This window comes from Pseudarthrobacter woesei, from assembly GCF_055412745.1.
This window is the reverse complement of the sequence record NZ_JBVAYU010000007.1, coordinates 114044-229096: the sequence shown is the minus strand read 5'-3', so window position 1 is coordinate 229096 and position 115053 is coordinate 114044. Positions and strand designations below refer to the sequence as shown.

Here is a 115053-nt window from a genome sequence, read left to right as displayed (position 1 = left end):
CCCTCGACGAGGCCAGCGAATTCCTGCTCATCGCCGCCACACTGCTGGACCTCAAGGCCGCCCGGCTACTCCCCGCCGGCGAGGTCGAAGACGATTTGGACATCGCGCTGCTGGAAGCCCGCGACCTGCTCTTCGCCAGGCTCCTGCAGTACAAGGCCTTCAAACACGTGGCCGGCATGATGGGCTCCACGCTGGAACTCGAGGCCGGGCGCTACCCCCGGCAGGTGGCGCTGGAAGGACACTTTGCAGCGCTGCTCCCGGAGCTCCTCTGGCGGCACACCCCGCAGCAGTTCGCCGCCCTGGCGGAGGCCGCCCTCAAGCCCCGGGAAGCCGCCCCTACCGTGGTGGGTCTGGCCCACCTCCACGGCTCGCCGGTCAGCGTCAAGGAACAGGCCGAGCTGCTGGGGCACCGGCTGCGGCTCGGCGCCCCGCTCACGTTCCGGGCCTTGATCGCCGACGCCGCATCCACCCTCGTTGTGGTGGCACGGTTCCTGGCGCTGCTGGAGATGTTCCGGGACCGGGTGGTTGCCTTCGACCAGCTGTTGCCGCTGGGCGACCTGACCGTGCACTGGACCGCCGACGTCGGGAGCTGGAGCAGCGAGAACCTGAGTGAAGAATATGAGGAGCAGCCGTGAGTGGGAACCAGCCTGAGCCGGCAGCAGATGCAGCGCCGGAAGCAGCCGCCGACGCCGGGCCCGACGTCGGAAGCCTTCCCGGCGGTGCCCGCGCGGCCCTCGAGGCCGTGCTGATGGTGATCGACCAGCCGGCCACGGCCACCGAGCTGGCAGCGGGGCTGAACCTCACCGTCGACGTCGTCGAGCAGTTGCTCGCGGAACTGCAGCGGGAGTATGGCGGTTATACTGTTAATGCCCCGGATGTGGATGACGCCAGTTTGAACGGCTTCAGTTCCACCCCCCGGGGTTTTGAATTGCGGAGTATCGCCGGAGGCTGGCGGATCTATTCCCGCGCTGAATTCGCCGATATCGTCGGCGGCTTCGTGCTGGAGGGTCAGACAGCCAGGCTGACGCAGGCGGCGCTCGAAACGCTCGCCGTCATCGCTTACCGCCAGCCCGTTTCCAGGGCGCGGGTGTCTGCAATTCGAGGAGTCAATGTTGACTCTGTCGTGCGGACGCTGACGCAGCGCGGGCTGATCGAGGATTCGGGAACAGATCCCGAGTCGGGGGCCATCCTGTACCGGACGACGTCGTATTTCCTGGAACGGATGGGAATCGGCTCGGTGGCTGAATTGCCGCAGCTTTCACCCCATCTTCCGGGGCTGGAAGGCATCGAAGAGTTCTACGACGCAGGAAGAATGTAGGCAGGAACTACTGCCTGCGCACGAGTATCCACCAGGGCAGAACCATTTTGCCCCAGCGGGCGGGTGCTGTCGGGAGACAGCGGCCGTTGGCCAACAAACGAAGGACGGGTCATGACACAGGCGGGACGCCAGGGTTCACCACGTAACAGTTCGGGACGCAACAGTGCCGGACAAAACCCAGCGCAGGGCTCAGGCCGCGGCGCACAGGGCGGCACTGGCCGCCCGGCTCAGGGAGGTGCCGGCCGCAGTTTCCAGGGCGGCGGTAGCCGTACCGGAGGAGCCGGCTTCAAGGGCGGCGGAGACCGCCCCTTCAAGCACCCCAAGCCTCGCGAAGAGGCCTTCATCGATCCGGACCTCCAGGGTCCCGACGGCGAGCCGTCGGCGGGCCGCCCGGCTGCCGGCGAATGGAAGTCGAAGGCGCCGTCCGGCAAGGAAGCAGCCCGCAAGGCTGCCGCCCGCAAGCCCGGCTTCGGGAAGGCACCCGGGACCCCCGGTGCCCTCAAGCCCAAGCCCCGCACCGGCGCCGCGAAGTTCGCTGGCCCGCGCGCGTTCGGCAGCGAACGCTTCGGCCAGAATCTGGGCCCCGTGCGCAAGCCGGCCCGGAAGCGCGGACCGCGCGCCGAGGTGCCCCAGTCTGACCTGCACGACCAGGAAGGCACCCGCCTGCAGAAGGTCATGGCGTCGGCCGGTGTTGCCTCACGGCGGGTCTGCGAAGAAATGATCGCCGAAGGCCGCGTCGAGGTCGACGGCCAGGTCGTCACCGAACTCGGCGTCCGCGTCGATCCCACGACCGCAGTGATCCACGTCGACGGTCTCCGCATCCAGCTGGACGAGAACATGGTCTACATGGTCTTCAACAAGCCCAAGGGTGTTGTCTCCACGATGGAAGACCCGGACGGCCGTCCCTGCATCAGCGACTTCGTCCGCAACAGCCACGGCGAACGCCTCTTCCACGTCGGCCGGCTCGACGTCGCCACCGAGGGACTGCTGCTGCTGACGAACGACGGCGAACTCGCCAACCGCCTCACGCACCCGTCCTACGAAGTCCCCAAGACCTACCTCGTGCAGGTCCGCGGGCCTTTCCCGCAGGGCATCGGTGCCGAGCTCAAGGGCGGCGTCGAACTCGAAGACGGCATCGCCTCGGTCGACTCCTTCAAGCTGGTGGACTCCACCCCGGGCCACGTGCTGATCGAGGTGGTGCTGCACTCGGGCAAGAACCGGATCGTCCGGCGCCTCTTCGACGCCGTCGGCTTCCCGGTGCTGCGCCTGGTCCGGGTCAAGGTCGGCCCCATCGGCCTGGGCGACCAGCGCCAGGGCAGCATCCGCAACCTCGGCAAGCAGGAAGTCGGCCACCTGCTGGCATCCGTAGGGCTCTAGGGCATGTCCGCCTTTCGCACCCACGGCCGCGGCCACCTGTCCGGTCCGGTGGTGGTCGTGGGGACCGGGCTCCTGGGCACCAGCATCGGGCTGGGGCTCCGGGGCCGGGGGGTGGCAGTGTTCCTCTCCGACCCCTCGCCCACCCATCAGGCCGTGGCCGTCGACATCGGCGCAGGCCTTCCTTTGTCGCGCCTTGACGGGGAACAGCCGGAGCTTGTGGTGGTCGCCGCACCGCCGGATGTCACCGCGGATGTGGTGGAACGGGCCCTCGCGGACTATCCGCAGGCTGTTGTCGTCGACATCGCCAGTGTCAAGTCCGGCATCCTGGCCGATCTGCGTGCCCGCGGCGCGGACCTTGGCCGCTATGTCGGGACCCACCCCATGGCGGGCCGGGAGAAGTCCGGGCCGGTCGCTGCCCGCGGCGAGCTCTTCACCTCGATGCCGTGGGTGCTGTGCCCCTCGGCAGAGACCCTGCCCGAGTCGCTGCAAGCAGCGCGCGCACTGGCCGCCGACCTCGGCGCCGTCGTCTCCGAATTCGGTGCCGAGGAACACGATGCGGCCGTGGCGCTTGTCTCGCACGTGCCCCAGGTCGTGGCCTCGCTCGTAGCCAGCCGGCTGCAGGGCACGCCCCTGCATGCGCTGTCCCTCGCCGGCAACGGCCTGCGGGATGTCACGCGCATCGCTGCCAGCGATCCGACCCTCTGGGTGCAGATCCTGGGCGCGAACGCGGATCAGGTCGTGGACGTCCTGCACGGGGTCCGCGATGACCTCAACCGGGTGATCGGCACGCTCGAGAACCCCACCGCGCCGGGGGCCCGGCTGGACCTCGCGCAGCTGATCAGCGAAGGCAACGCCGGCCAGGCCCGCATTCCGGGCAAGCACGGCGGACCGCCGCAGGCGTACTCCTGGCTGACGGTCCTGGTGGATGACACCCCGGGACAGATCGCCAGGCTCCTCACGGAGATCGGCGAGATCGGCGTCAACCTTGAGGACCTCCGTCTGGACCACTCCTCGGGCCAAAACGTGGGCATGGTGGAGATCTCCGTGCTGCCGAACAAACACGACCTGTTAATCGAAGCCCTCAATGACCGCGGATGGCGGGTGCTCCAGTAATGACCCAGGAACTCATCGAGACCATGGACGTTGTCCGCCCGGGCAAAAGCCTTGTGGTGGCCATCGACGGGCCGTCCGGCTCCGGCAAGTCCAGCGTCAGCAAGGAGGTGGCCCGCCGGCTGAAACTGGCGTACCTCGACACCGGTGCCATGTACCGGGCCCTGACCTGGTTCTGCCTGGATGGCGGCACCGACCTGGCGGACCGGGCCGCCGTCGAGGCCGCGTCCAAGAGCATGCCGCTGGAGATCAGCACAAGCCCGCTGGAAGAGTATGTCCGCGTCGGTGGAACCGATGTCACGCTCGCGATCCGCGAACCGTCGATTTCCGCAGCCGTGAGCGCCGTCGCCACCACCCTCGGCGCCCGCACCGAACTGATCCGGCGCCAGCGTGAGCTGATTGAAAAGCACCACCGCCGCATGGTGGTCGAAGGCCGCGACATCACCACCGTCGTCGCGCCCCACGCCGAAGTGCGGCTGCTGCTCACCGCCAGCGAAGAGGCGCGCCTGCGCCGCCGGGGCATCCAGCTCGGCGGCAGCCAGAGCGCCGAACAGCTTGCCGTGCAGGTCACCGGTCGTGATGCCAGGGACTCCACCGTGGTGAACTTCACCCAGGCCGCCGACGGCGTCGTGACGCTGGACTCCTCGGAGCTCGACTTCGACGAAACCGTCGACGCGGCGCTCAGCATCGTGACCGGCATCATCGATCACAAGGCGATCAACCGTGACTGAGGCCCGGCCGCAGACACGGATTGAGGCAGATCCGCCCCTCCCGGCACGCTGGACCACGGCGTGGAGCCGGCCGGTCGGCTGGATCCTGGACCACGTCCTGTACCGGACATCGGTGACGGGACGGTCGAACGTGCCGGCGACGGGTCCGGTGATCTTCGCCGCGAACCACCTCAGCTTCCTGGACGGGCCCGTCATGTTCGGGGCCTCGCCCCGCGCCATGCACATCCTGGTCAAGAAGGAAATGTTCGCCGGCCGACTGGGCCGGGTGCTGCAGGCCTCCGGCCAGCTGCCCGTTGACCGCGCGGGTGACCGTGCTGCCCTCCACCTGGCCAGGCGGGTGCTCGACGCCGGACGGTGCGTCGGGATTCTGCCCGAGGGAACACGGGGCAGCGGCGAAGCCTCCGCGATCAACAACGGCGTGGCCTGGCTCGCGCTGAACTCCCGGGCCACCGTGGTTCCCGTGGCCATCCTTGGCACCCGGATCGGCGGCGAAGACCTCAACGCCGTTCCCCGGCTCCGCCGGCGGTTGCATGTCAGCTTCGGCGGGGCCCTCAATGTCAGCCGCAGGCCCGGCGAGACCGGGCGTGTTTCAATGGACAGGGCGGGAACCGAGATCCGCGCCGCGCTGGCCCGCCATGTCCAGGACTCCATCCTAAGAACAGGGCAGCCCCTGCCCGACGCGGATTCCCCGCAAGAACGTCATAAAGCAGTAGCCGGGACGCCGGCAGATCACCCCATAAGGAAAGTGCAATGAGCGATACGACTCAAACCTCCGGCCAAATTGGCGCCGGCGAAGACGAATACACGCCCACCGGCACGGACCAGGTGGCCGAGCATCTCGCCGCCCTGGACGACGAGGAAGCAGAGGTCCGCGCGGCCTCCCTCCGGGCCGGCCTGGACGACTACGAGCTGGATGAGGAAGACGCCGCACTCCTGAGCGGCGAGTACGACGACGAGGACTTCGACGGTCCGGTCAAACTGGACCCGGTCCTGGCCATCATCGGCCGCCCCAACGTGGGCAAATCCACCCTGGTCAACAGGATCCTGGGCCGCCGCGAGGCCGTTGTGGAAGACACCCCCGGTGTCACCCGTGACCGTGTGATGTACTCGGCAACCTGGAACGGCCGGAACTTCACGGTTGTCGACACCGGCGGCTGGGAGCACGATGCCCGCGGCATCCACGCCCGCGTCGCCGAACAGGCCGAGATGGCCGTGGAACTCGCCGACGCCGTGCTGTTCGTCGTCGACTCCGCCGTCGGTGCCACCGCCACGGACGAGGGCGTCGTGAAGATGCTGCGCAAGTCAAAGAAGCCGGTCATCATGGTGGCCAACAAGGTGGACGACTTCGCCCAGGAAGCCGACTCGGCCTCGCTCTGGGGCCTCGGCTTCGGCGAGCCGTACCCCGTCTCGGCACTCCACGGCCGCGGCGTCGCCGACCTGCTGGACCACGTTATGGACACACTCCCGGAGTTCTCCACGATCGAAGGACTCGAGCGCTCCGGCGGACCCCGCCGCATCGCCCTGATCGGCCGCCCGAACGTCGGCAAGTCCTCGCTGCTGAACAAGCTTGCCGGCTCCGATCGCGTCGTGGTGGACAACACTGCCGGCACTACGCGGGATCCGGTGGATGAGTTTATCGAACTCGGCGACCGTACCTGGCGATTTGTCGACACCGCCGGCATCCGCCGCCGCCAGCACATGGCCCAGGGCGCGGACTACTATGCCTCCCTGCGTACCCAGAGTGCGCTGGAAAAGGCCGAGGTCGCCGTCGTGCTCCTTGCCGTGGACGAAGTGCTCAGCGAGCAGGACGTCCGCATCCTTCAGCTGGCGATCGAATCCGGCCGTGCGCTGGTGCTGGCCTTCAACAAATGGGACCTGCTGGACGACGAACGCCGCACCTACCTGGAGCGCGAAATCGAGCAGGACCTGGCCCACGTGGCCTGGGCCCCGCGGGTCAACATTTCGGCGCTGACCGGGTGGCACAAGGACAAGCTCGTCCCGGCCCTGGACACCGCCCTGGAAAGCTGGGACAAGCGCATCCCCACCGGACGGCTCAACGCCTTCCTCGGCGAGCTCGTGGCAGCGCACCCGCACCCGGTCCGCGGCGGCAAGCAGCCCCGCATCCTGTTCGGCACCCAGGCCTCCAGCCGCCCGCCGAAGTTCGTGCTCTTCACCACCGGGTTCCTCGATCCGGGATACCGCCGCTTCATCACCCGCCGGCTCCGCGAAACCTTCGGTTTCGAGGGCACGCCGATCGAGGTCAACATGCGGGTCCGTGAAAAGCGCGGCAAGAAGCGCTAATTCCGGCACGCCCGCCCGTGACATGCTTAAAGTGTCACAGGCACCCTCCGGAATCGTGTAAGCTTTTGGAGGTGGTTCGGCCGGACTGCTCGGATGAAGTCTTTTGGATACACAGGAGAATGGCATCGTGAGCGGAGAACGGCGGAACTAACGGGCTGTAGCGCAGCTTGGTAGCGCACTTGACTGGGGGTCAAGGGGTCGCAGGTTCAAATCCTGTCAGCCCGACCATAAAGTCCCGGAAACCCAAGGGTTTCCGGGACTTTTCTGGTTGTCAGTTTGGCCTGTCCAGCGGAAAGCCATCTCGCAGTTTCTGTGGACGCTCCGCCGTGACTCTTTCCTGCGGGGCCGCACTGGACCGAGCACAACACCTGGCCTCGTTCTGCAAATCGCGGTTCTGCAAATCGCGCACCTCATGCGCCGCCAGGCCGACGAGGCCGGCCTGCCCCCTTCCGCAGCCAAAACCAGGGTTGACCACCACTTCCGGAACGCTGACCGAAGCCAGCCAGGTAACTCCCGCTAGTGCCCGAGCTGGGCTGCAAATCGGGCGAGGGCGTCCTCAGGGGTGGGGGCCGGACCGAAGACCTCCTCCTGCCGGCTGACGTCGGCGACGTACTTTCCGGTGTCGATCCAAGCGAACATCGCGCCCATGTCCTTGACGCGGGGCACTGCCAGACCGACCACGGTCGTGAGGGAGCGGCGCACCAGGACGGGGATGGCGCGGACCCGGATCTTTGCGCCGAGTCGCTGCGAGGCGATGTCGGCGATCTCCTGCATGCTGACCGGTCGGGTCCACCCAATGTCGATGCGCTCTCCCGGACTGATGTCGGCGTCGACGGATGCGGCGAGGAGCGAGGCGAGGTCCGCGGTGAGCACGTAGGTGACAGGCAGGGTTTCGCTGCCGAACGAAATGAGCCGCTTCTTCTCGAAGGGGTCACCGCTCATCTGGCTGATCTGGTCGAGGAAGGCACCCGGTCGCAGGGCCACGAAGGGGACGCCGTGCTGCTCCAGCGCGTCCTCGGCCAGCTTCTTGTGCCAGAAGTGCGGAACCTGTGGGGTCTGGTCCGAGGTGAGGATGCTGGTGAGGATGAACCGCACGACGTTGGCCGCCTTCGCGGCGATCGCGAGGTTGGCGTTGCCGACCGTGTCGATGGCCGTGGCGTTCTTGTTCGGCTTGGTATATCCGGCCGCGGTGCTGATGACCGCATCGACTCCAGTCATGGCCTCGACCAGCGAGTCGAGTTCGAGCATGTCGCCTCGGGCAATCTCCACTCCCCGAGATTCCAGCACGCTGGCGTCGGAGCCGGGCCGGACCAGGGCGCGGACACTCTTTCCACGCGCGAGGAGCTGGTCGACGACCTGCCCCCCGAGGAAACCGGTCGCTCCGACGACCAGGACGACCGCTGAGCGAACGGGGTCGAGCCGGCTGCATCGGTGGTCATGGGTGAATGCTAACATAATGCTTGGTCTACTCAACTATTGATTTTGTATAGGATTGCTTCATGAAGGACATGGAAGGGCAGGTTGCGGAGGCTCGCGTGCTCTCGAGCATGCTGGTCGATTTTTCTGAGCAGGCGAAGGCCACCTTCGGCTCCCTCGCCGAGGCGTTTGGTCTGCCCGTCCATCTCGCGCGTGCAATTGTCCTGCTCGCCGCCCCCATGCCCATGGGGGACCTGGCGGCGCAGCTCGCCTGCGACCGGTCCTACGTCACAGCGATCGCTGATCAGCTCAAGGACCGCGGCCTGGTCGATCGGATTCCGGGCGCGGATCGCCGGGTCAAGCTGTTGAGCCTGACGGAGAAGGGGACCCGCCTGCGAGAAGAACTGTCGCAGGCGGTCGCGGAAGGCGACCTGGTGATGCACCGGCTTGACGCGGCGCAACGCAACGCCCTCTTACCGCTTCTCGAGGCACTCCTGAAAAAGCCCTGAGGCACCTCGACGCTCCCCGCGGGGAGGTGCGGCAGCTGATCACCGGATGCGTGGCATCGTCGCGGGGGAGGGGGCAGCCCCGGTCTCGGTCAGGTCCGGTCAACGTGGACGCGGTGCAGCATCCGGCGGACAAGTTCGGCGTCGTCTCCTCGCATGGGCACCGCGACATCCAGCTCCTGCCCGTTGCCGTCGAGGATGGCGTCGAGTCCAGCCAGCTGCGCCGTGTTTCGGGGATACCCGTCCCCGAGGAACCCGGCCCTGACGTCCGCTTGGTTCAGCCGGTCACGCACCACACGGTTCGTCTATGTGTCCGGGACCAGGCCGCCGGCGTCCAGATGCGCCTTGCCTTCCCGGCCACGCGGGGTGAGGTTGCTGGCATGGTCGCGGAATACCTCCCCGGTGTACACCCCGGTGATGCCGAGACGCCGGGACAAACGCTCAGCCCGGGTGCCCTTGCCGCATCCCGGGGACCCATCATCAGCATTCGCATCGTTGAGACAACTGCCTTGGCCGCCGCGGGGAACGTGGTCTTGTATCGTGGCTGCCGGTAAGCGCCAGCGCCAGCGCCAGGGACGCGGGCGACGGCAGGTTCCGCCCCCCGCAGCCGCGGCGCCTACTTCAGGAACCGGGACCTCCGGCGATCGGCGAGGATCTTTCCCCGGGTCTGGCAGCCCGGACAGTACTGCAGGGCGGTATCCGCGAAGGACACCTCGCGCACCGTGTCATCGCAGACCGGGCACGCTTCGCCGGCGCGGCCATGCACCCTCATATGGCTCCGCTTCGTGTCCTTCAGGTCGCTGGGCCGTTTCCCCGCTGCTTCCGCCAATGCGGCTCCCAGGACCTCGTGGATGGCGTCGTAGAGCAACTGCACCGCATCCCGGTCCAAGGACTTGGCGATCGCGAACGGCGACATCCGGGCTGCGTGCAGTATCTCGTCGCTGTAGGCGTTCCCGATGCCGGCAATCACGCTCTGGCTGCGCAGGGCACCCTTGATTTGCAGGGAACTGGAACCAAGGATCCCCGCCAGGGCATCGGCGTCGAACCCGGGACTGAACGGGTCAGGTCCCAGCGCGGCGATTCCGGGGACGTCGTGCGGATCCCGGACCACGTAGACCGCCAGGCCCTTCTTCGTGCCGGCCTCGGTCAGGTCCAGGCCCAGCGGGCCGGAGGCACTGGAAAACGTCAGCCGCGCCGCAATGTATCCCTTGCCCATTTTCAGCGGGGTGTCTGTCGGCGCGTCGGTGAAGCGGACCCAGCCGGCCCTCGCCAGATGGAAGACAAAATACAGCCCGTCCGCATCCAGGCTGACAAACTTGCCGAAGCGGCGCACCCCGGTCACGGTCCGGCCCTCCAGCCGGGAGAAGGGCGGATCCGCCGTTTTGAGCACGGCGAAGGAGACGATCCGGACCCTCGTGACAGCAGCGCCGAGGAGGTGTCCGGCCAGAAAATCCGCCAGGGCCGCCACTTCCGGAAGCTCTGGCATTGCCTAGCCGTTACCGGCTTGTTCCGTCATGGCACCATCATGTCAGAGTCCTCCCGGGCCCCGGCCGGATATGCCTATACTTTCAGCGGCGGACAGAACAGTAAACCGCCGTCGACATTTGGTGATTGACCCGAGGAAAGGCCCGTCATGAGCAACATTCCCGAAGAGCTGTCCTACACCGCAGAACACGAGTGGGTTTCGGCCCCGAACGCCGACGGAGTCGTGCGCGTGGGGATCACGGACTTCGCCCAGGACGCCCTCGGGGATGTCGTCTACGCCCAGATGCCGGAAGCGGGCACCAACGTCACGGCCAATGCCGTCGTCGGAGAAGTTGAATCCACCAAGAGCGTCAGCGACATCTACGCCCCGGTTTCGGGTGAGGTGGTGTCCCGCAACGAGGCGTTGGACACGGATTCGGCCCTGATCAATTCCGATCCGTACGGCGAGGGCTGGCTGATCGAAATCAAGCTTGCAGAGGCCGACGCTGTCGCGTCGCTGCTCAGTGCATCGGAGTACGAACAACAGGTAGGCTAAAGGAAAAGTCATTCGGACCGGGTTGTTGGGAAAATCACACAGACAACGCCCGCCGAAGGGCTGAATACCGGATCTGCCAGGCTTTTCCGGACGGCATGCGTTGTTTGCAGGGGGGACACCTGCAACGAATGAGGAGGACTCAATGTTTGGGCACGAACGGAACGACACCGGTGACGGTTACGGCACGGGTGGAGTGAGAGCTTCGGAGACCACGTCGATCAACCTCACGCCGGTGCGCGACGAACCCACCATCACGCCGAAGCTCTCACCCGAGGAGCGGGCAGCCGTCGAGGCGCTGCCCTATGGCTCGGCCCTGCTGGTGGCGCACAGCGGACCCAACACCGGCGCGCGCTTCCTGCTGGATTCGGACGTCACCACGGCGGGCCGGCACCCGGATGCCGACATTTTCCTTGACGATGTCACGGTTTCGCGCCGGCACGTTGAGTTCCGTCGCACGGTACGCAGCTTCGAAGTGGTGGACACCGGAAGCCTGAACGGTACGTACGTGAACCACGACCGCGTCGACGCCGTGGAGCTGAAGTCCGGCAACGAAGTGCAGATCGGGAAGTTCCGCCTCACCTTCTACCTGAGCCCTGCCCGCGCAGCAGGCAACGTCTGATTCCGGGGTAGCTGCCTGTGGCCATGGCACAAGCGGAACGGCGCGGACCCCAGATTCTGAACATCGGGGAAGTCCTGGCTCAGTTGAGCGACGACTTCCCCAACATGACAGCGTCGAAAATCCGGTTCCTTGAAGAAAAGGGACTCATCAATCCGCAGCGGACGCCGGCCGGCTATCGGCAGTACGGGGAGGGCGACGTCGAGCGGCTCCGGTTTGTGCTGGCCCTCCAGCGGGACCAGTACCTGCCGCTGAAGGTCATCAAGGACTACCTTGACGCGATCGACCGCGGCGAACGGCCGGACAACCTGCCTCCCGGGGTCACGGTGTCCCCGCGGATCGTCTCCGAGGATCTCGCCGTCGAACTGCAGAACCGGGTGCGCCGGTTGAGCGAGGAACAGCTCCGGGCCGAGTCCGGCGCGAGCGTTCCGCTCCTCCAGTTGCTGCTGAGTTTCGGACTGATCGGGCACGTCAACGGCAAGTTCGATGAGCACGCCCTCCAGGTGGCCCGCGCCTGCGTGCAACTCGAGAGCCATGGCCTTGAACCCCGGCACCTGCGGCCGTTCCAGGCAGCCGCCGAACGCGAATTCGGCCTCGTGGAACGCGCGGTGGCCACGCTGACTTCACGCAAGGATGCCGCCTCGCACGCCCGCGCCGCCGAGGCTGCGCGGGAAATCAGTGACCTCTGCCTGACGCTGCACCGGGCCCTGGTCCAGGACCGCATCTCGAGGATGGACATCTGATGATTGAGGTGGAGATTGTGGGTGTGCGGATTGAGTTGCCGTCCAACCAGCCGCTAGTCCTGCTCAAAGAGATGCACGGCGAGCGGCATGTGCCGATCTGGATCGGCACCCCGGAGGCCAGCGCCATCGCCCTGGCACAGCAGGGCGTCGTTCCGCCCCGCCCGATGACCCATGACCTGCTCGTTGACGTCGTCGAATCCCTGGGCCACACCATCGTCAGCGTCAACATCGTGGCGGTGGAGGACAATATCTTCTACGGCCAGCTCCAGTTCGAGGACGGCACCACCGTCAGCTCCAGGGCCTCCGATGCCTTGGCACTTGCCCTGCGGGCAAAGTGCCGGATCTGGTGCGCCGACGCCGTTATGGACGAGGCGGGCGTCAGGATCACCGAACACGACGAGGGGGAGGACACCCACCCCGGCCCGGCCGTCGATGAAGAAGGCGAGCTGCGGCGCTTCCGGGAGTTCCTCGACGACGTCGAACCGGAAGATTTCGCTGGCTGAGGTCACGTTAAGGTTAAAGTCGAGGATGAAAGTTTCGACACGCCTTCCGAATAGCCCGAACGTCTTTGACCTTGAGCCCCGGCAGGCCTAACGTCGGAGGTACAAGTTCCCATTGCATACGACAGCCGCTGAGGCCACACTGGAAAGTGCGGCCCGGCCGAATCACACGGATGAAATTTCATCCGCCGCCGGTTCGTTTAGCTAGAGATAGCTGGCTGATGCTGCAACTTCCGCAGGGGAGCCACGACAAGGAGGATCCACGTGAGTCCGAAAGGCGAAGCAGGCGAGCTCAAGCCCTCGACGGCCGGTGTGGCCGTGCCCGCTAGCGGTGCCCAGGGCCTGCTGTTCACCGAGGATCTTCCTGTCCTGGACGAGGACGCGGGCTACCGCGGACCCACCGCCTGCAAAGCGGCCGGGATCACCTACCGCCAGTTGGACTATTGGGCCCGCACCGGGCTCGTGGAGCCCGCCGTGCGCGGCGCCGCCGGTTCAGGCTCCCAGCGGCTCTACGGCTTCCGCGACATCCTGGTCCTCAAGGTCGTCAAACGGCTGCTGGACACGGGCGTTTCGCTCCAGCAGATCCGCAGCGCCGTCGAGCACCTACGGGAACGCGGCGTCGAGGATCTCGCCCAGATCACCCTCATGAGTGACGGCGCCAGCGTCTACGAGTGCACCTCCGCCGACGAAGTCATTGACCTCGTCCAGGGCGGACAGGGTGTCTTCGGCATCGCCGTCGGCCGGGTCTGGCGCGAAGTGGAAGGCAGCCTCGCGGCACTTCCCAGCGAGCATGTATCGGATCAGTCGTTCCCCGACGACGAACTCAGCAAACGCCGGGCAACCCGCAAGATCGGCTAGGCTCCGGCCCCACAGTCCCCAAAAAACAACGCGGGGTCACTTAGCGCCCATCATGATGTGCTGGATGGGCGCTAAGTGACCCCGCGTTGTTTCCGTTTGGTCGAGTCCCCGGCGCGAGGCTGGGAGCTTTGCTAGCGCCTGCCGCGGTCCCGGACTGCGCGGTCGGGCTGCAGACCCTCGGAGTTCAGCAGGTTCGCCAGCAGCGCGTCGAAGAGGGCCGCGGAGTTCTTGGCGGAATCGCCCGGCCAGTGGTGGATGGAATGGGCGGCGCCCTGGATCTGCTGCCAGTTGGCCTGCTCGGGAATGTGTGGTGAGAGCAGTAGTTCGCCGAACATGGACTGCATCTCGGCGAGCCGGAAGGTGTGTTCGGCCGAGCCACTGCGCACCCGGTTGGCAACGATGCCTGCGGGCGAGAGGTTCGGGGCGAATTCGCCGCGGAAGAGCTGGATGGCGCGCATGGTGCGTTCCGTGCCGGCGACGGAGAAGAGCCCGGGTTCGGCGACGAGGGTCACCTTGTCGCTCGCTGACCAGGCCATCCGGGTGAGCCCGTTGAGCGAGGGCGGGCAGTCTATGAGGACCAGCTCGTACTTCTCCGCGCCAGCCAGCACCGCGGAGAGGCGGCGCAGATCGCGGCGGCCGAGGTCCGGGCGGTCGTAGATGCCGGTGTAGGCGGAACCGACGGCCACATCCAGGATGGACTCCGCAGAGCCGCCGGGGGCCGAGCCATTGGCGCCGGCGCGTTCCACCCAGCCGCTGGGGACGACGTTGTCGGCGAGGCGGGCACGACGGGGCGCCTTGAGCATCCTGCCGATATCGAGATGCTCGCCCGGCCGGACCCCGAGGGCAGTACTTGCATCCGCGTGGGGGTCAAGGTCGACGACGAGCGTGGGGATGCCGGCGGCCAATGCCGCAGACGCCAATCCGGTGGTCACCGATGTCTTGCCGACACCGCCTTTGAGGCTGCTGATGCTGACTACTTGCACTTGAAAAACCAATACCTAACGCCGGTTGCCGGGACGGGGTCCTGCCGGCTCCTGCGTTCTCCGGAGCCGGGGCGTGCATGCGCCACCCTCCTCCTCATCATATGTTGATGCTCCGCCGAAACCTGTCTCATCGGGCCCCGGGGCGGCAGATCGTGCCCAGGCTGCGCCGGCCACCGGCGCGTGCCCCTGTCCGGGGCCGGATACGTGACGCACAATGCTGTGACCGTGACCACAAAGATTTGTGTTTGCCTACACCGGTCTTAGACACTGTGAGCACTTACCGATACGCCCGCAAAGATGCAGGAGAAGCATGTTTTCGAAGATTCTGGTGGCCAACCGCGGAGAAATCGCGATCCGTGCCTTCCGCGCCGGGTACGAGCTCGGCGCCAAGACTGTCGCCGTGTTCCCGAACGAGGACCGCAACTCGATCCACCGCCAGAAGGCCGATGAGGCATATCTGATCGGTGAAGAGGGCCACCCCGTCCGGGCCTACCTCGACGTCGACGAGGTGGTGCGCGTCGCCAAGGAATCCGGGGCCGACGCCATCTACCCCGGCTACGGCTTCCTCTCCGAGAACCCACGCCTGGCCCGGGCCGCCGCCGAGGCCGGCATCACCTTCGTGGGTCCGCCCGCCGAAGTCCTGGAACTGGCCGGCAACAAGGTTGCCGCCCTCGCGGCGGCCCGCAAGGCCGGCGTCCCGGTGCTCAATTCGAGCCAGCCGTCGAAGGACGTCGATGAGCTCATCGCCGCCGCGGACGTGATCGGCTTTCCCATCTTCGCCAAGGCCGTCGCCGGCGGCGGCGGGCGCGGCATGCGCCGGGTAGACACCCGCGAGGCCCTGCCCGAGGCCCTGCAGGCCGCCATGCGCGAAGCCGACGCCGCCTTCGGTGACCCCACCATGTTCCTGGAGCAGGCAGTCCTGCGCCCCCGCCACATCGAGGTCCAGATCCTGGCCGATGCCGAGGGCAACGTCATGCACCTCTTCGAGCGCGACTGTTCCATCCAGCGCCGCCACCAGAAGGTCATCGAGATCGCCCCGGCCCCGAACCTTGACGAGGGCATCCGCCAGGCGCTGTACCGCGACGCCGTAAAGTTCGCCAAGGCACTGAACTACGTCAATGCCGGCACCGTGGAGTTCCTCGTCGACACCGTGGGGGAGCGCGCCGGCCAGCACGTCTTCATCGAAATGAACCCGCGCATCCAGGTTGAACACACCGTGACCGAAGAAGTCACAGACGTCGACCTCGTCCAGGCGCAGCTGCGCATCGCCGCCGGCGAGACCCTCGCGGATCTGGGCCTCTCGCAGGAGACCGTCCAGCTCAAGGGTGCTGCCCTGCAGTGCCGCATCACCACCGAGGACCCGGCCAACGGGTTCCGGCCCGACGTCGGAAAGATCACCGGCTACCGCTCCGCGGGCGGCGCCGGTGTCCGGCTCGACGGCGGCACCGTCTACTCGGGTGCCGAGATCAGCCCGCACTTCGACTCGATGCTGGTCAAGCTGACCTGCCGTGGCCGCGACTACCCGGCCGCCGTGGCCCGTGCCCGGCGTGCCCTCGCCGAGTTCCGCATCCGCGGCGTGTCCACCAACATCTCCTTCCTGCAGGCCGTGCTGGACGATGCCGACTTCATCGCCGGCAACGTGGCCACCTCGTTCATCGACGAACGCCCTGAACTCCTCAAGGCACGGGTCTCCGCCGACCGCGGCACCAAGCTGCTGACCTGGCTCGCCGAGGTCACCGTCAACAAGCCCAACGGCGAGCTCACGGTGCACAGCGACCCGGGCGCCAAACTTCCGGCCGTGGACGACGCCGCGGCCCGGCCCGGCTCCCGCCAGCGGTTGCTGGAGCTGGGTCCGGAAGGCTTCGCGAAGGCGTTGCGCGAGCAGAACGCCGTCGCGGTCACGGACACCACGTTCCGCGACGCCCACCAGTCGCTGCTGGCCACCCGCGTCCGCACCCGCGACCTCGTCGCGGCCGGCCCTGCCGTGTCCAAGCTGCTCCCGGAGCTGCTCTCCGTCGAGGCCTGGGGCGGCGCCACCTACGACGTAGCCCTGCGCTTCCTCGGTGAAGACCCCTGGGACCGGCTCGCTTCCCTGCGCAAGGCGCTGCCGAACGTCTGCCTGCAGATGCTCCTGCGCGGCCGCAACACCGTGGGCTACACCCCGTACCCCGAAGAGGTCACGGTGGCGTTTGTCAACGAGGCCGCTGCCACCGGCATCGACATCTTCCGCATCTTCGATGCCCTCAACGATGTCAACCAGATGGCCCCGGCCATCCGCGCCGTCCGCGAGACCGGAACCGCCGTCGCCGAGGTAGCACTGTGCTACACCGCGGACATGATGGATCCGGACGAAAAGCTCTACACCCTGGACTACTACCTGGAGCTGGCACAGAAGATCGTCGACGCCGGGGCACACATCCTGGCGATAAAGGACATGGCCGGGCTGCTGCGCCCCGCCGCCGCTGCCCGCCTAGTGACGGCCCTGCGCGAACGGTTCGACCTTCCGGTCCACCTGCACACACACGACACCGCAGGCGGCCAGCTGGCGACGCTGCTGGCAGCAGTGAACGCCGGCGTGGACGCCGTCGACGTGGCGTCGGCCTCGCTTGCCGGCACCACCAGCCAGCCCTCGGCCTCGGCCCTCGTGGCAGCGCTGGCCCACACACCGCGCGACACCGGACTGAGCCTTGCAAACGTCTGCGCCCTGGAACCGTACTGGGAAGCCGTCCGCCGCATGTACGCGCCGTTCGAATCCGGGCTGCCGGGCCCCACCGGCCGGGTCTACCAGCACGAAATCCCCGGCGGCCAGCTCTCCAACCTGCGCCAGCAGGCGATTGCGCTTGGCCTCGGCGAGCGTTTCGAGGCAATTGAGGATATGTACACCGCGGCGGACCGCATCCTGGGCCGCCTCGTGAAGGTCACCCCGTCCTCCAAGGTGGTGGGCGACCTTGCCCTGCACCTTGTGGGACTCAACGCCGACCCGGCCGACTTCAACGAAAACCCGCAGAAGTATGACATCCCGGATTCCGTGATCGGCTTCCTGTCCGGTGAACTGGGAGACCCTCCCGGAGGCTGGCCGGAACCGTTCCGGACCAAGGCCCTGCAGGGCCGCACCGTCAAGGTCCGCGACGTCGAGCTCAGCGCCGAGGACAGCGCCGCGCTCCAGTCCGACTCCAAGACCCGGCAGCAGACCCTCAACCGGCTGCTCTTCGCCGGCCCCACCAAGGACTACCTGAAGAGTGTGGAGTCCTACGGCAACCTCTCGGTGCTGGATACCCGTGACTACCTCTTCGGTCTGCAGCGCGGCGCGGAGCACGAGATTGAGCTGGAGAAGGGTGTCCGACTGATCGCCTCGCTCGAGGCAGTCTCCGAGCCGGACGAGAAGGGCATGCGCACAGTAATGTGCACGCTCAACGGCCAGTCCCGTCCGGTCGTGGTCCGCGACCGCTCCGTGGTCAGCAACGTCAAGGCGGCCGAACGCGCCGACACCGCCCGGCCGGGCCAGGTGGCCGCGCCCTTTGCAGGTGCCGTCACCCTCACTGTAAAGGCCGGGGACACCGTCAAAGCCGGGGACACGGTAGCGACGATCGAGGCCATGAAGATGGAAGCCTCCATCACGACGCCGGTCGCCGGTACAGTCTCGCGCCTCGCGGTGGGGGCAATCGAACAGGTCCAGGGTGGAGATTTGCTGCTCGTCGTCGAGTAGGCGGCAGCTCAACAACGAAGGGGTCCTTCCGGCTTGACCGGAAGGACCCCTTCTGTTTCTATCGAACGAAAGCAACGCGGGGTCAGATACGGCCCATAAGGGGGTCCCGGATGGGCCGTAAGTGACCCCGCGTTGCTATTGGGGTGCGCTGCCTAGAGCTGGGCGGGGCGCGGGGTGCCGTACATCTCCTCGATCACGTTCTCGAAGTCCTTCATGACCTGGGACCGCTTGACCTTCATCGACGGCGTGAGCTGCCCGGAGGCCTCGGTGAAGTCGGCCGGCACGATCCGGAAGGACTTGATCGCCTCGGCCTGGGAGACCGACTGGTTGGCGCGGTTGATGAGTTCCTGGACCGCGGCCTTGACTACCGGGCTCTCAGTCGCTTCGGTGAGGGTGGTTGCGGCTGGCAGGCCGTGGCGGTGCAGCCAGCCCGGGAGGGCCTCCTCGTCGAGGGTGACCAGGGCGCCGATGAACGGACGATTGTCGCCCACCACGAGCACCTGGGAGACGAGCGCGTCGGCGCGGATCTGGTCCTCGAGCAAGGCCGGCACGACGTTCTTGCCGCTGGCCGTGACAATGATTTCCTTCTTGCGGCCGGTGATGGTCAGGAAGCCCTGCTCATCGAGCTGCCCGATGTCGCCGGTGCGCAGCCAGCCGTCCTCGAAGGCCTCGGCGGAGAGGTCGTCGCGCTTGTAGTAGCCGCGCATGACGCAGACGCCCTTGGCGAGGATTTCGCCGTCGTCGGCAATCTTCACGGCATTGCCGGGAAGCGGCTTGCCGACAGTGCCGATCCTGATCAGGTCCGGGGTGTTCACCGTGATCGGCGCCGTGGTTTCGGTCAGCCCGTAGCCTTCCAGGATCTGCATGCCGATGCCCTGGAAGAAGTGGCCGAGCCGTTCGCCCAGCGGGCCGCCGCCGGAGACAGCATGCGAGACCTGGCCGCCCATGGCGTCACGGAGCTTGCCATAGACCAGCTTGTCGAACAGGGTGTGCTTGAGCTTCAGGCCCAGGCCGACCTTGCCGGCCTGCCGGGCGCGGGAGTACTCGATGGCGGTATCCGCGGCGCGGTGGAAGATGGCGCCCTTGCCGCCGTCTTCGGCCTTGGTGAGTGCCGAGTTGAAGACCTTTTCGAACACGCGCGGCACGGCCAGGATGAACGTGGGTTTGTAGCTCTGCAGGTCCGGCAGCAGGTGCTTGATGTCCGGCGTGTGGGCGACCGTGACGCCGGCGGCCACGGCAAGAACGGAGATGTAGCGCGCAAAGACGTGGGCGAGGGGCAGGAACATGATGGTCCTGGCATTCTCGTGCACGATCTCGTTAAGCGAGGTGGCCAGCGCGTTCTCCGAGAGCTCCACGAAGTTGCCATGGGTCAGTTCGCAGCCCTTGGGCCGTCCGGTGGTGCCCGAAGTGTAGATGATAGTGGCGATGTCCTTGAGGGACGCGTGGCTGCGGCGTGCCTCCAGTTCCTCATTGCTGACGGTGGCGCCGGCGGCCCGGACGTCGTCCAGGCCGGTTCCTGAGAGCTGCCACACGTTCGCGAGGGCGGTCAGGCCCTCGGACGCCGCGGCCTGCCGGATGATGTCCTCGTGGTGGGCGGACTCGCCGAAGGCCGCCACCGCACCGGAATCTCCGAGGTTCCAGGCGACCTGCGAGGGGGAAGAGGTCTCGTAGATGGGAACAGAGACGGCGCCGGCGAACCAGATCGCGAAGTCAATCAACGCCCATTCGTACCGGGTGCGGGACATGATGCCGACTCTGTCGCCGGCGGCGACACCACTGGCCATCAGGCCCTTGGCAAGCAGTGAAACATCGGCCAGGAAGTCGGTGGCCCGGACATCCTGCCACTGGTCTGCAGCGTCGAGGCGCGAGAACAGGGCAGGGTTGGACGCCTTCGCGGCCTGGCGCAACACCAGATCCGTGACATTCGATTCCGGGGGGACGTTTACCAGGGGCGGGACACTTATTTCTCGCACGATAGCTCCTTTGATATCCATAGACCCGCAAGGGGTACAGCTAACACTAGTATGTGGTCCTACCTTGAATGTGTTCCACAACACCTACTGGCGAGTAACCTTACGGCCACTGATCCCGGCGCGCCACCCCGGGCGGCTGCAGACGGTGCGGAATCGCCCGGCGAATAGACTATGGAACCATGCACACACCAACACCCGGACAGCAGCCCGGCCCGTACCGCAGGACAGCCGCCTGGCGCCGCAGGACACCGGCTCGGGCGGAGGGCGGAATTCAGGGGCAGGGGTTCCGTGAACATCTCCGGCTGGGCCGCAAGGGCCTGGCCATCGGAGTCGACATCGGCGGTACCAAAGTGGCGGCCGGCGTGGTGGACGCGGAGGGCCGGATCCTCAGTCAGGCCAGGCGCTCCACCCCGGGCAACGACCCGCGGGCGGTTGAACGGGTCATCGTGGAACTCGTCGAGGAGTTGGGCGCAGGCCACCGGATCTGGTCCGTCGGGATCGGCGCGGCCGGCTGGATGGACCTCGACGGCGGTACCGTGCTGTTCAGTCCGCACCTGGCCTGGCGCAACGAACCGCTGCGCGACAACCTGCAGCGGCTGCTGCGCCGCCCCGTTCTCCTGACCAACGACGCCGACGCTGCCGGCTGGGCGGAGTGGCGCTTCGGTGCCGGCCGGGGCGAGAACCGGCTGGTCTGCATCACCCTGGGCACCGGCATCGGCGGCGCCATGGTGATGGACGGGCGGCTGGAACGCGGCCGCTTCGGGGTGGCGGGGGAGTTCGGCCACCAGATCATCGTGCCCGGCGGCCACCGCTGCGAATGCGGCAACCGGGGCTGCTGGGAACAGTACGCCTCCGGCAACGCCCTCGGCCGGGAGGCCCGCGAACTGGCCGCCGCCAACTCTCCGGTGGCGCAGGAACTGCTCAGGGCAGTGGACGGGCACGTGGACCGCATTACCGGCGCGATCGTCACGGAGCTGGCCGAGTCAGGGGATGCAACCTCGCGTGAGCTGATCGAGGACGTGGGCGAATGGCTGGGCCTGGGGCTCGCCAACCTTGCAGCCGCACTCGATCCGGGCACCTTCGTGATCGGCGGCGGTTTGTGCGACGCCGGTGAACTGCTGGTCGCACCGGCGCGGAAGGCCTTCGCCAGGAACCTCACCGGCCGCGGTTTCCGGCCGGCGGCGCAGATCGAACTCGCGGCCCTCGGCCCCAACGCCGGCCTGATCGGCGCCGCGGACCTGTCCCGGGTCAGCAGCCGCATGCACACCTAGGAGGGTGCTGCGGGGCGGACCCGGCGGGGCGGGCCCGTCATGGCGGTCAAGCAGCCTAGACGCGGGCGCCGTCGTCGTGCTCGTCCTTCTCGCCCGGAAGTTTCATGATCAGGAAGACGACCGAGGCCGCGAAGGCGGCCACCATGCCCAGGATCGCCAGCATCGGTGCGGAGCGCCAGAACATCGTGGACAATACGAGCGCGATCGGGCCGCCCACCGCGCCGAGCCATGCCAGCACGGTCATCGGGTCGGCGCCGGCCAGGCTCGGCGGTTCCTCCGGCACGAAGTCGTCCGGGACAAAAGGGTCGTTGCCCTCTGCCGCATAGTCCCGGGGGCCGGCCGGATACTCCGGGCGGTCGCCGGCTTCCGCATCGTCGTCTGGGCCGCTGGCCGTGTCCGGTGTCCCGCCAAGCCGTTCCCGGGCGGAGAGTTCGACTGGAGCGGCGACGGAGAGACCCAGGGGATCAAAGTCGCTGAACGGCCTGGCCGTTGCGGTGCCCTCGGTGCCCCCGGTGCCCTCGGGGACTCCGGCCGGATCCTTGCCTTCCAGCCGAGCGACAAGATCCAGCCAGACAGCATCGTCCTGGTTGGCGCCGGAGTCCGATGAATCGGGGTCGGGAGAATTGGGGTCCGGTCTAGTCATCTGCCGTGTCCTTTGGGCTAGCGTGGGCGGCGTCCGGGATGTGTCCGGCAACTGTTGACCGGATGAACTCGGCCGTGCCGCGGAAGATCTCGGGCGCGTCGTTGTCCATGGTAGCCACGTGGTAGCTGTTTTCCAGCCGAATCACCTCCAGCGGGGCGTTCCTCATTCCGCGACGCAGCGCCACCATACTCGATTCCGAGACCACGTGGTCCACCGCGGAGCGGTAGACGCGGACGGGGGCCGTGATCCGGGGCAGCAGCCGCACCGTGTCCTTGAACATTTTGTTCAGCTCGTGGGCAGCGGCGACCGGGGTCCGGGGATAGGCCCCCTCGTCCATGTCCGGTTTGAGGATGTCGTTGGCAATGGCGGGGGTGCTCTTGAGGACGAATTGGAGGATGCCCGCGAGAGGGGCGCGCGGGTCGTCGATGATGAGTCCCGGGTTCACCAGGACGGCTCCGGCGACGGGCCGGGTGGCGGCAAGCCGCAGAGCCAGCGCACCGCCCATCGACAGCCCGGCTACGACGACGTGCTCGCAGTCCCGGGCGAGCTCCAGATAGGCGGCGTCGAGGGCCGCGTGCCAGTCCTGCCAGCGGGTCCGGGACAGTTCCTGCCAGCTGGTGCCGTGGCCTGGCAGCAACGGCATCCGCACCGCGTAGCCTTCCCCGGCCAGGGACTTTGCCCAGTCCCGGACACCATGCGGGCTGCCGGTGAAGCCATGGGACATCACGACGCCGGTCCGTGGGCCGGTTCCGGTGAAAGTGCTGCTGAACGGGGAATGGTCCGGTGGGATACTCATGGGGTCTCCGTGGCTCGGGAAGGTGGCTGGGCGGCAGGCGAGGGGGACGGCCGGGCAGGGGCGGCGTGCTGCAGGAAGAACCGGGCGGATTCACCGAAAATCAGGGGCGCATCGACGTCGAGGGTGGCCACATGTCCGCTGCCCGGCAGCCGGACGACGTCGAGTTCCCGGGATCCCAGGCGCTTCCGAAGCAGCTCAAGCGAGGTCGGCGGGACCACGGTATCGGAGTCGGACTTGAAGACCAGGGCCGGGGCCTTCACCGCGGGCAGATCCCGGAGGGTCGCCTTGAACAGCAGGCTGAGCTGGTGGACGGCCTCCAGCGGAGTCAGGGAGTAGTCGCCGTCCCCGGTGACGGACGCCGTCGGATTCGGTTCCTGGACCGGCACGGTGGTCCGCTGAAGGTATTTAAGCAGTCCGATGATCCGGACCCGGCGGTCGTAGAAGCTCAGACCCGGGTTGACCACGGCGACGCCGGTGACTCCGTGGCGCGCGGCCGTGCGCAGGGCGATGGCCCCTCCCATGGACAGTCCGGCGACGAAGCAGGCCTGCGTTCGGGCAGCCAGTTCGAGGTACGCGGCCTCGAAGGCGTTGTACCAGTCAGGCCAGCCGTGCCGGGCCAGATCACGCCAGTCGGTGCCGTGGCCCGGCAGCAGCGGGACGGATACGGCGAAGCCCTGGGCGGCCAGATGCTCCGCCCAGGGAAGGACGCTCAGGGGGCTGCCGGTGAACCCGTGGCAGATCGCTACGCCGACGCCCGCGTTGCCGCCGTGGCCGGGGTAACTGAACGCCGCGGGCGCCAGGGGAGTGCTGCTTCCGGTCATGTGCCCATCGTGTCACTGTTCGGGACAAAACTCACTAGAGTAGGGTGTCATTGAAGTCCCGGTCGGACCCGACGGAGGGCCGGCCAGACGCCTTCCGGAGGGGGACACCACGTGTTTTATTGGTTCATGAAGACGTTCGTTCTAGGGCCGGTGCTCAAGACGCTGTTCCGGCCCTGGGTCAAGGGTCTGGACAACGTGCCGGCCGAGGGTGCCGCAATAATAGCCTCGAACCATCTCTCCTTCTCCGATTCGATTTTTATGCCGCTCATGGTGCCCCGTCCCGTGGTGTTCCTGGCGAAATCGGAATACTTCACCGGCAAGGGCATCAAGGGCAAGCTGACCGCCGCCTTCTTCCGGCTTACCAACCAGCTGCCGATGGACAGATCCGGGGGAGCCGCCTCCGCGCTGTCTCTCAACGCAGGCATGGACGTACTCAAGAACGGCTCGCTGCTGGGCATCTACCCCGAGGGCACCCGCAGCCCGGACTCCCGGCTGTACCGCGGCAAGGTGGGCGTGGCAAGGCTCGCCCTGCAGGCACGTGTCCCGGTCATTCCGGTGGCGATGATCGGCACCGACAAGGTCCAGCCGATCGGGAAGCGGATGCCCAATATCCGGCGCATCGGAATGATCTTCGGCGAACCACTCGACTTCAGCCGTTACTACGGCATGGAGGATGACCGGCTGATCCAGCGTTCCGTGACCGACGAGATCATGTACGAGCTGATGCGGCTCTCCGGCCAGGAATACGTTGACGAGTACGCCGCCGTGGTCAAGCTCCGGCTCGCCGGGAAGGCAACGGAGCAGCCCGACGACGGCGCCGCCGCAGGCGGCCCGGCAGCACCCGGAAGTGTATGACGTTTCCGTGTGACGGTGTGGGCCCTGTCAATGACGGACCGGCTCCGCTGATCAGTGCCGTGCAACTATCCTTAGAGGGTGACTGAGTTATCTGCGCCTTCGGCCTTGCCCCTGAACGGTTCCCCCCTGAACGGTTCCCCCCTGAACAGTTCGCCCCTGACCGGTGCACCGCTGTCGGGCTCCGCCCTGACCAGCACCGCCCAGAGCGGTGCCGCCAACTATCCCGGCCTGGACCACTGGCGGGAGCTGCCGGTCTCCCAACAGCCGACATGGTCTGATAGTGGTGTCTTCGATGCCTCCGTCAAGGAACTTTCCGTCCTTCCGCCGCTTGTCTTCGCCGGCGAAGTGGACATCCTGCGCGAACGGCTCGCGGCGGCTGCGCAGGGCAAGGCCTTCCTGCTCCAGGGCGGCGACTGCGCGGAAACGTTCGAGGCCGCCACCGCCGACAAGATCAGCGCCCGGGTCCGCACCATCCTTCAGATGGCAGTCGTCCTTACCTACGGCGCGGCCATGCCGGTCATCAAGATGGGCCGGATGGCAGGGCAGTTCGCCAAGCCCCGCTCCTCCAACGACGAGACACGCGAGGGCGTCACGCTGCCGGCCTACCGCGGCGACATCGTCAACGGCTACGACTTCACCCCCGGCTCCCGAGCGCACGACGCCGGCCGGATGCTCAAGGCGTACCACACCTCCGCTTCCACCCTGAACCTGATCCGGGCCTTCACCCAGGGCGGCTTCGCGGACCTGCGCCTCGTGCACCAGTGGAACAAGGGCTTCACGGAAAACCCCGCGCACGCGCGCTACGAGTCGCTGGCCCGGGATATCGACCGTGCCATCAAGTTCATGGCCTCCTGCGGAGCCGACTTCGAGGCGCTCAAGCGCGTGGAATTCTACGCCAGCCACGAGGCGCTGCTGCTCGACTACGAACGCGCCCTGACCCGGATCGATTCGCGCACCGGTTTCCCCTATGACACGTCCGCGCACTTCCTCTGGATCGGTGAGCGCACCCGCGAACTGGACCACGCCCACGTCGACTTCCTTTCCCGCGTGCGCAACCCCATCGGTGTGAAGCTCGGCCCGTCCACCAGCGGCGACGACGCCCTGCGCCTGATCGACAAACTCGATCCGGACCGCGAGCCCGGCCGCCTGACCTTCATCACCCGGATGGGCGCGGGCAACATCCGCGAGAAGCTGCCCCCGATCGTGGAGCGCGTCACCGCCTCCGGCGCCCAGGTCCTGTGGGTCACCGACCCCATGCACGGCAACACGGTCACCTCGCCCAACGGCTACAAGACCCGCAACTTCGACGACGTCATCGACGAGGTGCGCGGCTTCTTCGAGGTCCACCATGCCCTCGGCACGGTCCCGGGCGGCCTGCACGTGGAGATGACCGGCGACGACGTCGCCGAATGCCTCGGCGGGGCCGATCCGGTGGATCAGGAAGCTTTCCTGGACCGCTACGAATCGGTCTGCGATCCGCGCCTGAACCACATGCAGTCCCTTGAGATGGCCTTCCTGGTGGCCGGAGCCCTCTCCAAGCGCTGACCCGCTGCAGTGACTGTCAAAAGCTCCGCCCGGCTGTTCCAGCCGGGCGGAGCTTTTTTTGTTGGGCGGACCTGCCCGGAGCGGGCTGCGGACTCCGGTCACACCACGGTCAGCGTGACAACCGAGCCTTCCGGGACGCTCTTGTTCACCGGATCCTGATCCCGGACGGTGCCGAAGAAGCCGCCCAGAATGTTGTTCACACGCACTTCAAAGCCCAATTGCTCGAGGGCCTTGCGGGCTTCGGCCACCTGCTTGCCGATGAAGCTGGGGACGTCGACGAGCTTCGGACCCTTCGAAATGGTCAGGGTCACGGATCCGCCCTTGGTGAGGTTGCCGGTCGCGGGGTCCTGGGCCACCACGGCGCCCTTCGGGACCTTCCGGTCGTTGACGGTCTCAGGGGAGACCACGGGCTTGAGCCCGGCAGCCTCGAGGGCCTTGACCGCGGCGCCCTGCTCCTGGCCGCGTACGTCCGGCACCGGGATGGGTTGTGGGCCCTTGGACACGGTGAGGTTCACCGGGGTGCCGTGCCGGACCGGATTGCCACTGCGTGGCGCCTGGGCCAGGACCGTGCCGGCGGCTGCCGATTCGTCATAGGTCTCGGAGATCTGCCCCAGCGCCATCCCGGCACCGTTAAGTGCCGCCTTTGCCTCGTCCAGGGACGTTCCGGTCAGCTGCGGCAGCGGAAACAACTCGGGGCCCTTGGAAACGGCCAGCGACACTGGCTGGAACTTCCGGATGACCTGGCCGGCCGGGGGCTCCGAGCCCACCACCAGGCCGGGCAGAACATCGTCGTCGAAGACGTCCTTGGTGGTGGACTGGAAGCCGGCGGTCCGCAGCAGCTGCTGGGCCTCGGCCACCGTCTTGTTCGCGAGCTCAGGAATCGTTCCGGGTGAGCCGGGGCCCATGCCGAAGAACCAGCCGGCGCCACCGGCCAGCAGGGCGGCTATGACCAGCACGAGAATCCACAGCATCCCCCGGCGCCGGGGATTTCCCTCGCGCAGGCTGCGCACCGGGGTGGCCGCCGCACGCTGGCGCGCCTTTTCCTCGTCACGGTCCTGCTTGCGCTGCGCCCGTTTGCCGGCGGGTGCCGTGAAGGGGGCCGGTGCCCCGCCGGTATGCTCGTCCGGAGCGCCATACGAGGCTTCCTCCGGGGCGGAGAGAGGTCCGTAGCCCGGGCGCCGCGGCGCGGCCGACATCACGGTGGTGGGGTTGCTACCGCGGGAGATGATCTCCGTCGGCTGCCGGCTGCCGCCGGGGCTCTCGGACGGGGCACCGCCGTCGGCAGGGCCGGGAGCAGCGGCGGCCGGGAGGGTCCTGCGGTGGGCGGCCGGGGGCTGGAGGTCCAGTTCGGCGTCGCTGAGGTTGGTCCGGATGTGCCGCAGTTCAGACAGCAGCGCGCTGCCGTCCACGGGACGCTTGTCCGGGTCATTGGCGGTGCACCACTGCACCAGCTCATCGAGTTCCCCCGCGAGGCCCGGAACGAGCTCCGAGGGGGCTCCCACGGTCGAGTTCACGTGCTGGTAGGCCACCTGAATGGGGACTTCGCCGTCGAACGGCTGCCGGCCGGTCATCATCTCGTAGAGCATGATTCCGACCGAATAGATGTCGCTGCGGGCGTCGGCCTGCTTGCCGAGCACGAGCTCGGGGGAGAGATAGGCCACCGTGCCGATGAGGGCGCCGGTGCTGGTCGACGTCGAGACGGCCCGGGCCAGCCCGAAGTCGCCGACCTTGATCCGGCCGTCGTCGGCGATCAGCACGTTCTCGGGTTTGATGTCGCGGTGGATGAGGCCGGCGTCATGGGCGGCGCCAAGGCCCTCGACGACCGGATCGATCAGTGCGAGGGCGAGGCGCGGCGACAGCGCACCCTTGTCCTTGATGACGTCCCGCAGGGTGTGGCCCTTGATGTACTCCATGACGAGGTACGCGATCCGGCCGTCTTCGCCCTGGTCCAGGACTCCCACCACATGCGGGTGGGAGAGCCTGGCCGCGGCCTTGGCTTCGCGTCCCAGCCGGTCCAGGAACTGCGGGTCGCCGGCCATATGGGGGTGCAGCACCTTCAGCGCCACATCACGCTCCAGGCGCTGGTCCGTGGCCACGTAGACCGTGGACATCCCGCCGCTGGCCAGCCGGGCCTGAATCAGGTACCGGCCATCCACCATGGTGCCTACGAGTGGGTCCGACGTGTAATCCTGCACCATACGATCCTAATCGCTGCACGGAAACGGGCCCGGATCAACATGCGATCCGGGCCCGTATCGTTATGCTCCGGGGCTCAGCGGCGGCGCATTGTGCGCCCCGGCCTGCGGGGTTCTGAGCCTTAGCTGAAGTTCTTCTGGTGGGCCTTGATGGACGCCACGTACCGCTTGGTGTCGTCGTACATGCCGTATTTGCTGACCGAGTACTGGCCCTGGTAGTAGCCCGCGATGGCGGTATCCAGATCCTTACTGGTGCGGGTCAGCTGGCGGATGATGGCGACGCCGGCCGTGGCGTTGTCGTAGGGATCCAGCAGGTTGAGCTTGCGGCCCACGAGGTCCGAGGCCCACTGGCCGGAAGAGGGGATGACCTGCATGGTGCCGATTGCGTTGGCCGGGGAGACCGAGCGGTGGTCGAAGCTGGATTCCTGGAAGGCGAAGGCCAGTGCCAGGGACGGATCGACGCCCATCTTGCGGGCGGTGTCCGCGACGATCGACTTCATCTGTTCGCGGCTGGGGACGGGAGAGGCGTTCAACAGTGCCTTGTTCTCGTTTGCCGAGCTGACTACGGCGGCCGGGTAGCTGAAGCCGAGGAACGTGCTGGGCACGAGCGGTGTCACCGTGGCCGGGGGCTGGCTGGACGCCGGAGCGATCGGGGCCGGAGCGGTCGAGCCACCCGGAATCACCAGCTTCTGGCCGGGGTGGATGATGCTGCTCATCGTCAGCCGGTTGGCGGCGAGGATGTCAGACAGCTTGACGCCGTTCCTGGCCGCGATCCCGGAGAGGGTGTCCCCGGACTTGATCGTGTACGAGCCCGGGGCCGGGGTTGCAGGGGCGGAAGCAGGTGCCACCGAGGCGGGGGCGGCCGGAGCAGGCGCCACCGGGGCGGGGGCGGCTGCGCCGTTGCCGATCCTGATCTGCTGGCCCGGGCGGATGATGGAGCCCATGTTGAGCCCGTTCCAGCCGAAGACTTCGGAGAGCTTGACGCCATGGCGGGCCGCGATAGCGCTGAGCGTGTCGCCCGGCTTCACGGTGTAGCTACTGCCGCCGGTCGAACTGGCGGGCGCAGGGGCCGAGGGTGCCGCCGGTGCGGGTGCCGGAGCGGTGGCGGTGCCGCCGAGCTTGATCTTCTGTCCGGGGTAGATGATCGTGTTCGCCTGCAGGTTGTTCAGCTTGAGGATGGCGTACGTATCCAAGCCGAACTTGCCGGCGATCCCGCTGATCGTGTCGCCGCGGGAGATCGTGTATTCAGCCGGCGCCGACACCTGGGCGGGACGGAAGGCGGTGGGGACCGTAGTGGAGACAGCATTGGCCGGGATCATGGCTGACGTCAGTGACTTTGCCGTCTGCGCCTGTGCCTTCATGGCTGCAGCCAGTGTTGCCGGGATGGCACGCGGGCGGGACTCAGCCGCTGCGGGCTGGGCGAGCGCCAGAGAAGAAAGCATGACGGCGGGCAGCGCCGCTGTCGTGGCCGCGATCATCGGCAGGCTGGGCCGCGGGTGGGGCTTTGGCGAACGAGACGTCGTCATGGGAAAAATCCTCTTCTCAGCGGCGAACGCTGCAGGTCAGGCTGGTGTCACTGGTGTTACCAGTGTGACTGATGTTAGTGCTGTTACAAATGTGATCTATGTGAATCTCTCATGAATTGGCAATTAGCACAAGAACTGTTTGACATTCTGCAAACGTGATTTTGTGGAGTGTCGACGGGTGCGGGGTGCGGCGGCTCCTTAATGTCCGGTGAAGACGCCCGGGAGCCGACTAGGCGCAGGGGTACCTGCCGTGGCAATCTTGATCCGTGAGTAATGTAGAAAGCCTCGTGGGCGAATGGCTGCCCCTGCCCGATGTCGCCCAGCTTCTGAACGCTTCCATTACCAAGGTTCATGCCTTGCTGGATGAACGCGCGCTGGCCGCATTGCGGGTCGGCGAACGGCGGATTCGGTGTGTGCCGGCGGAATTCATTCAGGACGGACACGCCGTGGAGAGCCTCAAGGGGACCATCGTGGTCCTCTCCGACGCGGGCTATTCGGATGAGGAACTCATTACCTGGCTCTTTACGCCGGATGAATCCCTGCGCGGCCGGCCGATTGATGCACTGCGCGAGGGCCGCAAGACGGAAATCCGCCGCCGGGCACAGTCCCTGGCCTGGTAGCACCGGCACTTCAGCGCCCCTGAGGTGCCAAGAGCCTCTTAACAACCAAGGGCCGCGCACGGCGTATTTGCCGTGCGCGGCCCTTGGAGTAACCGGCTTGAGTGGCCGGCCTGGAGCCGCAGGGAGGGGCTCAGGCGGTGCGGCTGACCGTTGCCTCGGCTAGCTTCCGGAGCGCCGTCTTGGGCAGCTCGTCAAGCGGCAGGAGGTCCAGGGCGGCAAAGGCCGCGCGGCCGAATTCCTCGATCAGTACTTCCGTGGCCTGCAGTGCGCCGCAATCCGCGATAATGCGGCGGATCTCGTCCACGTCCGCCTCGTCAAGATCGGGGCTTCCGAGCTTGGCATCGATGAACGCCGATTCGGCCGGCGTTGCCTGGTCCAGGGCGAAAGCCACCAGAACGGTCCGCTTGCCTTCGCGCAGATCGTCCCCGGCCGGTTTGCCGGTGGTGACCGGATCGCCAAACACGCCCAGTACATCGTCCCGCAGCTGGAAGGCCTCGCCGAGCGGGAGGGCGAAAGCCGAGTAGCCCCGCAGCAGCTCATCCGGTGCGCCGGCCAGTGCACCGCCGAGGGCGAGCGGGTGCTCGGTGGAGTACTTGGCCGATTTGAAACGGATGATGGACTGGGCGCGGCTGACCGCCCCGGCACGGTCCCGCCGCGGTCCGGCGACCTCCTCGAGGATGTCGAGGTACTGGCCGGCCATGACCTCGGCGCGCATCAGGTTGAAGATGAGGCGGGCCCGGCTTCCGGATGCGGCGCGGTCGCCGATTTCGGTGAAGGATTCCTCGCTGAAGGACAGGCACAGATCTCCGGTGAGGATGGCGGCCGCGTGGCCGAACCGTTCGCTGTCCAGCGCCCAGCCCTGGGTTTCGTGCAGCTCGCTGAAACGCCGGTGCACACTGGGGCCGCCCCGGCGGGTGTCCGAGCGGTCAATGATGTCGTCGTGGATGAGCGCCGCGGCCTGGAACAGCTCCAGGGCGGAACCGGCCGTGACCACTTCGCCGGCCCCTGCCTCCCCGCCCGCGCCGCGCCAGCCCCAGTAGCACATGAGCGCGCGCAATCGTTTGCCGCCGGTGACCAGGTTCGAGATGGATCCCATCAGCGGATCGATGTCCGGGGAGATCGAGGACATGACGGCCTGGCGGGTGGTCAGGAAATCGGTGAGCTTGCCGGCGACGGCGGCCACGTACGCAGTCTGCTCAAGGCGCAGCTGTTCCGCGAGGGTCACTTGACAGACTCAGCAGCGACGTTCGCGCCGATGGTGAAGGTCGAGGTTCCGGCGGTTTCCATCACGGAAATGTTGACCGTCTCGGTGTCACCGCGGAGGAAGTCCTTGGACGGCACTGTACCCACGGTCTCGCCGGGAACCGCCTTGAAGCCCTGTGCCTCCACTGCGGTGGTGTAGAACGCCAGGACGGCAGCCGCCGGCGAGGCAATGCTGCCCACCAGTGCCGCGGTAGCCGGCACGGTGGTCTTGTCAAAACTGCTGGAGACGACCTTCGCGCCGGGCATCAGGGGCAGCAGGGTCTGCGGGAAACCGGGAACCATCGCGCCCACCGTGGCCGAGGTGCCGGGTTCCGCCGAGGGGCTGGCCGGCGCGGTGGTGGAGGGCTGGGCCGGGGACGGCACGGCCGACGTCGACGAGGAACCCGAGGAAGCTGTCCCGGGGGTGGCGGGCGTACATGCGGCCAGGGCGGCCATTAACGTACCGGCCGCAAGTACCGCAACTGCAGCACGTTTGCGCTCTCCAAAAACCTTCACAGGGACTTTCCTCCTGGTGTTGACGCCGGATTCAGCCTCCAGTTTAGCCAGTCCCGGGGCATAGGATTGAAGTTGTGGTGCCGGACAGGAATAAACAGCAGCAGGACCAACCCGTTGAGCAGGTTCTTGACGCGGCATCCGGCCGGCTCAGCGAAGCAACTCTCCGTGAACTCCGGCGCAGCAGCATCATGCATGTTGACATGGATGCCTTCTTTGTCTCCGTCGAGCTGCGCAGCCGTCCCGCGCTGGTGGGCAAACCGGTGATCGTGGGCTATCCCGCAGACCGCTCGGTAGTGCTTTCAGCCTCCTACGAGGCCCGCGCCTTCGGCGTGAAATCGGCGATGCCGATGGTGATAGCGGCCCGCACGTGCCCCTCGGCCGTCATCATCGAACCCCGGCACAAGCTGTACTACGAGGTGTCCGGCCAGATCATGGAGATCTTCGGGTCGATCACCGACCTCGTGGAGCCCCTGAGCGTGGACGAGGCCTTCCTCGACGTCGGGGGAGCGATCCGGCGGCTGGGCCCGCCCCGGCAGATCGGGGAACTCATCAGGACCAGGGTCCGCAGCGAACTCGGCATTACGGCGTCCGTGGGCATCGCGGCGAGCAAGTTTGTGGCGAAGATCGCCTCGACCCGGTGCAAGCCGGACGGCCTGCTGCTCATCGGTCCGGACGAGACCGTGCCGTACCTGCACAGCCTGCCCGGCAGCGCGCTCTGGGGGGTCGGCGCCAAGACCGTCGAGGTGCTCGCCAGGATGGGCATCCGCACGGTGGCCGACGTCGCGGCGTCGCCGCTGCCGTCGCTGCGCAAAGTTCTTGGCGCCTCGGGGGAGCACGTGTACCGGCTGTCGTGGGGGATTGACCCGCGCCCGGTGACCCCGGTCCGGCTGGAAAAGAGCATCGGCGCCGAGGAGACCTTCGCCGTGGACACTGCGGACGAGGCCCTGCTGCACCGGGAGCTGCTGCGCCTGTCGCACCGGACGGCGGAACGGCTCCGGGGCGCGGGCATGCACGCCCGGACCGTGGCCCTCAAACTGCGTTACGCGGATTTCTCAACCATCACCCGCAGCCGCACGGTCAGCACACCTATCGACAGCGCGCAGCTGCTCTATGCCGTAGCGGTCCAGCTTCTGGAGTCCATCGGCGACCGCCCCATGACGGTGCGGCTGGTGGGGATCCGGGCCGAGCAGCTGGAAGAAGCCGCCAGTGCCCCCCTGCAGTTGAGCCTGGACCGCCGCGACGACAACTGGCGCGCGGCGGAGCAGGCGCTGGATGCGGTGACCCGGAAATTCGGCACGAAATCAGTACTGCCGGCCCGGCTGCTGGATCCGGGCGGCGGTTCCGGCTGATTCGGCCCCCTGTAGAGCCATCAGTCTCTTTCCGAAGAGGGCGCAACAAACTATCCTTATTTATACGTAGGTTTAGAACGACTCGAGCGAGCGTTCGGACTCTTTCGTGACCAGCTGAACACCTGTGAACGGGACGGCGGAAACTTCTCTTCGACCAACGACGGCGAATGGGAACCACTCCGGAATCCCGGACGTTATGGATTTAGGACACTGGCCACGTCAAGTCTGGACGTTGGCCGACTTAAGGAGGTCGTGATGCCGCTCTCGGAGCACGAACAGAAGTTGCTGGAGCAACTTGAGAAGCAGCTGCATGAGGACGATCCCAAGTTCGCCAGCTCGATGGGCTCTGACGCGGGACGCTCATGGTCCACCCGCCATCTGGTCATCGGCGTTCTGGCCACGTTGGCCGGCATCGTCCTGTTGCTATTCGGCGTGACGGTTCAAATCATTCCCGTCGGCGTCCTTGGCTTCGTCGTTATGGGCGCCGGCGTTTACTACGCCACGATGCGGGGTGCTTCCGCCGGTAAGGGCAAAGCCGACGCTCCTGGCCGGAAGCCCGGGAAGCCCAGGAGCTCGTTTATGAGCAGCCTCGAGGAACGCTGGGACGAAAGGCACCGCGGGGAGTCCTGACGCCCCCTTTTTCCTCCTCCATTCCCCACCACGGGGCGCCCGGGAGGACCGCAAAGTCCCGCAAAGACCCGCTTCGGCGGGTCTTTTGCCGTTAAACGACCGGAGAATTCGCCGATTCTCCGGCATTTTCGCCGGCGCCAGGCGGGAGCGATGGACAGCAGAGGCGTCGAGGGCGGCCGCGCGTCACGTTCCTGAACCGGGCCTGTGACTGTTAGTTCGGAATGGCGGTTATTCCCAGCCCGGGTTGGCGGTCAGCTGATTCCGATGACGAGGGTTGAGCATGCGGCTTCAAGGACGTCGTTGGTGATGGTGCTGAGTTCATTGATTTTCATGACCTTCGACCTGGGTGAAGAGCCGGTCGATGAGGCGGAAGTTGCCTCGGGTAATCCGCACGACGGCGCCATCGCCCTGGGCATCGGTGGAGTCTTCAGGGTTCAGGGTCTGGCCGAGCTTGTGCCACCGGCGCTCTAGAACGAAAACGCAGTTCTTCCTGGGCGAGCGGACGATATTCGTGGGCGAAGCCTGCCCCTGGCGGGCTGTGGAAGAGGAATGCGCCGGGGTCATCAGCCTCTACGCCCGCGGGCGGAGATCTCCAGATCCGGGCCGGACGCCGGGACCGGCCCTTGAGTATCCTCTATACCCTCGCCGGTGGGCATCCCCGGACCCGGGCACCCCGGGCTGCCGGGCTTTTGCCGGCAGTCTTCCACAAAAAATGTGGAAAGGTTTCCCGGCCACCCATCCGTGATGCGGACCACAACGAACCTTCAGTGTCACCATCGTGGGCCAGTCTGTAGGCAGCAGCTTGGGGGCTGGCTCTTCCGTCTGGGGACCCGGCGGGAGTACCGTCCGGAATGTCATGGTCTCAAAAACGCACTCATGACAGGAGCACACCAATGTTCGACCAGAAATTCGTTACCGATGCACTGAGCCGCAGCGCCGAAGACCCGATGGATCGGCGCATTCTGTTCCGGGCCGCCGGGATCGCAGGGATTGGCGGCGCCGCGGCCCTGATCGCGAGCTCACCGGCGTATGCGTCCCGGGAGGAAGAGAACTCCGGCAAGGGGCCCAGCGACGGGGCCATCCTGAACTTCGCCCTCAACCTGGAATACCTTGAGGCGGAGTTCTACCTCCGTGCCGTCACAGGCCGCGGACTGGACGACGACCTCACCGACGGCAAGGGACGCAAGGGCGGGGTCACCGGCGGAGCCAAGGTACCGTTCAAATCCGGCAGCCTGATCGAAAAATACGCCAAGGAAATAGCCGCCGACGAGAAATCGCACGTAAAGTTCCTTCGTACCGCTTTGGGAAAAGCCGCTGTTTCCCGGCCCCAAATCGATCTGGAGGCCAGCTTCACCGCCGCGGCAAAGGCCGCGGGCCTGATCAAGGCAGGCCAGAAATTCAACCCCTTCGCCGATGAAACCAGTTTCCTGCTGGGTGCCTTCATCTTCGAAGACGTCGGCGTCACCGCTTACAAGGGAGCAGCCCCGCTGATCGATAACAAAACTTACCTCGAAGCCGCCGCCGGCATCCTCGCTGTCGAGGCCTACCACGCCGGCATCATCAGAACGACCCTCTACGCTCGCGATCTGCAGATGCCCGCCCAGGCCATCTCCGATGCCCGGGACAGTCTCGACGGATCCACGGACCTCGACCAGGGAATCGGCACCAAAGACACCGCCAACCTCGTCCCCACGGACGGCAACGGCATCGCCTTCAGCCGCAGCGCAGGACAAGTCCTGAACATCGCCTACCTGACCCCCAAGGCAGTACGCGAAGGCGGGTTCTTCCCCAAGGGTGTCAACGGCGACATCAACACCAGCGCCGCGAGCTCCTGACCCACCGCACACCCACAAAAGAAGCCCCGGAACCAAGGCAGGCAGGCGCCCAAGGGTGCCTGCCTGCCCCGGCCGGGGAAGAACGGCCCGCGCGTCGGCGGGCACCTCACCAGGCTGATCCGCGACCCGCTAGGCACACGGTGCCCGGCTGATTCGGACATTGCCGGAAGGGTCCGAAGTAGCGGTCCCTGCGGCAAAGCCTACTCTCGCCCTGTGCAAGCAGGCGGACAAGAAAAGCAGCCCTTGCCTGCATGGCCGCCTTCGGCAGCACTGACTTCCGGGCCGACGTGCCCAACGTGACCGTTCCGGCCCTCGTGCTCCACGGCGACGGCGACGCCACCGTGCCCTTAGAAGGATCCGGCCAGCGCACCCACGCAACGCCGCCCGGCAGCGAACTGCACGTCATCGCCGGAGCGCCCCACGGATGCAACGTCAGCCACCCCGACGAATCGAACCAAACACTGATCCAGTTTTCGTGCCAGATAGATTCCACAACAGCGGAACAAGGCAGCCGGTGATCGTCCTCGCCCCGCTCGCGTTGAAGGAAGACTGAACGCCGTACGGGCCGGGCTGAGACAGCCACGGCGTGAACTTCCGCCCATCACGGACGGGCCCCGGGAGAGGGGCGGGCGCCGGTCCACTGCGCCGTCATTTTGCGTGCTGTCTGAACAGTGGACCCTCCGGCTCTTGGGTTGTTCGTAGAGAACCACCGCCAGGTAGGCCTCCGGCGCTCATCGGCAGGCGGTCCCAGAAAAAGACATTCTCATTCTTCCCCGGCGGCGGCGTTCCAAACACCACGACCAACTCAGGTCTGGGTATCGGTCCAGGAACCCACACCGGTCTGAATCTGGACGCCGACGTCAACCTGGAGGCAGCAAATGCGGACGATCACCAACGCCCCCACCACTGAGGGGACTACCAGACCAGCACCCCCGCTCGAGCCAGCTAAACCGCCAATCGAACGGTGAATGGACCGCCATTCTCAGCTAACAACCACCGGGCCGGCCCCGGAGTGCCCAAAAAATCCCTCCACAACGCACCACCGGCCCATCCGCCGTGCCATTGCAGGGAACTTCGGGGCACGCGCTCCCACAAATTGGCGCATAAATCTTCGGCGTGTCGTTGACTGTGGAGGGATGTGGAGTAATGTGGAGGACGTAAGAGGGTAGTGGCAGCACGGGGGACGTTGGGCTTCCCACGAACAGACAGGCGGTGGGCCGTGTTTCTCGGCACACATTCGCCGCGTCTGGACGAAAAGGGTCGAATCATCCTTCCCGCGAAGTTCCGTGAGGAGCTTGCCAGCGGACTGGTTCTCACAAGGGGCCAGGAACGCTGCATCTACGTCTTCAGCGAGGCGGAGTTCGGCCGGGTTCACGAGCAGATGCGGGAGACTCCAATCTCCAACAAGCAGGCGCGTGACTACATCCGGGTCTTCCTCTCTGGAGCCTCCGACGAGGTGCCTGACAAGCAGGGGCGCGTGACGATTCCGCAGGCGCTCCGGGAATACGCAGGACTCGGCAGGGAACTGGCCGTCATCGGCGCCGGAACCCGCGCGGAGATCTGGGACGCCCAGGCCTGGAACGAGTACCTCGCTGAAAAGGAAACGGCCTTCTCGGAGACCGACGACGCCATACCGGGGATTTTCTGAATCCCCACCGGATCCACCAGTACATGAACGTTTCTTGACCGAGATCTCCAGCCGCCCATCCGGTTGTTTTCCTGGCTCACTTCCCCGGAGCCAGGCGGACGCAGGGTAGGCGCGGATGGGGATCTGGATCAAGAAGCGGCCCGCAGCACCAGCGCAGCCACCACCAGCCCGGACAACGAAAGGACGCAGGCATGACTGACCCTGACCAGGCGAAGCCCACGTCCGAACGGCATGTACCGGTCCTCAAGGACCGGTGCATCAATTTGTTGGCTCCGGGTTTCGAGGCTGCGCGCGGTCGCGGCGAAACCCCGGTGGCCATTGACGCCACCCTGGGGATGGGCGGACACGCCGAGGCTATGCTCCAGCGTTTCCCGGACCTGCACCTGATTGGCATCGACCGCGACGAGGAAGCCCTGGCCCTGGCCGGGGAGCGGCTCACGCCGTTCGCCAACCGGATCGACCTCGTCCACGCCGTTTACGACGAAATTCCGGAGATCCTCGGTGACCTCGGATTCACGGAGGTTCACGGCGTCCTGATGGACCTCGGTGTCTCCTCCCTGCAGCTCGACGAGCGGGAGCGTGGCTTCGCCTACTCCTTCGACGCTCCCCTGGACATGCGGATGGACACGGGCCGGGGCCAGACCGCCGCCGACGTCGTCAACAACTACAGCGAAGAGGATCTGGTCCGGATCATCCGGAAATGGGGCGAAGAGAAGTTCGCCGGCCGCATCGCCAACCGGATCGTCACCTCACGCGCCGTGAAGCCTTTCACCACGACCGGGGAGCTCGTCGAGCAGATCCGCGACGTTGTCCCGTCCGGCGCCGCGAAGTCCGGCGGACACCCCGCCAAGCGCACCTTCCAGGCCCTCCGGATCGAGGTTAACGAGGAGCTCGACGTTCTGGAACGCGCCATCCCCGCCGCCATCAACGCGACCGCCCTCGGCGGCCGCGTTGTCGTAATGTCCTACCACTCGCTGGAAGACAAGATCGTCAAGGGATTCTTCCAGGCCGGCTCAAAATCCTCCGCCCCGCTCGGTTTCCCGGTGGAGCTCGAGGAGCATAAGGCCGAACTGAAGTCGCTGACGAAGGGCACCGAGGTGCCCACCGCCGCCGAAATCGTCGAAAATCCACGCGCCGCGTCCGCCCGGCTCCGCGCCGTGGAACGCATCAAAGCCAGGAGGTCCGCATGAGCACCGCTGCTGTCAACAGATTCCCCGTTGCCACAGGCGCGACCGCCCGTGCCCTGCCTGACGTCAATCCGGGTACGAGCCCGGCCCGGAAATCGCGTACACCGCTCTCGGTGGTCCGCTCGGCCCCGCGCAAGCGCCGGGCACCGTTCGTGGTGCTTTGCTTCGGACTTCTCGCCGTGGCCCTCATGGCGGTGCTGGTCCTCAACATCTCGGTCTCCACCGCGCAATACCAGCTGGTCCAGCTCAGGAGCGAGCAGTCGACCCTGACGAAGCAGAACCAGGACCTGACCCAGCAGGTGCAGAACTTCGATGCCCCGCAGAACCTGGCCGCCAAGGCCACGGAGCTTGGCATGGTGTCCTCCACCGTAAAGGGCCAGATCGATCTCTCCACCCTGGCTGTCACGGGCAAGGCCAAGCCTGCGGTGAAGGGCGATGCCCCCGGTGCCGTCATAGCAGCCCCGGCAGTTGCCGGCCAGCTCAGCGTCGTCCCGCCGGCCACCATGAATGAACCGCTCGCGAACCGCAAGCCGGCCGAAAGCGCGCCCGCGGCCCCTGCGGCAGAAGCGGTCCCGGCTCCGCCGGCCGCAGCTGTGGAACTGCACGGCGGATCCGTTCCGGCTCCCGCGCAAAAGGTTCCGGGACAGTAGCCCGGGACGGACCCCCAGACGGACCACCAGCCAGGCAAGCAGCAAGGAACATCGTGGCGCAGAACACCGGCAAGGCACGCAAGGCGAAAGCGCCAAGCGCGACTAAGCGGCTGCGGCTGGGCCTCGGCCTTATGCTGACGCTCCTGCTCGTTGTCGGCGGAAAGCTGTTCCTGGTGCAGGGACTCGACGTCGGCGGGATGGCCGAAGCCGCCCTCAACAACCGCCTCACCCCGGTCGAGCTGCCGGCCGAACGCGGCAGCATCCTTGACGCCAACGGCACTGTCCTGGCCAGCAGTGTGATCCGCTACAACATCGTTGTGGACCAGACCGTCAATACCAAGACCGAGACGTTCCGCCGGCTCGAGGCCGTGGACGGCAAGGACACCCTGGTCAAGGTCTCCCGGGACCAGGGAATCGCCGAACTCGCCACCCTGCTCGGTATGGAGAAGGACACTGTCAAGGACGCCCTCACAGGGGACCAGCGCTACTACATCGTGGCCAAGGACCTGAAGCCGGATGTGGAAGACCGCATCTCCAAACTGCAGATCCCCGGCATCGTCACCGAAGGCACCAGCAAGCGGGTGTACCCCAACGGTTCCGTCGCCGGCGGAATCGTCGGGTTCCTGAAGGACGGCGAGAGCGGCCAGGCCGGCCTCGAACAGACCCAGGATGAGGTCCTCAAGGGCTCCCGCGGAAAGCGGCTCTTCGAAATCGGTGCCGACGGGCTGCGCATCCCGGTCGGCGTGGATCAGCTGACCCCGGCCGTGAACGGCAAGGACATCAGGCTGACACTGAACTCGGACCTCCAGTACTTCGCCCAGCAGGCGATCCAGAGCCTGCGGGACAAACTCAGCGCCGAGTGGGGCGTCGTCATCGTCCAGGACATCAAGACCGGCGACATCATCACCATGGCGGACACCAACTCCCCGGACCCCAACGACCCGGGCAAGGTCGAGGCAAAGGACCGCGGCGTCCGCGCCGTGACTGCCGCCTACGAGCCCGGCTCGGTGCAAAAGATGATCACGGCCGCCGCGCTGATCGAGGAGGGAAAGTCCAGCCCGCTGGACAAGTTCACCATCCCGCCGTCGTACACCGTGGACGGACAGACGTTCAACGATTCTTTCACCCACGGCACCGAAGACCGCACCCTGGCCGGAATCCTTGGCTGGTCGATGAACACCGGCACGGTGATGGCGGGCCAGCGGCTCAGCAAGGACCAGCGCCATGACTGGCTGGCGAAGTTTGGCATCGGCGAAGCCCCGGAGATTGGCCTCCCCGCTGAGGCCCGGGGCATTCTGACGCCCGCCGACCAGTGGGACGGGCGCCAGGAGTACACCGTGCTGTTCGGGCAGGGCGTCTCGCAGTCCACGCTCCAAACTGTCCGCGCCTTCCAGAGCATCGGAAATAACGGCGTGATGCTCCAGCCGCGGCTGATCGATGGCTACATCAGCCCCGACGGCACCGAGGAGAAGGTCCCGGCCCAGCCGCCGCGGCAGATAGTCTCCAGCGACACCGCCAGGCAGGTCCGCGACATCCTCGAGAGCGCCGTGACAGAGGGCCAGATCAAGGACGCCGGGATCGACGGTTACCGGGTGGGTGCCAAGACGGGAACCTCGGAATCGCCCTGCGATGACGGCAAGTCCGGGTTCTGCGGTTATACGGCCTCCATGATCGGGATGGCGCCGATGGACGATCCGCGGTTTATTGTTGAGGTGGTCCTGCAACGGCCCAAGGGCAGCATCTACGGCATCACCAACGGACCGGTATTCCGGTCCGTGATGAGCCAGGCGCTACGGACCTTCAACGTCCAGCCGTCCACCGGCGAGCCCGTCAGGTTGCCGCAGTACGCCAAATAACACCCGGCGCGGCCAAGCGCCAAAGTACCAGCAAAGAACCTGTACCAAGCATCACCAAACAGCGCCTGCGCGCCGGAACACTCTTCCGTGCGCGGCGCAAGATCCACTGGCACCACCTTACGGAGATCCACTTGTCAGAGCTCAATGCCCCAGGCGCGTCCGCCGCGCCCGGTCCGGACTCCACGTCGGGCTTCCGGCCCACCGCGGTTACCGCGGTGCCGCTGGCAACCATCGGTGAGTCGATCGGCGTCGTCGTGCCAGGGCACTCAGGCTCCGTCCCGGTCACCGGGATCTCGCTGAACTCCCGCGCCGTGCAGCCGGGGGACCTCTATGTCGCACTGCCGGGCGCTACCCGGCACGGGGCGGACTTCGTGGCCCAGGCGGTGGCCGCCGGCGCCGCCGCGGTACTCACGGACGACGCCGGCGCAGGCCAGCTCGCGCTCTCGAACACCATGTCCGTTCCGGTGCTGCTGGCCAAGGAACCCCGCAGCCTGGTCGGAGCGCTGGCCGCCCTGATCTACCGGAGCAGGCCCGCGGACTCGGCCGCACCGTCCCTGTACGGCGTCACCGGCACCAACGGCAAGACCACCACCACCTATTTCATCAACGCCCTCCTGCAGGCCCTGGGCCAGAAGACCGGGCTGATCGGCACCATCGAGATCCTGGCCGGCGGCGAGCCGATCCCCAGCCTGCTGACCACGCCGGAATCCACCGACGTCCATGCTTTGCTCGCGCTCATGCGGGAACGCGGCCTCGATGCGGCGTCCATGGAGGTTTCCTCCCATGCCGTTTCGTTCCACCGCGTGGACGGGGTGGTGTTCGATGTTGCCGGCTTCACCAACCTGACCCAGGACCATCTGGACCTGCACGGGACGATGGATGAGTACTTCCAGACGAAGGCGCAGCTGTTCGCCACAGGGCGGGCCCGTACCGCCGTCGTGACAGTAGACGATGCATGGGGGGTGAAACTTGCGGCCGCCGCCGGCATCCCGGTCACCACCCTGGCCACCGCCGGACTGGCCGCCGCCGCTTCCGCGGCGGCAGACTGGACCGTCAACAACCCGGTCCCGCGCGGGCTCGGCACCGAGTTCACGCTCCGGCACAGCGACGGCACCGAACTGCGGGTCCACACCGGGCTCCCCGGGAGCTTCAATGTCGCCAACGCCGCGCTGGCTACCGTTATGGTGCTGTCCGGCGGACACGACGCCGCCGCGGTGCAGGCAGCCCTGGACCGCCATGACCCTTATACCGTCGCCGTCCCGGGACGCATGCAGCTTGTCTCGACGGCCCCGGCCGCGGTGGTCGACTTCGCCCACAACCCGGATGCCCTGGCGCGCGCGCTCGAGGCCGTCCGGGCCGCGGAGTCCGGCTCCAAGGTCATCGTCGTCTTCGGCGCGACCGGGCAGCGCGACCAGGGCAAACGGCCCGCCATGGGCGCCATCGCCGCCAGGCTCGCGGACACCGTCATCATCAGCGACGACGATCCGCACGATGAGGACGCCGCGGCCATCCGCGCGGGCGTCCTGGCCGGCGCTGTTGCGGCCCGGCAGCGCGAGGGACTGGACTGCACCATCCTTGAGGTCTTCCCGCGCGATGCCGCCATCCGGAAGGCCGTGGAACTCGCACGCCCGGAGGACACCATCCTCGTGGCCGGCCGGGGCCACGAGGTGTGGCAGGAAGTCAAGGGCGTCAACCTCGCCCTGGACGACAGGGTGGAACTCCGTTCCGCCTTGACAGCACGGGGATTCACCGTTCTCGAAGACCAGCGGATAGAGTCCTAAACCGAGATGATTGCACTTACAGCGGCGGAAATCGCCGACATAACCAATGGCCGGCTGGCCGCAGAACCGGGGATCACCCCCGGCTCCGTGGTGACCGACTCCCGTGAAGCCACAGCGGGTTCCCTCTACGTGGCCAAGCCGGGGGAGACGGCCGACGGTCACGACTTCGTGGGCGCCGCCTTTGCCCGTGGCGCCGTGCTGGCGCTTGTGGAGCGTAACGTAGCTGACACGGCCGACGACGCCGGGCGGAACTACCCCGCCGTCGTGGTCCAGGACTCCGTCCTCGCCATGGGCGCCCTCGCCGCCGAAGCCGTCCGCCGGATCCGGGCCCGCCGCGCCGCCGAAGGCGCGCCGCTGACCGTCATCGGGATCACCGGGTCCGCCGGGAAGACCACCACCAAGGACCTGCTGGCCGGGATTCTTGCCGCCGAAGGCGAGACCGTGGCCCCGCAGGGGTCCTACAACGGCGAAGTCGGCGTACCGCTGACCGTCTTCAAGGCCGGCTACGGCACCCGGTACCTCGTGATCGAGATGGGCGCCACCGGCGTCGGCCACATCAGATTCCTCGCGGACATGGTCCGTCCCGACATCGGCGTCGTGCTCGGGGTAGGCACGGCCCACGCCGGCGAATTCGGCGGCGTGGAGAACATCGCCGTCGCCAAAGGCGAGCTCATCGAAGCCCTTCCCGCCGGCGGTACCGCCGTACTCAACCTGGACGATGCCCGCGTCGCAGCCATGGCCGTCCGCACCCGGGCCACTGTGCTGGGCTACTCCGCCGGCCCGGCCCGCACCGGCCAGCCTGCCGGGGTCCGGGCCGAAGGCGTCGAACTGAACGCCGGCGGCAGCCCCGAATTTGACCTCTTCCTGCCTGATGCATCCCTGGCCGGTGACAGCGCCGCGGAGGGGGCGGGCCACTACCACGTCGCGGCCAGGCTGATCGGCGCCCACCACATCGCCAACCTGCTGGCAGCGGCGGCAGCGGCCCACGCCGCCGGCGTCCCCGCCGGCCGGATCGCCGCCTCGCTCAGCGCCCAGACGGCCGCCAGCCGCTGGCGGATGGAACGCACCGAACGCGCCGACGGCGTCACCATCATCAACGACGCCTACAACGCGAACCCGGAATCCATGCGCGCCGCGCTGCGGACCCTGGCCGACCTCGGCCGCGGCCGCCGGACGTGGGCCGTGCTCGGAGCCATGCTCGAGCTCGGCCCGGACTCGATCCGCGAACACATGGCCGTGGGCACCCAGGTGGTGAGGCTGAACATCGCCCGCCTGGTGGTCGTCGGACGCGAGGCACGTTCTTTGTATGTGTCTGCCGTCAACGAAGGATCCTGGGGCAACGAATGCGTCTTCGCCGAGACGGCTGAGGAAGCCTATGAACTGCTGCAGGCCGAGCTCGAGCCCGGTGATCTGGTCCTGTTCAAGTCCTCCAACAGCATCGGGCTGCGCCATCTGGGCGATCGGATAGCATTACCTCCACAAGCCCCCGGGACCCCCGCCGGGAAGCCTGCCGAAAAATCTGCCGAAAAGCCTGCCGGACAACCTGCCGGAACCGCCACTGAAGGGAGTGCGCTGCTGTGATTGCACTGCTGATGGGCGCTGGACTGGCCTTGTTGGTTTCCTTCCTGGGCACCCCGCTGTTTATCCGGCTCCTGGTCCGGAAGAGCTATGGGCAATTCATCCGGGATGACGGCCCCACCTCGCACCACACCAAGCGCGGCACGCCCACCATGGGCGGCACCGTCGTTGTGGTGTCCGTGCTCGCCAGCTACGGAATCACCCACCTCGTTATGTGGATGATGAACCCGTTCTCGCCGGGCCCGTCCGCGTCGGCCTTGCTGCTGCTCTTCCTGATGGTGGGCATGGGGCTCGTCGGCTTCCTGGATGACTTCATCAAGATCTCCAAACAGCGCAGCCTCGGCCTGAACGCCAAGGCGAAGCTCATCCTGCAGGCCGCCGTGGGCATCATCTTCGCGGTCCTGGCCCTGCAGTTCCCTGACGAGAACGGCCTGACGCCTGCGTCACTGCAGATTTCGCTGGTCCGCGACATCCCGTGGCTCAACCTGGCCTTCGGCGGCACCGTGCTGGGCGCCATCCTCTTTGTGCTCTGGTCGAACCTGATTGTCACAGCAGCCACTAACGGCGTGAACCTCACGGACGGCCTGGACGGCCTCGCCGCCGGCGCCTCCATCATGGTGTTCGGTGCCTACACCCTGATGGGCATCTGGCAGAGCAACCAGGCCTGCGGTTCCCCGCGGCAGGCCGGCAGCGGCTGCTACTCCGTCCGCGATCCGCTGGACCTGGCCCTGCTCGCCGCGATCCTCAGCGCCGCACTGGTCGGCTTCCTCTGGTGGAACACCTCGCCGGCGAAGATTTTTATGGGCGACACGGGCTCGCTGGCCATTGGCGGCGCCGTCGCGGGGTTCGCCATCCTGTCCCGCACCGAACTGCTGCTCGCCTTCATCGGCGGCCTCTTCGTCCTGATCACCCTTTCGGTCATCATCCAGGTGGGCTACTTCAAGATCACCAAGGGCAAACGCTTCTTCAAGATGGCTCCGCTCCAGCACCACTTTGAGCTCAAGGGCTGGGCCGAAGTCACCGTCGTCGTCCGGTTCTGGATCCTGTGCGGGCTCTTCGTCGCCGCGGGCCTGGGCATCTTCTACGCCGAATGGGTGGTACTGCTGTGACCGGACCGATTCCCGTGCCGTTGACGGTCTCCCCGCGGCTCAAGGACCTGGTCAGCTGGGATTCGGACTGGGCCGGACTGCGCGTCGTCGTGACAGGCATCGGCGTCTCGGGCTTCGCCGCCGCGGACACCCTGATCGAACTCGGCGCCCGGGTGGTTGTGGTGGACGCCTCGACCGGCCCCAAGGCGCAGGCCCAGGCGGACACCCTCCGGATCGTCGGAGCAGCCGGGGTGCTGCTGGGCGGGGAAGCCGTGGCGACCATCCCCACGATCGACGGCGGGAAACCGGACCTGATTGTCACCTCACCGGGCTGGCGTCCGGACCAGTCCCTGCTCGCCGCCGCGGCGAGGGCCCACATCCCGGTCTGGGGCGACGTCGAACTCGCCTGGCGGGTGCGCGAACGCAAGGGCCGCAAGACCGCCGACTGGCTCACCATCACCGGCACCAACGGCAAGACCACAACGGTGGGGCTGACCGAATCCATGCTGCAGGCCGCCGGGCTCAAGGCCATCGCCGTCGGAAACGTCGGCACGCCCATCCTGGACGCACTCCGCGACCCGGTGGACTATGACGTCTTCGCCGTGGAGCTCTCAAGCTTCCAGCTGCACTGGAGCGATTCCGTCTCGCCGGTCGCCAGCGTGTGCCTCAACGTCGCCGAAGACCACGTTGACTGGCACGGCTCCTACGCGTCCTACCTGGCCGACAAGGCCAAGGTCTACGAAAATACCCAGAAGGCGTGCATCTACAACGCCGAACAGATCGAAACCGAACGCATGGTGGAGGACGCCGACGTCGTCGAAGGCTGCCGGGCCGTAGGCTTCACTACGGTCACTCCGGCGGTGAGTATGCTCGGCGTCGTCGAGGGACTGCTGGTGGACCGCGCCTTCATTGCCGAACGCAAGGACAGCGCCGCCGAACTCGCCGCCATCGCGGATCTGGGCGCCGTGGCCCCGCGCCACATGGTGGCCAACGCGCTGGCCGCGGCAGCCCTGGTCCGGGCGTACGGCCTGGAGCCGTCCGCGGTCCGCAAGGGACTGCTGAACTACCTGCCGGGGGACCACCGCATCCAGCTGGTCGCGCGCCACAACGGTGTGCTCTGGATCAACGACTCCAAAGCCACCAACCCGCATGCCGCCGCCGCTTCGCTGTCCGCGTTCGAGCATGTGGTCTGGATCGCCGGCGGACTCTCCAAAGGCGTCAACTACGGGGCCTTGGTCCAGGCGCACGCCCACCGGCTCAAGGCTGTGGTGCTGATCGGAGCGGACTCCAGCGCACTCCTGTCCGCACTGCAGCGACACGCACCGGATGTCCCCGTGATCGGTGCGGCGAAGGGCGAAACTGAAGACGTGCAGACTGCCGGAACGGCCCGAGCCGAAGCAGGCCCCTCGCCGATTTTCAGCGAGACTGTGATGGCCCAGGCCGTTGCGTCGGCGGCGCAACTGGCCGCCTCCGGGGACACTGTGCTCCTGGCCCCGGCTGCCGCATCCATGGACCAGTTCTCTTCCTACGCTCACCGCGGCGACGCCTTCATCGACGCTGTCCGCGAGCTCGTGAAGGGGCAGGCTTAGACCAGCGAGGAGTAACAATGGTCAGCACGCCCACACGCACGCCGGCGGCCAAACCGGCCGCCGCACGGACACCGGCCGGCACCGCCGACGCCGCAGCGTCCGGAACTTCCGCGCGGGGTACAACGGCGACCGCGCCGGGCACCCTGCGGTCCGCCGGCCTCCAGGCACGTGCCTGGTACCGGGGCTTCTGGTCTGCCCTGGAGGGAACGGGGAAGTCCCGCAACGGGTCGACCTACTACCTGATCCTCGGCTCCACCCTCGCCCTGACCGCCATCGGGATCCTGATGGTGCTCTCGGCCTCCAGCGTCGAAGCCATCGCTGCGGGGGAGTCACCCTACACGGCCGCGCTCAAACAGTGCTTGTTCGGCGCCATCGGTGTCTTCGGCATGTTCCTGCTGTCCCGCGTCAACGTGGTGTGGCTCAAACGCTTCGCCTGGCTGGCCATCATCCTGGCCCTCGTCCTGCTCGTGCTGGTGCTCCTGATCGGGCGCAGCGCGCTGGGTAACCAGAACTGGATCGACGTCGGGCCCTTCACCTTCCAGCCCTCCGAGGCCGCAAAGCTGGCCCTCGCCCTGTGGATGGCCACGGTGCTCGGCACCAAAGCCAAGCTCCTCAGCCAGTCGAAGCACGCCCTGGTCCCCGTTGCCCCGGTCGCCGTGCTGGTGATCGGCCTTATCCTTGCCGGCAACGACCTCGGTACGGCCATGATCGTCATGATGATCACCGCCGCGGCGCTGTTCTTCGCGGGGGTCCGGCTCTACGTCTTCGGCATTGCCGGGATCGCGCTCGGCGCGGCCACTGCGGTCCTCGCCATCACCAGCCCCAACCGCGTGTGCCGCATCCTGTCCTGGACGGGCCAGACCTGCGCCGACGGCTCCGACGTGAACTACCAGTCCACCAACGGCCTCTATGGCCTGGCCTCGGGCGGCTGGTTCGGCGTGGGCCTGGGCCAAAGCCGGCAGAAGTACAGTTGGATTCCGGAAGCCCACAACGACTTCATCTTCGCCATCATCGGCGAGGAACTTGGCCTGGTCGGCACGCTCGTTGTGCTGGTCCTGTTCGGCATCCTCGGCACGGCCATCTACCGCGTCGTCGTAGCCCAGAAGGACCTGTTCCACCGTGTCCTCGCCGGAACCATCATGGTCTGGCTGCTCGGCCAGGCGACTGTCAACATGGCCGTCGTCACCGGCCTTGCCCCCGTGGTCGGGATCCCGCTGCCGTTCATCTCCTACGGCGGATCCGCGCTGCTCATGTCGCTGTGCGCAATCGGCGTAGTCTTGTCATTGGCCCGGGTACAGATGGCACCCAGCCTCCAGCCCAAGCGGATGTTCAGGTTCGGTCCGGCCGGGCTGGCCAAGACCCTCCGAAAGACCTTCGGGAACCAGGCCGCAGCGCCCCGACGTTCCGTGCCCCGTAGCTCAGCACCCCGGAGCTCCGCTCCGAAGCCATCAGCGCCGAAATCCGGTGGCACCACGACCACTGCCTCAAAGACCACCGCCTCAAAGACCACCGCCTCAAAGACCACCGTCCCGAAAAACCCTGCACGAAAGCGTAAATAGGCCAACATGCACACCGAGTCGTCCTTGTCCGTCGTCCTGGCCGGCGGGGGAACAGCCGGGCACATCAGCCCGCTCCTGGCCATCGCCAACGCGATCCGGGAGGCCCGCCCCGGAGTCCGGCTCCTCGCCGTGGGAACCCCGGCCGGCATGGAAACCCGGCTGGTGCCGGCCGCCGGGCTGGACCTTGCGACGATCAGCCGCGTTCCCTTCCCGCGCAAACCCTCGCTGGACCTGCTGCGGCTTCCCGGCCGGCTGGCCGGTGCGGTGAAGCAGGCAGGGGTCATCCTCGACGAGGCAAGGGCCGACGTCCTGGTCGGCGTCGGCGGCTACGTGTGCACCCCGATGTACCTCGCCGCCCGGCGCCGGAAGATCCCGATCGTCATCCACGAGGCCAACACCCGGCCCGGCCTGGCGAACCGGGTGGGCGCGCGGCTGGGCGGAAAAGTCGCCGTGGCCTTCACCGGCACCGGGCTCGCCGGGGCCCGGCTCATCGGCATGCCGATGCGCCCGGAAATCTCCGGTCTCGACCGTTCCCTGGCCCGGGCAGAAGCCCGCTCCTCGCTCGGGCTGGATTCGGAGCAACCTGCCCTGATCGTCACCGGCGGCTCGTCGGGGGCCCAGAGCATCAACCGCACCATCGCAGCCTCCCTCGGCGCCCTCGCCGAGGCCGGCATCCAGACCCTGCACATCACCGGACGCGGAAAAACCGTGCACGGCGCCGACGGCACGCCGCTCGCCGCGCCGGGCTACCGCCAGGTGGAGTACGTGGACGGGATGGAAACGGTCTACGCCGCCGCGGACCTTCTGCTGGCCCGGTCCGGAGCCGCCACCGTCTGCGAGATCGCCGCCGTCGGCGTCCCCGCCGTCTTCGTTCCACTGCCGGTCGGCAACGGCGAGCAGGCGCTCAACGCCGCCGGCCTGGTCCGGGCCGGCGGGGCACTGATCGTGGAGGACGGTGCGTTCACCCCCGGCTGGATCCGCGAACACGTCCTCCCATTGCTGCTGGACCGCGACAGGCTCGCCCGGATGGCGGCCAGCGCCGCGCACCTCGGCATCAGGGACGCGGACCAGCGGATGGCAGAACTCGTCCTTGAAGCGGCAGCGAAGGCAGCATCTTTGAAACAGCACGGCAGGAAGCGGTAAAGCCATGACCCAGCCCCAACACCAGCAGGCCGCCCCGAAGGCCGCCCGCACCCAGGAATCCCTCGGCCGGGTGCACTTCATCGGCATCGGCGGCGTTGGCATGTCCGCCGTCGCCCGCATCATGGTGGCGCGCGGCCTGCCGGTCAGCGGCTCCGACGCCAAGGACCTGCCCGTGATGGCGGACCTCGCCGCGGCCGGTGCCCGGATCGCTGTCGGCTACGACCCCGCCCACCTCGGGGACGCACAGACTGTGGTCGCCGGCTCCGCGATCCGCCCGGACAACCCCGAACTGGAAGCAGCGCGCGCCGCCGGGCTGCCCGTGCTGCACCGCTCCGAGGCACTGGCTGCGGCCATGGCCGACGACACGGCCGTCACCGTGGCCGGCACCCACGGCAAGTCCACCACGACGTCGATGATCACCGTGCTGCTTCAGGGCGCCGGCATGGACCCGTCCTTCGCGATCGGGGCGAACGTGCCGGCCCTCGGGGTCAACGCCGCCAGCGGCAGCTCGCCGGTCTTTGTCGCGGAAGCCGACGAGTCCGACGGCTCCTTCCTGAACTACCGGCCGCAGATCGCCGTGGTGACCAACGTCGAACCGGACCACCTCGACTACTACGGCACCGCCGAAGCCGTCTACGCGTCCTTTGACCGCTTCGCCGCCCTGCTTCCGGCAGACGGCGTGCTCGTCGCCTGCGGAGACGACGACGGCGCCCGCGCCCTGGCGATGCGCACCCTCGAGCGGGGCAACACCCGGGTGGTCCTCTACGGCACCGCCGGGGACACACAGCTCACCCTGCACGACGGCGGCCCGGGCGATGTCTCGATCACCACCCCCGCCGGTCGCTTCGCCCTCGACCTCCACGTTCCCGGGCGGCACAACGCGCTCAACGCCGCGGCCGCGTTCGCCGTCGCCCTCGAGCTCGGCGTCGACCCCGAAACCGCGGCGGGAGCCCTGGCGCACTTCTCCGGTGCCTCGCGCCGCTTCGAATTCAAGGGCGAGGGCCGCGGCGTCCGCGTCTATGACGACTACGCCCACCACCCCACCGAGGTGCGGGCAGCACTGTCCGCCGCGCGGTCCGTCGCCGGCGGCCACAAGGTGCATGTACTCTTCCAGCCCCACCTGTTCTCCCGGACCCGCGAATTCGCCAGTGAGTTCGCGGAGGCGCTCAACGCTGCCGACACGGCCCTGGTCCTGGCCATCTATGCCGCCCGCGAGGACCCGATTCCGGGTGTCAGCAGCCAGCTCATCGCCGATCACCTGGGCGCCGGCGGCCGGCTCGTCGGACCGGGCCAGGAAGCCGTCCTGGCCATCCTGGCCGCCGCGGCCCCCGGTGACATCGTCCTGACCGTCGGCGCGGGCGACGTCACGGCCTACGGCCCGCTGGTGGTCGAGGCCCTCAAGAATGGCATGCCGGTTGACGGCCCGCGGGCTGACGGGATCCACGGTGCCTAGTACACGCCGCCCCGGCTACAGGGCCGGTACCCGGGTGAGCGATTCCGGCTCCCGGCAGAACGGCGCGCATCCCGACGTCATTTCGGCGTCCAAGGCCGGGCCGGAGACGGGCAGCGGCCCGGCCGCTAACCGCACGGCCGGACCGGATAAGACGCCGGACAATGTGCTGTCCTTTCCCGAGCCCAAGGCCAGGCGGCGCAAGCGGAGACTCCTGGGCGCAAGCGGGGTGATTGCACTGCTGGTCGCGGGAATCGTGGCGGCGGCCGTCTACTCGCCGGTGCTGGCGCTGCGGACCGTCACCGTGGAGGGCACGAAGATGCTGAGCGCCGACCAGATCCAGGCAGCCCTCGCCCCGCTCCAGGGCAAGCCCCTGCCGCAGATCGGAGACGAGGACGTCACGGCCCTCCTGCGGCAGCTTGTCCAGGTCAAGGAAGTCAGCACCCAGGCCCGCCCGCCCTCCACCCTGCAGGTCCACATCACCGAACGCGTTCCCGTGGCCCTCGTCAAGCAGGGCGCGGGCTTCCAGCTGGTCGACGTCGACGGGGTCCAGCTGGGGACCACCACGGACTCCGGCTCCGTCAAGCTGCCGGTCATCGACGGCGGCGGGGGCACCCTGCCCCAGGATTTGTTCCATGCCATCACCGCGGTCCTGGGCGCACTCCCGGCCGATGTGCTCGCCAGGCTCTCCGACGCCTCGGCGAAGTCGGTGGACGCCGTCGAACTCAAACTCGTTGACGGCCAGACGATCGTCTGGGGAAACGCGGGGGAGAAGGAGCTCAAGGCGAAGGTTCTTGCCGCCCTCCTCAAGGCCCCGGCGGACCCGAAAAACCCGGTCCGTGTCTACGACGTCAGCGTGCCGCGGCACCCGGTCACCCGATAGCCGCCGATCACTTACCACCCGAACCATCCGGGGGAACGGCCGGGCGCCGACAGTGCACCGGACCGAAGTCCGCCGGCAGCACCACCAGAGCACAAAACGAAGCTATTTGACCGGTATTACCGCGACACGCGGAGCCGGTAATTGAATGTCCTCCGGATAGCAAATAGCGTCACAGGCATGAGTTACTTGACATAACTATAACCTTCAACTCGAAGGTTAAGGTTCAAAGCTTCAAGCCCGACTCCATCAGTTTTCGCAATAGAACACGAACAAGGGACACGTAACGTGGCAGCTCCGCAGAATTACTTGGCCGTCATCAAGGTCGTCGGCATCGGCGGCGGTGGCGTGAACGCAGTCAACCGCATGATCGAGGTAGGTCTTCGCGGCGTCGAATTCATCGCGGTCAACACCGATGCCCAGGCATTGTTGATGAGCGATGCAGACGTCAAGCTCGACATCGGGCGCGAGCTGACACGCGGGCTGGGAGCCGGTGCAAACCCGGAGGTCGGCAAGCAGGCGGCGGAGGACCACGCCGAGGAAATCGAAGAGGTCATCCGCGGCGCCGACATGGTCTTCGTCACCGCCGGCGAAGGCGGCGGTACCGGTACCGGCGGCGCTCCCGTCGTGGCCCGTATCGCCCGTTCGCTCGGTGCGCTGACCATCGGCGTCGTCACCCGCCCCTTCACCTTCGAAGGCCGCCGCCGCGCCGGCTCCGCCGAGGCGGGCATCGACGCCCTCCGCGACGAAGTCGACACCCTGATCGTCATCCCGAATGACCGTCTGCTCTCCATCAGCGACCGCAACGTGTCCGTCCTTGACGCGTTCCGTTCCGCCGACCAGGTCCTGCTGTCCGGTGTCCAGGGCATCACCGACCTGATCACCACGCCGGGCCTGATCAACCTCGACTTTGCCGACGTCAAGTCGGTCATGCAGGGCGCCGGTTCGGCGCTTATGGGTATCGGCTCGGCACGCGGCGAAGACCGTGCCGTCAAGGCTGCGGAGCTGGCCATCGCCTCGCCGCTGCTCGAGGCATCGATCGACGGCGCCCACGGCGTCCTGCTGTCCATCCAGGGCGGCTCCGACCTCGGGCTCTTCGAAATCAACGAGGCAGCCCGCCTGGTCCAGGAAGTCGCCCACCCGGAGGCCAACATCATCTTCGGTGCCGTCATCGACGACGCCCTCGGTGACGAAGCCCGCGTCACGGTCATCGCCGCCGGCTTCGACGACGTCAAGGCCACCTCGCCGTCCATGGACCAGTCCCTGCCGCAGACGGCGCCGCAGCGTCCGGCCGCCCCGGCCGCGGCTCCGGCCCAGGCCCCCGCCTCGCATGTCCAGCCGCTGCACGCCACGGTTGGTGCCTCAGGCTACGGCGGCTGGGGCCAGCAGCGCCCGTCCTCCGTCCCCGCAGACTCCGGCTTCGACGTCGACCTGCCCTCGGTCGTGGAGCCGGACCTGTCCGGCCGCCACTCGGACGACCTGGATGTCCCTGACTTCCTGAAGTAGATCCCGAAGCACCATGGCACTGCCGGATGGCAGTGCCATGGTGCTTTCTCGTAGGATCGAAGGTCCGTAAACAAGTTTGGCGGTGTTCCGAGTGTTCTCATGGCGGGCTGAAGTCCGGCCCGGCGTCTGGGTGGCTTTCACCGACGCCGCTGCCGGCAACCTGGCGTTCCACGTCGGCGACGATCCGTCGGAGGTCCAACGGCGGCGGGTGGAGCTCGAACAGGCCGCAGGCCTTGGCGCCAGGGGCTTCCAGTACATGAACCAGGTCCACGGCAACGTCGTCGCCCTGATCGGCGGCGGGACCGTTGCCGCGGGGACAGCCGCCCCGACGGCGGACGCCCTGGTATCGTGCGGCGAACCCCTCGCCGTTATGGTGGCCGACTGTGTCCCGATCGTCCTCGTGGGGACCGTGGGTGACGCGGCTGCCGGGGGAGCCCCCGTGCTCGGCGTCGTGCATGCCGGCCGTCCCGGCGTCGCCTCCGGCGTTGTGCCGGCGGCCGTGGCGCGCATGCGGGAGCTCGGCGCCGCGGCGGTCAGTGCCTGGATCGGCCCGTCCATCTGCGGCAGCTGCTACGAGGTCCCAGAGTGGATGCGCGCCGAGGTGGCCTCCCTCGTCCCCGGGACCTGGGCTACGACGTCCCGGGGCACACCGGGACTCGATTTGCCGGCCGGGGTCCGCAGCCAGTTGGCCGTGGAGGATGTCACGGTCGAATACACCGGCCGCTGCACGCTGGAAGACGACAGCCTGTACTCCTACCGCCGCAACAACCACACGGGACGGTTCGCCGGCCTCGTATGGACCCACGACGGGACGGACACCAATGGATGAGCACGGGCCTGTCAACAGACAGGCCGAGAAGGGCCGGACAGATCCCCGGCTTGCCGAGATCCGGGAGCGCCTGGCCGCCGTCAGGCTTCGCATCGACGGCGCCGTGGCGGCTGCCGGCCGTCAGCAGAACCCCCCGCAGCTGATTGTCGTCACCAAATTCCACCCCGCCGACGACGTCCGGCGGCTCGCGTCGCTCGGCATCACCGACATCGGGGAGAACAGGGACCAGGAAGCCTCCGGCAAGGCCGCCGGGCTTCACGACCTTGACGTGCGCTGGCACTTCATCGGCCAGTTGCAAAGCAACAAGGCCAAGTCCGTCGTGACGTACGCCCATGCTGTGCACTCGGTGGACCGGCTCCAGCTCGCCGGTGCCCTGGCTAAAGCCATGGCGGCCGAACGGGAACGTACCGGACGTACTCCGCTGGAGTGCTTCATCCAGGTCAGCCTCGACGACGACGCCGACGGTCACCGCGGCGGCGCGCTGCCCGTCGATGTCCCTGCACTGGCCGAGCGGCTCGCCGGCTCCGGGGATCTCCGGCTGGCGGGCATCATGGCAGTGGCCCCGCTCGGCGCTGATCCCGGCGCGGCCTTCGGGAAGCTCGCGGGGATCTCCGCCCGGCTGGCGGCTGACCATCCGCAGGCCACCGGCATTTCCGCGGGCATGAGCCAGGACCTGGAAGCCGCCATCCGTTTCGGGGCGACACACCTTCGCATTGGCTCCGATATTCTCGGTCCGCGCCCGGCGTTGGGGTAGGTTCAACGTATTGGAAGGTAATGGCGGGGATTCCAAGGCTGTCAAGTCACGAGTGGCCCGCTTACGGACACGATTAGGAGTCGACCATGGCCGGCGCTCTGCGCAAGACAATGATCTATCTTGGGCTCGCCGATGGCGACGAACACTACGAGTCCGAGCACCGCACATCGCATAAGGATGAGGACGAATCCATGGAGCACGACCGCGAGGAACGCCGTGCACCGGCGCCTGTCCGCGAGGCCCCCAGGGAAGAGCCCTACGCCGCTGAAGAGGAATATCGCGCACCTGTGACACCCATCAAGCGAGCGGCATCGAGCCGCGAAGAGCACACCGGACTCCGGCAGATCACCACGATCCACCCTCGGTCCTACAACGATGCCAAGCTCATCGGTGAAAGCTTCCGTGACGGCATCCCCGTCATCATGAACGTCACCGATATGGGCGAGGCCGACGCAAAGCGGCTCGTTGACTTCTCCGCGGGGCTGGTTTTCGGCCTGCGGGGCAGCATCGAACGCGTCACGAACAAGGTGTTCCTTTTGTCGCCGTCGTACGTAGAAGTCATCGGCGATGACAAGAAGATCAGCGAGACTCAGGCGACCTTCTTCAACCAGAGCTAGACCAGGATTCTTCTGAAGGATGCCAGGCAGGGACACCTGTCTGGCATCCTTGCTGAATTATCCGTGCTGAAATAGAGGCGTAACTATCGTCAGGACACTGCGGTATCCGGAATGAACATGGAGATATGAGATAACTCATGGGAATTGTTTTCGGACTTCTCTATATCGCGCTGCTGCTCTTTCTTGTTGCCCTCATCATCAGGCTGGTCTTTGACTGGGTCCAGATGTTTGCGCGGAGCTGGCGGCCGCGGGGAGCTGCGCTTGTCACCGCGCATGCTGTGTATTCCGTCACGGACAAGCCGCTCAAACTGCTCCGGCGGCTCATCCCGCCGCTGAGACTGGGCGGGATTTCGCTGGACCTGGGCTTCCTGCTGCTTTTCGTGGCCGTTGCCGTGGCCATGGGAGTCGCCAAATCCCTGACCATCGCGAACTCAATCGCGGCCTAGCCGGGCGGCGGACATGGTCCGCGGCCCCACCAGATTGAAACTCCGGTTTGACACTGCGGTGTTGAATTAGAGGAACCAGACCATATTTAGGTACCGTAGTTTTGACGGCCGGAAGGCCTACTGACTAACTAGACCAACGAGGTGACCAGATGGCTTTGACGCCAGAAGACGTTGTCAACAAGCGCTTTCAGCCGACCAAGTTCCGCGAAGGCTACGACCAGGACGAAGTTGATGACTTCCTGGACGAGATCGTCGTCGAACTGCGACGCCTGAACCAGGAGAACGACGAGCTGCGCAAGAAGCTCGCTGAATCCGGCGCCGGCACGCCTGCCAGCTCCACCGCCGCGGCTCCTGTCGTGGAAAAGGTTCCGGCACCCGTCAAGGCTGAGAAGGAAGACCGCGCCAAGGCAGAAGCTGAGGCCAAGGCTGCTGAAGCTGCCAAGAAGAAGGAAGCCGAGCAGGCTCCCGTCGCGGCAGCCGCCCCGGCCCGCACCTCCGGTGCCTCCCCGGCCGCCGAGTCGGCTGCGGGATCCGCTGCGGGCCTGCTGGCCATGGCACAGCAGATGCACGACAAGCACGTCGCCGACGGCGAGCAGCAGCGGGACAAGATCATCGCCGAAGCTCAGATCGAAGCCAGCAGCCTCGTCAACGACGCCCAGGAAAAGTCCCGTAAGATCCTCGGTGCCCTCGAGCAGCAGCGATCCGTCCTGGAGCGCAAGGTTGAGCAGCTGCGAGGCTTCGAGCGCGACTACCGCTCACGCCTGAAGGCCTACATCGAAGGCCAGCTGCGTGACCTCGATGCCCGCGGTTCTGTTGCCGCTCCCGAGGTTGGCGAAGCCAGCTAGGGCAAAAAGCCAAGTATTCTAAAAGCCGGTGGTTGAGGATTCCTCGGCCGCCGGCTTTTGCCATTAACAGCCACATCCCGTGGCCGGCGTGGCACAGCAGCAAGCTCCCAGTCCCCGCACTGGCTCCCGAACGAAAGCCCTATGACTGACGCACCATCACCTGACGCCACGCACTCCGCTGACGCGGCGCACCCTGTTGACGCCATGCACCCTGTTGACGCGGCGCACCCTGTTGACGCGGCGCACCCTGCCGGATCCGGGCCCGCTGCGCGGGCCAAACCGCGGCGGGTGGTGCTGCTCTCCGTCTTCACGGGCCTGGCCGTGTTCGCCTACGTCCTGGACCAGTTGACCAAACTGTGGGTGACCGGCTCCATGACCGAGGGCGAGCGGATCCCTGTGCTGCCCCCGCTGCTGCACTGGTACTACATCCGCAACTCGGGGGCCGCGTTCTCCATCGGTGAGAACATCACCTGGGTGTTCACCATCATCATGGCGGCCGTGTCCGTTGCGATCCTGCTGCAGCTGCGCAAGCTGGGTTCGCTCTGGTGGGCGCTGGCGCTCGGGCTGCTGCTGGGCGGCGCCCTCGGCAACCTCACCGACCGGCTCTTCCGAGAGCCGTCGTTCGCGATGGGCCATGTGGTGGACTTCATCCAGTTGCCCAACTTCGCGATCTTCAACATCGCGGACTCGGCCGTGGTGTCATCCGTCGTGATTATCTGCCTGCTGACGCTCCGCGGGATCGCCCTCGACGGCTCGCACTCTACGAAGGACACGGCGAAACATGACGCCTGAAAACACCCTGCCCAAAAAGACGCCGTCTGATGTGACGATGCCCGAAGGCCTGATGCCCGAAGACGTGATGCCCGAAGACGTCGACGCCGACGACGATCCGGCGGCAGTTCCGGCGTCGACGTTCCGCTTTGTCGTTCCGGACGGGCTCGCCCGGACCCGGGTTGACGCAGGCCTGGCGCATCTGATGGACATTTCCCGTTCCCAGTCCGCCGCGCTTATTGCCGAAGGCAATGTCACCAGCAAGGGCAAAGCGGTCGGTAAGTCGCTCAAACTGACCCCCGGCGTCGTGCTAGACGTCGTCGTTCCGGAACGCCGGGACCCCCTGGAAATCGTGGAGGAAGTTGTGGAAGGCCTGAAGATCCTGCTGGACGATGACGAGTTTGTCGTCATCGACAAACCGGTCGGCGTGGCCGCCCACCCCTCTCCCGGCTGGGTCGGTCCCACGGTCGTCGGCGGGCTGGCGGGACTCGGCTACCGGATCTCCACCTCCGGCGCGCCGGAGCGCACCGGGATCGTGCACCGGCTCGACGTCGGGACGTCGGGCGTGATGGTGGTCGCCAAGACCGAGGACGCGTACACGGCGCTCAAGCGAGCCTTCAAGGAACGCGCGGTGGACAAGGTCTACCACGCCGTCGTCCAGGGCCTTCCGGACCCGCTGGCCGGCACCATCGACGCGCCCATCGGCCGCCACCCGGGCCACGACTGGCGATTCGCCGTGATCGAAGACGGCCGGGACTCGATCACGCACTATGAGGTCCTCGAGGCGTTCGGCAAGGCTTCACTCGTGGAGGTGCATCTGGAAACGGGGCGCACGCACCAGATCCGCGTGCACTTCTCCGCGCTGCGCCACCCCTGCGCCGGCGACCTGACCTACGGCGCGGACCCGCGGCTCGCGGCCACCCTGGGTCTGACACGGCAGTGGCTGCACGCCCGCCAGCTGTCCTTCGACCATCCACGGACGGGGGAGAGGGTCACCGCCACGAGCGAGTATCCGGAGGACCTTCGCTACGCGCTGGAAGTCCTCGAGTCCGGACAGGCCTGATTGCGGTCCCTGATTTTCGGTTCCTGAGTGCCGGTCTTCCGGTGCGGGGTTTCCGGTGCCGGGGTTCCGGGCGGCCGCAGGGCCGCGCCCGAAGGTGGCCCGGCGGCACTAGAATGATTCGGTGACTTCCAGCAACAACTCTTTCGTGCATCTCCACAACCACACCGAATACTCCATGTTGGACGGTGCGGCGAGACTGGGGGACCTGTTCGACCACACCAAAGAGCTGGGCATGTCCTCGCTGGCCACGACGGACCACGGCTTCGTCTTCGGCGCCTATGACTTCTGGAACAAGGCCCGCAACGCCGGCGTCAAGCCGATCATTGGGGTCGAGGCCTACCTGACGCCCGGCACCGCCCGGGCGGACAAGACCCGTGTGCGCTGGGGTGACGGCGGCCGCAATGACGTCTCCGGTGCCGGTTCCTACACCCACATGACCATGTGGGCGGAGAACACCCAGGGTATGCACAACCTGTTCCGGATGTCCTCGCTCGCCTCGCTGGAGGGCTACCTCTACAAGCCGCGCATGGACCGGGACCTGCTGCAGACCTACGGCAAGGGCCTGATCGCCACCACCGGCTGCCCGTCCGGCGAAGTGCAGACGAAACTCCGCCTCGGCCTGTACCAGGAAGCCAAGCTGGCGGCGTCGGACTTCCGCGATATCTTCGGCGCCGAAAACTTCTTCTGCGAACTGATGGACCACGGGCTCGACATCGAGCGGGCCATCCAGGGCGATCTGATCAAGCTCGCCAAGGAACTTGGACTGCCGATGGTGGCCACCAACGACCTCCACTACACCCACGCCGAGGACGCCGCCAGCCACGCGGCCCTGCTCTGCGTCCAGTCCGGCTCCAGCCTGGCCGACCCCAAGCGCTTCAAGTTCGACGCCGACGAGTTCTACCTGAAGTCGCCCGCCGAGATGCGCGCCATCTTCAGAGACCACCCCGACGCCTGCGACAACACCCTGCTGATCGCCGAGCGCTGCGACGTCCAATTCAACGAGAACGCCAGCTACATGCCGCGCTTCCCGGTGCCCGAGGGCGAGGACGAGCAGTCCTGGTTCGTGAAGGAAGTCGAAAACGGCCTGCACTACCGCTACCCGAAGGGCATCCCGGACCACGTCCGCAAGCAGGCGGACTTCGAGGTCGGCGTCATCACCCAGATGGGCTTCCCGGGCTACTTCCTCGTTGTGGCCGACTTCATCAACTGGGCCAAGAACAACGGCATCCGGGTGGGCCCGGGACGTGGTTCCGGCGCCGGCTCCATGGTCGCCTACGTCATGCGCATCACCGACCTGGACCCCCTCGTCCACGGCCTGATCTTCGAGCGCTTCCTGAACCCGGAACGGGTCTCCATGCCCGACTTCGACGTCGACTTCGATGATCGTCGCCGGGCGGAAGTGATCCGGTACGTAACCGAGAAATACGGCGACGAACGCGTCGCCATGATTGTCACCTACGGCACCATCAAGGCCAAACAGGCACTCAAGGACTCCTCCCGTGTGCTCGGTTACCCCTTCTCCACCGGCGAGCGGCTCACCAAGGCCATGCCGCCGGACGTCATGGGAAAGGGCATTGCCCTGGCGGACGTCCATAACCCGGAGGCGCAGCGCTACTCCGAGGCCGAGGCGCTGCGCGAATTGCTCAAGTCCGACGCCGATTCCCAGAAGGTCTTCGAGACCGCCCTGGGCCTTGAAGGCCTGAAGCGGCAGTGGGGCGTCCACGCCGCCGGCGTCATCATGTCCTCGGACCCGCTGATCGACATCATCCCGATCATGCGCCGTGAGCAGGACGGCCAGGTCATCACCCAGTTCGACTACCCCACGTGTGAGGGCCTCGGCCTGATCAAGATGGACTTCCTCGGCCTGCGGAACCTGACGATCATCACGGACGCCGTCGAAAACATCACGCTCAACAAGGGCGTGGACCTGGTCCTGGAGGACCTCGGCCTGGAGGACCAGGGCGCCTATGACCTGCTCGCCCGGGGCGACACCCTCGGTGTTTTCCAGCTCGACGGCGGGCCGATGCGCTCCCTGCTCAAGCAGATGCGCCCGGACAACTTCGAAGACATCTCCGCTGTCATCGCGCTGTACCGCCCGGGCCCCATGGGGGCGAACTCGCACACGAACTACGCGCTCCGCAAGACCGGGCTGCAGGAGATCGTGCCGATCCATGCCGAGCTTGAGGAGCCGCTCGCGGAGATCCTGGGCGGCACCTACGGCTTGATCGTGTATCAGGAGCAGGTGATGGCCATCGCGCAGAAGGTCGCCGGGTTCACCCTCGGCCAGGCCGACATCCTGCGCCGTGCCATGGGCAAGAAGAAGAAGTCCGAGCTGGACAAGCAGTACGCGGGCTTCGAAAAGGGAATGCTGGACAACGGCTACTCCGCCGCGGCCATCAAGATGCTCTGGGACATCCTCCTGCCGTTCTCCGACTACGCCTTCAACAAGGCGCACTCGGCCGCCTACGGGCTCGTGTCCTACTGGACCGCGTACCTCAAGGCGCACTATCCGGCCGAATACATGGCCGCCCTGCTCACCAGCGTCGGCGACGACAAGGACAAGCTCGCGCTCTACCTCAACGAGTGCCGCAAGATGGGCATCACGGTGCTGCCGCCGGACGTCAACGAGTCCAGCGTCAACTTCACGCCGGTCGGCACGGACATCCGCTTCGGCATGGCCGCCATCCGCAACGTCGGCGTCAACGTCGTCGAGGCGATGGTCACTGCCCGTGAATCCGAAGGCGCCTTCACCTCCTTCAAGGATTACCTGCTCAAGGTCCCGGCCGTGGTCTGCAACAAGCGCACCATCGAGTCACTGATCAAGGCCGGCGCGTTCGACTCACTGGGCCATCCGCGCCGCGCCCTGGCGATGATCCATGAAGAGGCCATCGACTCGGTCATCACGCTCAAGCGCAACGAGGCGATCGGCCAGTTCGACCTCTTTGCCGGCTTCGAGGACCAGGAACCCGAAGCCTCGCTGACCACCGAAATCCCGGACCTGCCCGAGTGGGAGAAGAAGGACAAGCTCTCCTTCGAGCGCGACATGCTGGGCCTGTACGTGTCCGACCACCCGCTGCAGGGCCTGGAGGGCCTGCTGAGCCAGCACGCGGACCGGACAATCACCTCCGTGATCGGCGAAGACGGACCGAACGACGGGGCCATCATCACCATCGCCGGCATGATCACCTCACTGAGCCGCCGGATCGCCAAGGCCAGCGGCAACGCCTACGCGCGCGCCGAAGTGGAGGACCTCGGCGGCTCCATGGAGGTCATGTTCTTCGGCCAGGTCTACGGGCCGATCGCCTCGGTGCTGGCGGAGGACCTGATCGTGGTGGTCAAGGGCCGCCTGCAGAAGCGCGACGACGGCGCCGTCACCCTGAACTGCATGGAACTGTCCGTCCCGGACCTCAGCGACAACATGAACGGCCCGGTCGTGATCACGATGCAGACGCACAAGGCGACCGAAGCGGTGGTGACCGAACTCGGCGACGTGCTGCGGACCCACCGCGGCAGCTCCGAGGTCCGGGTGCACCTGCAGGGCGACACCAGGGTGGAAGTCATGGGCCTGCCCGTTCACCTGCGCGTCAACCCCAGCCCGTCACTGTTCGGTGACCTGAAGGTACTCCTGGGCCCGACCTGCCTGGATTACTAGATGTTGTAGTCCAGTGCCGTTAGTTCCTTGGGGGTCTGGCTCCAGGGGACGGGATGGCCTGGCTCCGGGACATGCCCCACGCCGGGGCCAGCGGGTGGACATAGTCCGGTTACGCCCAGTCCCGGGTGCGAAGAATGGGCATGTCCTCCCGCGGAGCTGCCCGGCCCCATACACCCATGCCGTGGCGGTCCTCCCCGGTTGCTTCGGCGCCCGGCGAGACACGAGCACGGGAATCCGGGCATTGCCACTGGCGGCAGGCGGCCGGGCGGCGGGCAACCGGGAAGGACCGTCCCCGCAGGCTGCCTGCACCCCGCCAGGTCAATGAAAACGCCCATTGGACGGGACCTGCCCATCCAAAGGGAGATGCCAGCCTAGCGGACATGCCCCGCGCCGCGGCCAGCGGGTGGACATAGTCCGGTTGTGCCCTTTCCCGGGTGCGAAGAATGGGCATGTCCCCGGGCACGAAAAGGAATTGGCCGCTCCTGAACCCCCGACGAACCGGCGAAAATGACGACTAGATTTCGTAGTCCAGCGGGGCGGGCCGGCTGTACGCGCCGGAGTGGTAGAGCAGGGGAGCGCCGTCGTCGCCGACTCGGCCCTCGACGACCTCGACCACCACCACGGCGTTGTTCTCGAAGGAGAGCCGCATCTGGACCTTGCCGATCAGCCAGCCGGCGACGTCCTTTAGGATCGGCACCCCGTGCGGCCCGAGTTCCCAGTGGTCGCCTTCAAAGCGGTTGCTGGTGCGGGCAAACCGGTCGGCAAGCTCCTGATTCTCCAGCCCGAGCATGTGCACGCCGATGTAGGTGGTGTTTGCCACGGCCGGCCACGAACTTGAGGTCCGGGCCATGTTGAACGTGAACCGCGGCGGCTTCGCCGACAGCGAGGCCACCGACGTCGCCGTGAAGCCGAATGGCACGCCGTTGTGGTTGGCGGTAATGATTGCCACCCCGGCCGCATGGCGGCGGAACATTTCCCTGAACGTTCCCTCGAAGGCCTGGTCCTCTGTGGTCACTGCGATCCAACTCCCTGCTGCCCATACGTGTGATTGTCCTGCCCTGCCAGCGTATTGTGCCGGCGGCCGGCCCCGGTACTTGTTTACCCCGCGTGATGCCACCACCCCACGGTGTCACGTGCCGGGGAGGCGGAAAGCTTGTTAAGGTTTGTTCCATGACACAGCCCGCAGTTCACGGCCGGCACGGCCAGCAACAGGATCAGCACCACTCCCGGCAGGATACCGTTCAGGATGCGCAGTCAGACGCCGCTCCCGGGCAGCCGGTACCGGAGCGGAACCGCCGGGCAGCGCCCTGGCGGACGGCCGCCCTCATCACCGCGGCGGGTGTGCCGGTCGGGCTGCTCTGGTGGCTCCTCGCCCCGTCCGGCCTCAACCTGCTCTCGGGGAACCCCTCCTTGCGGAGCGGCAGCAACACGGAAGCCTGGCTGCCCCGGGACCTGGTGCTGGCCGGGCTGTTCCTGCTGGCCGGCTGCATCGCCGGCGTCGTGGCAACCGGTTCGAAGCGTCAGGAGCCGTCAGGCCGGGACGTGGTGCTGGCAGTTCTGAGCGGTGTCCTGGGCTCCGTCCTTGCCTGGCAGACAGGAGTGCTGTGCGGTCACTGGTTTGGAGCCCCGGAAGACGCCTCGGCAAACGCGAGCATCGCCTTCTCGCTGCGGTCCTACGCGCTGCTGGCCGTCTGGCCGGCGGCCGTCGCGCTTGCCATCTTCCTGAGCACCGTTTTCTCAACGCAGGGGAGGACTGAAACGGACCCGGACGGGGCAACGGGCGCCGCCCCGGAACAGCCCTCGGCGTAACAGCGCCGGCGACCAACGGCCCGGCACGTAAAATGAACGGGTGACCCCTACTCCTGATAGCTCCGTGCCCGCCGACCTCAACTTCCGCACCGTTGACCTGCGCGGCCAGCGGCTGACCCTCGCCGGACTCCGCGCCGCCGTTCCGCGGGCGCGGCCGGGCACCACGGCCGATGCCGAAGTGAAGGTCCTTGCGATCATTTCCGCGGTCCGCACCCACGGATTCGAGGCGCTTAGCGAGCTGGCGCTGACGTTCGACGGCGTGGAGCAGACCCACCCTCGGGTCCCCGCCGGGGCGCTGAAGGCAGCCCTCGCCGGACTCGACCCCGCGGTGCGGGCGGCGCTCGAAGAGTCCATCCGGCGGGCCCGCCGCTTCGCCGACGCCCAGCGCCCGGCGGACACAGACGTCGAGCTCGGCGAAGGCGCCGTCGTCAGCCAGAATTGGGTTCCGGTGGCCCGCGTGGGCCTCTATGTCCCCGGCGGCCTCGCCGTCTACCCGTCCTCGGTCATCATGAATGTCGTACCGGCCCTGGCCGCCGGCGTCGAATCCATTGCCCTGGCGTCCCCGCCGCAGAAGGACTTCGGCGGACTCCCGCACCCGACAATCCTCGCGGCCGCCTGCCTGCTCGGCATCGAAGAGGTCTATGCAATCGGTGGAGCGCAGGCCATCGCGGCCTTTGCTTACGGCATCCCGGCCACCGGACCGGAGGCCGGGAGCCTCGCCGGGCTCGACCCCGTGGACGTGGTCACCGGGCCGGGCAACATTTTTGTCGCGACCGCCAAGCGCCTGGTCAAGGGCGTCGTCGGAATCGACTCCGAAGCCGGCACCACCGAAATCGCGATCCTTGCGGACGCCACTGCCCGGCCTGCCCTGGTCGCCGCGGACCTGATCAGCCAGGCCGAGCACGACCCCAAGGCGGCCTCCGTGCTTTTCACTGATTCAGAGGAGCTCGCGGCAGCCGTCCGGGCGGAGCTCGACGGCCAGGCCGCCGCCACGAAACACAGTGCGCGGGTCCGGGAGGCCCTCTCCGGACCTCAGTCCGGCGTCGTCCTGGTGGATGACCTGGAGCAGGGCATCGCGGCGTGTGATGCCTACGCCGCTGAGCACCTGGAGATCATGACGGCGGACGCCGCCGGCGTCGCCGCCCGGATCCGCAACGCCGGGGCCATCTTCGTGGGGGACTACAGCCCCGTCAGCCTGGGCGACTACTGCGCCGGTTCCAACCACGTGCTGCCGACCGGCGGAACCGCCGCCTTCTCCTCGGGCCTGAACGTGACAACCTTCCTGCGCGCCATCCAGGTGATCAACTACAGCCGCTCCGCACTGGAACAGGTGGGCGGGCACATCGTGAGTCTCTCCGGCGCGGAAGACCTGCCGGCCCACGGGGAGGCCGTCACGGCGAGGTTCGCTGCGGGCGCCTGACCACTACATGTAGTAATTACAGGCTTGTTATTCAGCCACATCTAGTCGTAAACTGATGGCGGAGCGATTGTTCCGAGAATTTTCCGGTGTCGGGGATTTTCAGCGTGCGACGGGGAGGAAACGACGTGTATTGTCCGTTCTGCCGTAACCCTGACTCCCGCGTCGTGGACAGCCGCATCGCCGACGACGGTTCCGCCATCCGGCGCCGGCGGCAGTGCCCCGAATGCGGCCGCCGTTTCACCACAGTGGAGACCACGAGCCTGACGGTGATCAAACGATCCGGCGTCGGCGAGCCGTTCAGCCGCAGCAAGGTCATCAACGGCGTGCGCAAAGCCTGCCAGGGACGTCCTGTCACGGAGGACGACCTCGCCCTGCTGGCGCAGGAAGTCGAGGAGACCATCCGGGCCTCCGGCGCCGCCGAGATCGACGCGCATGAAGTCGGCCTCGCCATCCTGAACCCGCTCCAGAAGCTCGACGAAGTCGCGTACCTGCGCTTCGCGAGCGTGTACCAGGCCTTCGAATCCCTTGAGGACTTCGAATCGGCCATCTCCCTGCTCCGCCATGAGGCGGAGACCAGGGGTCGGGAAGACAAGAGCTCGCAGAAGAGCCAGCTCTAGGCGGAATCACTACGGTTCAGCTTCACCGGCGCTCAAAAAACTCCGGTGGTGGTCGCGGAGGGGAAGCCGCGGCCACCACTGGCACCAACCAGGGTTCGGGTGGGAATCATCTGCCGCCGGAGACGGGCAGCACGGCGCCGGTGATGTACCCGGCCTCTTCGGACATGAGCCAGAGGACCGCGGCTGCCACCTCATGGGGTTCGGCTCCGCGGCCCATCGGGATGCTGGAATTGAGCCGCTCCATCCTGTCCGGCATGCCGGCCGCGGCATGAAGGCCCGTATTGGTGCTCCCCGGAGCCACGCAGTTCACCCGGATGCCCTGCGCCGCGACCTCTGCCGCCAGTCCCACGGTCAGCACGTCCACGGCACCCTTGGACGCCGCGTAGTGCACCCAGGTTCCCGGCGAGCCGGCCTTCGTGGCAGTCGAGGAGATGTTGACGATGGACCCGCCAGGGCCTCCCAATCCGGTGCTGAGCCGCCGGACGGCCTCCTGGCAGATGAAGATGAGCCCGGCCACGTTGACGTCGAGGACCCTGCGGACGGTGTCGGCAGGGACATCGGTAAGGGGTCCGATCAGGTTTCCTGTGATGCCGGCGTTGTTGATGACGGCGGCGAGAGTCCCGAGGGAGTCGGCGGCGTCGAACAGTCCGGCAACCGCGAGGGGGTCGCTGATGTCGGCCTGGACGGCCACCGCGGTCCCGCCGGCGGCATTGATGCCGTCCGCCACGGCGTCGGCGCCGTCCGCATCGGCCGAATAGTTCACGACGACGGCGTACCCGGCACGGGCGGCGCGGCGCGCGATTGCCGCGCCGATGCCGCGGCTGCCGCCGGTGACGATGACGACGGCGGGCCGGGGCGACGTCATGCCGCTACTTGGCGAGGCTGTGCTTGAGCGCAATCTCGATCGCCGCTCCGACGATTCCGGCGTCGTTCTTCAGCTCGGCCGGGACAATCGGCGTGCGCAGCTGCAGCCTTGGGAGGTATTCGTCCGCGCGCTTGGAGATGCCGCCGCCGACGATGAATAGTTCGGGGGAGAAAAGGAACTCTACGTGGGAGAGGTACCGCTGCAGCAGCACGCTGTACTGCTCCCAGCTCAGGCCGTCCCGTTCACGGGCGACGGCAGAGGCCTTGCTTTCGGCGTCGAAGCCGTCGATCTCGAGGTGGCCGAGTTCGGCGTTGGGGACGAGCTTGCCGTCGAAGATGAACGCCGAACCGATCCCGGTGCCGAGCGTGATCACAAGGACGGTTCCTGCGACTCCTTCGCCGGCACCGTAGCGGGCTTCGGCGAGGCCGGCGGCGTCAGCGTCGTTGATGACCTCGACGGGGCGGCCGAGGTGGGCGGTGAGCATGGCGTCGATATCCAGTTCCAGCCAGGACTTGTCGACGTTGGCGGCGGAGTGGACCACACCGTGCTGGATGATGCCGGGGAAGGTGACACCCACGGGGGAGTCGGCGGCCGGGGCATCCGGGCGGGCAGACAGCTCGGCGACGACCTGGGCCACGGCGTCGGCGACGGATTCGGGCGTGGACGGCTGCGGGGTGGGGATGCGCAGGCGGTCACCGACGAGCTTGCCCTTCTTCAGGTCCACGATCCCGCCCTTGATCCCGGTTCCGCCGATGTCGATGCCGATCAGCTGGGCGTTCTTCTTCGACTTCTCGTCCTTCTTGGCCAATGTGCTTCCGTTCGTGGCAGGGGCGGGCTAGCGGAGGTCCGGCCGGGGCCGGCGGGGAAGACCGGGATCTTCCGGGGTGGTGCGGGAATCAGGGCAGGGTAAGGATTTCCGCGCCGGATTCAGTCACGAGCAGGGTGTGCTCGAACTGCGCGGTGCGCTTGCGGTCACGGGTCACCACGGTCCAGTCATCGGGCCACATGTCCCAGTCAACGGATCCGAGGGTCAACATGGGTTCGATCGTAAAGACCATGCCGGTCTCCATGACCGTATTGTAGGCGGGGGCGGCGTCGTAGTGCGGGATGATCAGGCCGGTGTGGAAAGCCTCACCGACGCCGTGGCCGGTGAAGTCGCGGACGACGCCGTAGCCAAAACGCTTGGCGTAGGACTCGATGGTCCGGCCGATGACGTTGATCTCGCGTCCGGGGGCCACCGCGCGGATGGCGCGGTTCAGCGATTCCTGGGTGCGCTCGACGAGCAGCCGGGATTCCTCGTCGACGTCGCCCACGAGGAAGGTGGAGTTGGTGTCGCCGTGAACACCACCGATGAAGGCCGTGATGTCGATGTTGAGGATGTCGCCGTCCCGGACCACGGTGGTGTCCGGGATGCCGTGGCAGATCACTTCGTTCAGCGAGGAGCACAGTGACTTGGGGAAGCCGCGGTAGCCGAGGGTGGACGGGTAGGCCTTGTGGTCCAGGAGGAACTCGTGGCCCACGCTGTCCAGCTGGTCGGTAGTGACGCCGGGCTCAATGTGTTTTCCGACCTCCACAATGGCCTGGGCAGCAATCCGTGATGCGATCCGGATCTTCTCGATGGTCTCCGCGGACTTGACCTCTGAGCCCGTGAACTTGGCCGGTCCGGGCTTCCCCACATATTCGGGGCGCGGGATGGACACCGGGACGGGCAGCTGTGGGCTGACTGTTCCCGGGATCAGGGAACCGATGGGTGCAGTCGAAGCGAGAGAAGGCATAGATTGATTCTATAAGGAGTAGCCGAAAGCCGGGAAACAGAGGAGCACCGATGCCCGAATACTGGTACAACGTCAACACCCACGAGGTTGAAGTGGATGCCATGTCCGACTGGAGCCAGCTGATCGGCCCGTACAAGACCCGGGACGAAGCCGAGCACGCCCTCGAGAAGGTCAAGGCGCGCAACGAGACATGGGACAAGGGCGACGACGACGATTAGGCGCCGTCCACCGTCCGGGCCCGCCCCGGCGGCAGCCCGTGCACCATGCCCGGCACGATGCCGGGCACGGTGATGCTCGAGAAGCCGGCTTAGGGCCCGGCGACTAGAAGGAGTGTTGGGGGCCGGGGAACTGTCCTGAGCGGACGTCGTCGGCGTAGGCCGTGGCCGCGTCGCTGAGCGAGGTGCGCAGGTCCGCGTACTGCTTGACGAACTTCGCCATCTTGCCGCCGCGCAGGCCCGCCATGTCCTGCCACACGAGCACCTGGCCGGTGGTGGCGTTGCCCGCGCCGATACCGATGGTGGGCACAGCCACGGCTGCGTCCACGGCTGCCGCCGTCGCCGCCGGAACCATTTCCATCAGCACGCAGAACGCGCCGGCGTCGGCCAGCGCGACGGCGTCGTCGATCAGCCGCTGCGCGTCGTCGCCGCGGCCCTGGACCCGGTAGCCGCCGAGGGCATGCTCGCTTTGCGGCGTGAAGCCGATGTGCGCCATCACGGGAATGCCCGCCTGGACCATGGCGCGGACTGTCCCGGCGTAGAACTTGCCGCCCTCAATCTTGACGGCGTGCGCGAGTCCCTCCTTGAGGAACCGGACGCCGGTGGCCACGGCCTGCTGGGCGGAGACCTCGTAGCTGCCGAACGGCAGGTCCGCCACGACCAGCGCGCGCTTGGCCGAGCGGGTAACGGCACGGCACAAGGGGAGCAGTTCGTCCACGGTCACCGGGAGGCTGGTCTCGTTCCCGAAGACGTTGTTGGACGCCGAGTCGCCCACCAGGAGGACCTCGATACCGGCCTGGTCAAAGATTTCCGCCGTGTACTGGTCATACGCGGTCAGCATGGCAAAACGCTCACCGTTGAGTTTGGCCTGGTGCAGGTGATGGGTGCGGATCTTGGTTGCCGGCTTTCGCGGGGCGTCCGCGGGTGCTGCCGCCGGCGAGGACACTGCCGGGCCGGTGCCGTAGGGGGCCGCTATTTCTGCGGGCGTGCTGGAATCGGGGCTGATGCTTGTGGCCATGGCACGAGCGTAGTGCGGCACCGCGCGTCCTAGCTACCGGGGACCGGAGCGTGAACGGTGAAACCCGTCACACGGCGGCCGGCGGGAGCGACGCGTCCGGGCCTCCGGCGGCATATTTCGGCGCCCTTGTGTTAACGCTGTGTTACGCGGGGCGGCAGCGCCAGCATTCGGCGCCAATGCTTAGTAAAGTGAATCGTGAGCAGCTGTGGGCGCCATGCATGACGGGCCCGGGGCACGGACGAAAGAACCGGAAAGAGGCCAGTATGGACCGCCAGCAAGAGTTTGTCCTGCGGACGATCGAAGAGCGCGACGTGCGGTTCGTGCGCCTGTGGTTCACCGACGTCGTGGGATCGCTGAAGTCTGTGGCTCTCGCCCCGGCAGAAGTTGAGGGCGCCTTCGAGGAAGGCCTCGGCTTCGACGGTTCCTCCATCGAGGGGCTGGCCCGCGTCTTCGAATCCGACATGCTGGCCCAGCCTGACCCCGCCACGTTCCAGATCCTGCCCTGGCGCGGCGAGACCGAGGCGACGTCGCGGATGTTCTGCGACATCCTGACGCCCGACGGCGAGCCATCCTCCGCGGACCCGCGCAACGTCCTCAAGCGCAACCTGGCCAAGGCCGCGGACATGGGCTTCACCTGCTACACCCACCCCGAGATCGAGTTCTACCTGCTGAAATCCCAGCATCCGGGCCCCGACGGTTCGCCCATCCCGGTGGACGAGGGCGGCTACTTCGATCATGTCCCGGGCGGCGTGGCCCAGGACTTCCGCCGGACGGCCGTGACCATGCTCGAATCGGTGGGCATCTCCGTGGAGTTCAGCCACCACGAGGCCGGCCCGGGCCAGAATGAGATCGACCTGCGCTATGCGGACGCCCTGCAGACCGCGGACAACATCATGACGTTCCGCACGGTGATCAAGGAGGTCGCGCTGCAGCAGGGCACCTACGCCACGTTTATGCCGAAGCCGTTCACCGCCCACCCGGGATCCGGCATGCACACCCACTTCTCGCTCTTCGAGGGCGACACCAACGCCTTCTACGAGGCCGGAGCGGAATTCCAGCTCTCCGAGACGGCCCGTCAGTTCATGGCCGGCATCCTTAAGCACGCGCCCGAATTCACGGCGGTCACCAATCAGTTCGTGAACTCCTACAAGCGACTCTGGGGCGGGGGAGAAGCCCCGAGCTACCTCAGCTGGGGGCACAACAACCGCTCTGCCCTGGTCCGGGTGCCGCTCTACAAGCCGGGCAAGGGCCAGTCCGCACGGATCGAATACCGCGGCATCGATTCCGCGGCCAACCCCTACCTCGCCTACGCCGTGCTGCTCGGTGCAGGCCTGAAGGGCATCGAGGAGGGCTACCAGCTCCCCGCCGCCGCCGAGGACGACATCTGGTCCTTGAGTTCGGCCGAGCGCCGCGCCATGGGCCACGATCCGCTCCCGGCGTCCCTGCACGAAGCCATCCGGACCATGGAGGATTCGGAGCTTATGCCGCAAATCCTCGGCGAGCAGGTATTCGAGCACTTCCTGCGCAACAAGCGGGCGGAATGGCAGGACTATCGTCTCCAGGTCACGCCCTACGAGCTGCAGCGCAACCTCGGCATCCTTTAGGCGGCCCGGGTGAGCCTGGCACGACGCCTGATCGCCGCTGGTTTCAGCGATCTGGAAAAGGGCGAACGGTTCCTGGCCGCCCCGGAGCTCGACGGCCTCGACCGTGGGGCCCTGTTCTCCGGCCTGCAGCTCGCAGCGAACCCGGACACCGCCCTGCAGTCCCTCGTCCGGTTGATTGAAAAGCATCCGGACCTGCGGAAACTGGCCGTGGCGGAGCCGGAGCGCAGCGAACCGCTCTACCGGGTGCTCGGTGCCTCCGAAGCGCTCGGCGAATTCCTGATCCGCCACCCCGAACATCTCGACGCCTTCGAGGTGACGGCCAGCCCGGAGCCGCGGGCCGCGGACGCCGCGGTGCTGCGGGCACGGCTGCTGCACTCGGTGCGGGCCGATCCGAAGTCGGCAAGGCCGGTCGCCACCCTGACCGGCCAGGAAGGGTACGAGGCCCTCCGCACGGCGTACCGCCGCGGCCTCGTGGAGCTGGCGGTCAAGGACCTCTGCGCCGCGGATCCGCTGGACTTCATGCCCTCCGCCGGTGCCGAGCTCGCGGACCTGGCCGGGGCCGCCATCGAGGCCGCCCTCGCCGTCTCCCGGGCCGAAGCCGCCGGGCACTTCAGCGCCGCCGAGGTGGCCGACGTCGGACTCGCCGTGATCGGGATGGGCAAGTGCGGTGCCCGCGAGCTCAACTATATTTCCGACGTCGACGTCATCTACGTGATCGATTCCGGCGGGCTCGAAGACTCGCGCGCCAACACCATCGGCACGGCGCTGGCCTCGGGCATCTCCCGGGCGATCATGTCCACGAGCCGGGAACCCGGTCTGTGGGAAGTGGACGCCAACCTCCGCCCCGAGGGCAAATCGGGCCCGCTGGTCCGGACCCTGGCCTCGCACGAAAGCTACTACGCCCGCTGGGCCGAGAGCTGGGAATTCCAGGCCCTGCTGAAGGCCCGGACCATCGCCGGCGACACGAAACTCGGCGCGCGCTACGAGACCGCCATCGCCCCGCTGATCTGGTCCTCCGCCGGCCGCGAGGGGTTTGTGGAATCGGTCCGCTCCATGCGCCGCCGGGTGACCGAGCACATTCCCGCCGAGGAGGAGCAGCGGCAGATTAAGCTGGGCCGCGGCGGACTCCGCGACGTCGAGTTCACCGTCCAGCTGTTGCAACTCGTGCACGGAAAATCGGACGAATCCCTGCGCTGCCGCGACACCACCGCCGCCATCGCCGCGCTGTCGGCCGGCGGCTACATCGGCCGCTCCGACGCCGCCGAGTTTGACCGGGACTACCGCTACCTGAGGCTGCTCGAACACCGAATTCAACTCTTTCAGCTGCGCCGCACCCACCTCATGCCGGTCAAGGAAGCCTCGCTGCGCTCGCTCGCGAAGGCCGTGCTGGGACCCTTCGCCACCGAGCGGCCCAAACCCGATGCCCTGATGGCTGCCTGGCGCAAGACCAAGAAGTCCGTCCGGGAACTGCACGAACGCATCTTCTACCGACCCCTGCTCAACACCGCCGCCGCGCTCAGCAGCGAAGAGGCCAGGCTGACCCCGGAGGCCGCGCAGGGACGCCTCGCAGCCCTGGGCTACCTCGATCCGCGGGGCGCCATGCGCCACATCGAGGCGCTCACCGCCGGTGTCAGCCGCCGAGCCGCGCTCCAGCGCCAGCTCCTGCCAATCCTGCTCGGCTGGCTGGCCGAGGGCGTGGATCCCGACACCGGGCTCCTGGCCTTCCGCCGGGTCAGCGAGGCGCTCGGCACCACGCACTGGTACCTCGGTATGCTGCGGGATTCGACGGCGGCGGCCGAGCGGCTCTGCCACGTCCTCTCCAACTCCCGGCTGATCTCGGATCTGTTGGAAGTTTCCCCCGAGTCCGTGGCCTGGCTGGGCTCGGACAAGGAACTGGTGCCGTTGACGTTCGAGGCTCAGTGGCTCGAGATCGTCTCGAAGATGTCCCGGCATGCGGAGCCGGAAAGTGCCATGCGACTGATCCGGCTCATCCGGCGCCGCGAGATCCTGCGGATTGCGATCGCGGACAGCGCCGGGCTCCTGGACCAGGACCAGGTGGGCACCGCCCTCGCCGACACGGACCGCGCCGCGATCCTGGGCGCGCTGCGCGTCGCCGAAACCATGGTCACCGCCGGGGAGCCGCTCAAGACGCACGTGCTGGTGGTGGCGATGGGGCGCCAGGGCGGGCGGGAGATCGGCTACGGCTCGGATGCGGACGTGATGTACGTCCACCGCGGCCTGCCAGGGGTGCCCGAGGACGAGGCACAGGCCCAAGCCGCCCAGATTGTCGCGAAACTCTCAAACCTGCTGACCCAGCCGCTCAGGCCCGCCATCCTCGCCGAACGCGTCCTGATGGTGGATGCGGACCTTCGTCCCGAGGGCAAGAGCGGACCCATGGTGCGGTCACTGGAGTCCTACGCCGAGTACTACCGCCGGTGGTCGCTCGTGTGGGAGGCCCAGGCGCTGCTGCGCGCCCGCCCCATGGCCGGCGACGACTCACTGGCCACCGATTTTGTTGCCCTGGTGGACCCCATCCGGTACCCGGAAACCCTGTCCGAGACGGAAGTTCGGGAAGTCCGTCGCGTCAAGGCCCGCGTCGAATCCGAACGCCTGCCGCGCGGGGCGGACCCCGCCCGGCACCTGAAACTTGGCCGCGGTGGCCTGAGCGACGTCGAATGGCTGGCCCAGCTTCTCCAGCTCCAGCACGCGGGGCAGCAGCCGGAACTGCGGACCACATCCACCGTGGAGGCACTGGAAGCGGCGGCCGCCGTCGGGCTGCTGGAGCCGGGGGACGTGGTGATCCTGCTCCGGGCCTGGCGCCTGGCGAGCCGGATCCGCTCGGCCAACGTGATCTGGACCGGCCGGGCCTCGGATGTGCTGCCGTCTTCCCGCCGGGACCTTGAGGCGGTGGCCCGCTGGTGCGGTTACGGGCAGGGAAACGCCGCGGCCCTCGAGGAGGACTACCTGCGGCTCAGCCGGCGGGCCCGGAGCGTGTTCGAACGGGTGTTCTACGGCCAGTAGCGTTATCTGCGTGGATCCGCCGGATGGCCGGCAAGGGCTGACACGCCGTCCCCTGCGGTGCTATTTTTGAGCCCATGGCCAAGCAAATGTTCCTCAACCTCCCCGTCAAGGACCTCAACACGACGGTCGAATTCTTTACCGCGCTAGGTTTTTCCTTCAACCCCGACTTCACCGATGAGAACGCCACCTGCATGATCGTCAACGACGACGCGTTCGTGATGCTGCTGGTGGAGGGCTACTTCAAGACCTTCACCGCCAAGGCCATCGCCGATACCGGCAGCACCACCGAGGCCATCATGTCCTTCTCCCTGGACAGCCGCGAAGAGGTCGACGACATGATCCGGAAAGCCCTCACCTCCGGTGGCACACCGTCCCAGGAAGCCCAGGACTACGGCTTTATGTACACCCACAGCTTCCAGGATCCTGGCGGTCATCTTTGGGAAGTGTTCTGGATGGACCCGGCCGGACCCCCGAAGGACGCGGCGCTCTAGCCGGGCCCGCCTGAATCCGGCGGCGGCGGCGTCCGCCCCCGGGCTTGGGTACGCTTCTGTCATGTCTGAAAACGTGTGGCTGCTGCCGCTGAAGAACCTCGACGACGATGCCCGCGACATCAAACTGGGCGAGATCGCGGAGCTTGAAGTAACCGGGGAACAGCGGACGTTTGTTGGCGACCCGCTGCGGATGATGCTTGTGGGGCTGGAAGAAGATTTACGCCATCCCTTTGCGATTGACTCCAACGGTGCCGCAGTGGGCGTGCTGACGCTTCAGGGTGGTGCAGCCGCAGCCGCGGGCTGGGCGGAGAATGGCTCGGCCTGGCTGCTGCGCGGCTTCCTGATTGACCGCAGGCAACAGGGCAAGGGACTGGGCACCCTCGCTGCCGAGGCCGCCGTCCGGACGGCCGCGAAACTGACGGCGGCGCTCGGTGGCGGCCAGGCCGGCGTCGTGCTCTCCGTCAACGAACTCAACCCGGCCGGGCAGGCCGCCTACCGCAAAGCGGGGTTCGAGGACCGGGGCCGGTACCTGGGCGGCGGGGCCGGCCCGCAGCGGACCATGTACCGGGCGTTCTGAACGGCGCGTCGTAGGCCGGCGCGCATAAGCATCGACCCTGACACTGATCCGCGGACCGAGTTCTCGCCGCGGGCGGACGAACGCACCACCCTGGCCGGCTTCCCCAAGTGGCAGCGCCAGACCCTCGAACGGAAGTGATCGGGCCTGGACGCGGAAGAGTTGGCCCGCCGATCCGTCGATCCCTCCATGCTGTCCCTGCTGGGGCTCGTTCGCCACATGGCGGACGTCGAACACTACTGGTTCCGGCAGATGATGGCGGGGGGAGGACTCACCGGCGCCCTTCCACTCTGCCGCCGATCCGGACGAGGAATTCTGTGCAGCACAACCGGACGCGGACGCCGTCGAGGACTACTGGCAGGCCTGGCGCCGGGAGGCGGCCTAGCGGAATCGTCCATCGAGCAGGCCGATAGTCTGGACATCACGGGGAACGATCGCCGGCGGCTACAGCCCAAAGACAAGCGGCCCCCACCGGAAAGGTGGGGGCCGCCGTCGTGAAGGCTGCTAGCGACTAGACGCCGTAGTACAGCTCGAACTCATACGGGTTCGGGCGCAGCGAGAGCGGACGGATCTCGTACTCGTACTTGTACTCGATCCAGGTGTCGATCAGGTCCTGGGTGAAGACGCCGCCGGCCTGCAGGAACTCGTTGTCCTCGGCCAGGGCATCCAGGGCCTCCTCGAGCGTGCCGGGAGCCTTGGGAATGTCCTTGGCCTCCTCGGCGGGGAGCTCGTAGAGGTCCTTGTCGATCGGAGCCGGCGGTTCGATCCGGTTGCGGATACCGTCAATTCCGGCCATCAGCTGGGCAGCGAACGCCAGGTACGGGTTGGAGGAGGGGTCCGGAGCGCGGAACTCGATGCGCTTGGCCTTCGGGTTGGAGCCCGTGATAGGGATGCGGATGCCGGCGGAGCGGTTGCCCTGCGAGTAAACCATGTTGACCGGAGCTTCGAAGCCCTTGACCAGGCGGCGGTACGAGTTGACCGTCGGGTTGGTGAAGGCCAGCACGGCGGAGGAGTGCTTCAGCAGGCCGCCGATGTACCAGCGGGCCATGTCGGACAGCCCGGCGTACCCCTTTTCGTCGTAGAACAGCGGCTCTCCGGCGGTCCACAGCGACTGGTGGCAGTGCATTCCCGAACCGTTGTCACCGAAGACCGGCTTCGGCATGAAGGTGACAGACTTGCCCCAGGCATCGGCGGTGTTCTTGATGATGTACTTGAACTTCTGCAGATCATCCGCAGCCGCGGTCAGCGTCGTGAACTTGTAGTTGATCTCAGCCTGGCCGGCGGAACCGACCTCGTGGTGGCTGCGCTCAACCTCAAGGCCGGCCTCGTCGAGGGCCACACACATGGCGTCGCGAAGGTCGGCCTGCTTGTCAGTCGGGGAGACCGGGAAGTAGCCGCCCTTGACCGGGGTCTTGTAGCCGAGGTTTCCGCCCTCTTCTTCGCGGCCGCTGTTCCAGTGCGCTTCCTCGGAATCAATCTTGTAGAAGCTGCCCTGCGGGGAGGACTGGTACTGGACGTTGTCGAACACGAAGAACTCGGCTTCGGGCGCGAAGAACGCGGTGTCGGCGATGCCGGTCGAGGCGAGGTAGGCCTCGGCCTTTTCAGCCACGCCGCGGGGATCACGGTGGTACGGGTCGCCCGTGCGCGGGTTCACGATCGAGAAGTTCAGCGCGAGGGTCTTCTCCATGCGGAACGTGTCGAGGAATGCCGTCGTAACGTCCGGAATGAGCTGCATGTCCGACTCGGCGATGCCCTGGAAACCGCGGATCGAAGACCCGTCGAAAAGCTGGCCGTTGACGAAGAAGTCCGCGTCAACACTCTTGGCGGGCACGTTGAAGTGCTGCTGAACGCCAGGGAGGTCGGTGAAGCGAATATCAACGAATTTAACGTCTTCTTCTTTGATGAACTTGAGGACGTCGTCCGCAGTCTTGAACATCTATGCTCCTTACGCATATGAAAAGATCTGGCCGTCAGGCCGTGTGGTCCAGCGCAGTCCGACAACGGGGTACACCCGAAGGCCTGCCCCCGCTCCTATGCCGCTAGCAACTGTTACCACCCTAAGGACACGGGGTTTCCCCACGGTGTCCGCTTTGTTTCGGGCACGTTACGGAATGCCCTGACAGGTAAACGGTAGTCGCTGTCCACAGTGTGGCCTATCAGCTTCCACAGTGTGACCGTTGAAGTTCCACAGTGTGGACGGCCCCGGGCCGCCGGTCTTTGCCGATAGTCTTGGAGGGTGGTTGATCGTAAAGACATAGGCTCATGGCTCAGCGGGCCGGATACGTCCGGCATTTCGAAGTATCCCGGTGAGCGGCTGGGGCTCCCCGAATCCGGGCCTGGCTCGATTGCCCGCGCCGGACGCCGGATCCTCGCCATCTGCATTGACTGGGGGATCGCGCTGCTGATCAGCAACTTCGCCTTCGCCGGCAACCCCTGGTCCACCCTGGCCGTCTTCGCCGTCGAACAGTCCCTCCTGATCGGCACGCTGGGTTACAGCGTCGGCCACCGCACCGTCGGCATCCACGTGACCCGCCTCGGGGGCGGCCCCGCCGGCCCCCTTCCTGCCCTGGTCCGAAGCCTGCTGCTGTGCCTGGTCTTCCCTGCCGTCATCTTCGACCCGGACCAGCGGGGCCTGCATGACAAGGCCGTGAACACGGTGCTCGTCCGGATGTAGGTCTGCCGGGCGTCGCTGCGGCATGCCCGCCATGTCGAACCGGCGACGGCGCTTGGGAACCCGCGAGCCGAACGCGCCCCGCAACAGTGGCCAGGGCCGCAGGTCTCTCCGGACCCCGCCATTTGCCACACATGGCCGCTAAACAAGCCCGCAAAGCGGCCTTGTGCGTCCAATCGAGGGGGCGGCCGCTCGAACAGGTTAGATGCCGGCCGTCTCGCGTGCCGGCGTCGAGGCACCCTGTCCGGCCTTGACTGTCAGGTGGCCGTTGCGGCCGGCCCAGCGTTCAAACCAGACGGTGGCGAACGGAAAAACGGCGGACAGCCCCGCGAACAGTGCCACCCGGAACGGCCAGCGCTGCATGCCCCACAGGCTCAGGGCGGCGATGCCGTAGCCGATGAAGAGCGCCCCGTGGATGGGGCCGGCAATCTCAACGCCCAGCTCCGTGGTCCGGGTGACCCATTTAAGGAACATGCCAATCAGCAGGGCGGCCCAGCTGAAGCCCTCGGCGATGGCCAGCACCCGGAAGATACGGATCATGGCCGGCGTGGACGGCAGTTTCATGGCGGGGTCTCCGGGTTCTGTCCCGAAGGACGTTCGAAAGTGTCTGGGGCAGAAGTAACGCCCCGGCGGCCGGCCTGAAAGGCGGTCACCGGGGCGTTACTGTGGCTCTGGCGTTGTGGCCTAGCGTCCGCGGGCTGCTTTGCGGTCCGGACGGGCCTTGTACGGATCGATGCCCTTGGGGATCGGCAGACGGCTTCCGAGCGAGGAAATACGCTTGGAAACGGTGTTGACCTCAAGCTTGGTCAGCTCGTTTTTCAGCTTGGTCATCTTCTTCGCGACCTGGCTGATGGGAACCTGTCCCTCGCCGCGGCCGCTTTCAATCACGTGGATGGTGACGTTGGGAAGGATACGGGCGAGCCGCTTGCGTTCGGCGTCGACCAGGGGCTTGACCCGACTGCTGGGGCCTTCGCTGACGAGCACAACCCCGGGTCGGCCGATGGCGCGGAAGACGGCGTCCTGCGTACGGGGGTTGACCGCGACGGGCTGGTCCTCGGTGATCCAGCCTCGCTTGAGTGTGCCCAGCGCCGCGCCGGAGGCTCCGGGCTGGTTTTCGATCTGGGCGAAGGCAGCGCGCTCGGCCCGGCGGGACAGGATCAGTGTGGCCCCGAGGATGCCCAGCGGGATGCCGATGATCAGGCCGGTGATCCAGTTGTCCAGCAGGTAGCCAACAACAAAGCTGACGGCCACAACGCCGAGGAACGCGAGCAGCATAAGCCACGGAACCATCGGATCGTGCCGGCGGGTCATCTGGAAGACCTCGCCGATCTGCTTCAGCCGGCTCGGCTTCTTGACCTTCGCGGCCTTGGGCTTGCGGGAGAAAAAGCCGCGCTTGGGTGCGTCTGCAGCCGGAGTGGACGTGCTGGAGTCAGGGGAATTCGCCATAGTGCCTTAATTCTACGCGATCTATGGCTGAAGCCACGCCACCTACGGCTCCGGCGTCGCCCTCAACTCGGTCCTGATCCGGCTCCGCGAAAAGACTCGGCCTAGCCCGCGAGTACCTTGGATTTCTCCGCCGCGAACTCCTCGTCCTTGAGGAGCCGGGCTTCCTTAAGCTGACCTAGTTCCCTGATCTTGGCGATCTTTTCGTCCATCGACAGCGCGGCCGGCGGCGCCCCCTGCGGGGCCTGAATCTGAGCCGACGCCTGTGCGGCCGCCTGGTCGACGATGGCCTGCTGCTGTGCTGCAGCATCCTGCTGTTGCACGGCAGCGCTTTGAAGCCTGCCTCTGGCTTATGCGGCCGCTCACCGCCGTCGCGGTTCCAGCGATGACCGCTGTGCGCGCCAAGTACGGTTCCGGGTTCAATCCGGGACGGGGCCAAAGGACCTCCATGCCCAAATGCCCTACCGGGGGATCCCGCGCCAAAATGGCGACACGGCCTGGCCCGGCACCGGAGTCAGGAGTGCGCCGCGATCAGCGAGCTGGCTTCCTGGCGGGTGCTTCCGGAGCTTTCGATGTGGGCAAGCTCGGCGGGGATTTCCCAGCCCTTCTTGCGCATCGCGGTTGCCCACAGCCGGCCCGCGCGGTAGGAGGAACGCACCAGCGGACCGGACATGACGCCGAGGAAGCCGATCTCGTCCGCTTCCTGCTGCAGGTCCACGAATTCCTGCGGCTTGACCCAGCGGTCCACCGGCAGGTGACGCTCGCTGGGGCGCAGGTACTGGGTGATGGTGATCAGGTCGCAGCCGGCGTCGTGCAGGTCCTTCAGCGCCTCGGAGATTTCCTCGCGGGTCTCGCCCATGCCCAGGATCAGGTTGGACTTCGTGACCATGCCGAGCTTGCGGCCCTGCGTGATGACATCCAGCGACCGCTCGTAACGGAACGCGGGGCGGATGCGCTTGAAGATCCGCGGAACGGTCTCGACGTTGTGCGCGAACACCTCGGGCTTGGAGTCGCAGATCGCCTCGATGTGTTCCGGCTTGCCGGAGAAGTCCGGGATGAGCAGTTCGACGCCGGTACCCGGGTTCAGTTCGTGGATCTTGCGGACCGTTTCGGCATAGAGCCAGACGCCCTCGTCGGCAAGGTCGTCGCGGGCCACGCCGGTGACGGTGGCGTAGCGGAGTTGCATCGCCAGGACCGAGCGGGCCACCTTGGTGGGCTCGAAGACATCCACGGGGGAGGGCTTGCCGGTGTCGATCTGGCAGAAGTCGCAACGCCGGGTGCACTCGGAGCCGCCGATCAGGAAGGTGGCTTCCTTGTCTTCCCAGCATTCGAAGATGTTGGGGCAGCCGGCCTCTTCACACACGGTGTGGAGGCCTTCCTTTTTGACGAGGTTCTTGAGCTGGACGTACTCGGGGCCCATATGGACCTTGGCCTTGATCCACTCGGGCTTACGTTCCACCGGGGTGGCCGCATTGCGCTGCTCAATACGCAGCATTTTCCGGCCTTCTGGTGCCAGTGTCACAGTAGAGCTCCTTCATGGTTTGCAACTAGCGCTTCTTCATTGTTGCGCAGTTCTTCGATGATCCGCGAAACGAGGTCGGCGGGGGTGATGTCCCTGCCCGTCTCTTGCGAGATGGTGGTGACGCCGGCGTCGGTGATGCCGCAGGCGATGATCTGCGCGTACGGGGCGAGGTCGTTGTTGCAGTTGATCGCGAAGCCGTGCATGGTGACGCCCTCGTGGACGCGGATTCCGATGGCGGCGATCTTGCGCGCCGGACCCTTCTCATCCTGCTCGAGCCAGACGCCGGCGCGGCCCTTGATGCGTACCGCCGCGATGCCGTAGTCGGCCAGTACGGCGATGATCACGGCTTCCAGACGCTCCACGTAGTCGCGGATGCCGGCCGGGTTCTTGAGCTTGATGACCGGGTAGCCGACGAGCTGGCCGGGGCCGTGCCAGGTGAGTTTGCCGCCGCGGTCCACCGGGACAACGGGGGTCCCGTCGAAGGGGCGTTCGTTGTCCTCGGTGCGTTTACCCGCCGTGTAGACGGCGGAGTGTTCGAGCAGGAGGACCGTGCTGGGCGACGTGCCGGCGGCGACTTTCCCGTGCAGCTCGCGCTGGATGTCCCAACCGCGGGTGTAATCGACGAAATCCGGGGCGAGACCAAGCCGGGAGAACTCAAGAGTCATGGCATCCAGCTTAGACCCGGACCGCCGCCGGGCCCGATTGTGTGTCCAAGCTCTCATGCCTGTGGATAACTTCTGCGGGATTCCGCGGGATCGGCTATTCCTAGGGTATGGAAGATGACGCGCCGGCCCGCGGCAGGGCCCCCGAGGTTCCCGGATACGACGTCGGCCGTTGCCTGGGCCGCGGCGGCAGCGCGACGGTCTGGCTGGTGACCGAACAGTCGACGGGCCGCACGTACGCCCTCAAGTGGTTCGCCGGCCGTTCGGCTGCGGACACCGCAACGGCGGAGGGCCGGGATCCGGCGGAGGGGATGCGTCGTGAGGTACGGATACTCTCCGCCCTGGATCACGATCATCTGGTAAAGGCCCGCTCGGTGCTGCGTATGCGCTCTCCGCTCGGCGGTGCGCCCGAGGGGGCCGGCGCCGGCGAAGAGGGGCTGGGGCTCGTGCTGGACTACGCGCCCGGCGGATCGCTGGGCGGGCTCGTGGCCGGCCGGGGGAAGCTGGGCCCGGGGGAGACGGTGACGGTCCTGACTCCCATCGCGCAGGCCTTGGCCTACCTGCACGGCCACGGCTTCACCCACGGTGACCTGTCTCCCGGCAACGTGCTCTTCACCGCCCACGGCAAGCCGCTGCTGGCCGATCTGGGCGTGGCGAGGATGGTGGCCGATCCCGACGCCGTATCCCGGGCCGGGACGGAGGGTTTCCGCGACCCCGCCCCGGTGGATGCCGTCCGGGCGGGGCTGCAGCCGGAGCGGGACGTCTATTCGCTGGCCGCCCTGGGCTGGTATTGCCTGACCGGCAGGGCTCCGGAGGCGGGGCCGCAGCGGCCGCCTCTGCCCTTGCTGGTGCCGGGTGTTCCGGCTGCGCTGGCGGCGGCCCTGGAAGCCGGGATGAACGAGGACCGGCGGCAGCGGCCCTCGGCCGGGGAATTCGCCGCCGCAATCTACCGCAGCGCCGAAGCGGCGCCGGTGGACCTGTCCGTGTCCGTCCACCCCACGGTCATCCCGGAGTTGCTGACCCGGCGCGCCCCGCCCAGCACCGCACGGCAGCGGCGGGCGGGGAGACTGCGGGGCTGGAGACTGCGGGGCTGGCGACTGCGGGGCTGGCTGGGCAGGCGCAGGGCTCCGCTCGGGCCGGTCACGCAGGCGGCATCCGGGGTGCGGCCGGGGCCACGGCGCCAAGGCGCAGCTCCGGCCGGTGCCCACCGTCGCCAGGCGGGCTCCAGCCCGGGGGCCGGGCGTCGCCGTCTCCGGGCAGTCTCCCTCAGGTTGGCGGCCGTCGCACTGCTCGCCGTCGCACTGTTGACCGGCGCGCTGCTGGGCGGGGCCTGGCTGCTGGCCGGCGGACGGGTAAGCCCGGAGCTCCTTGCGGCGCCCGGCACGGGGGCCGAAGCGGCAGCCGCGCCGGACCGGCCCGGGGCAGTGCCGCCGGCCGGGGCCGATGCCGCGGCTGAGGTGCGGCCGGATCTGGATGCCCTGCTGGCATCGGCGGACCCGGAAGAGGCGGTTCGGGCCCTGGCGCGGCTACGCTCCCTTGCATTCAGCTCCGGGAACTTCCGGCTGCTGGAGCAGGTCAATGTCCCGGCATCGTCGGCCGCCGCGGCGGACGGCCGGATCAGCGCCCTGCTTACGGAGTCCGGGCACGTGCTCGCCGGCTTCTCGACCGTCCTGACGCGGGTGGAGAGTGCCGCCGGCGGCACCCCGACCCGGGCCGTGGTCGCCGTCAGTGCGGCCACCACGCCGTACCGGGAGCAGGGCCCAGCAGGGGAAATCGTGGCGGAAGCGGCCGCCGCGGCTGAACAGCGGCTGCGGCTGGTCCTCGTTCCCGTCGGCGGCCGCTGGCGGATCCAGGAAATCCTGCCGGAGGTTTCTTCCCCCGGCTAGTCGCTCTCCGCCACCCACGCAGCAGCCTGTGCCAGGGAGGGGTGCCGCCACCCGAAACCGGCCCTGCTGAGCACCGCCGGCTCCATCCGCTGGCTTGCAAGCAGCAACTCATCCGCGAGCCTGCCCATCACCAGCCGCAGCACCGGCGCCGGGACGCGCAGCACCGCGGGACGGCGGACGGCGCCGGCCAGCCGGGCGATCAGCGAATTCACGTCCGCGCTCTCGGGGGCGCAGACATTAACCGGACCGGACACCGGGGCAGCGAGCAGGAAGGCGAAGGCGCCGGCAACATCCGGGAGCGTCACCCACGGCCAGTACTGCCGGCCATTGCCCAGCGGACCTCCCACACCGAGGCGCAGCAGCGGCATCAGCCTTCCCAAGGCGCCACCTGAACGGCTCAGGACGACGCCGGTGCGGGGCGTGACGACGCGCACGCCCGCGGGAGCCTCGTGCGCGGCGGACTCCCAGTCCACGCAGATCCGGGCCAGGATGCCGCTGCCGGCCGGCGCGTCCTCGCGCAACTCCACCGGGCCTGCATCTCCGTAGTACCCGGAGGCCGACTGGCTCAGGAACACCGCCGGCGGAGTGTCCAGCCGCCCCATGGCCGCCGTGAGCGTCCGGGTGGCCCCCAGCCGCGAGTTGCGGAGTTCGTTGATGCGGGACCGGGTCCAGGGCCGGTCTCCGATGCCCGCGCCGGAAAGGTTGATGACGGCGTCGGCGCCCTTCAGTGCGGTGTCATCGATCCGCCCCTCCGCAGGGTCCCACCGGAACTCGGAGGGTGCCGCCGGCGGGCGCCGGACCAGCGTCCCGACGTCGTGCCCGGCGGTGCGCAGGGTGCTGGAAAGGGTTGTTCCGATCAGTCCGGAGGCTCCGGCGACAATGATTCGCATGATCCATCTCACCATGCCCGGCACGGCCGGGACACCTCCCGGGAGGGCGGGCGGTGTTGACTATGATCTAACGATGACCTCTTCGAGTTACTTCCGTTTCCCGCATCTGCACGGCGATCTGGTCACTTTCGTGGCCGAGGACGACGTCTGGATTGCGCCCCTTGGCGGCGGGCGCGCCTGGCGCGTGTCCTCGCTGCAACTGCCTGTCCGCAACCCCCGGTTCACCCCGGACGGCAAGCGCCTGGTGTGGACAGTGATTCAGGGGACGGCACCGGAAGTCGTCACTGCGGATGTCGACGGCGGCGGCTACCGCCAGCTGAGCTACTTCGGCCACAGCTCCACCCGGGTCCGGGGCTTCACCCCCGGCGGGGACGTCGTTGTGACCAGTGCGTTCCGGCAGCCCGACAGCCGGCACACCCACGCCTACAGCCTTCCCGTCGCCGGCGGCTGGGCCAGCGAACTCCCGTTCGGCCCCGTCGAGTCCGTAGCCTTTGGGCCCGAGGTCGGCGACGAACGCCCCGTGGTTCTGGCCAGTGTGCTCTCGCGTGAGCCCGCCTGGTGGAAGCGCTATCGCGGCGGCGCCGCCGGGAAGCTGTGGATCGACGGCGACGGAAACGGCGAGTTCGAACGGCTCGTTGCCGAGCTCAACGGCAACCTGACCGACCCGATGTGGGTTAACGGCCGGATTGCCTTCCTGTCCGACCACGAGGGCTACGGCAACCTCTACTCGGTGCTGCCGAATGGCACCGACCTCCGCCGCCACACGGACCACGAGGACTTCTACGTCCGGCACGCCGCCACCGACGGCCGTCGCGTTGTGTTCGAATCCGCCGGTGAGCTTTGGCTGCTGCCCGACCTCGGCTCGGACGCCGTCAGGCTGGACATCACTCTCGGCTCCGCGTCCCAGGCCCGCCGCGCGGCGCCGCTGAAGCCCTCCCGGCACCTTGGCGACGTCGCCCCGGACCGTACCGGCGGATCCAGCGCCGTCGAAGCCCACGGCACCCTTCACTGGCTGCGGCACAAAGATGGCCCGTCCCGCGTCCTCGAAGCCACGCCCGGAGTCCGGGCCCGGCTGCCACGCCCCTTCGGCGAAGGCCGGATCGCCTACGTGGCGGACAACGACGGCGTCGAAGCCCTGTACTTGAAGGCCATCGCCGCCCCGCTGGACGGCGGCAACAAGACCGGCGGGCGCCGGCTGGCTGCACCAGTTGACCCGGCTCCCGCGGCAGCCCCGGAACAATCCGCCGCGGCCGAGGATTCCAACGCCGGAACGCCGCTCCCGCAGCCGGTCTCCGCCGCCTCGCTCACCCGCCCCGGCGCCGTCGCCCCGGTAACCGCTCCGGCCGCCGGAACCGACCCTGACGGTGCCGACACCGCCGGCCCCGCAGAAGGCAGCGACGCCTCGACGCAGGACGGCCAGGCCTCCCGGCAGCTGGCCCGGATTGACTTTCCCAAGGCGACCCGGGCCAGCGCCATCGAGGCCAGCCCGGACGGCAACTGGCTCGCCGTCGGCACCGCCTTCGGGGACATCTACCTGGCGGACACCCGCACCGGCACCCTGGCGCTCGTCAGCAGCATCGGCGAAGGCAGCATCGACGGTTTCACCTGGTCCCCGGATTCGGCGTGGCTGGGCTGGTCCGAGCCGGTCACTTCGTTCGGCTCCCGCAGCCGGCTGCGGATCACAAAGGTCGACGCCGCCCAGGCATCCGGGGGCCCGACGCGCGCCATCATCGATGTCACGGACGGCCGCTTCCGCGACGAATCACCGTCGTTCACGCCGGACGGCAAGTTCCTCGCCTTCCTCTCCAACCGCAGCTTCGACCCCGTCTACGACGGCCACTCCTTCGACCTGTCCTTCCCGAGCCCGATCAAGCCCTACCTCGTTGCCCTCGCCGCTGACACACCCTCGCCGTTTGGACCCACCGTTGACCTCCTGGACGAGGCCGTCGCCGGAGATGCCGGTGCTGACTCCCGCGACGGTTCAGCGAAGGACCCGGTTCCCGCCGTTTTCGTCGACGCCGAGGGCCTGGCCCACCGCGTCATCAGCGTGCCCGTGCCGCAGGGAAACTACTCCGGACTGACCGCCACGCCCGGGGCGCTGCTCTGGCTGGACAACGAGCTCTCCGGCGTCACCGGCGAAGGCCGCGCCAGCCTCACGGACAAGAACGCGGCACCGAGCCTGGTCCGCTTCGATCTTGCCAAACGCCGCACCACCACGATCGTGGAGGCGCTGGATAGCTACCGCCTCTCCGGCGACGGCGAGAAGGTCGTCTTCCTCCAGGACAAGCAGATCCGCGTTTCGCCCGCCGATGCCAAGGCGGACGAGGAGTCCGGCCAGTTGGTCAAGGTGGATCTGAACCGGATCCGCGTGCAGTTGGATCCGCTCAGCGTCTGGGGCCAGGCTTTCGATGAGGCCTGGCGCCTGCAGCGGGACTTCTTCTGGACCGAGGATATGGCCGGCCAGGACTGGAACTCGGTCCACGCCCGCTACCGGCCGATCGTGGACCGCCTCGGCTCTCACGACGACCTCGTGGACCTGCTCTGGGAGCTTCACGGCGAACTGGGCACCTCGCACGCCTACGTCCGCCCGGCCGCCGTCGCCGAGAACGGCAGCAATGGGCAAGGCCGCCTCGGCGCGGACCTTGCGTTCACCAGCGGGGGCTGGGAAATCACCCGGATTCTCGCGGGGGAGTCCTCCGACCCGCTCGCCACCTCGCCGCTGACCCGCCCCGGCGCGGACGCCAAGCCCGGCGACGTGCTGCTGGCCATCGACGGCGTGGAGCTCACCGAATCCCGCACGCCTGCCATGCAGCTGGCCGGCGCCGCGGGACGCGCCGTGGAACTCACGCTGCGCAACGGCCCCCGCCACGGTGACCAGGCCGGGAAACAGCGCCGTGTGGCGGTTGTTCCGGTCCGGGACGAGGAGCGGCTGCGGTACCAGGAATGGGTTGCCGCCAACCGCCGGACCGTGCGGGAAGCGTCGCAGGGGACCTTCGGCTACCTCCATATCCCGGACATGATGGCAAACGGCTGGGCGCAGCTGCACCGCGACCTCGACACCGAAACGGCCCTCGACGGACTGATCGTGGACGTCCGCCGCAACCGCGGAGGCCACACTTCCCAGCTTGTGGCGGAACTCATCGGACGCAAGGTCACCGGTTGGAGCATGCCCCGCGGCGAGAAGCCCCGGACCTACCCGCACCACGCACCGCGCGGTCCGGTTATCATCCTGACCGATGAATTCGCCGGCTCCGACGGCGACATCATCACCCAGGTCTCCAAGCTGCGGGGAATCGGCCCGGTCATCGGCACCCGGACGTGGGGCGGCGTCGTCGGCATCGACAACCGCTTTGCCCTGGCCGACGGGACCGGAGTCACCCAGCCCCGGTATGCCACCTGGTTCTCCGGCGGCGTGGGCTGGGGCGTCGAGAATTTCGGCGTCGCCCCTGACATCGAAGTGACCTTCCCGCCGCACGCCTACGCCGCGGGCACCGATCCGCAGCTGGAATACGGCATCGGCGCGCTGAAGGAAATGATCCAGGAGCTGCCCACCGACCGGCCGCCGCTGCGGGAAGGCTACCGCCGGGTGCGTCCCGCGCCGCTTCCCGCCCGCCGGCACGGCCACTAGCGGGCATCTTCGTTAGTTCGTCGGGGGTCTAGGTCTACGGGGCGGGATGGCCCGGCTCATGGACATGCCCCGCGCCGGCCCCGGCGGGTGGACATATTCCGGTTATGCCCGGTCCCGGGTGCGGGGACTGGGCATGTCCCCCCGCGGAGCGGCCCGGCTCCCCGCGGCCCGGCTCCCCGCCGCCGGACGCACTCAACGCTTCACTCGAGCAGCCGGGCGCCCGTGCCGTGACGGTCCTGCCCAGTTGCTTCGACGCCCGGCCCAAAAAGCGCGCGGAATTCCGGGCTTTGCCCGGGGCGGCAGGCGGCCGTACGGCGGGCAACCGGGAAGGAGCGCACCCGTTGGCTGTCTGCGCGCTGGCTGCGCCTGGCAACGTACACGAAAATGACAACCGGACGGGGCATGCCCCGCGCCGGGGCCGGCGGGTGGACATATTCCGGTTATGCCCGGTCCCGGGTGCGGCGAATGGGCATGTCCTCCCGGCGCGAAAAGGTCCTGGCCGCCCGTTAGATTTTTAGAGTCCCCGAAGGCGCTGAACATCGCCGGCTCAAACGGCGAAGGCCCCCGCTCCCTGACCAGCAGGGAACGGGGGCCTTCGCCGTTGGCGCGTCGGGCGTTAGGAGGCCAGAGTCGCGTCCAGGGTGATCTTGATGCCGGTGAGGGCGGCCGAGACGGGGCAGCCCACCTTGGCTTCCTCGGCGATCCGCTGGAATTCGTCTTCCGTGATTCCCGAGATCCGCGCGCTTACGGTCAGGTGGCTGTCCGTGATGCCGGTGCCGGGCACAAACGTGACATCCGCCTTGGTGTTGACTTCCTCGGGGGCGTGACCTGCCTGGGCGAGGGCGAGGCTGAAGGCCATCGAGAAACAGGCCGAGTGCGCCGCCGCGATGAGCTCTTCGGGGCTCGTCTTTCCTTCGGATGCCTCGGCACGCGCCCGCCAGGTGACATCGAAGTTACCGAGGCCGGAGCTGTCCAGGGTCGTGTTGCCGGCGCCCGTCATCAGGTCGCCATTCCATACAGTGTGTGCTGTGCGTGTTGCTGCCATGTCCACTCCTCAAGGTCGTTGTGATCCCACGGATCCGGCGATCCGCCGGATCATGCCGTGTCCCATCCTAGGGATTCGGCGCCTCCTGCGCACCGGTGTCCGCTCTAAGAGGATTGTGACCACGTACAGTGTCGTCATGGAAATCAGCGAACCCGGTGCGGCGCCCTCGGCACGGATCGCCACGATCATGGTCAACGCGGTGGACGCCGAACGCCTGGCCGCGTTCTGGGCCGCACTGCTCGGAACCCGCGTCTCCTCCCGATTCGACCAGTTCGTCTGGCTGACGCCGGCCGGCCCCGGAGCACCGCAGCTGGCCTTCCAGCAGGTCGAAGAACCCACGGCGGGCAGGCGCCGCCTGCACCTTGACATCCACGGCCCTGATCCCGGGGCGCTGCGCGCTCTCGCCGAATCCCTCGGCGCCCGGTTCGTGGAGGGCAATGACCTCGGCGATTTCCACTGGGACGTGATGCACGATCCGGAAGGCAATGAGTTTTGCATCGCCGGCGACTGAGCCATTCCCCGGAACGACGACGGCGACGGAACGACGACGGCGACGCCCCCCGCCCGGGGTGCGTCGCCGTCGTCGTCGCGTTAGTGGCGTATTACTGCCAGAGGGTTGCGATGGCCACGTTTAGGAGGGCCAAGCCGCCGACGCTGTGCGCGAGGCCCTTGCCGACGTCCTCACCTTTTTTGTACTTGCGACGGCCCAGGAAAGCCAGGACACCGACCGCCAGGGCAACGGCGAACTTGACGCCGAGCTTGACGTAGTCCGGATCGGCGAACCTGGGAATCGTCTGTCCCAGGACGGGAATCAGTCCCATCAGGGCGATGCCGGTGAGGAGCTGCAGCATCGCGCCGTCGAACTGGCGGGGATGGACTGTGGGCTTCTTCATCTGGCCGATCCAGATGCCCACGATCATGGCTGCGCCGACGATGTGCAGGAAGACCACGATGTTATAGACAAGTTGCATGGCCTCAGTCTAGCCAGAAGGTTCTACGCACCGTAGTACGACCCGCCCTTGCCACGACACAGCCTGTCCCGGGCACAAAAACGGCGACACCGGTACGGGCGCCGGAGGGTTTCCCTTCCGCTGCCCGCACCGCCGCCGCCGGTGTTCGTGAACGCCTCCACGCCGGAGGCCAGAGGCTAGAGCCCCAGGTCTGCCTCGAACGAGCCCTCTTCGAGGCGTGCCCGCAGGGTCTGCAGGAAGCGTCCCGCGTCGGCGCCGTCCACCAGGCGGTGATCGTACGTCAGGGAGAGGTACATCATCGAACGGATCGCCAGCGAGTCATCGCCGTTCTCGTCGGCGACGACGACGGGCCGCTTGACGATCGCGCCGGTGCCCAGGATGGCCACGTTCGGCTGGTTGATGACCGGGGTGTCGAAGAGCGCGCCCACGGAACCGATGTTCGTGATGGAGAACGTGCCTCCGGAGAGCTCGTCCGGGCCGATCTTGCCCTGGCGGGTGCGCGAGGCAACATCGGCGATCTTGCCGGCCAGGCCGGCGAGGTTCAGGTCGCCGGCCTTGGCGATCACCGGGACCAGCAGGCCCTTTTCGGTGTCCACCGCAATCGCCAGGTGCTCGGCGTTGTGGTAGGTGATCTCCTGCGCTTCCTCGTTGTACTCTGCGTTGAGCTTCGGGTGCTGCTTCAGGGCCTCGGCCACGGCCTTGGCGATGAACGGCAGGAACGTCAGCTTGACGCCGTTGGTGGCGAGGAAGCCATCCTTGGCGGCGGTGCGCAGCTTGGCGATGCGCGTCATGTCCACCTCGTGCACCTGGGTCAGCTGGGCGGAGACATCCAGCGACTCGCGCATGCGGCGGGCAATGACCTGGCGGATCCGCGGGGCCTTCTGCACGCTGCCACGCAGCGAGGAGGGTTCAGCGGAGGGACGTGCGGCCGGAGCAGCGGACGCTGCCGGTGCGGCTGCCGCGGGGGCCGGAGCTGCCTTGGCCTCCGCGGCTGCCAGCACGTCCTGCTTGCGGATACGGCCGCCGACGCCGGTGCCGGCGAGTGTGCTGATGTCAACACCCTGCTGGTTGGCCAGCTTTCGGACCAGAGGAGTGACGTAGCCGGACTCGGCCGGCGCAGCAGCCTGGCTGGCCTGCGGGGCGGCCGGAACTGCCTGCGGGGCGGCCGGAACTGCCGCCTTCTCGGGTGCAGCAGGAGCGGGAATCTCCTGCTTGGGTGTCTCCTGCTTGGGGGCCTCGGCGGGGGCCGGAGCAGCCGGGGCCTCCTGCTTGGGGGCCTCAGGAGCAGGAGCCGCGGCAGGTGCCGCCGCGGCGGCGGATCCGATCACGGCCAGGACGGCGCCCACCTCGGCCGTTTCATCCTCGTTGACGCGGATTTCCTGCAGTGTGCCCGCAACGGGGGACGGGATCTCGGTGTCAACCTTGTCGGTGGAAACCTCGAGCAGCGGCTCGTCCACCTCGACGGCGTCGCCGATGCTCTTGAGCCAGCGCGTAACGGTGCCTTCTGTGACGCTCTCGCCGAGTGCGGGGAGCGTGACTTCGTGGCTGTCGCCGGCCGTGGCGGCGGCGGGGGCTGCGGCCGCGGGTGCTTCCTTGGCGGGTGCTTCGGCAGACGGAACCTCGGCAGGTGCTTCCTCAACGGGGGCCTCAGCGGCTGCCTCGGCGGCGGGGGCCTCAGCGGCTGCCTCGGCGGCGGGGGCGGCTTCGCCTGCGGAACCGGAGCCATCGCCAATGCGGACCAGAGCGGCGCCGACCTCAGCGGTCTCGTCTTCGGCGACGAGGATTTCCTCGATCACGCCGGCGATCGGAGAAGGGATCTCGGTGTCTACTTTGTCGGTGGAAACTTCGAGCAGCGGCTCGTCCACCTCTACCCGGTCACCTACCTGCTTGAGCCAGCGGGTGACGGTTCCTTCGGTGACACTCTCACCGAGGGCGGGCAAGTTAACGGTTTCAGACATGTCGTCCCCGTTCTCCTTATTGATCTTTTGTGCGGATGATTGCTGCCTTGTTCGAGCTTAGTGCACCCGGTTTTTATGCCGGATGCACTAAGCCCTGAGTTCTTGCGGTGGTGCGGGCGGAACTGCTAGCCGTGAAGCGGCTTGCCGGCCAGGGCCAGGTGCGCCTCGCCCAGGGACTCGTTCTGGGTCGGGTGGGCATGGACCAGCTGGGCCACGTCCTCCGGGTAGGCTTCCCAGTTCACGATCAGCTGGGCTTCGCCGATCTGCTCGCCCATGCGGGCGCCGATCATATGGACGCCGATCACGGGGCCGTCCTTCTGCCGGACCAGCTTGACCAGGCCGGTGGTGCCCAGGATGGAGCTCTTGCCGTTGCCGGCAAGGTTGTATTCCTGGGTCTGGATCTGGTCGTCGCCGAACTTGGCCTTGGCGGCCTTCTCCGTGTAGCCCACCGTGGCGATTTCAGGCTCGGAGTAGGTGACCTTGGGGATGTTGACGTCTTCGACGATGACGGGCTTCAAGCCGGCGATTTCTTCGGCGACGAAGATGCCCTGCTGGTAGCCGCGGTGCGCGAGCTGGACGCCCGGGACGATGTCGCCCACGGCGTAGACGTTGCCGACGCCGGTGTGGAGGCGTTCGTTCGTGATGACGAAGCCGCGGTCGATGGTCAGCCCTGCGTCCTCGTAGCCCAGGTTGGCCGTGACGGGGCCGCGGCCGACGGCCACGAGCATCAGGTCGGCTTCGAAGGTCTTGCCGTCGACCAGGGTGACCTTGACGCCGTCGGCGTTCTGCTCGACGCCCTGGAAGAAGATGCCGGTGGAGAACTTGATGCCGCGCTTCTTGAAGGCGCGCTCAAAGCTCTTGACGATCGTCGCGTCCTCGTTCGGGACCAGCGACGGCAGGCCTTCGATGATGGTGACATCGACGCCGAAGGACTTCCAGACGGAAGCGAACTCGACGCCGATCACGCCGCCGCCCAGGATGATCGCGCTCTTGGGGATGTAGTCCATGGTGAGGGCTTCGTCGGAGGTGATGACCTTGCCGCCGATTTCCAGGCCCGGCAGGGTGCGGGAGTAGGAGCCGGTCGCGAGGACAATGTTCTTGCCCTTGTAGGCGGTGCCGTTCACGACGATGGCGTCGGTGCCCTGGAGCTTGCCTTCACCCTCAATGACCGTGATGCCCTTTTTGCCCTTGATCAGACCCTGCAGGCCCTTGAACTTGCCGGCAATGATGCCGTCCTTGTAGGCGTTGACCGCGGTGATGTCGATGCTGTCGAGCGTGACATTGACGCCGTACTTCGCCGAGTCACGGGCGTGGTCGGCCAGTTCCGCGGAGTGCAGCAGAGCCTTGGTGGGGATACAGCCGTTGTGCAGGCAGGTGCCGCCCAGCTTGCCCTTTTCGATCAGGCCGACGGTGAGGCCAAGCTGAACGGCCCGCAGGGCAGTTGCGTAGCCGCCGCTGCCGCCGCCGAGTACCAGGATGTCGAATTCTTGCGCAGTTGCCTGATCGGCCACTAAAACGCTCCCTCGCGTGAACGATGACACGAGAGTACGCATCATCTGGTCTTGGAACTTCCTGCCGTGATTATGCCAGCAGGCGCGTTCCCTTTCATTTGTGACTACCGGAGTTCACCTTAGCGAACCACTAATACATGCTCCACCTTGCCGTGGCGTTTGTGGAGCGCTTGTGTCCAGTGTCACGCGGCTTTGTGCCCGGGGGATCAGGCCCGCGGGCACAGAGCCGCGCGCCCTGCTAGACGGTCTTGGCCAGGATGTCCTCGACGTAGGCCACCAGGGTGCGCACCGTGCTGCCGGTGCCCTGCTTGTGGTTGTAGCCGTACGGGCTGCCGTTGTTGAAGGACGGGCCGGCAATGTCGATGTGCGCCCAGGGAATCTGCTCCCCGTCCTTGCCCTTCCCGACGAATTCCCGCAGGAACACGGCGGCGGTCATCATGCCGCCGTGGCGTTCGCCGATGTTGGCGATGTCGGCAACCTGCGAATCGAGGCTGGGCCGCAGTTCCTCGGGCAGCGGCATCGGCCAGACCAGCTCGCCGGCGCGGTCAGCGGCGGCCTTGAGCGGTGCGGTGACGGCGTCGGAGCCCATGATGCCGGCGGTGCGGTCGCCCAGGGCGATCAGCTGTGCGCCGGTCAGGGTGGCGACGTCGATGATGGCGTCCGGGAACTCCTGGCTCGCGGCCACGATGCCGTCGGCCATGACCAGGCGGCCCTCGGCGTCCGTGTTCAGGACCTCGACGGTCTTGCCGCCGAAGATCGTCAGGACATCGGCGGGGCGCTGGGCGGCACCGGAGGGCATGTTTTCCGCGATGCAGAGCCAGGCGGTCGCCTTGACGGGCAGGCCCAGGCCGGCGATGGCCAGCACAGTGTTGAGGACGACGGCGGCGCCGGCCATGTCGGACTTCATGTCGCCCATGCCCAGGTGCGGCTTGAGCGAGATGCCGCCGGTGTCGAAGGTGATGCCCTTGCCGACGAGGGCGATCTTGGCCGTGGCCCTGGCGGGCGCGTATTCGACCTTGACCAGGCGCGGCTGGCGGGTGGAGCCCTTGCCGACGCCGAGGATACCGCCGAAGCCCTCCTTTTCAAGGCGCTTCTCGTCCCACACGGTCACCTTGACGGGCAGGCCCTTGGAGAGTTCCTTGGCGGCATCGGCAAAGGATTCGGGGAAGAGGTGGCTCGGCGGCTGGTTGACCAGGGAGCGGGTGGCGTTGACGGCCCGGCCGATCAGGGCAGCGCGGTCCAGGACGGCCTTGAGGCCCTTGTCCGCGGCAAGGCCGGTGACGATCACGACGTTCTTCACCGGGTCCTTGAGGCCTTCCTTGGAGGAGCGGTACTCGGTGAACGAGTAGGCGCCCATCGCGGCACCCTCGGCGACGGCGGCGACGTCGCCCAGGGTCGACGTCGGAAGCGCGAGCGTGACGGTAGTGACGCCGGCCAGTTGGCGGACGGCCGAGCCGGCGGCGCGGCGCAGGGTCTCCTCGGTGAGTGCCGGGCTGGCGGCAACCTTGCCGACGCCGGCGAGTACGAGAATGCCGGCTCCGGCTTCGGTCAGTCCGGGCAGGCGGTGCGCCTGGTCCGCTGCCCCGGTGATGCCAAGAACGCCCAGTGATTCCGCCAGCGCCTCGGCGGCCTTGGCCGTCAATGGATTGCTGAGCAGGACGGGACCGTCCGTGCCCTGTCCCACGCCGATGACGAGGGCGTCGCTGGGGGACTTCTTGAGATCCCCGGCGATTGCACGAAGTGTGACTTCAGTATTCTTGACCACGAGGACAGTCCTCAATTCTCTGTGATTTTTCGGCAGGAACTGCATGTTTGGCGTCCTGTCATGGAACCTGCGCCGCAGTTGGTTTGAGACGCAGGCTAAGTGTCTTCAAGCCGTCATAAGGCCAGTTCCGATCGTAGTCTCTCGCCGGTGCGGGTGTTCAATTGAATGAGAGCTGGAGCACATCACTGGGAGGAATGCCCCCGCGCCTCCGGACGTTGTAGCAGATATCGGCGCAGCTGACGGTGGCGTCTGCGCCCCCAGGGCGGTACTTGCTGGCATCAACCGCCGCGCAGGACTCGGTCCGCCCCCTCCAACCGCCTACGACGAAAGGAACATGCCGTGATTGAACGGATTTCCGGCTCATTGCTGGACCCTGAATCGCTCTACTTGCGTGATGACGCGCTGTTCCACAGCCCGGAGCTGCGCGGACTGAACCTCGTTATGGGATTCACAGGCTTTGCCGACGCCGGCCACGTCGTCAAGCAGATCACCGCCGAAATGCTGGATACCCTCGACGCCGAGATGATCGTCCAGTTCGACGCCGACCAACTGATCGACTACCGGACCCGGCGCCCCCAGGTGAGCTTCGTCGAGGACCATCTGCAGGATTACCAGGCGCCGAGCCTGGCGCTGTACCGGCTGGTGGACGGGCTCGGCAGCCCGTTTCTTCTCCTGTCCGGGTTTGAACCGGACCTGCAGTGGGAACGCTTCGCCCGCGCCGTCGTCGGAATTGTCGAAGAGCTGGACGTCAATCTGGTGACCTGGATCCATTCCATCCCGATGCCCGTTCCGCACACCCGCCCCGTAGGGGTGACCGTCCATGGCAACCGCCCGGACCTGATCGAGGGAATCTCGATGTGGAAGCCGACCGTCGAGGTGCCGGCCGCGGTGGGCCACATCCTGGAGCTGCGATTGGTGGAGGGCGGCCGCAACGTGGCCGGCTACGTCATGCACGTGCCGCACTATCTTGCCGAGGCCGAGTACCCGACGGCGGCCGTCGCCGGGCTGGAATACCTAGGTGCCGCCGCCTCGCTTATGCTGCCCACGGACCGGCTCCGCGAGGCGGGCCGGGAAGTCGGCCGCCAGATTGCTGAACAAATAGCCGCGTCCGAGGAAGTCCAGCAGGTGGTGTCCCGGCTCGAGACGCGCTACGACGAGAAGGCCGAGGGGACGGTGCGGCGTTCACTGCTCGCCGACGAGAACGACCAGCTGCCCAACGCGGACGCCCTCGGCGCCGCGGTGGAGGCCTACCTGGCCCGTAAGGAACCCGGCGAATAAATACTACTTTTCACTCCCACGGGCATAATGGGGGTGTGACTTCACCCCGCGCCTGGCTGATCTGGATCATCGGGGTCTTCGCGTACCTCGTCGCGGTCAGCCAGCGCACGTCTTTCGGTGTGGTGGGGCTGGAGGCCACCGAGCGCTTCCACGCCAGCGCGGCCGAAATCTCCTTCTTCACCGTGCTGCAGCTCCTCGTCTACGCCGGGCTGCAGATCCCCGTGGGCGTGCTCGTGGACCGGTTCGGCTCCCGCGCCATGATTACCGGCGGCGCCCTGCTGATGGGTCTCGGGCAGCTCCAGCTGGCCTTCGCCGAGAACATCCCGGGCGGTGTGCTGGGCCGGGTGCTGGTGGGCGCCGGCGACGCCATGACCTTTATCGCCGTGATCCGGCTGATCCCGCTCTGGTTCGCCCCGGCCCGGGTGCCGCTGCTCACCCAGCTCACCGGGATGTCAGGGCAGCTCGGCCAGCTCTTCAGCGTGGTGCCGTTCGCGATGATCCTTCACTCCGCCGGCTGGACTCCGGCTTTCCTCACGCTGGCCGCGATGTCCGCCCTCGCCCTCGTCCTGGTGGCGGTCCTGCTGCAGGACCTGCCGCCGGGTCATCCGCCCCCGGCACCGTCCCAGGGGCTGCGCGCCACCGGCGTTTCGCTGGCCCACGCGTGGCGGCAGCCCGGCACGCGGCTGGGGCTGTGGAGCCACTTCACCGTCCAGTTCAGCGGCACCGTGTTCGCCATGACCTGGGGCTACCCCTTCCTGATCTCCGCCCAGGGCCTGGATACTCCTGCGGTCTCGGCGCTGATGACGCTCTACGTCGCCGCCGCCATCGCCGCCGGCCCGCTGATGGGCAGCTTTGTGGCCAGGCACCCGCTGCGGCGGTCCACCATGGTGCTGCTGATTTCGGCAGCCACCGCCGCGGCCTGGTCCGCCGTGCTCCTCATTCCAGGCCGGTCCCCGATTTGGCTGCTGGCAGCCCTCGTGGTGGTGCTGGCCGTCGGCGGACCGGGCTCCATGATCGGCTTCGACTTCGCCCGGACCTTCAACCCGGCCCACCGGATCGGCACCGCCACCGGGATCGTCAACGTGGGGGGTTTTATCGCCGCCCTCGTGGCCATCTTCCTGATCGGCCTGGTTCTCGACGTACTGCACGCCACAGGCTTCTCCCGGGGCGAGCTGTACGGGATCGACCCGTTCCGGATCGCCCTGAGCATCCAGTTCCTGCTGCTGGCGGTCGGCGCCACAGCCATCATCGCCATCCGGCGGAAGGTGCGCCGCCAGATGGCGGCGCAGGGTGTGGTGGTGCCCCCGCTGCGCACGGCCCTCGCCCGGCAGCGCAGGCTCAGCGCGGAACGCCGCCGCACGTCCTGACCCCGGGGTGGCCTCCGCAGTTGCCCTGGCACGTTCTCCACATAGGGGAATTGGAGCTATCACCAGGACGCGGCCGGCGACGAAGCTGGCGTTATGACAGCTCCCGATCACCTGAGAATCACCGGCCCCGAGGACATCCTCGGCTTCATCCCGCATTCACTGGGCTACTGGCCCGCCCTCAGCCTCGTGGCCATAACCCTGCAGGGCAAACGCCTCGGCGCCACCCTGCGGGTAGACCTGCCCGACGACGGCGCGGGCGGCCAGGGCGGTTCGCCCGCAGCGGCCCGCTTCGCCCGCAGTGTGGCGTCCTACCTGGAGGCCGACGAGGAGGCGGACGGCTCGTTGCTCGCCTTCTTCACCGGGGTCGACGGGGACGGAAGCGCAGTCGCCGTGCTCTTGCAGGAGCTGGAGCACGCGCTGGCGGAAGCAGGCATGCCGGTACGGGATGCCTGGCTTATTGGCACCGACTACTGGCGCAACGCCTACTGCAGCGACCCTTCGTGTTGCGGCACGCCCGGCCGGCCCATCGACGAGATTCGGAACAGCCGGCTCAACGCGGAGATGGTCTTCCGAGGCAGCACCGTTGGTTCCGCCCCCGGCGACCCGGCGCCGGCGCCGCGATGCGAGGATGCGGCGGTCCTGGCAGCCGAGGAGGACTGGGCGCAGCTGTTCGCCGGACGACGGCGGGAGCGTCCACAGTTCACCGAGGCGCTGGAGATCTGGACCCGGGTGCTGCAGGCCCCGCCCGGACAGGAGATTCCTGCGGGCCTGGCTGGCTATCTGCGCGCCACCCTCTGCGTCCCGGCCTGGCGGGACGCAGTTCTGGTGATGGCGGCCGCCGGGGCGGCCGCAGCCGATCGCGGTGCGGAAGACTTCGGCGTGTTCGACGACGATTCCACGCCCCTTCGTGGCAGTACCGCCCCTGCGCCCGACCGCGCACGGCAGGGTCCGCGGCTGCCGCTGCCCCTGCCCCCGCTCGATGGCTTTCCGCCGCAGGCGCTTCCCGGTGGCGCTGCCAACGGCGCCGGTGGCGTGCCGGTGGAGGTGCCGGCGTATGGGGAAGTACTGCTGGGCCTCGCACCTCCGGTGCCGGACTGGTCCCTGATGGGGCGCCTGGAACGGGTCCTCGTCCAACTGGCGGTGTCCGGCGGCGAAGCCGGGGCGGCCGCGCTCACCGGGCGCGGCTGGATTGAGTGGTGCCGCGGCAAAGGTTCCTACGCGGACGCCCTGTTCAGCCTCGCCGAGGAGGAATACCCGGGCTACAGGCTGGCGGAACTGCTGGCGGAACTCGTCCGGCGCGGGACGCTGTGCGGCTGGGCGGGCCGGAAGGACTCCGCCTGGCAGAAGTTCGCGGCCGACGTGGCCTGACGACACGGCATGACGACGGACGACTCCGAGGCTGGCCAAAATATTGCCCCCGCTTCGCCCCGGCACGGCACCCCTTCCGAAAATCATGAGACAATGATTGCCGAGACCCGGTTGGGTCCGTGTATTAAGTGCTCGTAGTGAACCCCGGAAACAGGGAACATTACGGTCCTCCCGGCAGTTCTACATAGTGGCTCTGCCGGCCGTGACCGCGCCTGATGTGAAACACGGACTTGACAGGGTCATAGTGGTGTTGCCCGTATGGTGATTCCGCAGACCGCTGCTAGAAAGGTTTTCTGTGACCCCGTCTTCCGCGAAGAAGGAACCCGCCGACCAGGCCGTATTGTCCCCCGAGGAGAAGAAGGCGGCGACGAACGCAAAGCGCGCCGCCACGCGTGCAGCCAATAAGGCTGTCAAAGACGCTGCCTTGGCCGAAGGCGACGACACCGCATCGGCAGTCGCCAAGCCTGAACCCAAAAAACGCGGGCCCAAGCCCGGTGCCAAGGCCGCGGCTCAGGCCGCCGGCAAAGCCGCCCGCGGCGACGACGACGATGACGACGCCGAAGTCGACCTCGACGAGGTAGCCGCCGTCGAGATCGGCGAAGACGGCGAAGAGATCCCTGCCAAGGCCGCCGCAGCCCCCACCGGGTCCGGCTTTGTCTACTCCGACGCCGACGACGACGACGCCCCCGTGCAGCAGGTCATGTCGGCCGGCGCCACCGCGGACCCCGTCAAGGACTACCTGAAGCAGATCGGCAAGGTCGCCCTGCTGAACGCCGAGCAGGAAGTGGACCTCGCCTTGCGCATCGAGGCGGGCCTGTTCGCCGAGGAGAAGATCAACGCCGACGACGGGTCCATGGATCCGAAGCTCAAGCGTGAGCTCGAATTCGTCATCCACGACGGCAAGCGCGCCAAGAACCACCTGCTGGAGGCCAACCTCCGCCTTGTGGTGTCCCTGGCCAAGCGCTACACCGGCCGCGGGATGCTGTTCCTGGACTTGATCCAGGAAGGCAACCTGGGCCTGATCCGTGCGGTCGAGAAGTTCGACTACACCAAGGGCTTCAAGTTCTCCACCTATGCGACCTGGTGGATCCGCCAGGCGATTACCCGCGCCATGGCAGACCAGGCCCGCACCATCCGTATCCCGGTCCACATGGTGGAGGTCATCAACAAGCTGGCCCGCGTGCAGCGCCAGATGCTGCAGGACCTTGGCCGCGAACCCACCCCGGAAGAGCTGGCCCTCGAGCTGGATATGACGCCGGAAAAGGTCGTTGAGGTCCAGAAGTACGGCCGCGAGCCGATCTCCCTGCACACGCCGCTGGGCGAGGACGGCGACTCCGAATTCGGTGACCTCATCGAGGACTCCGAGGCCGTCGTCCCGGCCGATGCCGTCAGCTTCACCCTCCTGCAGGAACAGCTGCACTCGGTCCTGGACACGCTTTCCGAGCGCGAAGCGGGTGTTGTGGCGATGCGCTTCGGCCTGACCGACGGACAGCCGAAGACTTTAGACGAAATCGGCAAGGTCTACGGCGTGACGCGTGAGCGGATCCGCCAGATCGAATCCAAGACCATGTCCAAGCTGCGGCACCCGTCGCGCTCACAGGTCCTGCGCGACTACCTGGACTAATCGCGGGCACTAACGCAACGCGGGGTCACATCGCGCCCATAATCTTCGGATGAATGGGCGCGATGTGACCCCGCGTTGCTTTAAAAGCACCAGGGCCCCTCCGGATGGGAGGAGCCCTGGCTTGAGTGGTTTCAGCTCAGCTCAGTTCAGCTTGGCTGAACGCGAACGGTCTAGTCGACCGGAACCGGTGCCTTCTCCTGAAGGCGGCTGGTCTCGTCGTGCCAGTCTGAGCTGAGCGGCCTCAGTGTCGGTTCCACGGCGCGTGCGTGGTGGCCGCAGAAAAGAAGCTCACCGCCGGAAGCGCCGAGAACAACCCGGACATATGCCTGTGCTCCGCAACGATCGCACCGGTCAACGGTGGTGAGTGTGCGGTCCGCAACTGCTGTTGTCATGTTCGGCCTCCTTGGTAGATCGGTATACCTATATAACCAGCATTCGGAGCCAAACCATCGCAAGTTTGCCGGACTTTCGCTGTACGCGTATCACGTCTGCATAACGGGTTCCGTGGACTCCGGGGGTAGGGGGAGTGGCAACCCGGCGGGGGGCTGCGCTGCGACTACCCTAGGAAGAGCGCCAAAATGCCCTGCGCGTCCATCGTGACCGTCCCTTCCTGAAGGAGTTTCCGACCCGTGGCACCGAGTTCTGACTACACTGCCCGGCATCTCTCTGTGCTGGAAGGCCTCGAAGCCGTCCGCAAGCGCCCGGGCATGTACATCGGCTCTACGGATTCACGCGGGCTGATGCACTGCCTGTGGGAAATCATCGACAACTCCGTGGATGAGGCGCTGGCCGGCTTCGGTCACGACATCAAGATCATCCTGCACTCGGACAACTCCGTAGAAATCCACGACGACGGCCGCGGCGTCCCGGTGGACATCGAACCGAAGACCGGACTGAGCGGCGTCGAAGTTGTTTTCACGAAACTGCACGCCGGCGGCAAGTTCGGCGGAGGCTCCTACACCGCCTCCGGAGGCCTGCACGGCGTCGGCGCGTCCGTCGTGAACGCGCTGTCCGCACGCCTGGACGTCGAGGTGGACCGCGGCGGCAAGACCTATAAAATGTCCTTCCGCCGGGGCGAGCCCGGCCGCTTCAAAGACACCGGCACCAAGCCGGACCCGGCCTCGGTGTTCGCGCCGTTCGTTGACGGCTCGGTCCTCGACGTCATCGGCAAGGCGAAGCGCGGCGTGACCGGCACGCGGATCCGCTACTGGGCGGACCGGCAGATCTTCACCCCGGACGCCAAGTTCTCCTACGACGAACTCGCCGCCCGCGCGCGCCAGACCTCCTTCCTGGTCCCCGGGCTCAAGCTGACGGTCCGGGACGATCGCCGGGCTGCCGGCACCCCGGGCGAGGCCGGCCCGCACGAAGAGGTCTTCCACCACGACGGCGGCCTGGCCGAGTTTGTCGAGTTCCTCGCCGCCGATCCGGCCGTCACGGACATCTGGCGGCTGCACGGCGCCGGCAAGTTCAAGGAAACCGTCCCGGTTATCGATGAGAAGGGCCACAGCCAGCTGGCGGAGGTCGAGCGCGACTGCGAGGTCGACGTCGCCCTGCGCTGGGGCATCGGTTACGACAGCACCGTGCGCAGCTTCGTGAACATCATTTCAACCCCCAAGGGCGGCACCCACCAGACCGGTTTCGAACAGGCCCTGCTCAAGACTTTCCGCAAGGCGGTCGAAACGAACGCCCGCAAACTCAAGGCCGGCAACGACAAGATCGAAAAGGACGACATCTTCGCCGGTCTCACCGCGGTCCTCACCGTCCGCCTTGCCGAGCCGCAGTTCGAGGGCCAGACCAAGGAAATCCTGGGCACCTCAGCCGTCCGCGCGATCGTGGCGAAGGTTGTCGAGCAGGAAATCAACGCCAAGCTGACCTCGGCGAACCGCAACGACAAGGCCCAGTCGGCTCTGCTGCTGGAAAAGGTCGTCAGCGAGATGAAGTCCCGCATTTCGGCCCGGGTCCACAAGGAGACCCAGCGCCGCAAGAATGCCCTGGAAACCTCGTCGATGCCCACCAAGCTCGCGGACTGCCGCACGGACGACGTCGCGCGGTCCGAGCTGTTCATCGTCGAAGGCGACTCCGCGCTCGGCACCGCCAAACTCGCGCGGTCCTCCGACTTCCAGGCGCTGCTGCCCATCCGCGGCAAGATCCTCAACGTTCAAAAGGCGTCGGTGGGCGACATGCTCTCCAATGCCGAATGCGCCGCCCTCATCCAGGTGGTGGGCGCGGGCTCCGGCCGGAGCTTCGACATCAGCGCCGCCCGCTATGGCAAGGTCATTCTTATGACCGACGCCGACGTCGACGGCGCCCACATCCGGACGCTGCTGCTGACGCTGTTCTTCCGCTACATGCGCCCGATGATCGATGGGGGCCGCGTGTTCGCCGCCGTCCCGCCGCTGCACCGGGTTGAGGTCATCAACGCCGGCCAGAAGGCCAACGAGATGATCTACACCTACTCCGAGGCGGAGCTTCACGTGCTGCTGGCCAGGCTCGCCAAGGAAGGCAAACGCTACAAGGAGCCAATCCAGCGGTACAAGGGCCTGGGCGAGATGGACGCGGAGCAGTTGGCCGAGACCACCATGGACCCGCGGCACCGCACTCTGCGCAAGGTCGGGATCGAAAACGCCAAGCAGGCAGAGGACACCTTCGACCTGCTGATGGGATCCGACGTCGCGCCGCGCAAGGACTTCATCATTGCCGGCGCCGCGGGCCTGGACCGGGAGCGGATCGACGCCTGACCCGGCTGTTCGTCGTCAGCCGAGCAGGCCGGGAACGATCAGCAGCGCCGTCGGCACTGCCAGGAGCAGCAGGCAGGTCGCCAGGACGGCCAGCCGCAGCGGCTCCGGGAGGGGAGGCTGCGGTGAGAGCAGGCGGCTGACCCGTGAGGCCGTGGTTCGCGCCGAGCCGGACCCGCCGGTGGCACCGGGCTGGCCGGGCTGGCCACTCTCCGGCTCCTCCTCGCCGAACGCCATCCGTCCGGCCGGGGTGCCGGGGGATCCGCTGGCCACGATCGCGATGGCCTTGATCAGGGTGGATTTACTCTCCGTTTTCAGTGCGACGTCGTCCGCGAGCATTTCGATCAGGGAGTTGACCGCTTCCTGTGCCAGCCGGGTGGTGGGCAGCCACGGAAGCGCCTGCCGCCAGGCCGCGAAGGCCCAGAGCAGGAGATGGTGGCGCTGGCTCAGGTGCGCGTTCTCGTGGAGCAGCACCGCCCGGAGTTCTGCGGGTTCCAGCGCGGCCAGGAGCCCATCGGAGAGGACGGTGACGGAGCGCGCGCCGCCCGGCAGGCAGTACGCCACGGGAGACTCAAGGTTGAGCACCATGGTCCGGGGGCCGTCAGCGGACGGTGAGGCGAGCAGGTCCAGCAGTTCCCGGTGCCTCCGCCGCTGCCGCTGAATCCTGTAGTAGGTCAGCAGCAAGGTGAATACGAGGTGTGCCGTCAGCAGCGCCGCGGCGGAGAGTGCAAAGATGTGCCAGAACCCGAGCGCAGTGGTGGGCGCGTTCCTGAACACCATGCCGGCGAGGGCACTGAGCCCGGCCAGCAGGTTGTCGCCGAGCGGCTCCAGCCCGTAGACGAGCATGGCACCGATCATCGACAGCCCACCAGCCAGGGCGATTGTCTGCCAGAGCAGCATCGCCGTGAACGGGGAGCGTGCCGGCCAGCGGGCGCGGGAAAGCAGGATAGGCACCGGCCATGCCAGCACTATCGCCAGGACCGCCAGAAACCATGAGGTCCAGAACATACGACGCTAGCTGAGGCCCAGCAGTTTGCGCAGCGTTTCGGCCTCGGTGTCGGTGACGGTGCCAATAAAACGCGCCAGCACGGCCTCACGGTCCGGGGCGGACCCGAGAACCTCATGCATCAGCTCCGCGGTGTGTTCCTCGCGGCTGGAGACGGCCTGGTAGCGGTGCGGGCGGGTGCCGCGTTCGCGCTCGACCAGCCCCTTCCGCTCGAGGCGGGACAGTACGGTAAGCACCGTGGTGACGGCCAGGTCCTTGCCCTCGTGGCCGGCGGTGCCGACCCCGGGGCGCGTGGTCTGAGCCAGCATGTCCCGCAGGGTGTTGGCAGTTGCAGCCTCTGGGCCCGCCCAGAGCAGGTCCATCACTGCCCGTTCCAGTTCACCGAGACTCGCCATTCCATACGTCCTTCTTGAGGGCCGCCCGGCTCAGATGCTGTACCGGGCGGTGTGTGAATACTCCAGCCCTAAATTTACCGCGTTTTGCACAGACTTTCTACATGAGGTAGAACAAGCCGGCTTCGGCGCGTCGCCGATGCCGGGTCGGCAGGGCCGACGGCGCCATGGCCCTGGCGCTGACGGCGGCAGCCACACACCGCCTCCGGTGCTGCCACGGGTCACCGGCGCCTCCATTGCGGGCCGTGTCGAGCCGTGGGGGTCTGGTGTGCGGGGACCTCTCAATTTGTTCTACACTCTGTAGAAGTATTGTTTCTACATGACGTAGAAGTTTCCCGCCTAAGCAAAAAGTAGGGACTGCCTTGGACGCCTTGGAAATCGCACGGTGGCAATTCGGAATCACCACTGTCTATCACTTCATGATGGTGCCGCTCACGATCGGCCTTGGCCTGGTCGTGGCCGTGATCCAGACGCTCTGGCACCGCACCGGCCGGCCGGAGTACCTGAGGATGACCAAGTTCTGGGGCAAGCTGTTCCTGATCAACTTCATCATGGGCGTCGCGACGGGCATCGTGCAGGAGTTCCAGTTCGGGATGGCCTGGAGCGAATACAGCCGCTTCGTCGGGGACGTGTTCGGGGCGCCGCTGGCTATGGAGGCCCTCCTCGCCTTTTTTGTGGAATCCACTTTCCTGGGCCTCTGGATCTTCGGCTGGAAGCAGCTCAAGCCCGGCGTCCATCTTGCCTGCCTCTGGATCGCGGTCATCGGCTCGGTTTTCTCTGCCTACTTCATCATCGTGGCCAACAGCTGGATGCAACACCCGGTGGGCGTCGAGATGGTTGACGGCCGGCCGGTCATGACCGACGCCTGGGCCGTCTTCACCAACAACACCGCGCTCGTCGCCGTCCCGCACACCCTCTTCGGCGCCCTCGCCGTCGCCGGGTCCTTCCTGCTGGGAATCGCCTGGTACCACCTCTGGCGCCGCCGCCACGACGGCATCGACACCGTCGGCCCCGACGGTAAAGTCATCCCCGGCGAGGCGGCCATTCCGGGCCGGGACCGGACCGACCACGCCGTCTGGATCCGCTCGCTGCGGATCGGCGCCGTCGTCGCGATGATCTCCTTCGCCGGCACCGCTGTCACCGGCGACCTGCAGGGCAAGCTCATGTTTGAACAGCAGCCGATGAAGATGGCGGCCGCCGAGGCGGCCTGTCACGACGGCACCGGCTTCTCCATCCTCAGCGTCGGCAACATCGGCTCCAAGAACTGCGACGAGGTAGTCGCCGTGATCGAGGTGCCCGGCATCCTGTCCTTCCTGGCCAAAGGCGACTTCACCACCGAAGTCAAAGGGGTGAACAGCCTGCTGGACCAGTACAAGGCAGACTACGGAACCCACTTGCCGGACAACCCGATCTACGGTGACCGGGCCGGCCAGGAAATCCAGTACGTCCCCGTCATGGAAGTTACGTACTGGGGGTTCCGGATGATGATCGGCTTCGGCGGAATCGCGGCGTTCGCGTCGCTCGTTGCGTTGTGGATCACCCGCAAGGGAACCGTCCCCGCCTCCCGCGGACTCATGCGGCTGGCCGTGTTCGGCATCATGGCGCCCTTCGGGGCCAACGCGGCCGGCTGGATTTTCACCGAGATGGGCCGGCAACCGTTCGTCGTCGCGCCGAACCCGGATCCCAGCGGGATAGACCAGGTCTTTATGTTTACCGCCGCGGCCGTCTCCCCGGGTGTGTCGGCCGGTGAGCTGCTCACGTCCCTGGTGGTGCTGACCGCCGTGTACGCCGTGCTCCTTGTGGTCGAGGTCAAGCTGCTGGTCAAGTACATCCGGGGAGGCGTCGTGTCGGCCATGCCGGAACTCGTGCACGCCCCCGGTGACGAAAACGGGGACGGCACGCCCAAGGGCGGTGGTCCCGGCAAGCCCGGGGCCGATGACGTCCTGGCCTTCGCCTACTAACGCCCCCAAGAAGCGCACCCAGGAACAGAGGATATTCAGCATGGAACTGCTACCCACCATCTGGTTCATCGCCATCGCGGTGCTCTGGACGGGCTATCTCTTTCTCGAGGGCTTTGACCTGGGCGTCGGCATGCTCATGAAGGGATTCGCACGGAACAACAAAGAGCGCCGAGTCCTGCTCAACACGATCGGCCCGGTCTGGGACGGCAACGAGGTCTGGCTCCTGACCGCCGGCGGCGCCACCTTCGCGGCCTTCCCGTTCTGGTACGCCTCACTGTTCTCCGCCCTGTACCTGCCGCTGCTGCTTGTCCTCGTGGCCCTGATCTTCCGCGCCGTGGCCTTCGAATACCGAGGCAAGGTGGACAATCCGCGGTGGCGGGCCCGCTGGGACTGGGCCATCTCGCTCGGCTCCCTCGTGGCGGCCTTCGGCGTCGGCGCCGCCCTGGCGCTCACCACGACGGGACTGCCGCTGAACGCCAACGGCGACCGCGAAGGCGGCCCGTTCGCGTGGTTCAGCGCCTACGCCGTCCTGGGCGGACTCGCCGTCGTCGGATTCTCGCTGCTGCACGGGCTCGCCTTCCTGGCCCTGAAGACCGACGGCGACATCCGGCACCGGGCCCGCCGGTGGTTCGTTCGGCTCCTGCCGGTGCTGCTGCTGCCGATCGCCGGGTGGGCGGTGAGCCTGCAGCTGCTCAGCGGCGAGGCCTGGACGGTGGTTGCCGTTGTTGCCGCGGTCGTGGCCGCCGCCCTGGCCTGGAACTTCGCCCGCAGCGGTGCGGAGGGCAGGGCGTTCCTGTCCCTCGGCGCCTTCCTGCTGCTCGGCAGCGCCTCGATCTTCGGCGCTGCCTTCCCCGTGGTGCTGCCCTCCACGCTGAACCCGGACTTCAACCTGACCGTCTCCAACGCTTCCTCCTCGGACTACACCCTGGGGCTGATGACCGTTGTCGCCTGCATCGGGCTGCCGCTGGTCCTCGCCTACCAGGCGTGGACGTACTGGGTATTCCGGCGCCGGGTGAGCGACGCGCACATCCCCGAGGCCCACAGCTTCCTCCCCGCCATCGCCGCCAAAGCCCTGGCGCCCAAGGACTAGCACCTGATGAGACCGCAGTTCCCCGCCGGACCCGCCAACCAGGCCGCCCTCTACCTGCTGGGCCTGCTCGCAGCCCTCAAGGCCCTGTCCCTCGTGCTGATCGGGCAGGCCGTCGCCTCCATGCTTGCGGGGCTGATGGTCGGCGACCCGGACTGGGCCGGGCAATTGTACTGGGGAGCAGCCGGCGTGGTGCTTCGCTCGCTGACTGTCTGGGGCCAGGCGGTCGCGTCACGCCGGGCCGCTCTGGGAGTCAAGGAGGAGCTCCGCTCGCGGCTGCTTGAGCGCGCGCTCCGCAACGGCAACCGGTCCGCCGGCCCCTCCGACGGCGGGCTGGCCATTCTCGCGACCCGGGGCCTGGACGCCCTGGACAGCTACTACACCCAGTTCCTGCCTGCCCTGGTGAACTGTGCGGCGATCCCGTTGCTGCTGGGCGCTCGGATCCTGTTCGCAGACTGGATCAGCGCCGTGGTGATTGTGGTGACAGTGCCGCTGGTGCCGCTCTTTATGATCCTGATCGGCCGGTACACCGATGACCGCGTCCGGGACGCCCAGTCAGCCCTCGCCCGGCTGTCCGGCCACATGCTGGAGCTCGCGAAGGGCCTTCCCGTGCTGGTGGGGCTGGGCCGTGCCACCGAGCAGCGCAAGGCACTCGAGGACCTCTCCGAGGAATACCGGGCCCGGACCATGGGTACCCTGCGGACCGCGTTCCTCTCCGCCCTTGCCCTGGAGCTCATCGCCACCATCTCCGTCGCCGTCGTCGCGGTGTTCATTGGCGTCCGGCTGGTCAACGGCGACATGGGCCTGGAGGCGGGGCTGCTCGCCCTGATCCTCGCCCCCGACTGCTATCTTCCGCTCCGCGAACTGGGCACCGCCCACCATGCCAGCGACGACGGCCGTGCGGCGGTCGCTGCAACCACCGCCGTCCTCGAGGCCCCCGAAGCCGCTCCGCTGGTTCCCGTGGCTGCCGCTACCTCCGGCCAGGCCGGGCCGCCAGCCGTCACCGTGACAGGGCTGACCGTCCGCTACGGCGGCCGGACCCAGACGGGCGTCGGGCCGCTCAGCTTCACCGCCGTCCCCGGCCGGATCACGGCGCTGGCCGGGCCCAGCGGCGCCGGCAAGAGCACCGTGCTGGGCGTGCTGGCCGGCACCATCGGGGCGGGGAGCGGCCCCCGCAACGACACCTCAGTCACCGGACGCCTCGAGGGATTTACGACGGCGGATCTCGCCTGGGTGCCGCAACACCCCGTGATGGTCGCCCCGACCGTGCTGGCCGAGCTCCGGCTGTATCTGGGCGCGGCGGAGACCGATGCGGCGAGCGACGACACAGCCCTGCGCTGCCTGGCGGCCTGCTCTGCCTCGCACCTCGCAGCGAAGCATCCGGCCGAACTCAGCCCGGGGGAGCTGCGCCGCGTCGCACTGGCCCGGGGCCTGGCCCGGATCGAAGCCGGAGCCACCGTGTTGCTCCTCGACGAACCCACCGCCCATCTGGACCGCGACTCCGCCACCGCGGTCAGCCGCGCCATCGCCGGGCTGCGGGGCAAGGTCACGGTGCTGCTGGTGGCCCATGACCGGCAGACCCGCGAACTCGCGGACGAGCTGGTGACGGTGGCCCCGGGAACCGCCGCCCCTGCGGACGCTGGACACACCGCCGCGGCGTCCGAGGCCGAGCCTGTTGCCGGGGCTGCCGGGACCGCCGCCGGCCCGTCGTCACCTGCCGTGGAAACCGGCCTCGGGCGGCCACAGCCATCCATCCGCGCCGCCCACGGTTCTACCGCCGCCCGGCTCCGCCGGCTGCTCGCCCCCGTCGCGGGCAGGTTCGCCGCGGCCGGCACGGTAGGCACCCTGGCGGCCCTCTTCGCCGTCGCCCTCGCCGGGCTCTCCGGCTGGCTCATCATCCGCGCCAGCGAGCAGCCGCCCATCCTGTATCTCCTCACCGCGATCGTGGGCGTGCGATTCTTCGGCATCGGCCGGGCCGGTCTGCGCTACGCCGAACGGCTCCTTCTCCACGACGCGGTGTTCGCCGCCCTGACCAAGCTCCGCGGCCGGCTCTGGGAATCCCTGAGCCGCCGAGCCCTGTCCCTGCGCCGGCTCCTGCAGGGCGGCAACGTCCTTGGAACCGTGGTGGACGACGTCGACACGGTCCGGGATCTGCTGCCCCGCGTGGTCCTGCCGCCCGTAACCGCCGTTGCGGTCGCGGCCGCCGCGATCGCCGGGATCGGGCTGCTGCTGCCGGTGGCCCTCCCCGCCGTCATTGCCGCCGCGCTGGTGAGCCTCGTGGCAGCCCCCGTTCTGGCCCTGGCAGCGGACCGGATGTCCGCCGGCACCGAGCAGCTGCTTCGCTCCGGTGTTCTCCGCCAGGTCGCGGCCGCGCTGGACGCCCGCTCCGAGCTCCATGCCAACGGCGTCTCCGCCCCGGTGCTCGCCGCGATCACCCGGGCCGACCGTTCGGCGACGGCCGCCTCCCAGCGCTCGGCGTGGGCCGAAGGGCTTGGCCAGGGCCTGACGGTGCTGGCCTGCGGGGCCGCCGCCCTGTCCAGCGCCGTGCTGGCCGCGCCTCTCGCCCTCAGCGGAGCCGTGGAGCCCGCAACGGTGGCCGTCGTTGTGCTGCTGCAGCTCGCGCTCGTGGAGCCTTACGCGGCGATTACGACGGCCGTCCGGCAGTACCCGGCCCTGCGCGCCGTGCTGCGGCGGGTCGGCGCGGCCGGTGTCCTTGACGGAACCGACGCCGCGGTCTCCGGCGGTCTTGTCCCGGTGCCTGGGCGGCCCGGAGGCAAACCCGGGATCGAACTCCGGGACCTTGCGGCCGCCTGGCCCGGCAGTCCGCCGGTTTTTAGCGGATTGTCCGCCGCCGCCGAACCCGGACGCTGGCTCGCGGTCACCGGGGCCTCGGGGTCCGGCAAATCAACCCTGCTCGCCGTCATCCTGGGCTTCCTCCCGGCAGCAGGCGGCCACATCCTGCTCAGCGGCCGTGCGGCCTGGTGCCCGCAGGAGGCCCACCTCTTCGACTCGACCATCCGCGGCAACCTCCTGCTGGGTCTTCCGGAAGGCCAGCGCGCGGGAGAACGCGGGGGAAAACCGGAGCAGCGATTGCAGGATGCCCTGGCCGCGGTGGGCCTCGGACCGCTGATCAGGCGGCTGGAGAACGGTCTGGACACGCGGATCGGACCGGGCGGGTCCTTCCTCAGCGGAGGCGAACGGCAGCGCCTCGCCGTTGCCCGCACCCTCCTGACCGGGGCGGACGTGATCCTGCTGGACGAACCCACGGCCCACCTGGATGCCGAGTCCGGCCGGTCGATGCTGGCCGAACTGCGGCTCGGTCTGCGGGACCGAACCGTCGTCGTTGTGACGCATAACCCGGAGGACATCTCCCCGGACGACGGCCGCCTGGACCTCGACCGCGCGGCGGCCGCGGCGCTGTCCCCGGTGTCAACACCGTCGCTGGCGCGGGGGTAGGCCGGACGTTAGCCTGTTGCCATGAACGGATACGCCGACGCAGAACCACACGCCAGCCTCGATCCCCGCCTTCAATGGCGGGCCGCCGGGACCGCGGACCTGGACGACTGGGCGGCCCTGATTGCCCGGACCGCCGCCGTCGAACAGCCCGTCTGGTTCGAACGCCGAGCTGACCTCGAACAGATCCTCGAGTCAAAGAAGAACCCGGCCGCCGGGAACAGCATCCTTGGCTTCGACCGGCAGGGCGTGGCCCGCGCCTACGGCCGGATCACCAAGAACCCGGACGGGGAGAAGGCGATGGGCTTCGGCTGCGTCGACCCCGGGTGGCAGGACAAAGGGATCGGGACCGGTCTGCTGGGTTGGATGGAGGCCCGGACCCGGGAACGATTCGCCGAGGACGCCATGCAGGACTCCACGCCCAGGCTGAGACTCCATATGGAACAGCAGCACACACACCAGGCCACGCTGTTCGGCGACGCCGGCTACCGGATTGTGCGGTACTACAACGAGATGCACCGGCCGCTGCAGGACGGCTTCCCGGACGCCGTGCTGCACGACGGGCTGCATCTCGTGGACTTCGGCCCCGAACTGCACGAGCCGGTGCGGCTGGCGCACAACGACGCCTTCCGGGACCACTGGGGCAGCGAACCCCGCGATGAGGAGGGCTGGGCCTTTGTGGTGAACGATCCGCTGGCCCGGCCGGACCTGAGCGCCGTCGTCGTGGAGCAGTCCACCGGGAAAGTGGCCGGATACCAGCTCGCCAGCCACGACTCGGAGAGCGCTGAGTCGCGGGGCTACAAAGAGGGCTACACGGACCTGCTGGGGGTGCGTCGCGGGTTCCGCGGCCGGGGCGTTGCCAGGGCGCTCCTGGCCGATGCGATGCGCCGCTTCGCCGCGGCCGGCATGGACCGGGCCTCGCTGGACGTGGACTCGGAGAACCCCACCGGCGCCCTTGCCCTCTACGCCAGGATGGGCTACGTCGCCGTCAACACCAGCATCGCGTGGGACAAGGAACTGTAGCTATCCGTCCACGCGCTATCCGTCCACGCGCTATCCATCCACGTCGTGGAGGTGATGGACGACGTCGTGAACGAAGTATTGCGCGAAGGTCAGCACGGTGAACTCCGAACCATTGCTGCGGGTGCCTTTGCGCCCCCACTGATCCTCCGGGACCCGGCCGAAGGAGGCGGCGATCTGCTCTCCCTCGACCGTCATTTCAGCGCTGACCTCGGCCGGATCGGCGTTCGCATAGTCCTTCTCGACGGCCGCGAGGTCCTGGTCCCAGTCCGCGAACCGGGCGTCCTCCACCGTGATCATGAGGGACAGCCGGTGGTCGAACAGGGTGAAGACATCGCGGACATGGCAGGCGTACTCCAGCACTGACCACGTGTTCTCATCCGGACGATCCGCCACGTCGGGACGCCGCAGGGCGGACCGCCAGCGAGGCAGCATGCTGCCCAGGATTCCGGGCGCCGTCGCTGGGGTGGTGGCCGCCGAGGCGTCGAAACCGCACTCCGGGCAGGGCCGTTGCAGCACCCAGGTCCAGTCCTTGTGATCCGGGATGATAGGCATGCGAGAAGTCTAAACGTATTTTCAGGAGCAGCCGAGGGGCCGGACGCACTTCATGCCGAAACCATGCCGGCGGACGGGCCACCTTGTAGCTTTGCCCCTGCGCAGCCATGGGATACAGCAACGCCGACTTAGTCCCTGAGGCGCGACGGGCAAACCCGTGCCTTGGTCCCGACAGACCAGGCGGGGAAAGATTTGCGCCGGCCGTTCGCCACAGATGGCCGGAAAGGCGGGACCCAGAGCGGCCAACTATGGCAAATGGGTGCTCCGAGCCCAAGACCGCGACGGTAACCCGCGACTCTGGCCCCTCCAAGCGGGCTCCCGGCCTGAAATGCCCGCGGCTAGAGCCCGTGCGACGTCGGAAACCCGGCGCCCGGCCTCCAAGGGAACCAGCTAGGGCCTAAGCTTCCGTCCCAGGTTCGGCGGACCACGCCATGCTCGGGCCGATCGTGTCGATGGCCTGGGAGAGCGGAATGCCGGACCCGTCGCGGCGGCCGTGTTCCCCGGGCAGGGACCGTGCCACCCCGGCCAGCGAGGACGCCTTCGCCGGACCGTGCCCGGCCCACGCGAGTAGGAGGGTATCCTCGCCCTTCAGGAAGCGGTGCGCCCGGACTCCGGCAGTGGCGCGGCCCTTCGCCGGATACTCGGAGAGGGCGGTGACCTTGGCGGCCCCGGGAGCCGTGCCCGGCAGCGCGCCCTCGGTGCCCGCGATGGTCACAACGACGGCGGCCGCGTCGGCAGCGCCGGCGGCGCCGAAGAACACCACCTTGTCCCCGGCGCCCAGCTTGATGCCGGCCATGCCCCCGGCCGTCCGGCCCTGCGGCCTGACGGCGGCGGAGCCGAAGCGCAGCAGCTGTGCCTGCTGCGTCACGAACACGAGGTCGACGTCGTCGGACCCCGCCGGAGCAACACCGATTACGGTGTCCTTGTCCTTGAGCGCGATGACTTCCCAGTC

100 protein-coding genes, 1 tRNA gene and 1 pseudogene (2 of these 102 only partly in view) are annotated in these 115053 nt (G+C 67.4%); 66 read left to right on the top strand and 36 right to left on the bottom strand.

The genetic code is table 11. The features are described 5' to 3' along the window. From ACZYZE_RS12375 to ACZYZE_RS12340, 8 genes are all read left to right on the top strand, one after another. On the top strand, positions 1 to 635 hold the 3' portion of the coding sequence (locus ACZYZE_RS12375; protein ID WP_459317117.1) for a segregation and condensation protein A. 265 nt of this gene lie to the left of the window's left edge; 635 of the gene's 900 nt are visible here — the last part of the coding sequence; its start codon lies off the left edge, out of view; the stop codon is at positions 633 to 635. Then, on the top strand, positions 632 to 1318 hold the full coding sequence (gene scpB / locus ACZYZE_RS12370) for an SMC-Scp complex subunit ScpB (protein WP_459317118.1): 687 nt from the start codon (positions 632 to 634) through the stop codon (positions 1316 to 1318). The genes ACZYZE_RS12375 and scpB overlap by 4 nt, the downstream gene beginning before the upstream one ends. Positions 1319 to 1429: 111 nt before the next feature. Next, positions 1430 to 2695 carry a pseudouridine synthase gene (locus ACZYZE_RS12365; RefSeq protein ID WP_459317119.1) on the top strand — a complete coding sequence of 422 codons (1266 nt, stop codon included), beginning with the start codon at positions 1430 to 1432 and terminating at the stop codon, positions 2693 to 2695. Positions 2696 to 2698: 3 nt separating this feature from the next. Continuing rightward, positions 2699 to 3808, top strand: coding sequence for a prephenate dehydrogenase (locus tag ACZYZE_RS12360; RefSeq protein ID WP_463907938.1), 1110 nt, complete (start codon positions 2699 to 2701; stop codon positions 3806 to 3808). After that, the gene (cmk, locus tag ACZYZE_RS12355) at positions 3808 to 4536 is read left to right on the top strand and encodes a (d)CMP kinase (RefSeq protein WP_463907936.1); all 729 of its coding nucleotides are present in this window, start codon (positions 3808 to 3810) and stop codon (positions 4534 to 4536) included. Before ACZYZE_RS12360 ends, cmk begins: the two co-directional genes overlap by 1 nt. A 19-nt stretch (positions 4537 to 4555) precedes the next feature. Then, complete coding sequence (locus ACZYZE_RS12350) at positions 4556 to 5290, top strand: lysophospholipid acyltransferase family protein (RefSeq protein WP_463907979.1); 735 nt, start codon at positions 4556 to 4558, stop codon at positions 5288 to 5290. Beyond that, entirely contained in the window at positions 5287 to 6837 is a 1551-nt protein-coding gene (gene der, locus ACZYZE_RS12345; RefSeq protein WP_459317122.1) for a ribosome biogenesis GTPase Der, read from the top strand. The genes ACZYZE_RS12350 and der overlap by 4 nt, the downstream gene beginning before the upstream one ends. A gap of 151 nt (positions 6838 to 6988) precedes the next feature. Next, positions 6989 to 7065 (top strand) — tRNA-Pro (locus ACZYZE_RS12340). A gap of 288 nt (positions 7066 to 7353) precedes the next feature. On the opposite strand, the gene ACZYZE_RS12335 is transcribed toward ACZYZE_RS12340, so the two are convergent. Further along, positions 7354 to 8292: an SDR family oxidoreductase gene (locus tag ACZYZE_RS12335; RefSeq protein WP_463907935.1), complete on the bottom strand. Its 939-nt coding sequence runs from the start codon at positions 8290 to 8292 to the stop codon at positions 7354 to 7356. 44 nt (positions 8293 to 8336) lie between these two features. On the opposite strand from ACZYZE_RS12335, the gene ACZYZE_RS12330 reads away from it, so the two are divergent. Beyond that, positions 8337 to 8762 carry a MarR family winged helix-turn-helix transcriptional regulator gene (locus ACZYZE_RS12330; RefSeq protein WP_463907933.1) on the top strand — a complete coding sequence of 142 codons (426 nt, stop codon included), beginning with the start codon at positions 8337 to 8339 and terminating at the stop codon, positions 8760 to 8762. 89 nt (positions 8763 to 8851) lie between these two features. On the opposite strand, the gene ACZYZE_RS18915 is transcribed toward ACZYZE_RS12330, so the two are convergent. From ACZYZE_RS18915 to ACZYZE_RS12320, 3 genes are all read right to left on the bottom strand, one after another. Beyond that, positions 8852 to 9055, bottom strand: a complete 204-nt coding sequence (locus ACZYZE_RS18915; protein ID WP_498049666.1) for a hypothetical protein — start codon at positions 9053 to 9055, stop codon at positions 8852 to 8854. Positions 9056 to 9064: 9 nt separating this feature from the next. Further along, the gene (locus tag ACZYZE_RS18910) at positions 9065 to 9196 is read right to left on the bottom strand and encodes a hypothetical protein (protein WP_498049665.1); all 132 of its coding nucleotides are present in this window, start codon (positions 9194 to 9196) and stop codon (positions 9065 to 9067) included. Positions 9197 to 9375: 179 nt separating this feature from the next. Beyond that, complete coding sequence (locus ACZYZE_RS12320; RefSeq protein ID WP_463907931.1) at positions 9376 to 10245, bottom strand: Fpg/Nei family DNA glycosylase; 870 nt, start codon at positions 10243 to 10245, stop codon at positions 9376 to 9378. A 147-nt stretch (positions 10246 to 10392) separates the two neighbouring features. Here ACZYZE_RS12320 and gcvH point away from each other — a divergent pair, with 147 nt between their 5' ends. The 5 genes from gcvH to ACZYZE_RS12295 all read left to right on the top strand — a co-directional run bounded on the left by gcvH (position 10393) and on the right by ACZYZE_RS12295 (position 13496). Then, a complete protein-coding gene (gcvH, locus tag ACZYZE_RS12315) occupies positions 10393 to 10779 on the top strand; it encodes a glycine cleavage system protein GcvH (protein ID WP_463907929.1) in 387 nt (128 codons plus the stop codon). Positions 10780 to 10921: 142 nt separating this feature from the next. Next, entirely contained in the window at positions 10922 to 11398 is a 477-nt protein-coding gene (locus ACZYZE_RS12310; protein ID WP_459317127.1) for an FHA domain-containing protein, read from the top strand. Between the two features lie 23 nt (positions 11399 to 11421). Then, complete coding sequence (gene ftsR / locus ACZYZE_RS12305) at positions 11422 to 12138, top strand: transcriptional regulator FtsR (RefSeq protein ID WP_463907927.1); 717 nt, start codon at positions 11422 to 11424, stop codon at positions 12136 to 12138. Continuing rightward, entirely contained in the window at positions 12138 to 12641 is a 504-nt protein-coding gene (locus tag ACZYZE_RS12300; protein ID WP_459317129.1) for a bifunctional nuclease family protein, read from the top strand. Before ftsR ends, ACZYZE_RS12300 begins: the two co-directional genes overlap by 1 nt. 261 nt (positions 12642 to 12902) lie before the next feature. After that, on the top strand, positions 12903 to 13496 hold the full coding sequence (locus ACZYZE_RS12295) for a MerR family transcriptional regulator (RefSeq protein WP_459317130.1): 594 nt from the start codon (positions 12903 to 12905) through the stop codon (positions 13494 to 13496). A gap of 131 nt (positions 13497 to 13627) precedes the next feature. Here the strand turns inward: ACZYZE_RS12295 and ACZYZE_RS12290 are convergent, their stop codons facing one another. Continuing rightward, positions 13628 to 14479 (bottom strand): ParA family protein, encoded by an 852-nt coding sequence (locus ACZYZE_RS12290; protein WP_459317131.1) that lies wholly within the window; start codon positions 14477 to 14479, stop codon positions 13628 to 13630. A gap of 310 nt (positions 14480 to 14789) precedes the next feature. Here ACZYZE_RS12290 and ACZYZE_RS12285 point away from each other — a divergent pair, with 310 nt between their 5' ends. Beyond that, the gene (locus ACZYZE_RS12285) at positions 14790 to 18185 is read left to right on the top strand and encodes a pyruvate carboxylase (RefSeq protein WP_459317132.1); all 3396 of its coding nucleotides are present in this window, start codon (positions 14790 to 14792) and stop codon (positions 18183 to 18185) included. A 152-nt stretch (positions 18186 to 18337) separates the two neighbouring features. On the opposite strand, the gene ACZYZE_RS12280 is transcribed toward ACZYZE_RS12285, so the two are convergent. Further along, positions 18338 to 20158: an AMP-dependent synthetase/ligase gene (locus ACZYZE_RS12280; protein WP_459317133.1), complete on the bottom strand. Its 1821-nt coding sequence runs from the start codon at positions 20156 to 20158 to the stop codon at positions 18338 to 18340. A 179-nt stretch (positions 20159 to 20337) separates the two neighbouring features. Here ACZYZE_RS12280 and ACZYZE_RS12275 point away from each other — a divergent pair, with 179 nt between their 5' ends. Then, entirely contained in the window at positions 20338 to 21429 is a 1092-nt protein-coding gene (locus ACZYZE_RS12275) for an ROK family glucokinase (RefSeq protein WP_459317134.1), read from the top strand. Between the two features lie 55 nt (positions 21430 to 21484). On the opposite strand, the gene ACZYZE_RS12270 is transcribed toward ACZYZE_RS12275, so the two are convergent. The 3 genes from ACZYZE_RS12270 to ACZYZE_RS12260 are packed head-to-tail and all read right to left on the bottom strand — an operon-like array spanning position 21485 to position 23689. Then, positions 21485 to 22072 carry a hypothetical protein gene (locus ACZYZE_RS12270; protein ID WP_459317135.1) on the bottom strand — a complete coding sequence of 196 codons (588 nt, stop codon included), beginning with the start codon at positions 22070 to 22072 and terminating at the stop codon, positions 21485 to 21487. Further along, positions 22065 to 22868: an alpha/beta hydrolase gene (locus ACZYZE_RS12265; protein ID WP_459317136.1), complete on the bottom strand. Its 804-nt coding sequence runs from the start codon at positions 22866 to 22868 to the stop codon at positions 22065 to 22067. The genes ACZYZE_RS12270 and ACZYZE_RS12265 overlap by 8 nt, the downstream gene beginning before the upstream one ends. Further along, positions 22865 to 23689, bottom strand: a complete 825-nt coding sequence (locus ACZYZE_RS12260) for an alpha/beta hydrolase (RefSeq protein ID WP_459317137.1) — start codon at positions 23687 to 23689, stop codon at positions 22865 to 22867. The genes ACZYZE_RS12265 and ACZYZE_RS12260 overlap by 4 nt, the downstream gene beginning before the upstream one ends. Positions 23690 to 23800: 111 nt before the next feature. Here ACZYZE_RS12260 and ACZYZE_RS12255 point away from each other — a divergent pair, with 111 nt between their 5' ends. After that, positions 23801 to 24544, top strand: a complete 744-nt coding sequence (locus ACZYZE_RS12255) for a lysophospholipid acyltransferase family protein (protein WP_459317138.1) — start codon at positions 23801 to 23803, stop codon at positions 24542 to 24544. Between the two features lie 156 nt (positions 24545 to 24700). Next, positions 24701 to 26089, top strand: a complete 1389-nt coding sequence (locus ACZYZE_RS12250) for a class II 3-deoxy-7-phosphoheptulonate synthase (protein ID WP_459317288.1) — start codon at positions 24701 to 24703, stop codon at positions 26087 to 26089. Positions 26090 to 26187: 98 nt separating this feature from the next. Here ACZYZE_RS12250 and ACZYZE_RS12245 read toward each other — a convergent pair whose 3' ends face one another. Both ACZYZE_RS12245 and ACZYZE_RS12240 read right to left on the bottom strand, forming a co-directional pair. Then, positions 26188 to 28287: a protein kinase domain-containing protein gene (locus ACZYZE_RS12245; protein ID WP_459317139.1), complete on the bottom strand. Its 2100-nt coding sequence runs from the start codon at positions 28285 to 28287 to the stop codon at positions 26188 to 26190. Between the two features lie 119 nt (positions 28288 to 28406). Then, positions 28407 to 29810, bottom strand: a complete 1404-nt coding sequence (locus ACZYZE_RS12240) for a LysM peptidoglycan-binding domain-containing protein (RefSeq protein WP_463907923.1) — start codon at positions 29808 to 29810, stop codon at positions 28407 to 28409. A gap of 266 nt (positions 29811 to 30076) precedes the next feature. On the opposite strand from ACZYZE_RS12240, the gene ACZYZE_RS12235 reads away from it, so the two are divergent. Beyond that, on the top strand, positions 30077 to 30430 hold the full coding sequence (locus tag ACZYZE_RS12235) for an Rv2175c family DNA-binding protein (RefSeq protein WP_459317141.1): 354 nt from the start codon (positions 30077 to 30079) through the stop codon (positions 30428 to 30430). A 130-nt stretch (positions 30431 to 30560) separates the two neighbouring features. Here the strand turns inward: ACZYZE_RS12235 and ACZYZE_RS12230 are convergent, their stop codons facing one another. Further along, positions 30561 to 31655, bottom strand: a complete 1095-nt coding sequence (locus ACZYZE_RS12230; protein ID WP_459317142.1) for a polyprenyl synthetase family protein — start codon at positions 31653 to 31655, stop codon at positions 30561 to 30563. Then, positions 31652 to 32188, bottom strand: a complete 537-nt coding sequence (locus ACZYZE_RS12225; protein WP_463907920.1) for a hypothetical protein — start codon at positions 32186 to 32188, stop codon at positions 31652 to 31654. Before ACZYZE_RS12225 ends, ACZYZE_RS12230 begins: the two co-directional genes overlap by 4 nt. A gap of 188 nt (positions 32189 to 32376) precedes the next feature. Here ACZYZE_RS12225 and dinB point away from each other — a divergent pair, with 188 nt between their 5' ends. Both dinB and ACZYZE_RS12215 read left to right on the top strand, forming a co-directional pair. Then, a complete protein-coding gene (gene dinB / locus ACZYZE_RS12220) occupies positions 32377 to 33537 on the top strand; it encodes a DNA polymerase IV (RefSeq protein ID WP_463907977.1) in 1161 nt (386 codons plus the stop codon). 255 nt (positions 33538 to 33792) lie between these two features. Then, entirely contained in the window at positions 33793 to 34167 is a 375-nt protein-coding gene (locus ACZYZE_RS12215) for an SCO2097 family morphological protein (RefSeq protein WP_459317144.1), read from the top strand. Between the two features lie 251 nt (positions 34168 to 34418). On the opposite strand, the pseudogene ACZYZE_RS12210 reads toward ACZYZE_RS12215, so the two are convergent. Beyond that, positions 34419 to 34690: pseudogene (locus ACZYZE_RS12210) on the bottom strand (AAA family ATPase); the annotation flags it as partial. Between the two features lie 370 nt (positions 34691 to 35060). On the opposite strand from ACZYZE_RS12210, the gene ACZYZE_RS12205 reads away from it, so the two are divergent. The 23 genes from ACZYZE_RS12205 to dnaE all read left to right on the top strand — a co-directional run bounded on the left by ACZYZE_RS12205 (position 35061) and on the right by dnaE (position 62894). Further along, on the top strand, positions 35061 to 36002 hold the full coding sequence (locus ACZYZE_RS12205) for a ferritin-like domain-containing protein (RefSeq protein WP_463907918.1): 942 nt from the start codon (positions 35061 to 35063) through the stop codon (positions 36000 to 36002). A 251-nt stretch (positions 36003 to 36253) separates the two neighbouring features. Further along, positions 36254 to 36520, top strand: coding sequence for an alpha/beta fold hydrolase (locus tag ACZYZE_RS12200; protein ID WP_459317146.1), 267 nt, complete (start codon positions 36254 to 36256; stop codon positions 36518 to 36520). Between the two features lie 701 nt (positions 36521 to 37221). Then, complete coding sequence (mraZ, locus tag ACZYZE_RS12195; RefSeq protein WP_463907916.1) at positions 37222 to 37650, top strand: division/cell wall cluster transcriptional repressor MraZ; 429 nt, start codon at positions 37222 to 37224, stop codon at positions 37648 to 37650. Positions 37651 to 37841: 191 nt separating this feature from the next. Then, positions 37842 to 38840, top strand: a complete 999-nt coding sequence (gene rsmH / locus ACZYZE_RS12190; protein WP_459317148.1) for a 16S rRNA (cytosine(1402)-N(4))-methyltransferase RsmH — start codon at positions 37842 to 37844, stop codon at positions 38838 to 38840. Continuing rightward, positions 38837 to 39487, top strand: coding sequence for a cell division protein FtsL (gene ftsL / locus ACZYZE_RS12185; protein ID WP_459317149.1), 651 nt, complete (start codon positions 38837 to 38839; stop codon positions 39485 to 39487). The genes rsmH and ftsL overlap by 4 nt, the downstream gene beginning before the upstream one ends. A 53-nt stretch (positions 39488 to 39540) precedes the next feature. Then, on the top strand, positions 39541 to 41343 hold the full coding sequence (locus ACZYZE_RS12180; RefSeq protein WP_459317150.1) for a peptidoglycan D,D-transpeptidase FtsI family protein: 1803 nt from the start codon (positions 39541 to 39543) through the stop codon (positions 41341 to 41343). 131 nt (positions 41344 to 41474) lie between these two features. After that, positions 41475 to 43124, top strand: a complete 1650-nt coding sequence (locus ACZYZE_RS12175) for a UDP-N-acetylmuramoyl-L-alanyl-D-glutamate--2,6-diaminopimelate ligase (RefSeq protein ID WP_463907913.1) — start codon at positions 41475 to 41477, stop codon at positions 43122 to 43124. Between the two features lie 6 nt (positions 43125 to 43130). Continuing rightward, on the top strand, positions 43131 to 44705 hold the full coding sequence (locus ACZYZE_RS12170) for a UDP-N-acetylmuramoyl-tripeptide--D-alanyl-D-alanine ligase (protein ID WP_459317152.1): 1575 nt from the start codon (positions 43131 to 43133) through the stop codon (positions 44703 to 44705). After that, the gene (gene mraY, locus ACZYZE_RS12165) at positions 44702 to 45811 is read left to right on the top strand and encodes a phospho-N-acetylmuramoyl-pentapeptide-transferase (RefSeq protein WP_459317153.1); all 1110 of its coding nucleotides are present in this window, start codon (positions 44702 to 44704) and stop codon (positions 45809 to 45811) included. The genes ACZYZE_RS12170 and mraY overlap by 4 nt, the downstream gene beginning before the upstream one ends. After that, positions 45793 to 47379 (top strand): UDP-N-acetylmuramoyl-L-alanine--D-glutamate ligase, encoded by a 1587-nt coding sequence (gene murD, locus ACZYZE_RS12160; RefSeq protein ID WP_459317154.1) that lies wholly within the window; start codon positions 45793 to 45795, stop codon positions 47377 to 47379. Before mraY ends, murD begins: the two co-directional genes overlap by 19 nt. Positions 47380 to 47396: 17 nt before the next feature. Continuing rightward, complete coding sequence (ftsW, locus tag ACZYZE_RS12155; protein ID WP_463907911.1) at positions 47397 to 48938, top strand: putative lipid II flippase FtsW; 1542 nt, start codon at positions 47397 to 47399, stop codon at positions 48936 to 48938. 6 nt (positions 48939 to 48944) lie between these two features. Further along, entirely contained in the window at positions 48945 to 50081 is a 1137-nt protein-coding gene (gene murG, locus ACZYZE_RS12150; protein ID WP_463907909.1) for an undecaprenyldiphospho-muramoylpentapeptide beta-N-acetylglucosaminyltransferase, read from the top strand. Between the two features lie 4 nt (positions 50082 to 50085). Beyond that, positions 50086 to 51534 carry a UDP-N-acetylmuramate--L-alanine ligase gene (gene murC, locus ACZYZE_RS12145; protein ID WP_463907907.1) on the top strand — a complete coding sequence of 483 codons (1449 nt, stop codon included), beginning with the start codon at positions 50086 to 50088 and terminating at the stop codon, positions 51532 to 51534. Further along, positions 51527 to 52414, top strand: coding sequence for a cell division protein FtsQ/DivIB (locus ACZYZE_RS12140; RefSeq protein WP_459317158.1), 888 nt, complete (start codon positions 51527 to 51529; stop codon positions 52412 to 52414). The genes murC and ACZYZE_RS12140 overlap by 8 nt, the downstream gene beginning before the upstream one ends. A 285-nt stretch (positions 52415 to 52699) precedes the next feature. Beyond that, positions 52700 to 53917, top strand: a complete 1218-nt coding sequence (gene ftsZ, locus ACZYZE_RS12135; RefSeq protein WP_459317159.1) for a cell division protein FtsZ — start codon at positions 52700 to 52702, stop codon at positions 53915 to 53917. Between the two features lie 91 nt (positions 53918 to 54008). Beyond that, a complete protein-coding gene (locus ACZYZE_RS12130) occupies positions 54009 to 54746 on the top strand; it encodes a purine nucleoside phosphorylase YfiH/LACC1 family protein (RefSeq protein ID WP_463907905.1) in 738 nt (245 codons plus the stop codon). After that, positions 54739 to 55500 (top strand): YggS family pyridoxal phosphate-dependent enzyme, encoded by a 762-nt coding sequence (locus tag ACZYZE_RS12125; protein ID WP_463907903.1) that lies wholly within the window; start codon positions 54739 to 54741, stop codon positions 55498 to 55500. Before ACZYZE_RS12130 ends, ACZYZE_RS12125 begins: the two co-directional genes overlap by 8 nt. An 86-nt stretch (positions 55501 to 55586) precedes the next feature. Further along, positions 55587 to 56117 carry a cell division protein SepF gene (locus ACZYZE_RS12120; RefSeq protein WP_459317162.1) on the top strand — a complete coding sequence of 177 codons (531 nt, stop codon included), beginning with the start codon at positions 55587 to 55589 and terminating at the stop codon, positions 56115 to 56117. Between the two features lie 137 nt (positions 56118 to 56254). Further along, a complete protein-coding gene (locus ACZYZE_RS12115) occupies positions 56255 to 56563 on the top strand; it encodes a YggT family protein (protein ID WP_459317163.1) in 309 nt (102 codons plus the stop codon). Between the two features lie 149 nt (positions 56564 to 56712). Then, on the top strand, positions 56713 to 57408 hold the full coding sequence (locus ACZYZE_RS12110; protein WP_459317164.1) for a DivIVA domain-containing protein: 696 nt from the start codon (positions 56713 to 56715) through the stop codon (positions 57406 to 57408). A 204-nt stretch (positions 57409 to 57612) separates the two neighbouring features. Continuing rightward, complete coding sequence (gene lspA, locus ACZYZE_RS12105; protein WP_463907975.1) at positions 57613 to 58200, top strand: signal peptidase II; 588 nt, start codon at positions 57613 to 57615, stop codon at positions 58198 to 58200. Between the two features lie 67 nt (positions 58201 to 58267). Then, positions 58268 to 59242 (top strand): RluA family pseudouridine synthase, encoded by a 975-nt coding sequence (locus ACZYZE_RS12100; RefSeq protein ID WP_463907973.1) that lies wholly within the window; start codon positions 58268 to 58270, stop codon positions 59240 to 59242. 121 nt (positions 59243 to 59363) lie between these two features. Beyond that, positions 59364 to 62894: a DNA polymerase III subunit alpha gene (gene dnaE / locus ACZYZE_RS12095; RefSeq protein ID WP_463907901.1), complete on the top strand. Its 3531-nt coding sequence runs from the start codon at positions 59364 to 59366 to the stop codon at positions 62892 to 62894. A gap of 514 nt (positions 62895 to 63408) precedes the next feature. Here dnaE and ACZYZE_RS12090 read toward each other — a convergent pair. Beyond that, entirely contained in the window at positions 63409 to 63867 is a 459-nt protein-coding gene (locus ACZYZE_RS12090) for a flavin reductase family protein (RefSeq protein WP_459317292.1), read from the bottom strand. 197 nt (positions 63868 to 64064) lie between these two features. Between ACZYZE_RS12090 and ACZYZE_RS12085 the strand changes: the two genes are divergently transcribed. The 3 genes from ACZYZE_RS12085 to nrdR all read left to right on the top strand — a co-directional run bounded on the left by ACZYZE_RS12085 (position 64065) and on the right by nrdR (position 66740). Further along, on the top strand, positions 64065 to 64703 hold the full coding sequence (locus ACZYZE_RS12085; RefSeq protein WP_463907899.1) for a hypothetical protein: 639 nt from the start codon (positions 64065 to 64067) through the stop codon (positions 64701 to 64703). Between the two features lie 40 nt (positions 64704 to 64743). Then, positions 64744 to 66123, top strand: a complete 1380-nt coding sequence (hisD, locus tag ACZYZE_RS12080; RefSeq protein WP_463907897.1) for a histidinol dehydrogenase — start codon at positions 64744 to 64746, stop codon at positions 66121 to 66123. Positions 66124 to 66248: 125 nt separating this feature from the next. Further along, positions 66249 to 66740 (top strand): transcriptional regulator NrdR, encoded by a 492-nt coding sequence (gene nrdR, locus ACZYZE_RS12075; RefSeq protein ID WP_463907894.1) that lies wholly within the window; start codon positions 66249 to 66251, stop codon positions 66738 to 66740. Between the two features lie 106 nt (positions 66741 to 66846). Here the strand turns inward: nrdR and ACZYZE_RS12070 are convergent, their stop codons facing one another. From ACZYZE_RS12070 to map, 3 genes are all read right to left on the bottom strand, one after another. Further along, positions 66847 to 67605, bottom strand: a complete 759-nt coding sequence (locus ACZYZE_RS12070) for an SDR family oxidoreductase (RefSeq protein ID WP_463907892.1) — start codon at positions 67603 to 67605, stop codon at positions 66847 to 66849. Positions 67606 to 67609: 4 nt separating this feature from the next. Continuing rightward, positions 67610 to 68413, bottom strand: a complete 804-nt coding sequence (gene ppgK / locus ACZYZE_RS12065; protein ID WP_459317170.1) for a polyphosphate--glucose phosphotransferase — start codon at positions 68411 to 68413, stop codon at positions 67610 to 67612. Positions 68414 to 68501: 88 nt separating this feature from the next. After that, positions 68502 to 69380: a type I methionyl aminopeptidase gene (map, locus tag ACZYZE_RS12060; protein ID WP_459317171.1), complete on the bottom strand. Its 879-nt coding sequence runs from the start codon at positions 69378 to 69380 to the stop codon at positions 68502 to 68504. 50 nt (positions 69381 to 69430) lie between these two features. On the opposite strand from map, the gene ACZYZE_RS12055 reads away from it, so the two are divergent. Then, complete coding sequence (locus tag ACZYZE_RS12055) at positions 69431 to 69598, top strand: SPOR domain-containing protein (protein ID WP_459317172.1); 168 nt, start codon at positions 69431 to 69433, stop codon at positions 69596 to 69598. A 103-nt stretch (positions 69599 to 69701) separates the two neighbouring features. Here ACZYZE_RS12055 and panB read toward each other — a convergent pair whose 3' ends face one another. Continuing rightward, positions 69702 to 70613 carry a 3-methyl-2-oxobutanoate hydroxymethyltransferase gene (panB, locus tag ACZYZE_RS12050; RefSeq protein WP_463907890.1) on the bottom strand — a complete coding sequence of 304 codons (912 nt, stop codon included), beginning with the start codon at positions 70611 to 70613 and terminating at the stop codon, positions 69702 to 69704. A gap of 263 nt (positions 70614 to 70876) precedes the next feature. Between panB and glnA (ACZYZE_RS12045) the strand changes: the two genes are divergently transcribed. The 5 genes from glnA (ACZYZE_RS12045) to ACZYZE_RS12025 all read left to right on the top strand — a co-directional run bounded on the left by glnA (ACZYZE_RS12045) (position 70877) and on the right by ACZYZE_RS12025 (position 76801). Continuing rightward, on the top strand, positions 70877 to 72217 hold the full coding sequence (gene glnA, locus ACZYZE_RS12045; protein ID WP_459317174.1) for a type I glutamate--ammonia ligase: 1341 nt from the start codon (positions 70877 to 70879) through the stop codon (positions 72215 to 72217). A 9-nt stretch (positions 72218 to 72226) separates the two neighbouring features. Then, the gene (locus tag ACZYZE_RS12040) at positions 72227 to 75238 is read left to right on the top strand and encodes a bifunctional [glutamine synthetase] adenylyltransferase/[glutamine synthetase]-adenylyl-L-tyrosine phosphorylase (protein WP_463907888.1); all 3012 of its coding nucleotides are present in this window, start codon (positions 72227 to 72229) and stop codon (positions 75236 to 75238) included. Positions 75239 to 75312: 74 nt separating this feature from the next. Beyond that, positions 75313 to 75729, top strand: a complete 417-nt coding sequence (locus tag ACZYZE_RS12035) for a VOC family protein (protein WP_463907886.1) — start codon at positions 75313 to 75315, stop codon at positions 75727 to 75729. Between the two features lie 61 nt (positions 75730 to 75790). Next, positions 75791 to 76306: a GNAT family N-acetyltransferase gene (locus ACZYZE_RS12030; protein WP_459317177.1), complete on the top strand. Its 516-nt coding sequence runs from the start codon at positions 75791 to 75793 to the stop codon at positions 76304 to 76306. 144 nt (positions 76307 to 76450) lie between these two features. After that, positions 76451 to 76801 (top strand): mycothiol transferase, encoded by a 351-nt coding sequence (locus ACZYZE_RS12025; protein ID WP_463907972.1) that lies wholly within the window; start codon positions 76451 to 76453, stop codon positions 76799 to 76801. Between the two features lie 13 nt (positions 76802 to 76814). Here ACZYZE_RS12025 and glnA (ACZYZE_RS12020) read toward each other — a convergent pair whose 3' ends face one another. Further along, complete coding sequence (glnA, locus tag ACZYZE_RS12020) at positions 76815 to 78239, bottom strand: type I glutamate--ammonia ligase (protein WP_463907884.1); 1425 nt, start codon at positions 78237 to 78239, stop codon at positions 76815 to 76817. A 300-nt stretch (positions 78240 to 78539) separates the two neighbouring features. On the opposite strand from glnA (ACZYZE_RS12020), the gene ACZYZE_RS12015 reads away from it, so the two are divergent. Beyond that, complete coding sequence (locus tag ACZYZE_RS12015; RefSeq protein WP_463907882.1) at positions 78540 to 78977, top strand: RDD family protein; 438 nt, start codon at positions 78540 to 78542, stop codon at positions 78975 to 78977. A 198-nt stretch (positions 78978 to 79175) separates the two neighbouring features. On the opposite strand, the gene ACZYZE_RS12010 is transcribed toward ACZYZE_RS12015, so the two are convergent. From ACZYZE_RS12010 to lipB, 5 genes are all read right to left on the bottom strand, one after another. Further along, complete coding sequence (locus ACZYZE_RS12010; RefSeq protein ID WP_459317180.1) at positions 79176 to 79538, bottom strand: DUF3817 domain-containing protein; 363 nt, start codon at positions 79536 to 79538, stop codon at positions 79176 to 79178. 120 nt (positions 79539 to 79658) lie between these two features. Then, a complete protein-coding gene (locus ACZYZE_RS12005) occupies positions 79659 to 80420 on the bottom strand; it encodes a DUF4191 domain-containing protein (RefSeq protein ID WP_459317181.1) in 762 nt (253 codons plus the stop codon). 101 nt (positions 80421 to 80521) lie between these two features. Then, positions 80522 to 80740 carry a hypothetical protein gene (locus tag ACZYZE_RS12000; protein WP_459317182.1) on the bottom strand — a complete coding sequence of 73 codons (219 nt, stop codon included), beginning with the start codon at positions 80738 to 80740 and terminating at the stop codon, positions 80522 to 80524. A gap of 191 nt (positions 80741 to 80931) precedes the next feature. Continuing rightward, positions 80932 to 81939 carry a lipoyl synthase gene (gene lipA, locus ACZYZE_RS11995; protein WP_459317183.1) on the bottom strand — a complete coding sequence of 336 codons (1008 nt, stop codon included), beginning with the start codon at positions 81937 to 81939 and terminating at the stop codon, positions 80932 to 80934. Continuing rightward, a complete protein-coding gene (gene lipB, locus ACZYZE_RS11990; protein WP_459317184.1) occupies positions 81936 to 82661 on the bottom strand; it encodes a lipoyl(octanoyl) transferase LipB in 726 nt (241 codons plus the stop codon). The genes lipA and lipB overlap by 4 nt, the downstream gene beginning before the upstream one ends. Before the next feature lie 50 nt (positions 82662 to 82711). Here lipB and ACZYZE_RS11985 point away from each other — a divergent pair, with 50 nt between their 5' ends. Next, the gene (locus ACZYZE_RS11985) at positions 82712 to 84487 is read left to right on the top strand and encodes a serine/threonine protein kinase (RefSeq protein WP_463907879.1); all 1776 of its coding nucleotides are present in this window, start codon (positions 82712 to 82714) and stop codon (positions 84485 to 84487) included. Here the strand turns inward: ACZYZE_RS11985 and ACZYZE_RS11980 are convergent. Further along, a complete protein-coding gene (locus tag ACZYZE_RS11980) occupies positions 84484 to 85377 on the bottom strand; it encodes a TIGR01777 family oxidoreductase (protein WP_459317186.1) in 894 nt (297 codons plus the stop codon). The genes ACZYZE_RS11985 and ACZYZE_RS11980 overlap by 4 nt on opposite strands. A 73-nt stretch (positions 85378 to 85450) precedes the next feature. Between ACZYZE_RS11980 and ACZYZE_RS11975 the strand changes: the two genes are divergently transcribed. Continuing rightward, positions 85451 to 89005: a S41 family peptidase gene (locus ACZYZE_RS11975; RefSeq protein WP_463907877.1), complete on the top strand. Its 3555-nt coding sequence runs from the start codon at positions 85451 to 85453 to the stop codon at positions 89003 to 89005. Between the two features lie 616 nt (positions 89006 to 89621). Here ACZYZE_RS11975 and ACZYZE_RS11970 read toward each other — a convergent pair. Continuing rightward, complete coding sequence (locus ACZYZE_RS11970; protein ID WP_459317188.1) at positions 89622 to 90050, bottom strand: OsmC family protein; 429 nt, start codon at positions 90048 to 90050, stop codon at positions 89622 to 89624. A 136-nt stretch (positions 90051 to 90186) separates the two neighbouring features. Between ACZYZE_RS11970 and ACZYZE_RS11965 the strand changes: the two genes are divergently transcribed. Further along, positions 90187 to 90561, top strand: coding sequence for a VOC family protein (locus tag ACZYZE_RS11965; RefSeq protein ID WP_459317189.1), 375 nt, complete (start codon positions 90187 to 90189; stop codon positions 90559 to 90561). 91 nt (positions 90562 to 90652) lie between these two features. On the opposite strand, the gene ACZYZE_RS11960 is transcribed toward ACZYZE_RS11965, so the two are convergent. The 4 genes from ACZYZE_RS11960 to ACZYZE_RS11945 form a co-directional block, all read right to left on the bottom strand. After that, positions 90653 to 91021, bottom strand: a complete 369-nt coding sequence (locus ACZYZE_RS11960) for a hypothetical protein (protein WP_459317190.1) — start codon at positions 91019 to 91021, stop codon at positions 90653 to 90655. A 176-nt stretch (positions 91022 to 91197) separates the two neighbouring features. Continuing rightward, the gene (sucB, locus tag ACZYZE_RS11955) at positions 91198 to 92979 is read right to left on the bottom strand and encodes a 2-oxoglutarate dehydrogenase, E2 component, dihydrolipoamide succinyltransferase (RefSeq protein ID WP_463907874.1); all 1782 of its coding nucleotides are present in this window, start codon (positions 92977 to 92979) and stop codon (positions 91198 to 91200) included. A 125-nt stretch (positions 92980 to 93104) separates the two neighbouring features. Next, positions 93105 to 94490, bottom strand: coding sequence for a dihydrolipoyl dehydrogenase (gene lpdA / locus ACZYZE_RS11950; RefSeq protein ID WP_463907873.1), 1386 nt, complete (start codon positions 94488 to 94490; stop codon positions 93105 to 93107). Positions 94491 to 94728: 238 nt separating this feature from the next. Further along, positions 94729 to 96255 (bottom strand): leucyl aminopeptidase, encoded by a 1527-nt coding sequence (locus ACZYZE_RS11945; RefSeq protein ID WP_459317193.1) that lies wholly within the window; start codon positions 96253 to 96255, stop codon positions 94729 to 94731. Between the two features lie 339 nt (positions 96256 to 96594). On the opposite strand from ACZYZE_RS11945, the gene ACZYZE_RS11940 reads away from it, so the two are divergent. The 4 genes from ACZYZE_RS11940 (at position 96595) to ACZYZE_RS11925 (ending at position 101892) form a co-directional block, all read left to right on the top strand. Beyond that, a complete protein-coding gene (locus ACZYZE_RS11940; protein ID WP_459317194.1) occupies positions 96595 to 97533 on the top strand; it encodes a proteasome assembly chaperone family protein in 939 nt (312 codons plus the stop codon). Between the two features lie 35 nt (positions 97534 to 97568). Then, positions 97569 to 98900 (top strand): MFS transporter, encoded by a 1332-nt coding sequence (locus tag ACZYZE_RS11935; protein WP_463907869.1) that lies wholly within the window; start codon positions 97569 to 97571, stop codon positions 98898 to 98900. Positions 98901 to 98993: 93 nt separating this feature from the next. Then, entirely contained in the window at positions 98994 to 100268 is a 1275-nt protein-coding gene (locus ACZYZE_RS11930; protein ID WP_463907867.1) for a DUF4192 family protein, read from the top strand. A gap of 295 nt (positions 100269 to 100563) precedes the next feature. Then, positions 100564 to 101892 (top strand): RNA polymerase sigma factor, encoded by a 1329-nt coding sequence (locus ACZYZE_RS11925; RefSeq protein WP_459317197.1) that lies wholly within the window; start codon positions 100564 to 100566, stop codon positions 101890 to 101892. 170 nt (positions 101893 to 102062) lie between these two features. On the opposite strand, the gene ACZYZE_RS11920 is transcribed toward ACZYZE_RS11925, so the two are convergent. Then, positions 102063 to 102284: a DUF7455 domain-containing protein gene (locus tag ACZYZE_RS11920; RefSeq protein ID WP_459317198.1), complete on the bottom strand. Its 222-nt coding sequence runs from the start codon at positions 102282 to 102284 to the stop codon at positions 102063 to 102065. Positions 102285 to 102521: 237 nt separating this feature from the next. Between ACZYZE_RS11920 and ACZYZE_RS11915 the strand changes: the two genes are divergently transcribed. Then, positions 102522 to 104630 carry a DNA gyrase/topoisomerase IV subunit B gene (locus ACZYZE_RS11915; RefSeq protein ID WP_463907865.1) on the top strand — a complete coding sequence of 703 codons (2109 nt, stop codon included), beginning with the start codon at positions 102522 to 102524 and terminating at the stop codon, positions 104628 to 104630. Positions 104631 to 104645: 15 nt separating this feature from the next. On the opposite strand, the gene ACZYZE_RS11910 is transcribed toward ACZYZE_RS11915, so the two are convergent. Together ACZYZE_RS11910 and ACZYZE_RS11905 are read right to left on the bottom strand one after the other, a co-directional pair. Then, positions 104646 to 105635 (bottom strand): M56 family metallopeptidase, encoded by a 990-nt coding sequence (locus ACZYZE_RS11910; RefSeq protein ID WP_463907863.1) that lies wholly within the window; start codon positions 105633 to 105635, stop codon positions 104646 to 104648. 6 nt (positions 105636 to 105641) lie between these two features. Continuing rightward, positions 105642 to 106028 carry a BlaI/MecI/CopY family transcriptional regulator gene (locus ACZYZE_RS11905; protein ID WP_459317201.1) on the bottom strand — a complete coding sequence of 129 codons (387 nt, stop codon included), beginning with the start codon at positions 106026 to 106028 and terminating at the stop codon, positions 105642 to 105644. A gap of 359 nt (positions 106029 to 106387) precedes the next feature. Between ACZYZE_RS11905 and ACZYZE_RS11900 the strand changes: the two genes are divergently transcribed. Genes ACZYZE_RS11900 through ACZYZE_RS11885 form a run of 4 tightly spaced genes read left to right on the top strand, consistent with a single transcriptional unit; the run spans position 106388 to position 113549 of the window. Further along, positions 106388 to 107986 carry a cytochrome ubiquinol oxidase subunit I gene (locus ACZYZE_RS11900; protein WP_463907861.1) on the top strand — a complete coding sequence of 533 codons (1599 nt, stop codon included), beginning with the start codon at positions 106388 to 106390 and terminating at the stop codon, positions 107984 to 107986. Positions 107987 to 108026: 40 nt separating this feature from the next. After that, positions 108027 to 109076 (top strand): cytochrome d ubiquinol oxidase subunit II, encoded by a 1050-nt coding sequence (gene cydB, locus ACZYZE_RS11895; RefSeq protein WP_459317203.1) that lies wholly within the window; start codon positions 108027 to 108029, stop codon positions 109074 to 109076. Between the two features lie 6 nt (positions 109077 to 109082). Continuing rightward, positions 109083 to 112529 carry a thiol reductant ABC exporter subunit CydD gene (gene cydD, locus ACZYZE_RS11890; RefSeq protein WP_463907859.1) on the top strand — a complete coding sequence of 1149 codons (3447 nt, stop codon included), beginning with the start codon at positions 109083 to 109085 and terminating at the stop codon, positions 112527 to 112529. A gap of 21 nt (positions 112530 to 112550) precedes the next feature. Further along, a complete protein-coding gene (locus tag ACZYZE_RS11885; RefSeq protein WP_463907857.1) occupies positions 112551 to 113549 on the top strand; it encodes a GNAT family N-acetyltransferase in 999 nt (332 codons plus the stop codon). Between the two features lie 30 nt (positions 113550 to 113579). Here ACZYZE_RS11885 and ACZYZE_RS11880 read toward each other — a convergent pair whose 3' ends face one another. Together ACZYZE_RS11880 and ACZYZE_RS11875 are read right to left on the bottom strand one after the other, a co-directional pair. After that, the gene (locus tag ACZYZE_RS11880) at positions 113580 to 114101 is read right to left on the bottom strand and encodes a DinB family protein (RefSeq protein ID WP_459317206.1); all 522 of its coding nucleotides are present in this window, start codon (positions 114099 to 114101) and stop codon (positions 113580 to 113582) included. Between the two features lie 397 nt (positions 114102 to 114498). Continuing rightward, a protein-coding gene (locus tag ACZYZE_RS11875; protein WP_463907856.1) for a DNA gyrase/topoisomerase IV subunit A crosses the window boundary here: on the bottom strand, positions 114499 to 115053 show its end. The gene runs 1965 nt beyond the window's last position; 555 of the gene's 2520 nt are visible here — the last part of the coding sequence; its start codon lies off the right edge, out of view; it ends in the stop codon at positions 114499 to 114501.

What these genes read in the sequence shown, in the direction of transcription:
- ACZYZE_RS12365 (WP_459317119.1), top strand. Translation starts at nt 1,430, where the DNA reads ATGACACAGGCGGGACGCCAGGGTTCACCACGTAACAGTTCGGGACGC.
- ACZYZE_RS12360 (WP_463907938.1), top strand. Translation starts at nt 2,699, where the DNA reads ATGTCCGCCTTTCGCACCCACGGCCGCGGCCACCTGTCCGGTCCGGTG.
- cmk (WP_463907936.1), top strand. Translation starts at nt 3,808, where the DNA reads ATGACCCAGGAACTCATCGAGACCATGGACGTTGTCCGCCCGGGCAAA.
- der (WP_459317122.1), top strand. Translation starts at nt 5,287, where the DNA reads ATGAGCGATACGACTCAAACCTCCGGCCAAATTGGCGCCGGCGAAGAC.
- ACZYZE_RS12335 (WP_463907935.1), bottom strand. Translation starts at nt 8,292, where the DNA reads ATGTTAGCATTCACCCATGACCACCGATGCAGCCGGCTCGACCCCGTT.
- ACZYZE_RS12330 (WP_463907933.1), top strand. Translation starts at nt 8,337, where the DNA reads ATGAAGGACATGGAAGGGCAGGTTGCGGAGGCTCGCGTGCTCTCGAGC.
- ACZYZE_RS12320 (WP_463907931.1), bottom strand. Translation starts at nt 10,245, where the DNA reads ATGCCAGAGCTTCCGGAAGTGGCGGCCCTGGCGGATTTTCTGGCCGGA.
- gcvH (WP_463907929.1), top strand. Translation starts at nt 10,393, where the DNA reads ATGAGCAACATTCCCGAAGAGCTGTCCTACACCGCAGAACACGAGTGG.
- ACZYZE_RS12310 (WP_459317127.1), top strand. Translation starts at nt 10,922, where the DNA reads ATGTTTGGGCACGAACGGAACGACACCGGTGACGGTTACGGCACGGGT.
- ftsR (WP_463907927.1), top strand. Translation starts at nt 11,422, where the DNA reads ATGGCACAAGCGGAACGGCGCGGACCCCAGATTCTGAACATCGGGGAA.
- ACZYZE_RS12300 (WP_459317129.1), top strand. Translation starts at nt 12,138, where the DNA reads ATGATTGAGGTGGAGATTGTGGGTGTGCGGATTGAGTTGCCGTCCAAC.
- ACZYZE_RS12285 (WP_459317132.1), top strand. Translation starts at nt 14,790, where the DNA reads ATGTTTTCGAAGATTCTGGTGGCCAACCGCGGAGAAATCGCGATCCGT.
- ACZYZE_RS12275 (WP_459317134.1), top strand. Translation starts at nt 20,338, where the DNA reads ATGCACACACCAACACCCGGACAGCAGCCCGGCCCGTACCGCAGGACA.
- ACZYZE_RS12270 (WP_459317135.1), bottom strand. Translation starts at nt 22,072, where the DNA reads ATGACTAGACCGGACCCCAATTCTCCCGACCCCGATTCATCGGACTCC.
- ACZYZE_RS12265 (WP_459317136.1), bottom strand. Translation starts at nt 22,868, where the DNA reads ATGAGTATCCCACCGGACCATTCCCCGTTCAGCAGCACTTTCACCGGA.
- ACZYZE_RS12260 (WP_459317137.1), bottom strand. Translation starts at nt 23,689, where the DNA reads ATGACCGGAAGCAGCACTCCCCTGGCGCCCGCGGCGTTCAGTTACCCC.
- ACZYZE_RS12245 (WP_459317139.1), bottom strand. Translation starts at nt 28,287, where the DNA reads ATGGTGCAGGATTACACGTCGGACCCACTCGTAGGCACCATGGTGGAT.
- ACZYZE_RS12240 (WP_463907923.1), bottom strand. Translation starts at nt 29,810, where the DNA reads ATGACGACGTCTCGTTCGCCAAAGCCCCACCCGCGGCCCAGCCTGCCG.
- dinB (WP_463907977.1), top strand. Translation starts at nt 32,377, where the DNA reads ATGCATGTTGACATGGATGCCTTCTTTGTCTCCGTCGAGCTGCGCAGC.
- ACZYZE_RS12215 (WP_459317144.1), top strand. Translation starts at nt 33,793, where the DNA reads ATGCCGCTCTCGGAGCACGAACAGAAGTTGCTGGAGCAACTTGAGAAG.
- ACZYZE_RS12205 (WP_463907918.1), top strand. Translation starts at nt 35,061, where the DNA reads ATGTTCGACCAGAAATTCGTTACCGATGCACTGAGCCGCAGCGCCGAA.
- ACZYZE_RS12200 (WP_459317146.1), top strand. Translation starts at nt 36,254, where the DNA reads ATGGCCGCCTTCGGCAGCACTGACTTCCGGGCCGACGTGCCCAACGTG.
- rsmH (WP_459317148.1), top strand. Translation starts at nt 37,842, where the DNA reads ATGACTGACCCTGACCAGGCGAAGCCCACGTCCGAACGGCATGTACCG.
- ftsL (WP_459317149.1), top strand. Translation starts at nt 38,837, where the DNA reads ATGAGCACCGCTGCTGTCAACAGATTCCCCGTTGCCACAGGCGCGACC.
- ACZYZE_RS12170 (WP_459317152.1), top strand. Translation starts at nt 43,131, where the DNA reads ATGATTGCACTTACAGCGGCGGAAATCGCCGACATAACCAATGGCCGG.
- murD (WP_459317154.1), top strand. Translation starts at nt 45,793, where the DNA reads ATGGGTGGTACTGCTGTGACCGGACCGATTCCCGTGCCGTTGACGGTC.
- ftsW (WP_463907911.1), top strand. Translation starts at nt 47,397, where the DNA reads ATGGTCAGCACGCCCACACGCACGCCGGCGGCCAAACCGGCCGCCGCA.
- murG (WP_463907909.1), top strand. Translation starts at nt 48,945, where the DNA reads ATGCACACCGAGTCGTCCTTGTCCGTCGTCCTGGCCGGCGGGGGAACA.
- murC (WP_463907907.1), top strand. Translation starts at nt 50,086, where the DNA reads ATGACCCAGCCCCAACACCAGCAGGCCGCCCCGAAGGCCGCCCGCACC.
- ACZYZE_RS12125 (WP_463907903.1), top strand. Translation starts at nt 54,739, where the DNA reads ATGGATGAGCACGGGCCTGTCAACAGACAGGCCGAGAAGGGCCGGACA.
- ACZYZE_RS12120 (WP_459317162.1), top strand. Translation starts at nt 55,587, where the DNA reads ATGGCCGGCGCTCTGCGCAAGACAATGATCTATCTTGGGCTCGCCGAT.
- ACZYZE_RS12115 (WP_459317163.1), top strand. Translation starts at nt 56,255, where the DNA reads ATGGGAATTGTTTTCGGACTTCTCTATATCGCGCTGCTGCTCTTTCTT.
- ACZYZE_RS12110 (WP_459317164.1), top strand. Translation starts at nt 56,713, where the DNA reads ATGGCTTTGACGCCAGAAGACGTTGTCAACAAGCGCTTTCAGCCGACC.
- lspA (WP_463907975.1), top strand. Translation starts at nt 57,613, where the DNA reads ATGCACCCTGTTGACGCGGCGCACCCTGTTGACGCGGCGCACCCTGCC.
- ACZYZE_RS12100 (WP_463907973.1), top strand. Translation starts at nt 58,268, where the DNA reads ATGCCCGAAGACGTCGACGCCGACGACGATCCGGCGGCAGTTCCGGCG.
- ACZYZE_RS12090 (WP_459317292.1), bottom strand. Translation starts at nt 63,867, where the DNA reads ATGTTCCGCCGCCATGCGGCCGGGGTGGCAATCATTACCGCCAACCAC.
- ACZYZE_RS12085 (WP_463907899.1), top strand. Translation starts at nt 64,065, where the DNA reads ATGACACAGCCCGCAGTTCACGGCCGGCACGGCCAGCAACAGGATCAG.
- ACZYZE_RS12070 (WP_463907892.1), bottom strand. Translation starts at nt 67,605, where the DNA reads ATGACGTCGCCCCGGCCCGCCGTCGTCATCGTCACCGGCGGCAGCCGC.
- map (WP_459317171.1), bottom strand. Translation starts at nt 69,380, where the DNA reads ATGCCTTCTCTCGCTTCGACTGCACCCATCGGTTCCCTGATCCCGGGA.
- ACZYZE_RS12055 (WP_459317172.1), top strand. Translation starts at nt 69,431, where the DNA reads ATGCCCGAATACTGGTACAACGTCAACACCCACGAGGTTGAAGTGGAT.
- panB (WP_463907890.1), bottom strand. Translation starts at nt 70,613, where the DNA reads ATGGCCACAAGCATCAGCCCCGATTCCAGCACGCCCGCAGAAATAGCG.
- glnA (WP_459317174.1), top strand. Translation starts at nt 70,877, where the DNA reads ATGGACCGCCAGCAAGAGTTTGTCCTGCGGACGATCGAAGAGCGCGAC.
- ACZYZE_RS12035 (WP_463907886.1), top strand. Translation starts at nt 75,313, where the DNA reads ATGGCCAAGCAAATGTTCCTCAACCTCCCCGTCAAGGACCTCAACACG.
- ACZYZE_RS12030 (WP_459317177.1), top strand. Translation starts at nt 75,791, where the DNA reads ATGTCTGAAAACGTGTGGCTGCTGCCGCTGAAGAACCTCGACGACGAT.
- glnA (WP_463907884.1), bottom strand. Translation starts at nt 78,239, where the DNA reads ATGTTCAAGACTGCGGACGACGTCCTCAAGTTCATCAAAGAAGAAGAC.
- ACZYZE_RS12010 (WP_459317180.1), bottom strand. Translation starts at nt 79,538, where the DNA reads ATGAAACTGCCGTCCACGCCGGCCATGATCCGTATCTTCCGGGTGCTG.
- ACZYZE_RS12005 (WP_459317181.1), bottom strand. Translation starts at nt 80,420, where the DNA reads ATGGCGAATTCCCCTGACTCCAGCACGTCCACTCCGGCTGCAGACGCA.
- lipB (WP_459317184.1), bottom strand. Translation starts at nt 82,661, where the DNA reads ATGAGAGCTTGGACACACAATCGGGCCCGGCGGCGGTCCGGGTCTAAG.
- ACZYZE_RS11985 (WP_463907879.1), top strand. Translation starts at nt 82,712, where the DNA reads ATGGAAGATGACGCGCCGGCCCGCGGCAGGGCCCCCGAGGTTCCCGGA.
- ACZYZE_RS11980 (WP_459317186.1), bottom strand. Translation starts at nt 85,377, where the DNA reads ATGCGAATCATTGTCGCCGGAGCCTCCGGACTGATCGGAACAACCCTT.
- ACZYZE_RS11975 (WP_463907877.1), top strand. Translation starts at nt 85,451, where the DNA reads ATGACCTCTTCGAGTTACTTCCGTTTCCCGCATCTGCACGGCGATCTG.
- ACZYZE_RS11970 (WP_459317188.1), bottom strand. Translation starts at nt 90,050, where the DNA reads ATGGCAGCAACACGCACAGCACACACTGTATGGAATGGCGACCTGATG.
- ACZYZE_RS11965 (WP_459317189.1), top strand. Translation starts at nt 90,187, where the DNA reads ATGGAAATCAGCGAACCCGGTGCGGCGCCCTCGGCACGGATCGCCACG.
- ACZYZE_RS11960 (WP_459317190.1), bottom strand. Translation starts at nt 91,021, where the DNA reads ATGCAACTTGTCTATAACATCGTGGTCTTCCTGCACATCGTCGGCGCA.
- sucB (WP_463907874.1), bottom strand. Translation starts at nt 92,979, where the DNA reads ATGTCTGAAACCGTTAACTTGCCCGCCCTCGGTGAGAGTGTCACCGAA.
- ACZYZE_RS11930 (WP_463907867.1), top strand. Translation starts at nt 98,994, where the DNA reads ATGACAGCTCCCGATCACCTGAGAATCACCGGCCCCGAGGACATCCTC.
- ACZYZE_RS11920 (WP_459317198.1), bottom strand. Translation starts at nt 102,284, where the DNA reads ATGACAACAGCAGTTGCGGACCGCACACTCACCACCGTTGACCGGTGC.
- ACZYZE_RS11910 (WP_463907863.1), bottom strand. Translation starts at nt 105,635, where the DNA reads ATGTTCTGGACCTCATGGTTTCTGGCGGTCCTGGCGATAGTGCTGGCA.
- ACZYZE_RS11905 (WP_459317201.1), bottom strand. Translation starts at nt 106,028, where the DNA reads ATGGCGAGTCTCGGTGAACTGGAACGGGCAGTGATGGACCTGCTCTGG.
- cydB (WP_459317203.1), top strand. Translation starts at nt 108,027, where the DNA reads ATGGAACTGCTACCCACCATCTGGTTCATCGCCATCGCGGTGCTCTGG.
- cydD (WP_463907859.1), top strand. Translation starts at nt 109,083, where the DNA reads ATGAGACCGCAGTTCCCCGCCGGACCCGCCAACCAGGCCGCCCTCTAC.
- ACZYZE_RS11885 (WP_463907857.1), top strand. Translation starts at nt 112,551, where the DNA reads ATGAACGGATACGCCGACGCAGAACCACACGCCAGCCTCGATCCCCGC.
- ACZYZE_RS11880 (WP_459317206.1), bottom strand. Translation starts at nt 114,101, where the DNA reads ATGCCTATCATCCCGGATCACAAGGACTGGACCTGGGTGCTGCAACGG.